Raw genomic sequence first — 115,343 nt, 5'->3', positions numbered from 1 at the left:
ATGGAATAGAATCTTTAAGCTACCGATGTCTTTACCTGCAATTTGCGCACGGGCTAGGTGTTTGAATGAAGAACGTCCCACTTCGTAAGGTACTTTGGCTGCAGTAAGCTCTTGCTCGGTTTTACCAACAGAACTGATCTCTGGAATGGTGTAGATGCCGGTTGGGATATCTTCAATCAGGTGTCTTTCGGCTTCGCCTTTGACAATGGCTTGCGCGACAAATCGGCCTTGGTCGTATGCGGCACTCGCTAGGCTAGGGTAGCCAATCACATCACCCACAGCATATATGTGGTTAACACTGGTTTGGTAATTGGCGTTGACAGAGACTTGACCGCGTGAGTCTGCTTCTAAACCAACCGCTTCGAGATTAAGTTTGTCGGTATTACCCGTTCGGCCATTTGCATATAGCAGGCAGTCTGCACGCATCTTCTTACCTGACTCTAAGTGGATGACCACTCCATCGTCTGTGCCTTCAATTCGCTCAAACGTTTCATCGTTGCGAATGACGACACCGCTATTCCAGAAGTGATAAGAGAGCGCATCAGAAGTTTCATTGTCTAGGAATGACAATAGTCGGTCTCGAGTATTGATAAGGTCTGTCTTTACCCCCAATCCGCGGAAGATAGATGCGTACTCACAACCAATAACACCAGCACCGTAAATGATGATGTGTTGCGGGTCGTGTTTCAGTGACAGGATGGAGTCGCTGTCGTAAATACGCTCATGTAGGAAGTCGACGTTTTCAGGTTGGTAAGGTCTTGAGCCTGTCGCAATTACAAACTTGTCAGCAGAGTAAAGCTCTTCTGTACCGTCACTTTGCATAACAGAAACCGTGTTGCTATCAATGAAGCGTGCAGTACCGAAGACTAATGTGCATTGATTGCGATCGTAGAAGCCTTGGCGAAGTCGCGTTTGCTTGTCGATAACGGATTTAGCATGACCAAGAATGTCAGAGAAGGTTGCGTGGAGGCTTTTGTTATTTTGGCAAAAGAGTGGGTTGCTGTTGAATTCGATAATACGACTAACGGCGTGTCGTAGTGCTTTCGATGGGATGGTACCCCAGTGAGTACACCCGCCACCTACACTGCTCTCTTTTTCAATGATGGCAACATTCAACCCGGCTTTGGTTAATCCCATCGCTGCCCCTTCACCACCGGGGCCACTACCAATCACGATCACATCAAAGTGGTTCGAATGCGACATAGATATCTTCCTTGTTATATTTGTTTAACATTGCTTTAGCCAGATTTTAACTGATTCCGTTATTTGGTACATGAAAAGGACATCAGAGAGTCGAGCGGATCACGCAGTGTTAAAGAAAAAGTTATATTTGGTATGTTGTATGTCTCCAAATTACAGCTCCGCGATTGAAATTTTGTTCTCGAACGTATTTACTTCGGTACGTGAACAAAGAGGGGTGTCTGATGTCATATATAGCGAGAATGCCTTATAAAATAGAGTGATTCGAGTTATATTTACCTGAGTATTAGGCATGCCTGTTTAGGCTGTAAAAGAAGAAATTGATAAAGTATGAAACCAATGGGAATTCGCGCACAGCAAAAAGAAAAAACTCGTCGAAGCTTAATCGATGCTGCGTTTAGTCAGTTGAGTGCTGACCGCAGTTTTTCAAATCTGAGCTTAAGAGAGGTTGCTCGCGAAGCCGGCATTGCTCCAACTTCTTTCTATCGTCACTTCAAAGACATGGATGAACTCGGTTTGACCATGGTCGACGAAGGTGGCTTGCTATTGCGCCAGTTGATGCGGCAGGCAAGGCAACGAATCGTCAAAGAAGGCAGTGTTATCCGCACTTCGGTTGAAACCTTTATGGAGTTCATCGAAAGCAGCCCAAACGTATTCAGACTGTTATTGCGCGAGCGTTCAGGAACCTCATTTGAGTTTCGAACAGCCGTCGCAAGAGAAATGCAGCACTTTGTTGCGGAAATGACGGAATATCTAATAGGTACAGGGATGACTCGTGAAGAGGCTTTTACCCAAGCAGAAGCATCAGTCACCTTGGTATTTAGTTCCGGCGCAGAAGCTTTGGATTTAAATAGCCGTGAGCGAGATGAACTTGCTGAGCGGTTGATTATGCAATTGCGAATGATAGCCAAAGGGGCTTATTGGTATCGCAAAGAACGTGAACGTAACCGACTAAAAGGCGGGATTGAATAATGTCGAATGAAAAGAATACTGTGAACCGCGGTTCAGAAAGAAAAACACTGGTACTGGCTCTTGTTGCGGGTGTCTGTGGTGACGCATTGTTATCTTGGGTAACGATGAGCGAAGTTGGTTTCTCTATTTTCCCTCTTATTGCGCTAGTACTGGCTGTTCAAGCTCTATACCAAGAGTACCTAGCAAACCCAGTATCTGAAGATATCCCACTAGTTGGTCTAGCGTGTTTCTTCGTTGGTGCATTTGGTCACTCGGCGTTTGTGAAAGCACAACACCCAGAAGCGGGCTCTAACTTCTTTGCTATTGTCGTGGCAATGCTACTACTCGCTTGGGTAGGCAAGAAACTAGGATTTATGTCTAAGTCAGCGTAACTTCAGCTGAATAGACAATAAAAAACGAGCCGCGTGGCTCGTTTCAGACTGCTGACAAAGGTCTAGCTTTCAAGCTAGACCTTTGATCTAATAGGGGTATCGAAATATGGATATCTCACTATGCTTCAAGAGCCTTCACCTCAACAATATGAACTCGAAATGGTCACCATGGAACAGCTCGTTCCTCAGAACCATTTAGTTCGTAAGATAGATAAAGCCATCGACTTCGAGTTTATCCGTAATGAAGTCGCTCACCTCTACTGTAAAGACAACGGTCGCCCACCTGTTGACCCTGTACGCCTGTTTAAAATCATCCTGCTTGGTTACCTCTTCGGAATAAAAAGCGAGCGACAACTCGTGAAAGAGATTGAAGTCAATGTCGCTTATCGATGGTTCCTGCGTATGTCACTGACAGAGAAAGTTATCCATGCATCGACACTCAGCCAAAACCGTATTCGCCGCTTTAATGGTACCGATGTGTTTGAGCGTATCTTTATCAATATCGTAGAGCAGGCAATGGCGAAAGGTTTGGTCGCAGGCCAAGAACTATTTACTGACAGCACGCACCTAAAAGCCAATGCCAACAAAAATAAGCACACGAACAAAGTGACTAAGGTTCGCGCCAGTGCTTATCTTGATATGCTCGATGAAGATGTCGCGCTAGACCGAGAGAAAGAGGGTAAGAAACCTCTAAAGTCACGTACCGCTGAGCCTAAAACTAAGAACACCAAAACGAGTACTACCGACCCGGAAAGTGGCTTCATGACTCGAGATAATAAGCCCCAAGGCTTCTTCTATCTCGACCACCGTACAGTGGATGGACAGCATGGCATTATCTTAGATACCCATGTCACAGCAGGTAATATCAATGACTCTCAACCTTATGTGAAGCGTCTGGACTATACCCTAGAGCAATTTAACCTTAATCCAATCGCCGTTGGACTCGACGCGGGCTACTTCACTGCGCCAGTCGCTGAGTCATTAGAGCGTCGAAATATCTTGGGCGTGTTCGGTTATCGCAGACCATCGAGAACAAAGAATGCGTTCAAGAAAAAGCACTTCATCTACAATGAAGAGCGAGACAGTTACCGCTGCCCTAACGGTCAAGAGCTCATCTATAAAACAACGTCTAGAGATGCGTATCGTGAGTATCACTCCGACCCGAAAGAGTGTGCGTTCTGTCCAATGAGAGATGACTGTACGCAAAGTAAAAATATGAAGAAAGTCATTACAAGACACATCTATACGGACGCGATGGATAGAGCCAACCAAATGCGGCTCTCACCTTATGGAAAAAGACGTATAGGCGAAGAAGTGAGACGGTAGAGCGGAGCTTCGCCGACGCTAAGCAGCACCATGGTCACCGTTATGCCCGCTTCCGCGGGCTCTCGAAAGTGCAAATGCAATGTTGGTTGGCAGCTGCCGCTCAAAACATCAAGAAGATAGCCTTGGTGGTGAGCTATTTACAAAAAATAGGGCTAAATATGTCCCAAATACGTCAAATTATGGCGTCTAGATGCCAATTTAAGTGTTGGGCTCTTCCAAACTTCGCATAATAAAAAAATATCGCGATCGCGGCCTACGGCCGCTCGAAAAAGAGAACCCCACTTCAAAAAGTGGGGTTCGTCAGCAATCTGAAACGAGCCGCGTGGCTCGTTTTTTTGATCTAAAGAACCGATCATTAAGGTCGGTTCTTTTGTATCTATCGTTTCTATTTAGCTTTGCGCTCTAAGAACACACCTGCTTCCATATGATGAGTGTATGGGAACTGATCGAACAGAGCAAAACGCGTGATGTTGTGCGTCTCGCTTAGAATGTCCAAGTTCTCTTTGAGTGTGTCTGGGTTGCAAGAGATGTACATGATGCGCTCATAGCCTTGTACCATTTTACATGTATCAACATCCATGCCTGATCGCGGTGGATCAACAAAGATCGTGTTGCAGTTGTAGCTCTTTAGGTCGACATTAGCTTGTTTTAGACGACGGAACTCGCGCTTACCTTCCATCGCTTCAGTAAAATCTTCAGCCGACATACGAATGATCTGAACGTTATCGATGTTGTTTGCTGCAATATTGTATTGCGCAGAGTCTACCGATGGCTTAGCCAGTTCTGTTGCTAGTACTCGTTCGAAGTTTTGTGCCAGCGCTAAAGAGAAGTTTCCGTTACCACAGTACAGCTCAAGTAGGTCGCCTTTGCTTTCTTGAGTGCAGTCTACAGCCCACTCCAGCATTTTCTCCGCAATCTTACCGTTAGGCTGTGTGAAGCTGTTCTCTACTTGTTGGTAAATGTAGCTGTCACCATTCACGTTAAGCTTTTCAATTACGTAGTCTTGGTCTAGCACAATCTTCATCTTACGCGCACGGCCAATCAGGTTTAAGTTGAACCCCTCATCATTGAGCTGTTGCTTGAGTGCTTTCGCGTTTTCAATCCACTCTTCATCAAGTTGACGGTGGTATAGCAGTGATACAAGTACTTCACCGCTTAGGGTTGAAAGGAAGTCGACTTGGAACAGTTTGTGACGCAGTGAAGGATTGCCTTTCATTGCCTCCATTAGTAGCGGCATTAAGTCGTTGATAAGACGGCTTGCTGCTGGAAACTGATCAACGCGGTACTTCTCTTTGGTTTCTTGATTGAACATCACATAGTACATGTCATCACCTTCATGCCACACGCGGAACTCTGCGCGCATACGGTAATTCTGTTCTGGTGATTCATACACTTCCAATTCAGGCACATTGTATTGTGAGAACATCTCAGTCAGACGCTTGGTCTTTTCTGTTAGTTGTTCTTGGTAGCGTTGTGGGTTTACATCTAAAGTCGCCATTGTTATGCCTTTTGCTGTGGTGCGTTCAAATCAAGAGCGCAGATTTTATTCAATCACAGCCTCTTGTCCAGTGTTGAGAGTCATTACCTGTAAATTGGCCATGAAAACTATAGCTTATAACTATCTTAAACTAGACAAATTATCGATAGGGCAATAGTATCCTTTTCCAGCTGGTGTCATTTAGATGTATAGATGGCTGAAAGGGAATCTGGTGTAAATCCAGAACTGACGCGCAGCGGTAAAAGAGAACGAGTATTCACCAAGACACTGCATACAGGATTATGTGGGAAGTCGAATATTAGGTAACCACTAGGTTGAGCTCTTGAGTCCGAATACCTGCCAGCAGCTAAGCCGCAATATTTGGCTTGGTAGGAATTTACGCGATTTAGGATCACAATATGAACAAGTCCCTTTTAGCGATAGCTGTAGCGTCGCTGCTTTCACCTATCTCCAATTTACACGCCCAAGAAGCCTCTGCCGATGAAACCATGGTAGTGACGGCGAACCGTTTTGAGCAGTCTGCAGCTTCAACGCTAGCCGATGTCGAAGTGGTAACTCGTCAAGATTTTCAGAGAACACAAGCTAAAACAATTCCTGACGTACTACGTCGACTGACTGGGATTCAAATAACGCAAAATGGTGGTAGGGGTCAGCTAGCTTCTATATTTGTTCGTGGTACAAGTTCTGATCAGGTACTGGTTTTAGTTGATGGAGTTCGATTTGCTAGAGCGGCAAAAGGTGCGGTTGACTTCAACCAAATTCCTTTAAGTTACGTTCAACGTATCGAGTATGTTCGAGGTGCTCGAGCGTCTTTATATGGCTCGGAAGCAATCGGTGGTGTAATTAATATCATTACTATTGCTCGTGCTACGGAAGAATCAACAACGTTGAGTGCGGGTTTGGGTAGCTTAGATTACGAAGAGCTGAGTTTAGCTTCAGGGATCGCAACATCTGAAAATGGTCAGCTAAATCTGGCTGCTAGCCACGAAAGCGACGAAGGCTATAATGTTAAGCCTGTACCAGGGTTAAATGATGGCGACCGTCATGGTTTCGAAACACTAAATGGTCTGATCGGTTATACCCATAACTTGAATGAACAGTTTAGTGTATTTGGCAATGTTCGTGCTTATGAAAATATTTACCAATATGACAGCACATACAGTACCCGTAGTTACATGGAATCTGAAAAGGACGACTTATCAGTATCTATTGGTGGAGCTTACCAAGGAGCTAAGCTGCGTTCAGAAGTGCAAGCTACTGTTCAAAGCCAAGACTCATGGAACTACGAGTACGGCAAAAGCAAAACGTCAGGTACTCAAGATGAACTTGAACAAACTAATGTTCAATGGATTAACAGTTATCAACTAAACAAAAATGTGGTTCTTGCTGGTGGCGCAGACTGGCGTGATGAATCTTACGTTGATAAAAATGCAAACAAAACTTTCGACCGCTCTAACTTAGCTCTATTTGGCTTGTCTTCAATAACTTTAGAGTCAGCGACTATAGAAGCTAGTGCTAGGGTTGATGATAATGAAGAGTTTGGAACTGAGACTACCTACAACCTAGGTGCTGGCTATCAGTTTATTCCTGAGTTTGGTATTAAAACATCTTATGGCACCGCGTTTAAAGCTCCGAACCTTTACCAACAGTATGATCCTTCATACGGAACTCAAGATCTTAAACCTGAAGAATCTGATGCGATTGAGCTAGGTTTCTATGGGGTAGTGAAGGACGTATATTGGACATTGACGGGATATGATTACAAGATAACGAACTTAATTGACTATCATCCAACAACTTACAAGTATATTAACGTTGATGGCGAGACTCACATTCAAGGTGTCGAACTTACTGCTGAGTTTGACACAGGTATCATTCAACACCAATTGAGTGCGGATTATAAAGATGCCGAGGGTGATGATGGTAAGCAATTACAACGCCGAGCAAAAGAGCTATACAAGTGGAATGCGCTTGTAGCCTTCGATGTTGTTGATTGGTCGATAAGCTATCAATATGTTGGAAAACGACCTGATGTTAATTATGGAACATGGCCTTATAGTGATGTAACCCTACCGTCTTACTCATTGGTTGATACAGCCGTTAGCTATTATGCAAATGAGAATACAACAATCAGTGCTCGTGTAGATAACTTATTCGATGAAGAGTATGAAACTGCTCTAGGTTACCCTGCAGCTGAAAGAGCGTATTACCTTAACTTGGCATACCAATTCTAATTACCTAAACCGCCTTCGGGCGGTTTTTTCTTATCGATAGATATCCAATATGAAAAAGAAAGTCATCATCAGCTGGTCTTCTGGTAAAGACTCTACGTTAACCCTTGAGCGACTAGTAGAAAGTCCTGATTATGAAGTGGTTGGCCTATACACAACTTATGTCGGCGACGAAGTGCCTTTTCAAGCAACCCCGAGAGAAGTGGTTGCGATGCAGGCGGAATTGCTCGGTTTGCCTATCATCATGATCGAGCTGCCGGAAGTGTTCCCATCAAACGAGATTTATCAGAGCACTATTGTAAATGCACTGAAGCAATCGAGTTTAACCATTGATGCGGTCGCATTTGGCGACATGTTTTGTAATGGCATTGCTGACTATCGTCGAAGCTATATTGAACCGGCTGGCTGGGAGTGTGTATTCCCACTGCTTGGAGAAGAGAGCAGTAAACTGGCCGGTGAGATAATAGAAAGAGGTATCGAAACCTTCTTAGTGACTGTCGATACCAATGCTTTGTCCGCAGAGTATTGTGGGCAAGCTTATACAAAGTCATTGTTAGAGAACCTCCCCAACGGAGTCGACCCTTGCGGAGAGGATGGAGAGTTCCACACATTAGTAATTAAAGCACCCTCATTTGATGGGGCAATAAAGGTTTCGTTGCTTGAAGTCGATAGAGGGGAACGTTTCGTACATCAACGTTACTTGGCTAACATAAGCTGTGACTAAGTTGGCGAATAATAAGTGAAGAGGTATGATTGCTGCGAACTTATTTATAGGTAGATGCAGTGTTGGGCGAGCAACAAAAAAACATACTGGTATTTGATTCGGGCGTTGGAGGTTTATCTGTCTATAAAGAGATAAACAAGCTACTGCCGAACCATAACTATATCTATGCTTTCGATAATGAAGCCTATCCCTATGGTGAATTGGAACAACAGGTTCTGATAGATCGAGTTGAGCAAATTGTCGCTAGCTTTATTAAAAGCCACTCTATCGATATCGTTGTGATTGCGTGTAATACCGCAAGTACCATTGTTCTTCCAACCTTGCGTGCCAATAATACGATTCCAATCGTTGGTGTCGTTCCGGCGATCAAGCCTGCATCTCTTATGGCAAACAAAGCGGTTGGTCTGATTGCTACGCCTGCGACGATTACTCGTCAATATACCCATGATCTGATCAAAAGCTTTTCTAGTGATAAGCACGTTGAACTATTGGGTTCGACAAAGCTGGTGGACATGGCAGAAGAGAAATTACGTGGGGAGCGCGTTAACCTCGAGGAGTTGGCTCAAATTCTCAGTCCAATGATGAATCTTGTAGATGTCGCTGTATTAGGGTGTACGCATTTCCCACTAATAAAAGAAGAGATCCAGAGCGTAATGGGAGAGGATGTCATGCTAGTGGACTCGGGCAGTGCGATCGCCAAACGTGTGCAAAGCCTATTAGAAGTCGAAAGTGAAGATAAAGTGGTGGGAATAAGAGAGGTATATTGTAGTGCACCTCTAAGAAAAGAAGGTGCACTCAATAGAACATTAAAAGAAATGGGTTTTATGCCTGTTCAGATCCGTCCGCTTCAGGGTGCTTAGGGTCATTTGCGATACGTACCTTCAATGTACGCTGCATATAGTCTTTATCATTTAAGCTAGCAATGGCGTTATTGACATCGTTGCTAGCCATCACCACGAAACCAAATCCTCTTCTTTTACCAGTGCGCTTATCTTTCATTAGTCTTACGGCAAATACTTCACCGTGTTCAGAGAAAAGTTCGCGAACATGTGATTCGTTGGCTTTATATGGAAGGTTACCCACGTATAGGGTTTGAGTTGAAGCTTTAGGTTCTGAATCTGATTTTGTGTCTGAGCCTGAAAGGTTAAGAATAAAAGCTGAAGCCAAGACACCGAGAACGAAAGTAATTGCAGGCGATATATCAACCTGTGAAAACACAATGCCGCCTAATACAGCCAGTGCGACAATTAACAACATCGATTTTTTTGAATTCATATCGGATTACTACATATTAATAAACGAAATAGACGCATCTACTATTAACAAAATAGACACATGAATCTTACGTTCATGGTTTGTATTTTTCCAATGTATTGCTGTGATGCGTCTCAAATGTTTAGTTTTTATTCAAAATAAGCGCTTTTGATGGCTTTTTAGTCGAACGAAATTTTTATTTAAAAAAGCCCTTGCGCTCCATTCGAATCTCTCTATAATGCCGCCTCACCGACACGGAGTGAGACGAAAGTCACACACTGAAATCGGTAGAGAAAAAAGAGTTTGAAAATAACCCTTGACTCTCAAAACGGTGCGAGTATAGTACGCACCCCTAGCGGTAGAGATGTAAATCACAAAACGCTAGAAGCTCTTTAAAAATTAGAACCTATCAATCTGTGTGGGCACTCGTTGATGAATATCACTAAGTTTGTTTTCGCTTTTAAAAGCAAAGGCAAACACGAAACTTCGGTTTCAACTTGATTTCAATGAACTGAGTGACCAATCGATAATTTATTATCGGCACAGTCAATTCACAGTCACTATTCGTAAGAATAGGGAATGTAATCAGTATTCATTGAGTCACAAAATCTTAAATTGAAGAGTTTGATCATGGCTCAGATTGAACGCTGGCGGCAGGCCTAACACATGCAAGTCGAGCGGAAACGAGTTATCTGAACCTTCGGGGAACGATATCGGCGTCGAGCGGCGGACGGGTGAGTAATGCCTAGGAAATTGCCTTGATGTGGGGGATAACCATTGGAAACGATGGCTAATACCGCATGATGCCTACGGGCCAAAGAGGGGGACCTTCGGGCCTCTCGCGTCAAGATATGCCTAGGTGGGATTAGCTAGTTGGTGAGGTAATGGCTCACCAAGGCGACGATCCCTAGCTGGTCTGAGAGGATGATCAGCCACACTGGAACTGAGACACGGTCCAGACTCCTACGGGAGGCAGCAGTGGGGAATATTGCACAATGGGCGCAAGCCTGATGCAGCCATGCCGCGTGTATGAAGAAGGCCTTCGGGTTGTAAAAGTACTTTCAGCAGTGAGGAAGGGGGTGTCGTTAATAGCGGCATCTCTTGACGTTAGCTGCAGAAGAAGCACCGGCTAACTCCGTGCCAGCAGCCGCGGTAATACGGAGGGTGCGAGCGTTAATCGGAATTACTGGGCGTAAAGCGCATGCAGGTGGTTTGTTAAGTCAGATGTGAAAGCCCGGGGCTCAACCTCGGAACTGCATTTGAAACTGGCAAACTAGAGTACTGTAGAGGGGGGGTAGAATTTCAGGTGTAGCGGTGAAATGCGTAGAGATCTGAAGGAATACCAGTGGCGAAGGCGGCCCCCTGGACAGATACTGACACTCAGATGCGAAAGCGTGGGGAGCAAACAGGATTAGATACCCTGGTAGTCCACGCCGTAAACGATGTCTACTTGGAGGTTGTGGCCTTGAGCCGTGGCTTTCGGAGCTAACGCGTTAAGTAGACCGCCTGGGGAGTACGGTCGCAAGATTAAAACTCAAATGAATTGACGGGGGCCCGCACAAGCGGTGGAGCATGTGGTTTAATTCGATGCAACGCGAAGAACCTTACCTACTCTTGACATCCAGAGAAGCCAGCGGAGACGCAGGTGTGCCTTCGGGAACTCTGAGACAGGTGCTGCATGGCTGTCGTCAGCTCGTGTTGTGAAATGTTGGGTTAAGTCCCGCAACGAGCGCAACCCTTATCCTTGTTTGCCAGCACTTCGGGTGGGAACTCCAGGGAGACTGCCGGTGATAAACCGGAGGAAGGTGGGGACGACGTCAAGTCATCATGGCCCTTACGAGTAGGGCTACACACGTGCTACAATGGCGCATACAGAGGGCGGCCAACTTGCGAGAGTGAGCGAATCCCAAAAAGTGCGTCGTAGTCCGGATTGGAGTCTGCAACTCGACTCCATGAAGTCGGAATCGCTAGTAATCGTAGATCAGAATGCTACGGTGAATACGTTCCCGGGCCTTGTACACACCGCCCGTCACACCATGGGAGTGGGCTGCAAAAGAAGTGGGTAGTTTAACCTTCGGGAGGACGCTCACCACTTTGTGGTTCATGACTGGGGTGAAGTCGTAACAAGGTAGCCCTAGGGGAACCTGGGGCTGGATCACCTCCTTATACGAAGATATTCACGATAAGTGTCCACACAGATTGATGGTTTTGAAGCGAAAGCTTCGAGCTATTATTGCTCTTTAACAATTTGGAAAGCTGACTGATTTAAATAACAAGTTATTTAAATCAAATTAAAAGTTCTCAATGTTTATCTTTTGGATAAACACAACACAAACACATTCAAGTGTCTTGTATTCGAATCAAACTTAGTTTGATTCACCATTGAGTCCGGCAAACACGTAATAAGAATTAACCCTTCTTGTTACAACCAAAAACCTTGGTTGCTATTTTGTCTTCACTTTGAAAAGTGAAAGCAAACAGTCATACATTAAGACCCTTTCGGGTTGTATGGTTAAGTGACTAAGCGTACACGGTGGATGCCTTGGCAGTCAGAGGCGATGAAGGACGTATTAACTTGCGATAAGCCCAGATTAGGTAGTAAAAACCTTTTGAGTCTGGGATTTCCGAATGGGGAAACCCACTTACATAAGTAAGTATCTTGTTGTGAATACATAGCAACAAGAGGCAAACCGGGGGAACTGAAACATCTAAGTACCCCGAGGAAGAGAAATCAACCGAGATTCCGAAAGTAGCGGCGAGCGAAATTGGATTAGCCCTTAAGCTTTTAATGATGCAGGTGAAGGCTCTGGAAAGTGCCGCAATAAAGGGTGATAGCCCCGTAACCGACACATCATAATCAGTGAAATCGAGTAGGGCGGGACACGTGATATCCTGTCTGAATATGGGGGGACCATCCTCCAAGGCTAAATACTACTGACTGACCGATAGTGAACCAGTACCGTGAGGGAAAGGCGAAAAGAACCCCCTGTGAGGGGAGTGAAATAGAACCTGAAACCGTGTACGTACAAGCAGTAGGAGCACCTTCGTGGTGTGACTGCGTACCTTTTGTATAATGGGTCAGCGACTTATATTCAGTGGCAAGGTTAACCGTTTAGGGGAGCCGTAGGGAAACCGAGTCTTAACTGGGCGTTCAGTCTCTGGATATAGACCCGAAACCAGGTGATCTAGCCATGGGCAGGTTGAAGGTTGAGTAACATCAACTGGAGGACCGAACCGACTAATGTTGAAAAATTAGCGGATGACTTGTGGCTAGGGGTGAAAGGCCAATCAAACCTGGAGATAGCTGGTTCTCCCCGAAAGCTATTTAGGTAGCGCCTCGGACGAATACTACTGGGGGTAGAGCACTGTTAAGGCTAGGGGGGTCATCCCGACTTACCAACCCTTTGCAAACTCCGAATACCAGTAAGTACTATCCGGGAGACACACGGCGGGTGCTAACGTCCGTCGTGGAGAGGGAAACAACCCAGACCGCCAGCTAAGGTCCCAAAGTATAGCTAAGTGGGAAACGATGTGGGAAGGCTCAGACAGCCAGGATGTTGGCTTAGAAGCAGCCATCATTTAAAGAAAGCGTAATAGCTCACTGGTCGAGTCGGCCTGCGCGGAAGATGTAACGGGGCTAAGCTATACACCGAAGCTGCGGCTGCATACTTTAGTATGCGGGGTAGGGGAGCGTTCTGTAAGCCGTTGAAGGTGGTCTGTAAGGGCTGCTGGAGGTATCAGAAGTGCGAATGCTGACATGAGTAACGATAAAGGGAGTGAAAAACTCCCTCGCCGGAAGACCAAGGGTTCCTGTCCAACGTTAATCGGGGCAGGGTAAGTCGACCCCTAAGGCGAGGCCGAAAGGCGTAGTCGATGGGAAACGGGTTAATATTCCCGTACTTCTTACAATTGCGATGGGGGGACGGAGAAGGCTAGGTGGGCCTGGCGACGGTTGTCCAGGTTCAAGTACGTAGGCGGAAAGTTTAGGTAAATCCGGACTTTCTTAACGCTGAGATACGATGTCGAGCCACTACGGTGGTGAAGTCATTGATGCCATGCTTCCAGGAAAAGCCTCTAAGCTTCAGATTGTAAGGAATCGTACCCCAAACCGACACAGGTGGTCGGGTAGAGAATACCAAGGCGCTTGAGAGAACTCGGGTGAAGGAACTAGGCAAAATGGTACCGTAACTTCGGGAGAAGGTACGCTCTTATCGGTGAAGTCCCTTGCGGATGGAGCTGACGAGAGTCGCAGATACCAGGTGGCTGCAACTGTTTATTAAAAACACAGCACTGTGCAAAATCGTAAGATGACGTATACGGTGTGACGCCTGCCCGGTGCCGGAAGGTTAATTGATGGGGTTAGACTTCGGTCGAAGCTCTTGATCGAAGCCCCGGTAAACGGCGGCCGTAACTATAACGGTCCTAAGGTAGCGAAATTCCTTGTCGGGTAAGTTCCGACCTGCACGAATGGCGTAATGATGGCCACGCTGTCTCCACCCGAGACTCAGTGAAATTGAAATCGCTGTGAAGATGCAGTGTACCCGCGGCTAGACGGAAAGACCCCGTGAACCTTTACTACAGCTTGGCACTGAACATTGACCCTACATGTGTAGGATAGGTGGGAGACTTTGAAACCGCGTCGCTAGATGTGGTGGAGTCGTCCTTGAAATACCACCCTTGTAGTGTTGATGTTCTAACGTTGGTCCCTGAATCGGGATTACGGACAGTGCCTGGTGGGTAGTTTGACTGGGGCGGTCTCCTCCCAAAGAGTAACGGAGGAGCACGAAGGTGGGCTAATCACGGTTGGACATCGTGAGGTTAGTGCAATGGCATAAGCCCGCTTGACTGCGAGAATGACAATTCGAGCAGGTGCGAAAGCAGGTCATAGTGATCCGGTGGTTCTGAATGGAAGGGCCATCGCTCAACGGATAAAAGGTACTCCGGGGATAACAGGCTGATACCGCCCAAGAGTTCATATCGACGGCGGTGTTTGGCACCTCGATGTCGGCTCATCACATCCTGGGGCTGAAGTCGGTCCCAAGGGTATGGCTGTTCGCCATTTAAAGTGGTACGCGAGCTGGGTTTAGAACGTCGTGAGACAGTTCGGTCCCTATCTGCCGTGGGCGTTGGAAGATTGAAGGGGGCTGCTCCTAGTACGAGAGGACCGGAGTGGACGAACCTCTGGTGTTCGGGTTGTCATGCCAATGGCATTGCCCGGTAGCTAAGTTCGGAATCGATAACCGCTGAAAGCATCTAAGCGGGAAGCGAGCCCTGAGATGAGTCTTCCCTGGCGCTTTAAGCGTCCTAAAGGGTTGTTCAAGACTAGAACGTTGATAGGCAGGGTGTGTAAGCGCTGTGAGGCGTTGAGCTAACCTGTACTAATTGCCCGTGAGGCTTAACCATACAACACCCAAGGGGTTTTGATGGACTCAAGACATACAAACGCTTGAATGAGTTTGAAGAGAACAGAAACAGCTTTCCAGATTACTTTTCTGAAAGAAAATCAGAGAAGAAAGAATTTGCTTGGCGACCATAGCGTTGTGGACCCACCTGATTCCATGCCGAACTCAGAAGTGAAACGCAATAGCGCCGATGGTAGTGTGGGGCTTCCCCATGTGAGAGTAGGACATCGCCAGGCTTTAATTTCGACTTTGTCTACGAAGTAGACAAGTCACCATAGAGTTCTAAGTTTTCTTAGTATTTTATGTTGACTTTCAAAGTAGAAAGCGTATTATACGCGTCCTGCTTAAGTGCTAACGCACTGAAAGCAAAGCTCTTTAACAATTTAAACCTATCAATCTGTGTGGGCACTCGTTGATGAATATCACTAAGTTTGTTTTCGCTTTTAAAAGCAAAGGCAAACAGATTCTTCGGAATCAAAATGATTTCAATGAACTGAGTGACCAATTAAGACTTCGGTCTTAGCACAGTCAATTCACAGTCACTATTCGTAAGCTTTTTGCTAAAACGAATGGGGATGTAATCAGTATTCATTGAGTCACAAAATCTTAAATTGAAGAGTTTGATCATGGCTCAGATTGAACGCTGGCGGCAGGCCTAACACATGCAAGTCGAGCGGAAACGAGTTATCTGAACCTTCGGGGAACGATAACGGCGTCGAGCGGCGGACGGGTGAGTAATGCCTAGGAAATTGCCTTGATGTGGGGGATAACCATTGGAAACGATGGCTAATACCGCATGATGCCTACGGGCCAAAGAGGGGGACCTTCGGGCCTCTCGCGTCAAGATATGCCTAGGTGGGATTAGCTAGTTGGTGAGGTAATGGCTCACCAAGGCGACGATCCCTAGCTGGTCTGAGAGGATGATCAGCCACACTGGAACTGAGACACGGTCCAGACTCCTACGGGAGGCAGCAGTGGGGAATATTGCACAATGGGCGCAAGCCTGATGCAGCCATGCCGCGTGTATGAAGAAGGCCTTCGGGTTGTAAAAGTACTTTCAGCAGTGAGGAAGGGGGTGTCGTTAATAGCGGCATTTCTTGACGTTAGCTGCAGAAGAAGCACCGGCTAACTCCGTGCCAGCAGCCGCGGTAATACGGAGGGTGCGAGCGTTAATCGGAATTACTGGGCGTAAAGCGCATGCAGGTGGTTTGTTAAGTCAGATGTGAAAGCCCGGGGCTCAACCTCGGAACTGCATTTGAAACTGGCAAACTAGAGTACTGTAGAGGGGGGGTAGAATTTCAGGTGTAGCGGTGAAATGCGTAGAGATCTGAAGGAATACCAGTGGCGAAGGCGGCCCCCTGGACAGATACTGACACTCAGATGCGAAAGCGTGGGGAGCAAACAGGATTAGATACCCTGGTAGTCCACGCCGTAAACGATGTCTACTTGGAGGTTGTGGCCTTGAGCCGTGGCTTTCGGAGCTAACGCGTTAAGTAGACCGCCTGGGGAGTACGGTCGCAAGATTAAAACTCAAATGAATTGACGGGGGCCCGCACAAGCGGTGGAGCATGTGGTTTAATTCGATGCAACGCGAAGAACCTTACCTACTCTTGACATCCAGAGAAGCCAGCGGAGACGCAGGTGTGCCTTCGGGAACTCTGAGACAGGTGCTGCATGGCTGTCGTCAGCTCGTGTTGTGAAATGTTGGGTTAAGTCCCGCAACGAGCGCAACCCTTATCCTTGTTTGCCAGCACTTCGGGTGGGAACTCCAGGGAGACTGCCGGTGATAAACCGGAGGAAGGTGGGGACGACGTCAAGTCATCATGGCCCTTACGAGTAGGGCTACACACGTGCTACAATGGCGCATACAGAGGGCAGCCAACTCGCGAGAGTGAGCGAATCCCAAAAAGTGCGTCGTAGTCCGGATTGGAGTCTGCAACTCGACTCCATGAAGTCGGAATCGCTAGTAATCGTAGATCAGAATGCTACGGTGAATACGTTCCCGGGCCTTGTACACACCGCCCGTCACACCATGGGAGTGGGCTGCAAAAGAAGTGGGTAGTTTAACCTTTCGGGGAGGACGCTCACCACTTTGTGGTTCATGACTGGGGTGAAGTCGTAACAAGGTAGCCCTAGGGGAACCTGGGGCTGGATCACCTCCTTATACGAAGATATTCACGATAAGTGTCCACACAGATTGATACGGTTTAGAAAGTTAAGAGACGATATTGGGTCTGTAGCTCAGCTGGTTAGAGCGCTCGCCTGATAAGCGGGAGGTCGGTGGTTCAAGTCCACTCAGACCCACCACTATCTTTTCCCAGAGATAGCGGTCAATATCGATTTCGTTGGGGCTATAGCTCAGCTGGGAGAGCGCCTGCCTTGCACGCAGGAGGTCAGCAGTTCGATCCTGCTTAGCTCCACCATCTTTAAGCGCATTAGCGATAGTGCTTTTAAACATGGTTTCATTAAGAAATCTGCTCTTTAACAATTTGGAAAGCTGACTGATTTAAATAACACAGTTATTTAAATCAAATTAAAAGTTCTCAATGTTTTCTTTTAACTAAGAAAACACAACACAAACACATTCAAGTGTCTTGTATTCGATTCAAATTTAATTTGAATCACCATTGAGTCCGGCAAACACGTAATAAGAATTAACCCTTCTTGTTACAACCAAAAACCTTGGTTGCTCGTTTGTCTTCACTGCCATTTGTCTTCACTTTTTAAAGTGAAATCAAACAAGCAAGTGAAAGCAAACAGTCATACATAAAGACCTCTTCGGGTTGTATGGTTAAGTGACTAAGCGTACACGGTGGATGCCTTGGCAGTCAGAGGCGATGAAGGACGTATTAACTTGCGATAAGCCCAGATTAGGTAGTAAAAACCTTTTGAGTCTGGGATTTCCGAATGGGGAAACCCACTTACATAAGTAAGTATCTTGTTGTGAATACATAGCAGCAAGAGGCAAACCGGGGGAACTGAAACATCTAAGTACCCCGAGGAAGAGAAATCAACCGAGATTCCGAAAGTAGCGGCGAGCGAAATTGGATTAGCCCTTAAGCTTTTAATGATGCAGGTGAAGGCTCTGGAAAGTGCCGCAATAAAGGGTGATAGCCCCGTAACCGACACATCATAATCAGTGAAATCGAGTAGGGCGGGACACGTGATATCCTGTCTGAATATGGGGGGACCATCCTCCAAGGCTAAATACTACTGACTGACCGATAGTGAACCAGTACCGTGAGGGAAAGGCGAAAAGAACCCCTGTGAGGGGAGTGAAATAGAACCTGAAACCGTGTACGTACAAGCAGTAGGAGCACCTTCGTGGTGTGACTGCGTACCTTTTGTATAATGGGTCAGCGACTTATATTCAGTGGCAAGGTTAACCGTTTAGGGGAGCCGTAGGGAAACCGAGTCTTAACTGGGCGTTCAGTCTCTGGATATAGACCCGAAACCAGGTGATCTAGCCATGGGCAGGTTGAAGGTTGAGTAACATCAACTGGAGGACCGAACCGACTAATGTTGAAAAATTAGCGGATGACTTGTGGCTAGGGGTGAAAGGCCAATCAAACCTGGAGATAGCTGGTTCTCCCCGAAAGCTATTTAGGTAGCGCCTCGGACGAATACTACTGGGGGTAGAGCACTGTTAAGGCTAGGGGGTCATCCCGACTTACCAACCCTTTGCAAACTCCGAATACCAGTAAGTACTATCCGGGAGACACACGGCGGGTGCTAACGTCCGTCGTGGAGAGGGAAACAACCCAGACCGCCAGCTAAGGTCCCAAAGTATAGCTAAGTGGGAAACGATGTGGGAAGGCTCAGACAGCCAGGATGTTGGCTTAGAAGCAGCCATCATTTAAAGAAAGCGTAATAGCTCACTGGTCGAGTCGGCCTGCGCGGAAGATGTAACGGGGCTAAGCTATACACCGAAGCTGCGGCTGCATACTTTAGTATGCGGGGTAGGGGAGCGTTCTGTAAGCCGTTGAAGGTGGTCTGTAAGGGCTGCTGGAGGTATCAGAAGTGCGAATGCTGACATGAGTAACGATAAAGGGAGTGAAAAACTCCCTCGCCGGAAGACCAAGGGTTCCTGTCCAACGTTAATCGGGGCAGGGTAAGTCGACCCCTAAGGCGAGGCCGAAAGGCGTAGTCGATGGGAAACGGGTTAATATTCCCGTACTTCTTACAATTGCGATGGGGGGACGGAGAAGGCTAGGTGGGCCTGGCGACGGTTGTCCAGGTTCAAGTACGTAGGCGGAAAGTTTAGGTAAATCCGGACTTTCTTAACGCTGAGATACGATGTCGAGCCACTACGGTGGTGAAGTCATTGATGCCATGCTTCCAGGAAAAGCCTCTAAGCTTCAGATTGTAAGGAATCGTACCCCAAACCGACACAGGTGGTCGGGTAGAGAATACCAAGGCGCTTGAGAGAACTCGGGTGAAGGAACTAGGCAAAATGGTACCGTAACTTCGGGAGAAGGTACGCTCTTATCGGTGAAGTCCCTTGCGGATGGAGCTGACGAGAGTCGCAGATACCAGGTGGCTGCAACTGTTTATTAAAAACACAGCACTGTGCAAAATCGTAAGATGACGTATACGGTGTGACGCCTGCCCGGTGCCGGAAGGTTAATTGATGGGGTTAGACTTCGGTCGAAGCTCTTGATCGAAGCCCCGGTAAACGGCGGCCGTAACTATAACGGTCCTAAGGTAGCGAAATTCCTTGTCGGGTAAGTTCCGACCTGCACGAATGGCGTAATGATGGCCACGCTGTCTCCACCCGAGACTCAGTGAAATTGAAATCGCTGTGAAGATGCAGTGTACCCGCGGCTAGACGGAAAGACCCCGTGAACCTTTACTACAGCTTGGCACTGAACATTGACCCTACATGTGTAGGATAGGTGGGAGACTTTGAAACCGCGTCGCTAGATGTGGTGGAGTCGTCCTTGAAATACCACCCTTGTAGTGTTGATGTTCTAACGTTGGTCCCTGAATCGGGATTACGGACAGTGCCTGGTGGGTAGTTTGACTGGGGCGGTCTCCTCCCAAAGAGTAACGGAGGAGCACGAAGGTGGGCTAATCACGGTTGGACATCGTGAGGTTAGTGCAATGGCATAAGCCCGCTTGACTGCGAGAATGACAATTCGAGCAGGTGCGAAAGCAGGTCATAGTGATCCGGTGGTTCTGAATGGAAGGGCCATCGCTCAACGGATAAAAGGTACTCCGGGGATAACAGGCTGATACCGCCCAAGAGTTCATATCGACGGCGGTGTTTGGCACCTCGATGTCGGCTCATCACATCCTGGGGCTGAAGTCGGTCCCAAGGGTATGGCTGTTCGCCATTTAAAGTGGTACGCGAGCTGGGTTTAGAACGTCGTGAGACAGTTCGGTCCCTATCTGCCGTGGGCGTTGGAAGATTGAAGGGGGCTGCTCCTAGTACGAGAGGACCGGAGTGGACGAACCTCTGGTGTTCGGGTTGTCATGCCAATGGCATTGCCCGGTAGCTAAGTTCGGAATCGATAACCGCTGAAAGCATCTAAGCGGGAAGCGAGCCCTGAGATGAGTCTTCCCTGGCGCTTTAAGCGTCCTAAAGGGTTGTTCAAGACTAGAACGTTGATAGGCAGGGTGTGTAAGCGCTGTGAGGCGTTGAGCTAACCTGTACTAATTGCCCGTGAGGCTTAACCATACAACACCCAAGGGGTTTTGATGGACTCAAAGATACAAACGCTTGAATGAGTTTGAAGAGAACAAGAAACAGCTTTCCAGATTACTTTTCTGAAAGAAAATCAGAGAAGAAAGAATTTGCTTGGCGACCTTAGCGTTGTGGACCCACCTGATTCCATGCCGAACTCAGAAGTGAAACGCAATAGCGCCGATGGTAGTGTGGGGCTTCCCCATGTGAGAGTAGGACATCGCCAAGCTCCTATTTATTTTCACTTTTTTAAAAAGTGAAGACAAAAGGTTCGACTTTGTCTACGAAGTAGACAAGTCACCATAGAGTTCTAAGTTTTCTTAGTATTTTATGTTGACTTTCAAAGTAGAAAGCGTATTATACGCGTCCTGCCTAAGTGCTAACGCACTGAAAGCAAAGCTCTTTAACAATTTAAACCTATCAATCTGTGTGGGCACTCGTTGATGAATATCACTAAGTTTGTTTTCGCTTTTTAAAAGCAAAGGCAAACATGAAACTTCGGTTTCAACTTGATTTCAATGAACTGAGTGACCAATTCAGAATGTAAGTTCGGCACAGTCAATTCACAGTCACTATTCGTAAGAATAGGGAATGTAATCAGTATTCATTGAGTCACAAAATCTTAAATTGAAGAGTTTGATCATGGCTCAGATTGAACGCTGGCGGCAGGCCTAACACATGCAAGTCGAGCGGAAACGAGTTATCTGAACCTTCGGGGAACGATATCGGCGTCGAGCGGCGGACGGGTGAGTAATGCCTAGGAAATTGCCTTGATGTGGGGGATAACCATTGGAAACGATGGCTAATACCGCATGATGCCTACGGGCCAAAGAGGGGGACCTTCGGGCCTCTCGCGTCAAGATATGCCTAGGTGGGATTAGCTAGTTGGTGAGGTAATGGCTCACCAAGGCGACGATCCCTAGCTGGTCTGAGAGGATGATCAGCCACACTGGAACTGAGACACGGTCCAGACTCCTACGGGAGGCAGCAGTGGGGAATATTGCACAATGGGCGCAAGCCTGATGCAGCCATGCCGCGTGTATGAAGAAGGCCTTCGGGTTGTAAAAGTACTTTCAGCAGTGAGGAAGGGGGTGTCGTTAATAGCGGCATTTCTTGACGTTAGCTGCAGAAGAAGCACCGGCTAACTCCGTGCCAGCAGCCGCGGTAATACGGAGGGTGCGAGCGTTAATCGGAATTACTGGGCGTAAAGCGCATGCAGGTGGTTTGTTAAGTCAGATGTGAAAGCCCGGGGCTCAACCTCGGAACTGCATTTGAAACTGGCAAACTAGAGTACTGTAGAGGGGGGGTAGAATTTCAGGTGTAGCGGTGAAATGCGTAGAGATCTGAAGGAATACCAGTGGCGAAGGCGGCCCCCTGGACAGATACTGACACTCAGATGCGAAAGCGTGGGGAGCAAACAGGATTAGATACCCTGGTAGTCCACGCCGTAAACGATGTCTACTTGGAGGTTGTGGCCTTGAGCCGTGGCTTTCGGAGCTAACGCGTTAAGTAGACCGCCTGGGGAGTACGGTCGCAAGATTAAAACTCAAATGAATTGACGGGGCCCGCACAAGCGGTGGAGCATGTGGTTTAATTCGATGCAACGCGAAGAACCTTACCTACTCTTGACATCCAGAGAAGCCAGCGGAGACGCAGGTGTGCCTTCGGGAACTCTGAGACAGGTGCTGCATGGCTGTCGTCAGCTCGTGTTGTGAAATGTTGGGTTAAGTCCCGCAACGAGCGCAACCCTTATCCTTGTTTGCCAGCCTTGGTGGGGAACTCCAGGGGAGACTGCCGGTGATAAACCGGAGGAAGGTGGGGACGACGTCAAGTCATCATGGCCCTTACGAGTAGGGCTACACACGTGCTACAATGGCGCATACAGAGGGCAGCCAACTCGCGAGAGTGAGCGAATCCCAAAAAGTGCGTCGTAGTCCGGATTGGAGTCTGCAACTCGACTCCATGAAGTCGGAATCGCTAGTAATCGTAGATCAGAATGCTACGGTGAATACGTTCCCGGGCCTTGTACACACCGCCCGTCACACCATGGGAGTGGGCTGCAAAAGAAGTGGGTAGTTTAACCTTCGGGAGGACGCTCACCACTTTGTGGTTCATGACTGGGGTGAAGTCGTAACAAGGTAGCCCTAGGGGAACCTGGGGGCTGGATCACCTCCTTATACGAAGATGTTCACGATAAGTGTCCACACAGATTGATACGGTTTAGAAAGTAAAAGAGACGAAGATATCCCAATATCTTCAAGCAATTTTTTTTTTTTTTTTTTTTTTGGGTGAACATCTCCCCTTCCCCCCCTCCCTCCTGGGGCCCCCCCCCCCCCCCCCCCCCCCGCGGAAAAGGGGTCCCCCCCCCTACGGGATACCATTGGGTCTTTAAAGAAAACCTGGTCCTCCCCCGGGCCCCGGGGGCCTAGGCCCCCCCGCCCCCCGGGGGTAAGGGGGCCCCCCCCCTCCGGGTACCCTTTGGGCGTTAGCTCAGTTGGTAGAGCAGTTGACTTTTAATCAATTGGTCGCAGGTTCGAATCCTGCACGACCCACCATTCTTTCCCCGAAGAAGATGGCTTGAAAGTTTCCCCTTTCTAAAAAGTGAAAGCAAGAGGAAACTATCGTGGGCGATTAGCTCAGTTGGGAGAGCACCTGCCTTACAAGCAGGGGGTCACTGGTTCGAGCCCGGATCGCCCACCATTCTCTAAAACCCCCAACCAATTAGCTGATAGTGGCTTTTAAACCACATGGTTTGGGCTGGAGAGTCTTTAGAAAATGAACTTCTAACGAAGTCTCATGCTCTTTAACAATTTGGAAAGCTGACTGATTTAAATAACGTAGTTATTTAAATCAAATTAAAAGTTCTCAATGTTTATCTGCTCTTATTTATTAAGAACGGTATAAACACAACACAAACACATTCAAGTGTCTTGTATTCGAATCAATGTTTATATTGATTCACCATTGAGTCCGGCAAACACGTAATAAGAATTAACCCTTCTTGTTACAACCAAAAACCTTGGTTGCTATTTTGTCTTCACTGCCATTTGTCTTCACTTTTTAAAGTGAAATCAAATAAGCAAGTGAAAGCAAATAAATCATCAACTCGAAACTTCTTCGGGTTGTATGGTTAAGTGACTAAGCGTACACGGTGGATGCCTTGGCAGTCAGAGGCGATGAAGGACGTATTAACTTGCGATAAGCCCAGATTAGGTAGTAAAAACCTTTTGAGTCTGGGATTTCCGAATGGGGAAACCCACTTACATAAGTAAGTATCTTGTTGTGAATACATAGCAACAAGAGGCAAACCGGGGGAACTGAAACATCTAAGTACCCCGAGGAAGAGAAATCAACCGAGATTCCGAAAGTAGCGGCGAGCGAAATTGGATTAGCCCTTAAGCTTTTAATGATGCAGGTGAAGGCTCTGGAAAGTGCCGCAATAAAGGGTGATAGCCCCGTAACCGACACATCATAATCAGTGAAATCGAGTAGGGCGGGACACGTGATATCCTGTCTGAATATGGGGGGACCATCCTCCAAGGCTAAATACTACTGACTGACCGATAGTGAACCAGTACCGTGAGGGAAAGGCGAAAAGAACCCCTGTGAGGGGAGTGAAATAGAACCTGAAACCGTGTACGTACAAGCAGTAGGAGCACCTTCGTGGTGTGACTGCGTACCTTTTGTATAATGGGTCAGCGACTTATATTCAGTGGCAAGGTTAACCGTTTAGGGGAGCCGTAGGGAAACCGAGTCTTAACTGGGCGTTCAGTCTCTGGATATAGACCCGAAACCAGGTGATCTAGCCATGGGCAGGTTGAAGGTTGAGTAACATCAACTGGAGGACCGAACCGACTAATGTTGAAAAATTAGCGGATGACTTGTGGCTAGGGGTGAAAGGCCAATCAAACCTGGAGATAGCTGGTTCTCCCCGAAAGCTATTTAGGTAGCGCCTCGGACGAATACTACTGGGGGTAGAGCACTGTTAAGGCTAGGGGGTCATCCCGACTTACCAACCCTTTGCAAACTCCGAATACCAGTAAGTACTATCCGGGAGACACACGGCGGGTGCTAACGTCCGTCGTGGAGAGGGAAACAACCCAGACCGCCAGCTAAGGTCCCAAAGTATAGCTAAGTGGGAAACGATGTGGGAAGGCTCAGACAGCCAGGATGTTGGCTTAGAAGCAGCCATCATTTAAAGAAAGCGTAATAGCTCACTGGTCGAGTCGGCCTGCGCGGAAGATGTAACGGGGCTAAGCTATACACCGAAGCTGCGGCTGCATACTTTAGTATGCGGGGTAGGGGAGCGTTCTGTAAGCCGTTGAAGGTGGTCTGTAAGGGCTGCTGGAGGTATCAGAAGTGCGAATGCTGACATGAGTAACGATAAAGGGAGTGAAAAACTCCCTCGCCGGAAGACCAAGGGTTCCTGTCCAACGTTAATCGGGGCAGGGTAAGTCGACCCCTAAGGCGAGGCCGAAAGGCGTAGTCGATGGGAAACGGGTTAATATTCCCGTACTTCTTACAATTGCGATGGGGGGACGGAGAAGGCTAGGTGGGCCTGGCGACGGTTGTCCAGGTTCAAGTACGTAGGCGGAAAGTTTAGGTAAATCCGGACTTTCTTAACGCTGAGATACGATGTCGAGCCACTACGGTGGTGAAGTCATTGATGCCATGCTTCCAGGAAAAGCCTCTAAGCTTCAGATTGTAAGGAATCGTACCCCAAACCGACACAGGTGGTCGGGTAGAGAATACCAAGGCGCTTGAGAGAACTCGGGTGAAGGAACTAGGCAAAATGGTACCGTAACTTCGGGAGAAGGTACGCTCTTATCGGTGAAGTCCCTTGCGGATGGAGCTGACGAGAGTCGCAGATACCAGGTGGCTGCAACTGTTTATTAAAAACACAGCACTGTGCAAAATCGTAAGATGACGTATACGGTGTGACGCCTGCCCGGTGCCGGAAGGTTAATTGATGGGGTTAGACTTCGGTCGAAGCTCTTGATCGAAGCCCCGGTAAACGGCGGCCGTAACTATAACGGTCCTAAGGTAGCGAAATTCCTTGTCGGGTAAGTTCCGACCTGCACGAATGGCGTAATGATGGCCACGCTGTCTCCACCCGAGACTCAGTGAAATTGAAATCGCTGTGAAGATGCAGTGTACCCGCGGCTAGACGGAAAGACCCCGTGAACCTTTACTACAGCTTGGCACTGAACATTGACCCTACATGTGTAGGATAGGTGGGAGACTTTGAAACCGCGTCGCTAGATGTGGTGGAGTCGTCCTTGAAATACCACCCTTGTAGTGTTGATGTTCTAACGTTGGTCCCTGAATCGGGATTACGGACAGTGCCTGGTGGGTAGTTTGACTGGGGCGGTCTCCTCCCAAAGAGTAACGGAGGAGCACGAAGGTGGGCTAATCACGGTTGGACATCGTGAGGTTAGTGCAATGGCATAAGCCCGCTTGACTGCGAGAATGACAATTCGAGCAGGTGCGAAAGCAGGTCATAGTGATCCGGTGGTTCTGAATGGAAGGGCCATCGCTCAACGGATAAAAGGTACTCCGGGGATAACAGGCTGATACCGCCCAAGAGTTCATATCGACGGCGGTGTTTGGCACCTCGATGTCGGCTCATCACATCCTGGGGCTGAAGTCGGTCCCAAGGGTATGGCTGTTCGCCATTTAAAGTGGTACGCGAGCTGGGTTTAGAACGTCGTGAGACAGTTCGGTCCCTATCTGCCGTGGGCGTTGGAAGATTGAAGGGGGCTGCTCCTAGTACGAGAGGACCGGAGTGGACGAACCTCTGGTGTTCGGGTTGTCATGCCAATGGCATTGCCCGGTAGCTAAGTTCGGAATCGATAACCGCTGAAAGCATCTAAGCGGGAAGCGAGCCCTGAGATGAGTCTTCCCTGGCGCTTTAAGCGTCCTAAAGGGTTGTTCAAGACTAGAACGTTGATAGGCAGGGTGTGTAAGCGCTGTGAGGCGTTGAGCTAACCTGTACTAATTGCCCGTGAGGCTTAACCATACAACACCCAAGGGGTTTTGATGGACTCAAAGATACAAACGCTTGAATGAGTTTGAAGAGAACAAGAAACAGCTTTCCAGATTACTTTTCTGAAAGAAAATTAGAGAAGAAAGAATTTGCTTGGCGACCATAGCGTTGTGGACCCACCTGATTCCATGCCGAACTCAGAAGTGAAACGCAATAGCGCCGATGGTAGTGTGGGGCTTCCCCATGTGAGAGTAGGACATCGCCAGGCTTTAAATTATGGACACTTGCTTAAAGCAAGTAAGCCACTGCGGAGTGGTAGTTCAGTTGGTTAGAATACCGGCCTGTCACGCCGGGGGTCGCGGGTTCGAGTCCCGTCCACTCCGCCACTTATATTAAGCCCAAGCATAACTGCTTGGGCTTTTTTACGTTTGAATGACTGTATTCGCCCTTCGGTCGAAAGAGTCCCGGTTGTCCGCAACCCCGGCCACTACGCCTCTTATCAGAAAGCCTAGTCTTACGACTAGGCTTTCGTCGTTTCTGGGGATGGGTATTTTGGTCTTCGACCAAGGAGTCCTGGTCTCCTGTGACCACAGGCATTTCGTCTTTTCAATGGATAGATGTCTTAGCCTTAGACCAGCGATTCTAATCCGACTGACAACTTCATATAAACTTAAGCAGATATGCTCAGGCACTATATCCGCTAACAAAAGATAGTCACCTTGTTAGGTAATAAGATCAGTTCCTGACCTAGTTGATTGAAGTGATAACCCCTATTCAAGTTACGATGATGAAAGGTGTATCAGGTCGTTATTACCTGTTCAGTGGAATTGGAGCTCATCGTAAACCGTTAACAAGGCAGAGTAGTCAGAGAAAATTATCTCGTAATGCAGATACAAAAACGCCCAGCGACTTGCTAGGCGTTAAGGTAGAGACAATTTAAAGCTGATACTTATAGAATCTGTTTAAGTACTCTGTCAGCTTTTACGCGTGTTATTTTGCGTATTAGCCTCTGGACTTCGGTTGGATAGCTATCAACTTTGTCTAGCTGTTTATAAGTGCAGATTAGCTGAGTATGTTGAAGGATATTATCGACTTCAGCTTGGAATTTCTCAGCAAGGTGATTGTAGTTATCTTGAATGAAAATACCGTTCTCAAGATCGAGTTTCCAAGCTCTTGGGTTCAGGTTGTTACCAGTAAGAAGCATGTAACGCTTATCTACCCAAATACCTTTCAGGTGGAAGCTGTTTGAATCGTGCTTCCAAAGGTGGATAGACAGTTTACGACTTGCTATGTTCGCCTCATTCGCTTTCGCAAAACGACGCAGGTTTAGTTCATATAGGTAAGGCAGGCCACCAATGGTCTTGAACTCTTCTTCTGGAGAGATAAAGAAGTCATTCGCCGTTTTATCACCAACGACAATACTCACTTTCACACCACGTTTAAGGGCTTTTTTTACTTCCTTCGCAAGGCTAGGCGGGAAGTTGAAGTAAGGGGTACAGATGAAGATTTCATCTTTAGCCTGAGCTATAAGTTGGTTGATGCCTTGATTTAGACGGTTACGGCGCTTACCAATGCCAACAAGCGGAGTTACTGCCACCTGCTCACTTGAGACCTTTTCGCTCTTAAACTGATATTGAGAGCGCGCTAGTGTTGAGCGGAATTGACGGATCGCTGACTTAAGTTGCTTAGTGGTTGGTTTGCTATGAGCGGCTAGATTATTTACCGCTGTGTCTGCCACCATCTGTTCTTGCACGTAGCTGAACATGGTGTCAGCCAGAGTCTTGTTGTTTAGAACATGGTAACGGTCGAAACGGTAGCGGTCGTGATAGTTCAGGTAGATGTTATTGAGGCTAGCACCACTGTAGATAACTTTATCGTCAACGATGAACCCTTTCAGGTGAAGCACACCAAAGACTTCTTTGCCGCGAACAGGGATGCCATAAACAGGGACTTCATGCTCATACTTATCTGCGAATGCTTTATACATTGCAGCGTTACCTTCTGATGATTCCGCACCAATAAGGCCACGTTGAGCTCGGTGCCAATCAACACAGACACTGATATCAAGCTGAGGGTTGCTTTGCTTAGCTTCATACAGTGCAGTAAGGATCTCACGACCGGCTTCGTCATCTTCTAGATAGAGAGCAACCAGACAGATACGCTGAGTTGCTTCAGAGATCTCTTTAAGTAAACGAGTTCTGAACTCTTGTGCTGATAACAGTACTTCAAACTTATCGGGGTTCTGAGCGACAGTGGGTAACTGTGTGAATGGATTCCTACTAGCAATCATATTGACTGTTTGACCTTAAAAATATGCAAAATTGCGAACAGCGAATTTTACCAAAGGCAAATAGCGAATTACTAGATAATCGAGGCATTCTCTAACAATTTTGCTGATAATGCATAGGAATGAGATCTTTTCCACTATTTGTATATCGTTCGAAGAGGTCTTTCAGACTATTTGGCAGCTCTTGAGGTGATATTTTTACGAAATGGTGGCGGTTATAAAAGTTCTCTAGATGGGCGTAAGCAAAGCAATAATCTTGCTCATTCAACGTTTTTTCTTCACAGTAGTCCATCAACTGTTTCCCCAGTTGTTGCCCTCGATACTCTTTTGAAATTGCCATTCCTGTTAGTAAGCGAAACTGCTCGATTGTGCGAAGACGAACCACTCCCAATAGTTGGTTATCGACGGTTAATGAGTAGATTAACTCGCTCTTGTTAGCTTTACCGGAAGGGTAGTGCTCTTTATAGAAGCGCTTAACTAATGGAACTTTGATCGGATCCAGCTGGGCTATTATTACATTGTTCATTCAATCACTGCGCCGGTTGGGTAACTGCTGTAGAATGGACGCAGTTTAGTTTAATTGAATATCGCCATGCAATCTTATCTCAATGCCAGTTTGAAAAAGGCACATACCTTCTCTATCGAGCAGACTTGTGATGTGCTTATTGAAATCCGCTCTGTAGACGATCTGATCTCTGCTTACCAATCCCCACAGTGGAGCCACCTTCCGAAATTGATGTTAGGCAAGGGTAGCAACATGCTATTTACCGAGCACTTTGCAGGCTTAGTGATGGTGAATAAGCTGGAAGGGATTGAGCGAACCGAAACTGAGACCCACTATAAACTTCATATTAGTGGTGGTGAAGACTGGCCAAGCTTGGTGAAGTGGTCTGTAGAGCAAGGTATTGGTGGATTAGAAAATCTAGCCATGATTCCTGGGTGTTCAGGTTCTGCCCCGATTCAGAATATCGGTGCTTATGGCGTTGAATTACAAGATGTATGTGAATACGTCGATATCCTGTGCTTAGACACATACACAGTAAAGAGGTTAGGTCGCGAAGAGTGCCAATTTGGTTATCGTGACTCGATATTCAAGCATGCCCTTTATGGTAAAGCAATCGTGGTCGCGATTGGTTTAACCTTGAGTAAAGACTGGCAACCACGTAATCACTATGGGCCACTCAAAGCGTTGGACATGGAGACGATTTCCCCTCGCGTTATCTTCGATGAAGTCTGTGCTATTCGCTCAAGCAAGCTTCCTGACCCCGCTGTAAGTGGTAATGCGGGCAGCTTCTTCAAAAACCCGGTGATCGAAAAGGATCACTATGATCGCTTAACTCAAACTTATCCAAATATTGTTGGCTATGAGAGTGGCGATAAGATCAAAGTGGCTGCAGGTTGGTTGATCGATCAATGCCAGTTCAAGGGGCATAAAGAAGGGGGCGCTCAGGTTCACCCAAATCAGGCCTTGGTTTTGATTAACTACAGTGACGCCTCTTCTGAAGATGTTGTTCGTCTAGCAAACCAAGTTCGCTCAGCAGTTAAAGAGAAGTTTGGTATCACGCTTGAGCATGAAGTGAGGTTTATGGGGAAAGATGGTGAGATCAATCTCGATATCGCACTGGAGGCGCTAGCATGAGAGACCATACAACCAAGTTAACCCTGCTTAAAGCTCTGGCTGATGGCGAGTTCCATTCCGGAGAAGCGCTTGGCGAGCTGATAGGTGTCTCTCGTGCGGCTATCAGTAAGCATATCAAGGGTATACAAGAGTGGGGGCTGGATGTTTATCGAGTACAAGGCAAGGGTTATAAGCTCGCTCAGCCACTGAACATGCTTGATGATTCGAAGCTTAAGGCGCCTGGCGCAGACTCTTCCCTAGAACTTATACCCATTATCGGTTCTACAAACCAACATCTGCTTGATAAGGGAGATTCTCTAGAGTCAGGGTCAGTATGTATTGCTGAATATCAAGCCGCTGGGCGTGGTCGTCGTGGACGCGAATGGGTATCCCCGTTTGGCGCCAACTTATATTTGTCAATGTACTGGCGACTGGATGCTGGTATGGCAGCGGCAATGGGACTGAGTCTCGTCGTCGGTGTTGCCATTGTCGAAGCGCTTGAGGAGATGGGTGTCGAAGGGATTAAGCTCAAATGGCCAAATGACCTATACCACAATGATAAGAAACTTGCGGGAATCTTGGTCGAGCTTTCAGGGCAATCTGGTGGTGCCGCTAATATCGTGATTGGTATGGGTCTTAATTTATCAATGGACCCAAATACATCGGGTATTGGGCAACCGTGGACTTCGTTGAAAGAGGTCTGCGGAGGTCAGGTTCCAGACCGTAATGAACTCGCGCAGGCGTTAATTAATGCTTGGTATAAAGCACTTGATGAGTATGAGCTCAAAGGAATGACAGACTTCGTTGGACGCTGGAACCGATTAGATAACTTCCTAGGACGTTCGGTTCGTTTGATCATTGGACCAAGAGAGATAGAAGGCACAGTCAAAGGCATAAATGAGCAAGGCGCCGTTCTATTAGAAACTGAGAATGGCATTGAAGCCTATATTGGAGGTGAAATCTCGCTGCGCAAGGCGGACTAGTCGCCCCTAAAATACTAAAAATCATCCTCATTACTTGCGTAGTAAAACCTCTTCAACCATATGATCAGCGCCCTTACGTAGAATAAGGTGCGCTCTTTCTCTGGTCGGTAAGATATTCTGCTCTAAGTTGAGACCATTAATCGACTTCCAGATATTCTGAGCCTTATCGACCGCTTCTTGATCATTGAGCAGGGTGTAGTGGCTAAAGTAAGAACCTGGTTTGGCGAATGCACCCTCACGGAACTTCATAAAGCGATTCACATACCACTCTTGAATTTGCGCGCTGTCTGCGTCGACATAAAGAGAGAAATCCAAGAAATCTGAAATAAATACACGATGTGGTTCGTGTGGGTAGTTCATACCACTCTGCAGTACATTCAGCCCTTCGATGATCAAGACATCTGGAAGATCGACCTCTTTCACTTCGTCGGTGATGTTGTAGGTTAGGTGTGAGTAGACAGGCGCCTGCACATTGCGCTTACAGGCTTTGACATCAGAAACAAACTTCACCAAGCGTTTAATATCATAAGACTCTGGAAAGCCTTTTTTACCCATTAATCCTTTTTCTTGCAGTACTTCGTTTGGATACAGAAAGCCATCGGTGGTTACCAGCTCAACTTTAGGATGATTGTCCCAGCGAGAAAGCAGGGCTTTCAGTAATCGAGCTGTGGTGCTTTTCCCTACTGCGACACTGCCTGCAATACCAATAACAAAGGGAGGCGCTTTCTCGTCTTTATCCAAAAACTGTTGGAGCACTGAGTTACGGTTCTGTCTTGCTGCCACATAGAGGTTTAATAGACGTGAGAGAGGGAGGTAGATCTCTACCGCTTCTTCCATCGTCAATTTTTCATTGATCCCTTGAAGCTCTTTTAAGTCATTTTCTGACAGTGTCATGGGAACTAAATTTCTTAGTTCAGACCAGCGTTCGCGGTCAAATGACATAAATGGGCTCATAAAAACTCTATAGTGGGTTACAAAACAAGTGCATGGAAAATACATCATGCGCTGGATAAATAAAATATATTCGTGAGAGAGATGTGGATTAAAGAGGCAAACTTAATAAGAAATACCCACTAGATTTCATTACTTATTAGATTTTTCCATTTTTTTTCAATTTACTATTGCAAGGTGGAAAATCATTCAATAAAATGCGCCCCACTTATGCCGACTTAGCTCAGTAGGTAGAGCAACTGACTTGTAATCAGTAGGTCACCAGTTCGATTCCGGTAGTCGGCACCACTTTCTTCCCTCTTAAGAGAGCGAGAAGAAAGCTTAAAAATTTGGAGGGGTTCCCGAGTGGCCAAAGGGAGCAGACTGTAAATCTGCCGGCACTGCCTTCGATGGTTCGAATCCGTCCCCCTCCACCATATTCTAAAGGTTAAATAGCTCAAACAGAGTTACGTGTTGCGTGCATCGTATAATGGCTATTACCTCAGCCTTCCAAGCTGATGATGCGGGTTCGATTCCCGCTGCACGCTCCAACTCAAATTTGTGTGCTGATATAGCTCAGTCGGTAGAGCGCACCCTTGGTAAGGGTGAGGTCCCCAGTTCAAATCTGGGTATCAGCACCAGTCTAAAGCTTCTTCTCCTTTAAATAAAAAACCATTTTTTTTGGTTGCGTGGTCATCAAAGCCACTTAATCCGTACCTAGAGGGACACCCCATGTCTAAAGAAAAATTTGAACGTACGAAACCGCACGTAAACGTTGGTACTATCGGCCACGTTGACCACGGTAAAACAACTCTAACTGCTGCTATCTGTACTACACTTGCAAAAGTGTACGGTGGTGAAGCGAAAGACTTCGCATCTATCGATAACGCTCCAGAAGAGCGTGAGCGCGGTATCACAATCGCAACTTCTCACGTTGAGTACGACACTCCAACACGTCACTACGCACACGTAGACTGTCCAGGACACGCGGATTATGTTAAAAACATGATCACTGGTGCTGCACAAATGGACGGCGGTATCCTAGTTGTTGCTGCGACTGACGGCCCAATGCCTCAAACTCGTGAGCACATCCTACTTGGTCGTCAAGTTGGTATCCCTTACATCATCGTATTCATGAACAAATGTGACATGGTAGATGACGAAGAGCTACTAGAACTAGTAGAAATGGAAGTTCGTGAACTTCTTTCTGAGTACGAATTCCCAGGTGATGACCTACCAGTAATCCAAGGTTCAGCTCTTGGCGCACTAAACGGCGAGAAGCAATGGGAAGACAAGATCGTTGAGCTAGCAGAAGCTCTAGATTCTTACATCCCAGAGCCAGAGCGTGCAGTAGACCAACCGTTCCTACTACCAATCGAAGACGTATTCTCGATCCAAGGTCGTGGTACTGTTGTAACTGGTCGTATCGAGCGTGGTATCCTACGTGTAGGTGACGAAGTAGAAATCGTTGGTATCAAAGAAACAACAATGACTACTTGTACTGGTGTTGAGATGTTCCGTAAGCTTCTTGACGAAGGTCGTGCAGGTGAGAACGTTGGTGCACTTCTACGTGGTACTAAGCGTGACGAAGTTGAACGTGGTCAAGTACTAGCAGCTAAAGGCTCTATCAACCCACACACTAAGTTCGAGTCTGAAGTATACGTACTTTCTAAAGACGAAGGCGGCCGTCACACACCTTTCTTCAAAGGTTACCGTCCACAGTTCTACTTCCGTACAACTGACGTAACAGGCGACATCACTCTACCAGAAGGCGTAGAAATGGTAATGCCAGGTGACAACGTTCAAATGACTGTTGAGCTAATCGCTCCAATCGCAATGGACGAAGGCCTACGTTTCGCTATCCGTGAAGGTGGCCGTACTGTAGGTGCTGGTGTTGTAGCTAAAATCTTTGCATAAGATTTGACGAACCACTAGTAAAAAGGGCATCATTTGATGCCCTTTTTCTGCGCTAAAAAAAGAGTTGCGTGAAATCACAGCAACTTTGTCTCTTAGCAAAGAATAAAACGATCATTTTTGACTAAAATGACTGTTAGATGTGTTGTTCTGCAACGCAAAGGAATGTGCCCTGCAACAGCGGGGTTATTGTCGTCTATATTTAAGACTTATCACAGGTTGGTTTTATGAAAGCAAACGCTGAGACTCCTGATAGCTCAAGTGCAGCAGATACAATGAAGTGGATTGTCGCTTTTGTTCTGCTAGCCGCCGCTGTTGTGGGTAATTACCTGTATGGTGAATTATCAGTTGTAATTCGCGCTGCAGGTGTAGTTGTGCTGATTGCTGCCGCACTAGGCGTTGCAGCAACAACAACTAAAGGTAAAGCTGCGATCGAATTTGCAAAAGAATCTCGTATGGAGATTCGTAAAGTGGTTTGGCCTACACGCCAAGAAACTATGCAAACCACATTGATCGTTCTAGCTGTAAGTATTGTTATGGCTCTAGCACTATGGGGCATCGACGGCATTATGGTTCGTCTAGTTGCCTTTGTGACTGGGGTATAGAGGGTTCTGATTCATGAGTGAAGCTCCAAAAAAACGTTGGTATGTAGTTCAAGCCTTCTCTGGCTTTGAAGGTCGTGTGGCTCAATCGCTACGCGAACATATTAAAATGCACAACATGGAAGAACTGTTTGGCGATGTGCTAGTACCTACTGAAGAAGTAGTGGAAATGCGCGCGGGTCAACGTCGTAAGAGTGAACGTAAATTCTTCCCTGGCTACGTATTAGTTCAGATGATCATGAATGACGAATCATGGCACTTAGTACGCAGCATTCCGCGTGTTATGGGCTTCATTGGTGGTACCTCTGATCGTCCTGCACCAATCACTGATAAAGAAGCTGATGCGATTCTGAACCGTCTAGAGAAAGCGAGCGAAGCTCCACGTCCTAAGACTATGTTCGAAGCTGGTGAAGTGGTTCGTGTGAACGATGGTCCATTTGCTGATTTCAACGGTACAGTTGAAGAAGTGGATTACGAGAAGAGCCGCATTAAGGTTTCTGTATCGATCTTTGGTCGTGCAACGCCTGTTGAGCTTGAATTCGGTCAGGTTGAAAAGCTGGACTAAGACTCGAATAGTTGAACAAAATTGTGGATAACTTATTAGCAACTTGTTCAAATTAAAAGAGTATAAAAAATCACCTTTTTAGGGTTGTTTAAGGCGCGAATTATGATTATAATTTCGCGCCTTTTTACTTCTGAGGAAGTAAAAAGCGTTCATTGAAATTATGGGGAGCTTGCCTTACGGCTAGCGCATGTACCCAAATATTAGGAAATATCATGGCTAAGAAAGTTGAAGCTTATATCAAACTGCAAGTTGCAGCTGGTATGGCAAACCCGTCGCCACCGGTTGGTCCTGCTCTAGGTCAACACGGTGTTAACATCATGGAATTCTGTAAAGCGTTCAACGCAAAAACAGAATCTGTTGAGAAAGGTCTACCGACTCCAGTAGTTATTACTGTATACAACGATCGTTCTTTCACGTTCGTAACTAAGACTCCACCTGCTGCTGTTCTTCTTAAGAAAGCTGCTGGCGTTAAGTCTGGTTCAGGTCGTCCAAACACTGAAAAAGTGGGTACTGTAACTGACGCTCAAATCCAAGAAATCGCAGAAACTAAAGCTGCTGATATGACTGGTGCTGACATCGAAGCAATGAAGCGTTCAATCGCTGGTACTGCTCGTTCAATGGGCCTAGTGGTAGAGGGTTAATAAGATGGCAAAACTTACTAAGCGTATGCGCGTAATCCGCGAAAAAGTTGACGTAACTAAAGAGTACGAAATCAACGAAGCTGTTGCTCTTCTTAAAGAACTAGCTACTGCTAAATTTGTTGAGTCTGTTGATGTTGCTGTTAACCTAGGCATCGATGCTCGTAAATCTGACCAAAACGTACGTGGCGCTACTGTGCTACCTCACGGTACTGGCCGTGAAATCCGCGTTGCTGTGTTCACTCAAGGTGCAAACGCAGAAGCAGCTAAAGAAGCTGGCGCAGATGTTGTTGGTATGGAAGATCTTGCTGAGCAAGTGAAGAAAGGCGAAATGAACTTCGACGTAGTTGTTGCTTCTCCAGATGCAATGCGCGTTGTTGGTCAACTAGGTACTATCCTAGGTCCACGCGGCCTTATGCCAAACCCTAAAGTTGGTACTGTAACTCCTAACGTTGCTGAAGCTGTTAAGAACGCTAAAGCTGGTCAGGTTCGTTACCGTAACGACAAGAACGGCATCATCCACACTACTATCGGTAAAGCGTCTTTCGAAGCTAACCAGATTCAAGAAAACCTTGAAGCTCTGCTAGTTGCTCTTAAGAAAGCTAAGCCTTCTTCAGCGAAAGGTACTTTCCTGAAGAAAGTAAGCATCTCTACTACTATGGGTGCTGGTGTTGCTGTTGATCAGGCTAGCCTGAACACTCAAGCAAACTAATTTGCTTAGGCGCAGATTTAGTATATACTTCTGCGCCTAATATTTGTGGTTGGGTGATTTTTGAAGCGATTCAAATCATCTATCCCAAGACCGTAGGCGCTGTGCTTTTCGGAGTTATAGCTTAATAAAACCTACGTAGGCGATGCCTAATTTAAATGAAGTGATTCATGTTTATTAGCATCGTAAACGCTCATTACACACTGTAATGAGTGCTGTAATCACAACCAGAGGTTAAACCAAATGGCTTTAAATCTTCAAGACAAAAAAGCAATTGTTGCTGAAGTCAACGAAGCAGCTAATGGTGCACTTTCTGCAGTTGTAGCTGATTCTCGTGGCGTTGAAGTTGGCGCAATGACTTCTCTACGTAAACAAGCTCGCGAAGCGGGTGTTTACATGAAAGTTGTTCGTAACACACTAGCACGTCGTGCGGTTCAGGGTACAGACTACGAGTGTCTAACTGACACTTTCACTGGTCCAACTCTGATCGCGTTCTCTAACGAGCACCCAGGTGCTGCAGCGCGTCTTTTCAAAGACTTCGCTAAAGAGAACAAAGATTTCGAGATCAAAGCTGCTGCATTTGAAGGCACAGTTACTGATGCTGAAGTACTAGCGACACTACCAACTTACGACGAAGCAATTGCACGCCTAATGATGTGCATGAAAGAAGCTTCTGCAGGCAAGCTGGTTCGTACTATCGCTGCACTACGTGACCAAAAAGAAGAAGCTGCGGCATAAGCCTTGCTTTTCACTGGTTGCTAATTAAACTTATTGTTGACTTAAAAGAGAATTGTTATGTCTATTACTAACGAGCAAATCCTAGACGCAGTTGCAGAAATGTCTGTAATGCAAGTTGTTGAGCTTATCGAAGCTATGGAAGAGAAATTCGGCGTATCTGCTGCAGCTGCTGTTGTAGCTGGCGGCGCTGCTGGTGGCGAAGCTGCTGCTGAGCAAACTGAATTCGACGTTATCCTAACTTCTGCTGGTTCTAACAAAGTACAAGTTATCAAAGCTGTACGTGGCGCAACTGGCCTAGGTCTTAAAGAAGCTAAAGGTCTTGTAGACTCAGCTCCAGCACCTCTAAAAGAAGGCGTTGACAAAGCTGAAGCTGAAGCTCTTAAAGCACAGCTAGAAGAAGCAGGCGCTTCTGTTGAAGTTAAGTAATTATTACTTAATTTCTTAGCCTAACGGCTATTGGCTGGTGGTTAAATAACCACCGGCCTTTTTGCGCTGTAGGGCTATGACGAATTTTCCCGCTGTTTAAACGTCATAACCTGAGCAAAAAAACGATTACCTTTCCAAGATAGTCGTTCACTACAGTAAACAGCTGTTAGTCACTACCCCCTCCGAGGAGTGTTTTGGGTAGTTTGGGTCACTTATCAGCGAGCTGAGGAACCCCATGGTTTACTCTTATACCGAGAAAAAGCGCATCCGTAAGGACTTTGGTACTCGTCCACAAGTTTTGGACATTCCATACCTGTTATCGATCCAGCTTGATTCTTTCGACAAATTCATCGAACAGGATCCTGAAGGTCAATACGGTCTTGAGGCTGCTTTTCGTTCTGTATTTCCAATTCAGAGCTACAACGGCAATTCTGAGCTGCAATACGTTAGCTACCGTCTTGGTGAGCCAGTTTTTGACGTTAAAGAATGTCAAATCCGCGGTGTAACTTACTCAAAGCCACTACGCGTTAAACTACGTCTAGTTATCTTTGATAAAGATGCGCCAGCAGGTACTGTAAAAGACATTAAAGAACAAGAAGTCTACATGGGCGAAATTCCGCTTATGACAGACAATGGTACTTTCGTAATCAATGGTACCGAGAGGGTTATCGTATCCCAGCTGCACCGAAGCCCAGGCGTGTTCTTCGACAGTGATAAGGGTAAAACCCACTCATCAGGTAAAGTTCTTTATAACGCACGTGTAATTCCTTACCGTGGCTCATGGTTAGACTTTGAGTTCGATCCTAAGGATAACTTATTCGTACGTATCGACCGTCGTCGTAAGCTACCAGCTTCAATCATCCTTCGTGCACTAGGTAAGTCGACAGAAGAGATCCTGGATCTATTCTTCGAGAAAGTGAACTTCGAAGTGAAAGACCAAACTCTACTTATGGAGCTTGTTCCTGATCGTCTACGTGGTGAAACTGCGTCATTCGACATCGAAGCAAACGGCAAAGTTTACGTTGAGACTGGTCGTCGTGTTACTGCTCGTCACATCCGTCAACTTGAGAAAGATGGCGTTGAACACATCGAAGTACCAGTAGAGTACATCGTTGGTAAAGTTGCATCGAAAGATTACATCAACGAAGCAACTGGCGAGATCATTGTTGGTGCAAACCAAGAGATCAGCCTAGAGGCACTTGCTAACCTATCTCAAGCAGGTCACAAAGCTCTAGAAGTACTGTTCACGAATGACCTAGACCACGGTCCATTCATGTCAGACACTCTACGTGCAGACAGCACGGTAGATCGCATCTCTGCGCTTGTAGAAATCTACCGCATGATGCGCCCTGGCGAGCCACCAACAAAAGAAGCTGCAGAAGCTCTATTCGAAAGCCTATTCTTCTCTGAAGAGCGCTACGACCTATCAACAGTAGGCCGTATGAAGTTCAACAGCTCTATCGAGCGTGAAGAAGAAGAAGAGCGCGGTACGCTAGACGAATCAGACATCATCGAAGTGATGAAGAAGCTGATCGCTATCCGTAACGGTAAAGGTGAAGTTGATGATATCGACCACCTAGGTAACCGTCGTATCCGTTCAGTAGGTGAAATGGCAGAGAACCAATTCCGTGTTGGTCTAGTTCGTGTAGAACGTGCTGTTAAAGAGCGCCTAAGCCTTGGTGATCTTGATGCGATCATGCCTCAAGACCTAATCAACGCTAAGCCTATTTCTGCTGCTGTTAAAGAATTCTTTGGCTCTTCACAGCTTTCACAGTTCATGGACCAAAACAACCCATTGTCAGAAGTAACGCACAAGCGTCGTATTTCTGCTTTAGGTCCAGGTGGTCTTACTCGTGAGCGCGCAGGCTTCGAAGTACGTGACGTTCACGTAACTCACTACGGTCGTCTATGTCCGATCGAAACGCCTGAAGGTCCAAACATCGGTCTAATTAACTCGCTATCTGCATTTGCGCGTTGTAACGACTACGGTTTCCTAGAAACTCCGTACCGTCGCGTAGTAGATGGTGTTGTAACAGACGAAGTAGATTACCTATCTGCAATCCAGGAAGGTCAATTTGTAATCGCACAGGCGAACACCGTTCTTACTGAAGAAGGTACGTTCGCAGATGAGCTAATCACTGCTCGTCAGAAAGGTGAATCTGGTCTTCACCCACGTGACCACGTTGACTACATGGACGTTGCGACAAACCAAGTAGTATCTATCGCTGCATCGCTTATCCCGTTCCTAGAACACGATGATGCGAACCGTGCATTGATGGGTGCGAACATGCAACGTCAAGCAGTTCCAACTCTAAAAGCTGATAAGCCTCTAGTTGGTACAGGTATCGAACGTAACATCGCAGTAGACTCTGGTGTAACAGCCGTAGCTAAACGTGGTGGTATGATTCAGTCTGTAGACGCTTCTCGTATCGTAGTTAAGGTTAACGAAGATGAGCTAGTACCTGGCGAAGCTGGTATCGACATCTACAACCTAACTAAGTACACGCGTTCTAACCAAAACACATGTATTAACCAACGTCCTACCGTACTACCTGGCGAGCCAGTAGCACGCGGTGACGTACTGGCTGACGGTCCTTCAACAGACCTTGGTGAGCTAGCACTTGGTCAAAACATGCGTATCGCATTCATGCCTTGGAACGGCTACAACTTCGAAGACTCGATCTTAGTATCTGAGCGCGTAGTTCAAGAAGACCGTTTCACGACTATCCACATCCAAGAACTATCTTGTGTGGCTCGTGATACTAAGCTGGGCTCTGAAGAGATCACAGCGGATATTCCAAACGTAGGTGAGTCTGCTCTGTCTAAACTAGACGAGTCAGGTATTGTTTACATTGGTGCTGAAGTTAAGGGTGGCGACATCCTAGTTGGTAAAGTAACACCTAAAGGTGAAACTCAACTGACTCCTGAAGAGAAGCTACTACGTGCAATCTTCGGTGAGAAAGCATCTGATGTTAAAGATACTTCTCTACGTGTACCAAACTCTGTTTCAGGTACGATCATCGATGTACAAGTCTTTACTCGCGATGGCGTAGAGAAAGACAAGCGTGCACTTGAAATCGAACAGATGCAGCTTAAAGAAGCGAAGAAAGACCTAACTGAAGAGTTCCAAATTCTTGAGGGTGGCCTTCTTAACCGTGTTAAAGCTGTTCTTCTGTCTGGTGGTTACTCTGAAGCTAAGCTTGATGCAATCGGCCGTAAGAAGTGGCTAGAGCAAACACTAGAAGACGACGCGCTACAATCACAGCTTGAGCAGCTTGCTGAGCAGTGGGATGAGCTAAAAGCTGACTTCGATAAGAAGTTTGAAACTAAGCGTCGTAAGATCACTCAAGGTGATGATCTAGCGCCTGGCGTACTGAAGATTGTTAAGGTTTACCTAGCAGTTAAACGTCGCATCCAGCCTGGTGACAAGATGGCGGGTCGTCACGGTAACAAAGGTGTAATCTCTAAGATTAACCCTGTTGAAGACATGCCATACGATGAGAAAGGCCAACCTGTCGACATCGTACTAAACCCACTGGGTGTACCATCGCGTATGAACATCGGTCAGATCCTAGAAGTACACTTAGGTCTGGCTGCGAAAGGTATCGGTGACAAGATCAACCAAATGGTTAAGGAACAACAAGAACTGCATAAGTTCCGTGAGTTCCTACAGAAGGTTTACGATCTTGGTGATACTCGTCAGAAAGTTGACATTGCTGAACTGTCTGATGATCAAGTTCGTACTCTGATCAAGAACCTACGTGGCGGTCTACCGATTGCTACTCCTGTGTTCGATGGTGCTTCTGAAACGTTAATCAAAGAACTACTTAAACTGGGTGACCTACCAGAATCTGGTCAGCTAACTCTGTTTGATGGTCGTACTGGTGATGCGTTTGAGCGTCCTGTAACTGTTGGTTACATGTACATGCTGAAACTAAACCACCTTGTTGATGACAAGATGCACGCTCGTTCAACTGGTTCTTACAGCCTAGTAACTCAGCAACCACTTGGTGGTAAAGCTCAGTTCGGTGGTCAGCGTTTCGGTGAGATGGAAGTATGGGCACTAGAAGCATACGGTGCTGCTTACACGCTTCAAGAAATGCTAACAGTTAAGTCGGATGACGTTAACGGCCGTACTAAGATGTATAAGAACATCGTAGATGGCAACCATAGCATGGAACCTGGCATGCCAGAATCGTTCAACGTACTGTTGAAAGAGATCCGCTCGCTAGGTATTAACATCGAGCTAGAAGACGAAGAGTAATCCCCACGGGATTATTGGTAGAAGGTGCTCACTTTTGCGGGTGAGCTCCTTTTAACTCCTTACAGGAGCTGATTGTGAAAGACTTATTAAACTTTCTAAAAGCGCAGCATAAGACCGAAGAATTTGATGCAATCAAAATCGGTCTATCTTCACCAGACATGATCCGTTCATGGTCTTTCGGTGAAGTTAAAAAACCTGAGACGATCAACTATCGTACGTTCAAACCTGAGCGCGATGGTCTGTTCTGTGCGCGTATCTTTGGTCCAGTTAAAGACTACGAATGTCTTTGTGGCAAATACAAGCGTCTGAAACACCGTGGTGTTATCTGTGAGAAGTGTGGCGTAGAAGTTACACAAACTAAAGTTCGTCGTGACCGTATGGGCCACATCGAGCTTGCTTCACCAGTTGCTCACATCTGGTTCCTAAAATCGCTACCGTCTCGTATCGGTCTACTAATGGATATCCCTCTACGTGATATCGAACGTGTTCTTTACTTCGAAATGTACGTAGTAACTGAACCAGGTATGACTGATCTAGAAAAATCTCAGATGCTTACTGAAGAAGAGTATCTGGATCGTCTAGAAGAGTGGGGTGATGAATTCACTGCTAAGATGGGTGCAGAAGCGATCAAAGATCTGCTTGCAACAATGGACCTTCATCAAGAAGTGGAAGAAATGCGCGAAGAGTTGGAAACAACTAACTCTGAAACTAAGCGTAAGAAGATCACTAAGCGCCTGAAGCTAGTTGAAGCCTTCATTGCATCGGGTAACGATCCACAATGGATGATTCTGACTGTACTTCCGGTTCTTCCGCCAGATCTACGTCCTCTAGTACCTCTAGATGGCGGTCGTTTTGCGACTTCAGATCTGAACGACCTTTACCGTCGTGTGATCAACCGTAACAACCGTTTGAAGCGTCTTCTAGAGCTAGCTGCTCCGGACATCATCGTACGTAACGAAAAGCGTATGCTGCAAGAGTCTGTTGATGCACTTCTAGATAACGGTCGCCGCGGTCGTGCGATCACAGGTTCGAACAAGCGTCCTCTGAAATCTCTTGCTGATATGATCAAGGGTAAACAAGGTCGTTTCCGTCAGAACCTTCTAGGTAAACGTGTAGACTACTCTGGCCGTTCTGTAATCACAGTAGGTCCATACCTTCGTCTACATCAGTGTGGTCTTCCTAAGAAGATGGCACTTGAGCTATTTAAGCCGTTCATCTATAGCAAGCTAGAGACTCGTGGCATGGCTACGACAATCAAAGCTGCTAAGAAGATGGTAGAGCGCGAAGAAGCTATCGTTTGGGATATCCTAGACGAAGTAATCCGCGAACACCCAGTACTGCTTAACCGTGCACCTACACTTCACCGTCTAGGTATCCAAGCGTTTGAACCAGTACTAATCGAAGGTAAAGCGATCCAGCTTCACCCACTAGTGTGTGCGGCATATAACGCCGACTTCGATGGTGACCAAATGGCGGTACACGTGCCTCTAACTCTAGAAGCACAGCTTGAAGCACGTACACTGATGATGTCGACAAACAACATTCTGTCGCCAGCGTCAGGTGATCCGATCATCGTACCTTCTCAGGACGTTGTATTGGGTCTTTACTACATGACTCGTGACAAGATCAACGTGAAAGGCGAAGGTATGTACCTTGCAGGCCCTGCAGAGGCTGAGAAGGCATACCGTACTAAGACTGCTGAGCTACACGCTCGCGTTAAAGTTCGTATCACTGAGACTGTTAAAGACGAAGATGGTAACAGCACAACTGAAACGAAGATGGTTGATACAACTGTCGGCCGTGCAATGCTATGGCAAATCGTTCCAGCGGGCCTACCGTTCAGCCTAGTTAACCAAAAGCTTGGTAAGAAACAGATTTCTAACCTGCTTAACGAGGCTTACCGTAAGCTTGGCCTAAAAGACACTGTCGTCTTTGCTGACCAAATCATGTACGCAGGTTTTGCATACGCAGCACTTTCTGGTGTTTCTGTAGGTATCAACGACATGGTTGTTCCTCAAGCGAAATACGATGAGATCGAATCTGCTGAAGAAGAAGTTCGTGAAATCCAAGAGCAATTCCAATCTGGTCTTGTTACTGCGGGTGAGCGTTACAACAAAGTTATCGATATCTGGGCGTCTACGAACGACCGCGTTGCGAAAGCGATGATGGATAACCTATCTTCTGAAACTGTTATCAACCGTGACGGTGAAGAAGAGCAGCAAGAATCGTTCAACAGCATCTACATGATGGCCGACTCGGGCGCTCGTGGTTCTGCAGCTCAGATTCGTCAGCTAGCAGGTATGCGTGGTCTGATGGCACGTCCAGATGGCTCAATCATCGAGACACCGATCACTGCGAACTTTAAAGAAGGTCTAAACGTACTTCAGTACTTTATCTCAACGCACGGTGCTCGTAAGGGTCTTGCGGATACGGCACTGAAAACAGCGAACTCGGGTTACCTAACTCGTCGTCTAGTAGACGTTGCTCAAGACGTTGTAGTACACGAACATGACTGTGGCACGCACGAAGGTATCGACATGATGCCTCACATCGAAGGTGGTGACGTAAAAGTTGCACTTTCTGAGCTTGCTCTAGGTCGTGTAGTAGCTGAAGACGTTCTTAAGCCTGGTTCTGAAGATGTTCTAATTCCACGTAATACTCTGATTGATGAGAAGTGGTGTCAGATCATGGAAGACAACTCTGTAGACAGCATCAAAGTACGTTCAGTTGTAACGTGTGACGCTGACTTCGGTTGTTGTGCACAGTGTTACGGTCGTGACCTAGCACGTGGTCACCTAGTGAACCAAGGTGAAGCAGTGGGTGTTATCGCTGCACAATCTATCGGTGAACCGGGTACACAGCTAACGATGCGTACGTTCCACATCGGTGGTGCGGCATCTACTGCAGCAGCAGAGAACAGCATCCAAGCTAAGACTACAGGTACTGTTAAGCTACACAACGCTAAATTCGTTATCAACAAAGACAAGAAGCTTGTAATCACTTCTCGTGCATCTGAACTAACCATCGTTGATGAGTTCGGTCGTACGAAAGAGAAGCACAAACTTCCTTACGGTTCTACGCTGACTAAAGGTCACGAAGATTCAGTAGATGCGGGTGAAGTTGTAGCTAACTGGGAAGCGCATACTATGCCAATCATCACTGAAGTGGCAGGTCGCATCCAGTTCGTAGACATGATCGATGGCGTAACAGTTTCTCGTCAGACAGATGACCTAACAGGTCTATCTTCTTCTGAAGTAACTGATGCAGCAGCGCGTCCAGCAGCAGGTAAAGATATGCGTCCAGCTATCAAACTTGTTGATGCAGCAGGCAACGACGTAATGATCCCTGGTACTGATATGCCAGCTCACTACTTCCTACCTGGTAAAGCGATTGTAAACATCGAAGATGGCGCAGAAGTTGGCATTGGTGACACGCTTGCACGTATCCCTCAGAAATCTGGCGGTAACAAAGATATCACCGGTGGTCTACCACGCGTAGCAGACCTATTCGAAGCTCGTAAGCCTAAAGAGCCTGCGATCCTTGCTGAGCACACAGGTACTGTGTCTTTCGGTAAAGAAACGAAAGGTAAGCGTCGTCTAGTTATCACTCGCGAGGGTGGCGAAACTTACGAAGAGATGATTCCTAAGCATCGTCAACTGAACGTGTTTGAAGGTGAGAAGATTGAACGTGGTGATGTAATCGCTGACGGTCCAGAAACTCCACATGACATCCTACGTCTACGTGGTATTCACGCTGTGACTCAGTACATTGCGAACGAAGTTCAAGAAGTTTACCGTCTACAAGGCGTAAAGATTAACGATAAACACATCGAGACTATCGTTCGTCAAATGCTACGTAAGTGTACAATCACGCACGCAGGTGACTCTGAGTTCCTACCTGGCGAGCAAGTTGAATACTCACAAGTTAAGATTGCTAACCGTGCTCTAGAAGCGGAAGGTAAAGAACTAGTACGCTTCGAGCGCGAACTACTAGGTATTACTAAAGCATCTCTAGCAACTGAGTCGTTCATCTCTGCGGCATCGTTCCAGGAGACAACTCGCGTACTAACAGAAGCTGCGGTTTCTGGTAAGCGTGATGACCTACGTGGTCTGAAAGAGAACGTAATTGTTGGTCGTCTGATCCCAGCTGGTACTGGTTTCGCATACCACCAAGAGCGTCAAGCTAAGCGCGAAGAAGAGCAAGAAGGTCCTTCAGCTGAACAAGCTACTGACAACCTAGCTGCACTTCTAAATGCAGGCTTCTCTTCTGACGAGTAATCGTTAAGAGCTTAAAAGAAAAGGCACCTTCGGGTGCCTTTTTTGTTTTTGGGTGAAAGAGAAAGCGTCATTTAACGAATGGGTGAGTCGGGAATCACCGTTTAAAGAGAACTCGAATTATGAGTTTTTACTATTGGGAATGCTGTTCTAAAAACGCAAAAGGGCTGACGCCATTAACGCCAACCCTCATGATTTAATCTTCTTTTTCGTTTCTTGCTTATGCGCCTGGCGGAATCGCTAGACTGTCGGCAATAAGCTGGATCAGATGGTCTTCCACTTCAAAACGCACTTCGAGTAGTTCTCCAACCTTCGACATGTCTGCCTCGAAGTCCGGTAATTCATCATCCGCACTTACTTTTACGTATTTATCGTTGAACTCTAGCAGCGGCTCAGTGGTGAGGACGATCTTCGCGTAAGTAGTGTCGATTTCGTTATTGGTCTTAAAGCCAGTTGCTTGCCATTTTTCCATGACCATATCGTAGATCTTAAAATGACCTTCAGAGATATAATCAACAACATGATCGCAAAATGAGCTGATTTCTTTAGGAGAAGGGAGTTCAACAACGTTTGATTGCCCGTTTGCTGGCTGAAGAGTACCTAGCTTGCAATACTCGACGATTAGAGACTGTCGAGTTTCGAGCCAATGATCGATGACCTCATTCGAGCCACCCCATTGTTCTTGTACTTGTTTAAATTTATTTAGCATGACCATGTCCTCATGATCTGATCACAACCTTGTGATCATGATAAGTGCTTAAGTAGGGGTCCATTTGTTATACGCTACTAAAAGTAATAGCCTGAATTAATATCGGCTACAACTCTAGTATGAAATTAGATTGCCAGTAAAATGAACGAACTGCAAGCAATGAGGCATAGGGATGTTAAAAAAAGGTGACGGTAAGATGACGGACAAAGCATATTGGTGTGTCGTCTCGGGGAGTGATATTTGGACCACAGAAGGTCGTTTGCCGTTTGGCACTGCTGTGGATTTCGAACTGAATGCCGAACACGCGATATGCATTGGTCAGTATCAAAATCACAATGTTTACTGGCTCAATGATTCAGACAGCGATCTTCAATTTGAGATGCAAAGCCTGCGCGAATTGCTGCATTGGCCTGAGGCTCTATTTTTGTTCGCTAGCAAAGCGATTCAGTACGGTCACATGAGCCAAAGCATGCGTTTTTGCCCACAATGTGGCGGACGCAATCACCTCAACCATAACCAAGTCGCAATGCAATGTGGTGATTGTCGCACGTTGCACTATCCAAGAATCTTTCCATGCATCATTGTCGCTGTAAGGCACGACAATAAGATTTTGCTTGCTCAGCACCCACGACACAAAACCGGGATGTATACGGTGATAGCGGGCTTCCTAGAAGTCGGAGAGACTCTCGAACAGTGTGTTGCTCGTGAAGTGAAAGAAGAAACAGGAATCGATGTGACTAACATCCGATACTTCGGCAGCCAACCTTGGGCTTTTCCTTCGAGTATGATGATGGGTTTTCTTGCCGACTACGCTGGTGGTGTATTGAAGCCAGACTACAGTGAATTGTCTGATGCTCAATGGTTTACGAAAGATTCTATGCCAGACGTCGCGCCGAAAGGGACTATTGCAAGAGCGCTGATTGAGCAGACGATTGAAGATATCGTTGCGGATTAACTCTGTCTGAAAAGGATGGGTTGGCCTACAGGAGTATTTGGTCTTTGGGTGGTCAAATACCTAAAAAAAACCCTCCACAAGTGGAGGGGGTAAGTAAGATGTCGTTATGAGATGCTGAGTTGTAGGAACTCAGTGTTATAATTGTAATTTTCGCTAGCGAACAAATTTTTAACATGTGCCTATGATTGGGTGCAAATTAAGCATTGATTTAAAAGTTAATAACTTGATCTAGGTTGCAAAGCACACAGCTTTTACCTTGCAATCAGTGTTAGAATACACGCCAACAACTAGACAAGATTGAATTGGAATTTACGGAATGACCGAATTAAAAAATGATCGCTATCTACGCGCACTCTTAAAACAGCCTGTTGATTACACGCCAGTATGGATGATGCGCCAGGCAGGTCGTTATCTTCCAGAGTACAAGGCAACTCGTGCTGAAGCGGGTGATTTTATGTCGCTTTGTAAGAACGCTGAACTAGCATCTGAAGTAACGCTTCAACCTCTACGTCGCTTCCCTCTTGATGCAGCAATCTTGTTCTCAGATATTTTGACGATTCCTGATGCTATGGGTCTTGAACTGCGCTTTGCTGCGGGCGAGGGTCCGGTTTTCGATAAGCCAATCACCTGCAAAGCAGACGTAGAGAAAATTGGCCTGCCAGATCCAGAAGGTGAATTGCAGTACGTAATGAACGCAGTACGCCAGATCCGCAAAGACCTAAACGGTGACGTTCCACTGATCGGTTTCTCTGGTAGCCCATGGACGCTGGCGACTTACATGGTTGAAGGTGGCAGCTCGAAAGCATTCACTAAGATCAAGAAGATGATGTACGCAGAACCTCAAACTCTGCACCTGCTTCTAGACAAGCTAGCAGACAGCGTTATCGAGTATCTAAACGCGCAAATCAAAGCGGGTGCTCAATCAGTGATGGTATTTGATACTTGGGGTGGCGTATTGACTCCTCGTGATTACAACCTGTTCTCACTGCAATACATGCATAAGATTGTTGATGGTCTTATCCGTGAAAATGATGGTCGTCGCGTTCCAGTGACGCTATTCACTAAGAACGGTGGTATGTGGCTAGAGCAGATCGCAGCGACGGGCTGTGACGCAGTTGGTCTAGACTGGACAATCAACATTCAAGATGCGGTTAAACGCGTGGGTGACAAGGTTGCACTGCAAGGTAACATGGATCCTTCTATGCTTTATGCTTCTCCAGAGCGTATCCGTGAAGAAGTCTCTACGATTCTTGAAGGTTTCGGTGATGCGGGTACTGGCCACGTATTTAACCTTGGTCACGGTATTCACCTAGACGTGCCGCCAGAAAATGCAGGCGTGTTCGTAGAAGCGGTACACGAGCTGTCTAAGCCTTACCATAAGTAACGCTTAAAATTAGATTTTTTCCAAAGCCCCTCACTGTTGTAGTGAGGGGCTTTTTCGTTGTGCGCCGAGCATGGTGTCAACCTAGGAGGTGAAAGTCCTCTACGCGCCTTGTCGAGCAGGAAGCGTTAGCCTATGCAAGGGTGTCCATCGTGAGGTGGAATCTGAAGGAAGCAAATGGCAAAACATAGCTTTGACGAACAGAAATCTGATAGTAGGCATAATCAACTTGGGTAACCTAGCAACAGATAGAATAGCCCAAAGTCTCGAACAGAAGTGTGATTATGTAAATCAGGCAGAGCTATGGGAAAGGGTGACATCTTACCTCGGGAGGTCTTATCAATTGTCCGCGAGACTAGGCTAGCAGTGATGCTAGACGAAGATTGATAAGAAGTCAGCAGAGGGCATAGTACCTACAATGTGGGGAAGGCCTGAACCAAGGTTTTAAGGCTACAGTTAACAGATTCTCAGTGTGTATGGAGTCTCAGTCAAAAGTAGAACCCCTACAACTCCGCTAATAATGATGGTGAAGTCGGAAACGGATCTGTTGCTAGCGAAGAGAGACAAGCCACATTGGCGTTAAAGTTAAATAGTGGACTTAAGCTAACGTAAGTTAGTCTACCTTGGAACCGCCGTATGCGATACACGCTTGTACGGTGGTGTGAGAGGACGGAGGCCGTGAGGCCTCCTCCTACTCGATTCTACGTGTTTCCACAGGTGTCTCGATAATTTTCGACTATGATCTACATAACGGGGAAATTCGAAGGAGTTGAGTATGTTGAGAGTGGGTTTTGCTTGGTTATTGAGTGCGCTACTGATTTCTGGTTGTGCTTCGGACGTGGCGACCGACTACGACTCCTCGGTCGATTTTAGTGGTTTTTCAACCTATCAGTATCATGAGGATCCCAATACGCCCGTCACCTTAGATGGCGCTCGAATTAAGAAAGCGGTCGACAAAGAGATGGCTTTAAGAGGGATGCGCTTGTCTGAGTCAGATGGTCAGTTGACGGTCCATTATGAGATTTTGGAAGCCTCTGAATTGCTAGCGGATGGACCGACATTTAGTTTTGGTTTTGGCACGGGTAGCATCAATAGTCGTTATGGCGCTGGTGTGAGTACGCCAACTCGAGTCAAAGAGAAGAAATACGGCAAGCTCAGTGTCAACTTGATTGATACACAAACTAACGACGTGGTGTGGCGCTCCGTCTCTCAAAGACAGCTAACTGAAACCATGGACTCTGAAGAGCGAAACGAATTCGTTCAAGACCAGGTGCAGCAGATGTTCGAAGAGTACCCAATTGCTGCGCCACAAGCGAAGTAAACCGCTAGTACCCTTTGTCGAAGTCAATCTGGTGTTTGAGTTGGAAGCCATCACGCCAAGACAGGTAGTTGTTAGCGAATATCTCGACGACCTGACACGGCTCACTAAGCGCTGCAATATGAGGGGTGATAGTGATTTGTGGTAGTCCCCAGAAAGGATGCTCTTTTGCGAGAGGTTCGTTTTCAAACACATCCAAGAAAGCGTGTTCCACCCAACGGTTTTTGAGTGCCAACAAAAGGCCTGCTTCATCGAGTGTACTGCCACGGCCTACATTAAATAGCAGTGCACCTTGGCAATGACTGAGCAGTTCACCATCGAGCAACCTATTGGTTTGCGCTGTTGAGGGTAGGGTATTGACGATGATATCCGCTTGCTTGAGCGCGACGTGCGCTTCGTTAATATGGTAAGTGCTGTCAAACGATGTTTGATGTGGTGGTATGCCGGTGCGGTTTACTCCAATCGCTTTAAGACCGAAGGCTTGTGCAACTTTGGCAAGGTGGCTACCAATCGAACCGGTACCGAGGATCACCATAGTACGACCGTTGAGTGATTGATAGAGCTGTGGTTGCCACTGCTTTTGAGCTTGTTGCTGGTGGTAGTGTTGAAAATGGCGGTAGTGGCTGATGCTATAACCTAGCACATATTCAGCAATGAGTGGCCCGAAGATACCTCTGACGTTGGTGAGAGTGTAATCTTGACGAAGTTCAGAACTGATGAGTGTATTAATACCAGCGTAGGTGCTTTGCAGCCAGTCTAGCTTGGTGAACTCGTTTAGGCGTTGGGCAACCAGAGGCGGCGCAGCGAGCACAATGTCCGCTTCTGCAGCGGTTTCAGTGATTTCTAGGTCGGGTAAGGCGTGTTCAAGGAGCAGTTGTTGATAGGTCTCGTTGTGCTCGGTGAGAATATAGAGTTTATTGGTGAAATTGTTCATCGGCTTACCTTTTTTCCCTAAGGTTTATCAAGTACACTTTCGCTGTCTTTTTCTGCAACTATTGAGTGACTATGCTACAGAATCCACTTCAGGTTCGTCTTGAAAAACTAGAACCTTGGCAACAAATTACTTTCATGGCGTGTCTGTGTGAGCGTATGTACCCTAACTATGCCATGTTTTGTGAGAATACAGAATTTGCCGAAGCACGAATCTACCGTGATGTGTTAGACAGTGTCTGGGAAATCCTAACGGTAAAAACCGCGAAGGTGAACTTTGAGCGTCAACTAGAGAAAATTGAAGAGCTATTCCCGAGTGCAGAAGATTTCGACTTCTATGGTGTGTACCCTGCAATGGATGCTTGCCAAGGTCTCGCTACACTGCTGCATGGCTTATTGGACCGCGAACATCTATTTGAAGCGGTAATTAAGGTTAGCCAACAGTCTGTGAAGACGGTCGCCGATCTTGAGTTTGCTCAAGGAGCAGACGAAGTGACTAACCAAAACCAAAAAGAGAACGAAGCAGTATGTGAAGAGTGGGACGTTCAGTGGGCTATTTTCCGCCCTCTACGTGAAACCACAGAGCGCGATATTGAGCTGATTAAAGATTTACGTCATGAACTGCGTGAAGAACCTGTCAGCAATATTGGTGTTGCCATCTAGCTTGCGATCGAATAGTAAAAAGAAAGGCTCCGTTTGGAGCCTTTCTTGTCTGTGCTTGATTATGCTTTCTTGTCTGCTGAAGAGACATCAGAGTCTTGGTTAACCTCAGCTTCGGCTTCAGTTTTTTCTGCAGCCTCTGGTTCTTCTTTCTGTTCAGCTTTCTCTTCGAGCTCTTCTTCATGCTCGTCATCGCGGCTTTCGATTACGCCGTGGGTCTCTTTCCAGTTTTCCCAACGCTGAAACGCCAGTTCTTGCATGTCTGTGTTCTTGTCGGCTTCATCGATGATCTCTTCACCTAGGAGGTGCTCAAAGATGTCTTCTAGCGTTACAAGGCCTTGTACTGTGCCATATTCGTCAACCACAAGTGCGAGTTGCAGGCGGTGCGTCATCATCTGGTCAAACACTTTTGGTAGAGCTGTGTTGTTCAATACCACTTGGATAGGGCGCATGACCGAGCCAAGCTGTTTTTCACCGCTGCCTGATTGCTGAAGCTTGAACAGCTCTAGACGGTGCACGAAGCCAATAATGTTGTCACTCTGCTCGCTGTAAACCAGTGGGCGAGAGAACGGCGTATCTTTGTGTTCAGAAAGAAACTCATTAATCGTCATCTCTGCATCAACACGAAATACGACTGGACGAGGCGTCATAACTTGAGTGACAGGGACGTTTTGAATGCCCAGTAGGTTACTCAGAATTTTAGATTCACCTTCCGCAAATTCACCGCTCTCTTTTGCTAGGATCGCCATCGCAGATAGCTCGTCGCGCATTTTTGGCGCTTCGTGCCCGCGGGCTAGACGCTTAGTAATTTGTTCAGAGAACCATACGAAAGGTGTTAGGAAGAAAACCATCCAACGCAGAACCGTTGACGACGCAGGTGCAAGTTGACGCCAGTAAGTTGCACCTATGGTCTTAGGAACGATTTCTGATAGGACTAGAATGCCGAGAGTCAGTACGGCAGAGAACACGCCTAGCCACTGGCTACCAAACACAACTGCCGCTTGTGCACCCGCTGTAGCAGCACCGATAGTATGCGCGATGGTGTTGAGCGTTAGGATAGAAGCAAGTGGTCTATCAATGTCTGTTTTCAGCTTATCGAGCGACTCAGCAGCAGGGTGGCCTTGTTGCTTGAGTTGAGCGATGTAGCTTGGACTGATACTCAGTAACACAGCTTCCAAAACAGAACAGATAAAAGAAATTCCAATGGCAATGGAGACGTAGATAGTTAACAGCAGCATGTTTGCCCTTAATGATAGTTTGTACGCTTTGTCAGCGATTCAAGCTGGATTATAGAAAAAAATTGATGCTTTGGTCATCATTAATTTTAGTCTCAGCCCCCTTTAAACAAGGGCTTGGAAGGGAATTTGAGTAACAAATTGTGAGTTATTACTCATATTATGGCTAAAACTACGGCATTAGAGTCAAAGATCATCGACAAACCTTTGCCAGATGGGGCATTTATGTTTTAGAGTGAATTGAATTTAAAAATACAAAGAAGGGAAACCTAAAATGAACAAGACCCAATTAATCGACTTTATTGCTGAAAAAGCGGACCTTTCTAAAGCTCAAGCGAAAGCTGCGTTAGAAGCGACTCTTGGCGGCGTAACTGATGCTCTTAAAGATGGCGATCAAGTTCAGCTAATTGGTTTTGGTACTTTCAAAGTAAACCACCGTGCAGCTCGCACTGGTCGTAACCCAAAAACTGGTGACGAGATTCAAATCGCTGCTGCAAATGTTCCAGCATTTGTTGCAGGTAAAGCACTGAAAGATTCAGTGAAATAATCTAAACTGTACCGAGGTAGTTGTATTCCACCTCGGTACAGGTTTTATGAAAAAAACATTTCTTCTCGTTTCTCTCTTCTCTGCACTTCTCGTTGGGTGTTCCTCATCCAGTCCGACGCAAAATCTCGAACAATTTGAAACCTATACTGGCGGTCAGGTTATGGGTGATGCCACGAGTTTCTATTGGATCACCAATAAGCTTACACAGCCACACAGCTCAGCGGATTACGTTACTGTAGGCGATTATGGCTGGTACAAAACCGATTATGCTTGGTCGAACGGTATCTTGCGAGAGTTCATCCGTGAAGGTGAACAGCGCGACTCTAATGGTAAACTCGTGCCATACCGTGTCCATGTGCGTTTTAATACGTCGGGTGAGGCTGTCTATCAACAACACCGTATCAATGAAAAAATCTTACCGATTCAAGTCAAGCAGTTAGAGCGATACAAAAAAGAAGCGAGGTCTGTGTTGACTGCGACTGATAGACAAAATGGCGAAGGCCTAGAGTTGCTACAAGGCTACTGGAATGGCACCTCATTTGAGAGTTGTGACGGTGACGAATTCACTGAATTTGAATTTAATCAAACACTGCCAAACTTTGTGATTAACCGCTTAGCGACGGTAGACAGTTATGCGGCGGTGCTGGGTAATGTATCACTTGGTAAGGGTAGCGTATCGGTTGAAGAGTTACTGATGCTAGCGGAAGACAGCCACGACTGTATTGTGCGCCCTACGTTGTTGAAAGAGCAGTAGAGATATCACTGCTGAGCAGAATTTGGAGTAAATGGATCATGGTAGGCCAAATACTCTGAAGGCTGCAAATTAGGTTCAAAAATTAAAAAAGGCGCATGATGCGCCTTTTTAGTACCTGCAATCTCAACAATGATTACTTCTGCTCGCGCTCAATCGCACGGTAACCGATGTCATTGCGGTGGAACATACCATTCCAGCTAACTTGCTTAGTTAGCGCGTACGCTCGCTCCTGAGCCTCAGAAACGCTATTGCCAAGAGCAGTAGCACACAAGACACGACCGCCATTCGTCACCACTTCGCCAGCTTCGTTATTCGCTGTACCTGCATGGAAGATCTTTTGGCCTTCAACATCGCCTTCAGGTAGTGAAATTACGTCACCTTTTGCGTAGTCAGCAGGGTAGCCGCCAGCTGCAAGAACAACACCAATTGAAGCGCGTGGGTCCCACTTAGATTCTGCTTGGTCTAGCTTCTCGTCGATAGCCATTAGGCAAAGCTCAACAAGGTCTGACTCCATGCGCATCATGATAGGTTGCGTTTCTGGGTCGCCGAAACGGCAGTTGTATTCGATAACTTTCGGTGTGCCGTCTGCTGCGATCATCAGACCTGCGTATAGGAAACCTGTGTAAGGCGCGCCTTCTGCGTCCATGCCACGTACCGTTGGGTAGATAACTTCTTCCAGGATACGGTTGTGGATTTCTGGCGTAACCACAGGAGCAGGAGAGTAAGCACCCATGCCGCCAGTGTTAGGACCAGTGTCTTTGTCGCCCACACGTTTGTGGTCTTGGCTGGTGGCCATAGGCAGTACGCTAGAGCCATCTACCATCACGATAAAGCTTGCTTCTTCGCCTTCCAGGAACTCTTCAATCACTACGCGGCTGCCAGCTTCGCCAAATGCGTTGCCTGCTAGCATATCTTTGATTGCGTCTTCTGCTTCTTCAAGAGTCATCGCAACAATAACGCCTTTACCAGCCGCAAGGCCGTCAGCTTTAACTACGATTGGTGCACCTTGCTCACGAACGTAAGCGATAGCTGGCTCAATCTCAGTGAAGTTCGCGTAAGAACCGGTTGGGATATCGTGGCGAGCTAGGAAGTCTTTAGTGAATGCTTTAGAGCCTTCCAGCTGCGCTGCTGCTTGAGTTGGACCAAAGATAGGTAGACCCACTTCGCGGAACGCGTCAACCACACCAATAACCAGTGGCGCTTCTGGACCAACGATAGTCAGTTCGATTTTTTTCTCTTGAGCAAACGCCACTAAACCAGCGATGTCTTCAACACCGATGTTTACGTTCTCAAGTTTTGGCTCAAGTGCAGTACCTGCGTTACCCGGAGCAACGAAAACTGTTTCAACGTTTGGGTTTTGTGCTGCTTTCCAACCCAGTGCGTGCTCACGACCGCCGGCACCGATAATCAATACATTCATGTTTTAAACCTTCAATCAAAATTGATAGTAGTAGAACTAGAAAATGTCTGAGCAACACTAAATGATAGTGTTGCTCATCTCGGAGCGCAGCGTTCTCGTTTCCCGTAGCGAAGCGCTCTCGTATCTTTTTTTTCTAGTGGCGGAAGTGACGCATGCCCGTAAAGATCATCGCCATGCCGTGCTCATCTGCTGCAGCGATAACTTCGTCATCACGCATAGAGCCGCCTGGTTGGATAACACACTTGATGCCCGCTTCTGCAGCCGCGTCGATACCGTCACGGAATGGGAAGAATGCATCAGATGCCATTACACAACCTTCAACTTGTAGACCTTCGTCTGCCGCTTTGATGCCTGCGATTTTCGCAGAGTAAACCCGGCTCATTTGGCCAGCGCCTACACCGATAGTCATGTCGCCTTTTGAGTAAACGATCGCGTTAGATTTCACGTACTTCGCTACTTTCCAGCAGAATAGGGCATCTTTTAGCTCTTCAGCGGTTGGTTGACGCTTAGAAACCACTTTAAGGTCATCTTCAGACACCATGCCTTGGTCACGGTCTTGAACCAGTAGGCCGCCGTTAACGCGTTTCACGTCAAAGCCAGTTGTCTTAGTTGTCCACTCACCACACTCAAGTAGGCGAAGGTTTTTCTTAGCCGCGACGATTTCTACTGCTTCAGCAGAAACAGAAGGAGCAATGATAACTTCAACGAATTGACGCTCAGTAATAGCGGTTGCTGTTGCTGCGTCTAATTCGCGGTTAAATGCGATGATGCCGCCAAATGCAGACGTTGGGTCTGTTTTGAACGCACGGTCGTAAGCTTCTAGGATATCTTTACCTAGTGCTACACCACATGGGTTAGCGTGCTTAACGATCACACATGCTGGCTCGTCGAACTCTTTCACACACTCAAGTGCTGCGTCAGTGTCAGCGATGTTGTTGTAAGAAAGTGCTTTACCTTGGATTTGGCGAGCCGTAGAAACAGACGCTTCTTCAGGGTTCGCTTCAACGTAGAATGCTGCTGCTTGGTGGCTGTTCTCACCGTAGCGCATGTCTTGTTTTTTCTGGAACTGTTGGTTGAACGTGCGAGGGAATTTGCTCTCTTCGTCACCTTCTTTGTTCTCACCGTAAGATGGGACCATAGTGCCGAAGTAGTTAGCGATCATGCCGTCGTAAGAAGCTGTGTGCTCGAATGCTGCGATAGCCAGGTCGAAACGAGTTTCTAGTGTTAGAGACTTCTCGTTCGAGTCCATTTCAGCGATAACGCGGTCGTAGTCATGAGCGTTCACAACGATAGTAACGTCTTTGTGGTTTTTCGCTGCAGAGCGAACCATTGTTGGACCACCGATGTCGATGTTCTCAACGGCATCAGCAAGCGTACAACCTTCTTTAGCAACGGTTTCTGCGAATGGGTATAGGTTAACAACAACCATATCGATAGGATTGATGCCGTGAGTTTCCATCACGTCATCATCTTGACCACGACGGCCTAGAACGCCACCATGAACTTTTGGGTGTAGAGTCTTAACGCGGCCGTCCATCATTTCTGGGAAGCCAGTGTAGTCAGATACTTCTGTTACAGAGATGCCTTTTTCAGCAAGCAGGCGAGCAGTGCCACCGGTAGATAGGATATCTACACCACGGTTAGCAAGGGCTTGTGCAAATTCAACGATACCAGTTTTGTCTGATACGCTGATTAGGGCGCGGCGAATTGGACGAGCGTTATTCATGCTTCCATCTTCCTCAAATTCATGGAGTTAAAATAAAGATATTTGCCAAAAAAGAACTTGTTTCTATCTTCTACACTCTGAGTGGAGTACAACAGAGCAAGAGATAAAATATTGGCCAGTTTTGGTAAAGACCTTTGAGATTCCGCTTCTTCTTATGTTTAATACCTAAGAAAGTAACAGTCTCCAAATTTGATGGCGCACATTCTAACTAATTTATTACAAAAAAGCTCGCGCAATCGTTTGGCATCTCAAAAATAATTATGAAAATTGCCATTTGAGCCTGAAAAGTAACGAAAAGGTTAATTGTGGCAGTAACGAAAAATCAGGAAAAACTATGTTTCAGATAGGAGAGTTGGCGAAACGTTGTGGCGTGACGGCGGATACGCTGAGGTTTTATGAGAAAAACCGTCTTATTGCCCCTGCAAGTCGCAGTGAATCTGGGTATCGCCTCTATGATGAAAATAACCAAAAACAAGTGACATTCATTCTAAAATCAAAGGCGCTGGGCCTGAGCCTCGAAGAGATTAAAGAATTACTCGATATTCGGTTAGAGGCCACGCAACACAGTTGTGCGGAAGTGAAGTCGATTACCAGCGCTAAGTTGACGATGATTGATGAGAAAATTGCCGAGTTGAGCCGTATTCGAATCGCACTGAAAAAAATCAATGACGCTTGTTGTGGGCATGTGGATGATGATGCAAGCCATTGCTCGATTTTAGCTGCATTGGATTCCGAGAATACCCAGAAAGGCAGCTGTTGCGGCGATTGAGTACCGATATAAAAAAAGCCCAACTTACTGAGTAAGCTGGGCTTTAAATTTCTATACGTCAGAACGATTAGTTCATGCCGTATTTTTTAAGTTTCTTGCGAAGAGTACCGCGGTTGATACCCATCATAGTTGCTGCGCGAGTTTGGTTACCGCGAGTGTACTGCATGATGGTGTCTAGTAGTGGCTGTTCAACTTCAGCTAATACTAGTTCGTATAACTCGCTGACTTCTTGACCGTTTAATTGAGCAAGGTAGTTTTTCAATGATGCTTTCACTGAATCACGTAGTGGTTTCTGCGTGATTTGGTCTTGTGATGTTACTGTAGTCACTGTCAATGCTTCTGAAGTCAGATTTTGTTCGAACATATTCGGTCTAGCTCTTCTCGTAATTATGGTGCAACGTTATCAAAATAACCTTCTAACGCCTCAAGCTGCAGATCACCTGCTTCGAGTGCGTTGAAGGTACGGCGAAACTCACTCGCTTGTTCGTGTTCTTTTAGGTACCAGCCCACATGCTTACGAGCAATGCGCGGGCCTAAAAACTCTCCATAAAACTCATGCAGAGCGTGAACATGACCAAGCATGATGTCCTTCACTTCCGAAGTTGGGAGTGGGTCCATCGTGGTGCCGTTTTCCAAATAGTGGTGGATTTCCTGGAAAATCCAAGGACGTCCTTGGGCAGGGCGGCCAATCATCAAAGCGTCAGCACCGGTGTACTCCAGCACAAACTTCGCTTTCTCTGGGCTATCGATATCACCGTTAGCGATAACCGGTATAGAGACAGCTTGTTTCGCCGCTTTAATGTGTTTGTATTCGGCCTCACCTTTGTACATACAAGCGCGAGTTCTCCCGTGAAGGGCAAGCGCTTGAATGCCGCAGTTTTCGGCTATTTTAGCGATTTGGACACAGTTTCTGTTATCTGTGTCCCAGCCTGTACGAGTTTTTAACGTTACTGGAACGTCAACCGCATTTACTACAGCCTTCAAGATCTCTTCAATAAGATCTGGGTATTGCAGTAGTGCGGAGCCCGCAAGCTTCTTATTCACTTTTTTGGCTGGACAACCCATGTTGATATCGATGATTTGAGCACCGTTCTCAACGTTGAATTGCGCAGCTTCGGCCATAAGCTGTGGATCTGCACCAGCGATTTGTACTGAACGAATGCCCGATTCGCCTTCATGTACCATACGCTGCTGAGACTTTGACGTTTTCCAAACCTTTGGATTGGAGGACATCATTTCACTGACTGCCATCCCCGCTCCATAGCGAAGACACAACTCACGGAATGGTCTATCCGTTACGCCAGCCATTGGGGCGACGATTAGATTGTTCTTAAGTTGATAATTTCCGATTTTCAAAACGTCATCACAGTTCTGTACCAGCAAGGGCGCGCATTTTACGCATTTTTTTGCTGCGTGAAAAGACTAATATTTGAGCATTTACAATTTGTTTCTGTAATTTGCATAAAATTCAGTCAATTAGCGCTCAAAGTCTTGTCTAGCCTTGCTTGCGACCAGAGATTCGACACCACTCTTGCTGCTCAACAATCGGATCAATGTGAAGTTCATCACGGTAATAAGTCGCCACGTCTTCCGCTTGTGTATCTAAAACACCCGACATCGCAAGTACACCGTCTTCTTTTACTAGACCTTTAATGATGCCTGAAAGTTCGCGTAGTGGACCGGCAAGGATGTTAGCAACGACAACATCAGCAATCAGACCTTCTGGCTGATCTTGAGGCAGGTATACTTCTAATTGGTCAGCAACGCCATTGCGCTCGGCATTGTCTTTTGATGCAAGCAGAGCTTGAGGATCAATGTCGATCCCGACAACTTTTGCTGCGCCTAGTTTGATCGCTGCGATCGCTAGGATGCCAGAGCCACAACCGAAGTCGATCACTGTTTTACCTGATAGATCTAAGCCCTCTAGCCACTCTAAGCAAAGCGCTGTTGTTGGGTGAGTACCTGTACCAAACGCTAGACCTGGGTCAAGCATTACATTGACTGCGTCTGGCTCTGGGATGTCACGCCAGCTTGGGCAGATCCATAGACGCTCACCGAATTTCATTGGGTGGAAGTTGTCCATCCATTCACGTTCCCAGTCTTTATCTTCGATCTGCTCGACTTTGTGAGCGAAATCAGCAGGGAACATGTTGCTCGCTTTAATTTGCGCTAGAACGGCGCTGGTATCAATTTCAGCGTCGTATAGAGCGAGGATATCCGTATCGCCCCAAAGTCGAGTCTCACCCGGCAGAGGCTCAAATACAGGGGTATCTTGTGCATCAAGGAAAGTGACAGAAAGAGCGCCAGTCTCTTCCATCAACATGTCGCCAATCTGTTCGGCATTTTCGTTGGTCGCATTAAGCTTGATTTGAATCCAAGGCATGGCTGAATCTTCTATATGAGAAAAATTGGATGGCGAGTCTAGCAGAAAATATGAGCAAATTCACCAAAACCCCAAGGAATATCATGGGCGAGTGAGTGGCGTTTTTTGAATGCTTAAAAACAAAAAATGCCCACCAAAGTGAGCATTTTATTCTGTTCTTACACGAACAAATTACACAAAACTAGCTTCTATTGAAGACCAAGTTTCTTCTCAAGGTAGTGGATGTTTGCACCACCGTGTTGGAAATTCTCGTCGTTCATGATCGATTCTTGTAGAGGGATGTTCACTTTGATGCCTTCTACAATCATCTCGCCTAGAGCATTCTTCATACGAGAGATAGCTACATCGCGGTTCTCACCGTAAGTGATCAGCTTACCAATCATTGAATCGTAGTGAGGTGGTACTGTGTAGCCTGTGTAGATGTGAGAATCCCAACGTACGCCCATGCCGCCAGGTGCGTGGAAACGCTCGATCTTACCTGGTGAAGGTAGGAACTTCTCTGGATCTTCCGCGTTGATACGACACTCGATAGCGTGACCGCTGATCTTGATGTCATCTTGAGTGAAAGACAGAGGCTGACCCGCAGCAACACGCAGCTGCTCTTTGATTAGGTCAACACCGGTAACCATTTCAGTTACTGGGTGCTCTACTTGGATACGAGTGTTCATCTCGATGAAGTAGAACTCGCCGTTTTCGTATAGGAACTCAAAAGTACCTGCACCACGGTAGCCAATCTCAAGACAAGCACGAGTACAACGTTCACCAATGTACTTACGCATTTCTGCCGTGATACCTGGAGCTGGTGCTTCTTCAACAACCTTCTGGTGACGACGCTGCATAGAACAGTCACGCTCACCAAGATGGATAGCACCGCCTTGACCGTCGGCAATTACTTGTACTTCAACGTGACGTGGGTTTTCTAGGAACTTCTCCATGTAAACCATATCGTTGTTGAAACATGCTTTTGCTTCTGCACGTGTCATTGCGATCGCTTCAGTTAGCTCTTTTTCAGAACGAACTACACGCATACCACGACCACCGCCGCCACCTGATGCTTTGATGATAACTGGGTAGCCAATACGCTTAGCGTGAGCTTTGTTGGTTGCTTCATCGTTGTTCAATGGGCCGTCAGAACCGGGTACACAAGGTACGCCAGCTTTCTTCATTGCCGTGATTGCAGAAACTTTATCACCCATGATTCGGATAGTTTCAGCTTTAGGGCCTACGAAGATGAAGCCGCTTTGCTCAACTTGCTCAGCAAAATCTGCGTTTTCAGATAGGAAGCCGTAGCCTGGGTGAATAGCAACAGCGCCTGTTACCTCGGCCGCACTGATGATGCGAGGGATGTTCAGGTAGCTATCGATACCACGAGCTGGACCGATACAAATAGTTTCATCTGCAAGCAGTACGTGCTTAAGGTCGCGGTCAGCTGTTGAGTGAACAGCTACCGTTTTGATGCCTAGCTCTTTACATGCTCGCAGAATACGTAGTGCGATTTCACCACGGTTAGCGATGACTAATTTATCTAACATAATGAGGCTTCTCTATTATTCGATAATTACTAGAGCTTGATCGAACTCAACTGGTTGGCCGTCTTCAACTAGGATTGCAGTTACAACACCAGATTTGTCCGCTTCGATTTGGTTCATCATCTTCATTGCTTCAACGATACATAGTGTATCGCCAGCGTTAACTTGTTGACCTACTTTAACGAATGGTTTTGCGTCTGGGCTTGGTGCGCTGTAGAAAGTACCAACCATTGGAGAAAGAACTTGGTGACCAGTTACTGCCGCTGGAGCTTCAGCTGCTTCTGGTGCCGCCGCAGGAGCAGGGGCCGCTGCAGGAGCTGGTGCCGCTACAGGTGCAGGCGCTGCTGCGTAGTGAACTGGTGCTGCTGCAGGAGCTGTGCTGTTACGGCTGATGCGTACTGACTCTTCACCTTCAGAGATTTCTAGTTCTGCGATACCAGACTCTTCAACCAATTCGATCAGCTTTTTGATTTTGCGAATATCCATCGTTTCTTTCTCTTATTTGTTAATGAACCATGCTCTATGACTGGAGCTGGTTTCTATTAGTTCGGTTATGTTCGTTACTTTGACTGAAGCTTGTTAATCGCAGCGGTCAAAGCAAATTGGTAGCCTTGTGCACCCAAACCACAAATTACCCCTTCGGCTTTGTCTGAGAGGTATGAGTGGTGCCTAAATGGTTCACGTGCGTGAACATTAGAAAGGTGCACTTCAATAAATGGGATTGCTACACCAAGCAATGCATCGCGTAGTGCCACACTGGTGTGTGTGAACGCCGCTGGATTGATAATAATAAAATCAATACTTTGAAATGCACTGTGAATGGCTTCAATGAGTTCGTACTCACGATTTGATTGTAAGTGAGACAGCTCAACGTCCTGCGTTTTCGCTTGCTCTTTCAGACCATCAATTATCTGGTCAAGTGTTTGAGAACCGTAATGTGCCGGCTCTCTTAGGCCCAACAGGTTAAGGTTTGGGCCATTTAAAACTAGAATGCGAAACTTTGTAGACATCGTGGGGCTATCTTCCTTTATCATGACGATGAGTGTGAATGTCCCATTTTATTTACAAATCATGCCGTTTTGCTAGCGCTAAAACGACCGATTTTAAAAATTAGAACCAGATTATAGCTAATTCAGCGCAAATCGCAGCAATTTACTGGTCTAATCTCCTAATGTAATGGGGCATAATTGTTACCAAGTTAACAAAAAATGGGAGAGGCCTTAATTCCAGGGAGGATATTTGAGATCGAGATCAGGCATAAAAAAACCGCCACACAAGTGACGGTTTGAAGGTGGGGTGTTTTAAACATATCAGATAAACATGCCCAGCTAGGACCGTTTATCCTCGGCTTTATGCCAGCTCAGCTTGTTCTGCGATGAGCTTGTCAACCACACTTGGGTCGGCAAGTGTTGAAGTGTCGCCGAGGTTACCTGTATCGCCTGTTGCAATCTTACGCAGGATACGACGCATGATCTTACCAGAACGTGTTTTTGGTAGAGAGTCTGTCCAGTGTAGTACGTCTGGTGTCGCAATTGGACCAATCTCTTTACGTACCCAATCTTTCACCTCTTTATGAAGCTCAGCCGTTGGGAATTCACCGTCGTTTAGGGTGATGTAAGCGTAGATCGCTTGGCCTTTAATGTCGTGAGGGATGCCCACAATTGCAGCCTCAGCAATCTTGTCGAATGCAACCAGCGCCGATTCAATCTCTGCCGTACCCATACGGTGACCTGATACGTTTAACACGTCATCCACACGACCTGTGATCCAGTAGTAGCCATCTTCATCACGACGAGCACCATCACTGGTGAAGTACATGCCTTTGAAGGTTGAGAAGTAAGTCTGCTCGAAGCGCTCATGGTCACCATAAACAGTTCGCATTTGACCTGGCCAAGAATCTAGAATCACTAGGTTGCCGTCGGTCGCGCCTTCGATGATGTTACCCATGTTATCGACTAGTGCAGGTTGAACGCCAAAGAATGGGCGAGTCGCAGAACCTGGTTTTAGATCCGTTGCACCCGGTAGAGGAGCGATCAAGATACCGCCCGTTTCGGTTTGCCACCATGTATCAACAATCGGTGAGTTCTCGTTACCAATCGTTTTGTAGTACCACTCCCACGCTTCTGGGTTAATGGGTTCACCTACCGAGCCCATAATACGCAGACTGCTACGAGTTGTGCCTTCAACCGCTTCGTTACCTTTCGCCATCAGAGCGCGAATCGCTGTTGGAGCCGTGTATAGAATGTTTACTTGGTGCTTATCAACCACTTCGCTCATTCGGCTAGTATTTGGGTAGTTTGGCACGCCTTCAAATAGGATTGTTTTAGCGCCGTTAGCCAGTGGTCCGTAGATTAGGTATGTGTGACCCGTGATCCAACCCACATCCGCAGTACACCAGAAGGTTTCGCCTTCTTGGTAGTCAAATACGTACTTGAACGTCATTGCAGCATAAACTAAGTAACCACCGGTTGTGTGTAGAACACCTTTAGGTTTACCTGTTGAACCTGATGTGTAGAGAATGAATAGAGGGTCTTCTGCTTTCATCTCTTCTGGTGGGCACTCAGAAGATACGTTTGCTGTTGCTTCATGCCACCATACATCACGATGCTCGTGCCAATCAATGTCGCCACCAGTGCGTTTCATGACGATAACTTTTTGAATGGTTTTTACTTCTGGGTTGGTCAGAGCTTCATCGACATTTTTCTTAAGAGGAACGGCACGGCCGCCACGAACACCTTCATCAGCGGTGATCACGACTTTAGAGTCAGAATCGATGATACGACCTGACAGTGCTTCTGGTGAGAAGCCACCAAACACTACAGTGTGAACGGCACCGATACGTGTACAAGCGAGCATTGCAACCGCCGCCTCTGGCACCATTGGCATGTATAGACACACAACGTCGCCTTTTCGCACACCTTGTTCTTTGAGGGCGTTAGAAAATTCACACACTTCTTTGTGCAGCTCTTTGAAAGTCAGCGTCTTATCGTCAGCAGGGTCATCACCTTCCCAAATGATAGCGACTTCATCACCGCGCTCAGCCAGGTGGCGGTCAATACAGTTCGCAGATACGTTGAGCGTACCGTCTTCAAACCAGCGAATGTCGATGTGGCCAGGGTCAAATGACGTGCTTTTCACTTGGGTGAAAGGCTTAATCCAATCTACGATTTTTCCATGCTCGCCCCAGAAACCTTCAGGGTCAGAAACAGATTGTTGGTACATGGCTAGGTAAGTGTCATTATCCGCGTGCGTATTTGCTTTGATGTTTTCTTTTACCGGATAAACGTGGGCTTCACTCATTGCATCTCTCCTTGTGCCTACATTCCTAATGAATTGGCAACTTCCTTTAAGTTCAGTTTCTAAGTCAAGTTAGTGGACTGTTGTTGTGTTATCACTGTCGGTTAGCAGAGCCATTTCCACAATTAGACTTTAGGATGAGAAGCGTGTTTCTACTTAAAAAATAGCGAGTTAAGTGCTTTTTTGAGAGTTAGATCGTTTCATTTATCCGTAATGGTTGAATTACGAATAAGAAGAGTTGAAACGCGGCAGAGCACCGTGTTGTAGGCGTACAAAAATCAGTGCAGCCGAGATAGCGTCTTGTAATGCATCATGTTTATTGGTGGGCAGCGGCAGGTCGAGTTGGCGACAGATGGTATCAAGACTTAGATCGAAATAGGCATTAGGCAGGTGCTTTTCGAGCTTTTCTTGATAGAGCTGGCTCACTTCTACTAATGGATTAGGTAGAGGGAAACCAAAGTGTTTTAAGCACGCTTTATCGAGAATTTTTTTGTCATAGCGGATGTGGTAACCCACCAAAGGTCGATTGCCGATGAAGTCGAGCAGTGCACTGATGGCCTGTTTCTCTTCGACCCCGTGTTTGAGGTCTTGGTGGCGGATTCGATGGATTTTGATTGAGTTAGAATCTAACGATTGAGGTGCTCTTAGCCTGACCTCAAATGGCTGACTGGTGATGATCCGGTTACCAATGATTTTGGTGGCCGCAATGGACACCAGTTCCGCCTGATTTGGGTCGAGGCTGGTGGTTTCACAATCGAGCGACACCAACTCTTGTCCTGAATTGGTGGTAAAGAGATCCTGATAGGGCGATCCTTTGAGCTTTCGATACCAGTAATAGCGCACTAATCGGTTCATGGTGATCTAGTCCCTAATTTGGTAGTGATAACCCAACCATTGCTTAAACTTTTTCACGACGTGCAAGCTGTGTCTTAGTAGGTCTCGGTCTGCGCGTTCCATGAGTTTTACGTCGAGTTTATTGCTGTTGTGCTGCTGCGATAAACGTTGTGATAGACGCCATTTGAAGAACTGTTTGAGCGCTTCGCTGAGGTTGTCTGCCGTGCTTTGTTCAAGAACATTCTTTTGCACCAGTGCGTCGATGCGTTCGAAGGTGTTGTTGACACGGATTCCGTGCTCAAGGCTGAGGGCTCTTACGCCATGAACGATAGGGAATATCCCCCCTTGTTTGATGTCTAACCCCGACTTTGATGTTTTCACATTGCCAAACAGAGATAGCGGTACAGAGAAGCTGAGAGCGGGGCGGCAGAACTCTGTGAGTATCAGCTCTTGTCCCACCATTAAATCTCTCAAGTGCTCTTTAACGGGTTGCAGTAGATCTCGATTGCCCGCTACTGCATGGGCGTCTGCCATAATGGCGATGTCCATGACCGTATCGGGAGTCGCCTTTTTCACCCATTGCGAAAGTGTTTCCTTCCAGCCTTGTTGTGAGTGCACCCATTTCGGATTGTTCACCATCACATTGCCTGGACAGAGCGGGTAGCCTAACTGCTGCAGGGTATGAGTCAGCTCTTCCATGACCTCTTCACAGTGATGCCACTCTAAACCGTCTTGAATAATCAGCGCGTTGTCTTGGTCTGTTTTGAGTATCTGTTCTCCGCGTCCCTCTGAACCGAGCACAATCAGACAGCAGTGGTTTTGCAGTGCAGGAGGCAAAATCAGTTCAAAAGCTTTTTCGATAATTTGCTCGTTAACCGCAGAGATCAGTTCCATGATAAAGCGTGTTCGAATGCCATTGTTGATTAAGCTCTCAACCAATTGACGCTGTTTGTTGGAGGCCATCGCTAACTCTTCGATGCTGGTGGCACGAGCTATTCGCAGAGTCAGTACATGAGAGTGGGTTGAGAATGCACTCAATATTTGTGTCATATCGAGCATGCCGACTGCTTCTTGCCCATCACAAACCATCAAGCGTTTTACCCGATTACGCGTCATATTAATCATGGCGTTAAACAGAAAATCACCATCATTAACATGCAAAACTGGGAAGGTTGCTATCTCACCCACAGGGGCATCAAGAGGATAATCCTCAAGCATCACAGCGTGCAATAAGTTGGTTCGTGTGACGATAGAATAGGGTAAGGTACATGATGATCCAAAAGCTTTTGGATCATCATGGGCTAAATGAACTAAAGCCGAGTCGAGCCCTTGTTCTTTAAGGGTTTTGGTTACTTCATTGATAGGTTGATTAGGCTCGAGGATCAGAGGTGGGTGATAAATCGAATCGTCGACTTTGGTTAAGATAAATTCAGCCAAATTTTGCTGCTGTTTAGCGGCTTCTATGAGTTCTTTACGCTTGGCGAGGTTGTTATCAAAGTAGGCCGCAAACTGGCCATTGGCATTGTAGAGCTCAAGGAACACGTCGGTCGGAAGCAGATAGCTGAGGGTATCTTCTAGCGCGATGTATTGGTGTTTAGTGCGAGGTTCAAATTGGCTGCGTACATCAAAGATATCGTCGTTCGCATAGTGGGCGTAAATTTCCCCATCTTGGCTAGCACGCTCCTCCACAGCACCTTTGATTAAAATATGCAGATGGCGGCTTGGACGATCCGCTTCGAGAATGGTTTCTTGAGCACGATAGTAAACCACGTCGAGCGCAGAACGCAGGGTCAGTTGTTCAGCCTCAGATAAGCTATCGAAGGGTGGGTGCTGCATATTAAATTTATCAGGCATAAGCGTCGCAGATAGAGTGAAGAACCTAAAGTTAAGTCTGACAAAAACTCACTGAAGCTCCAGACGACTTTAGTCTAAACGTGTAATTTTGATGCTGGATGCAGTCATAGATAACACGGAAACTCAAAGCAGCAATTATTCCCTTTTTCATATGACTCTGGAGAGGCATAATCTCCGCTGCCTCTCTGCAATCGTTTTTATAGGTATATATATGTTTAACCCTTCCCCTTATGGGTGGATATCTCAGTATTTCATTGGTTTCTTTTTCGCTTACGGTGTGTATCTGCCGTTTTGGGCATTATGGTTTGAAGACCAAGGGGTTTCAGCAGGCGATATCGGTGTGTTGATCGGTGTAGGTTTTGCGACGCGATGTGTGGCGAACCTCTTGATTACACCACGTGTACATAAAGCGGAGCACTTAATGCCTGCGCTGCGCTGGCTCAGTTTAGCGGCGTTGATTTTTGTAGCGTTTCATTTCTTTACCGGTGGTAGCTTCCTACTAATGCTGCTAGCGACCATCTTGTTTAACCTCTGTTGTGGGCCAGTGGTTCCGTTATCCGACGCCATGGCTAACTACTACAGCCGACTTAAGGTGTTGGATTACGGCCGCACACGACTCTGGGGGTCGATTGCGTTTATTGCTGGTTCGACGGTAGTTGGTTATCTGGTCGCGCAATTTGGCACTGATATGATCTTGTATACGGCATTAGCAGGTGTGTTTGTCTCTTTGATTCTGGCAATGAGAAACCCGAATTTGATGCCAGTGACGCAATCTGAACAACATCAAGTGCGTCCGAAGTTGGGGGCCTTGATGCGTGAGCGCTCGGTCGTGAAGTTCCTTGCCTTAATGGCGCTGCTGCAGGGCAGTCACGCTGCTTACTACAGTTTTAGCGCGATTTATTGGAAAGAAGCGGGTCACTCTGAAGCCATCATTGGCTATTTATGGAGTTTAGGGGTAGTTGCTGAAGTGGGGGTGTTTGCTTTAAGTAAACGACTTTTCTCTGGCATGGCGCTTAGAACATTATTTGTTATTGCTGCGCTGGGCGTGATTGCACGTTGGGGTATCACCGCATCAACAACCGATATTTTGGGGCTAGTACTCGTGCAGTTGCTGCATGGTGTGACGTTCGCGATGGCGCATATTGCGGCGATCCAATACATCCAATCGGAAGAAGAGAATAAGATGGTGGCATTGCAAGCTCTTTATAATGCGATCCCACTTGGTGCCTTTATCGCGTTGATGACTACTTTAAGTGGTTGGGGTTATGAGCTGTGGGGCGCAAATATTTTCTGGGTGATGGCGGCAATGGGTGTATTTGCTCTGTTTATTAAACTTGATGAGCGCAGTTCAGTAGTTGATGTCGAATTGGACGTGACTCCAGCTAAAGCAGAGAATTAGAGTCTAAAGCACAGAAATTAATCGACCTGATTGTGTTGATTACTCTTAGCGAGTTAAATGAAACCTCTCCCTTATGGAGAGGTTTTTTTATGGAAGAAAAGGGTTCGCAATGCAAGGATGGATCGTAATCCCCGTCTCACTCGCCTATTTAGGCGTGCTGTTTTTAATTGCTTGGTATGGAGATCGACAAACGCGTTGGTTATCGCGTTGGCGACCTTGGATCTATAGTCTGTCTATTGCAGTTTACTGTACCTCGTGGACCTTCTACGGCACCGTGGGTCAAGCCAGTAATAACCCTTGGTCTTTTCTTCCTATCTATATCGCCCCAATTCTTGTTTTTACTTTGTGTTGGCGGATATTGGCGCGGCTGATTGTTATAGCCAAGCGTGAACATATCACCTCGATTGCCGACTTCATTGCAGCTCGTTATGGCAAGTCACAAGGACTTGCGGTTACTGTGACGATTATCGCTGTAGTGGGGATTCTGCCTTACATAGCGCTGCAGTTGCGTGGCATCACTATGGGCCTCGATATCGTTGCTCCGAGCCTGGCGCAAGACTTTGGCTATCAGGATTACCATGTTTCTTGGTTTGTGGTGGGGGCTTTGGCCATCTTCACGATGTTGTTTGGTACGCGTCATATCGATAACACAGAACACCACCGTGGAATGATGATGGCGGTCGCGTTTGAGTCGATCGTCAAGCTGGTGGCTTTCTTAATTGTTGGGCTGTTTATCATCTACCTTGCGACCAGTAGCGATAAGATTGATCTGCTTGAGGTCGCTGCGCAGACTTATGAATCCCCTAACATTCCCACTCTTATTATCCATACTGTGCTGACGATGTTGGCAATTGTGTGTCTGCCAAGGCAGTTCCATACTATGGTGGTTGAGAATGAAAGGCCGCAAGATCTGCATACAGCGCGCTGGCTCTTCCCTGTTTATCTGATCTTGATGGGACTATTTGTACTGCCGATTGCTTGGGCAGGGCAAGGGCTACTCACGGGTATGCCTGCTGATACCTATGTGATTAGCCTGCCAATGGCAGAAGGGGCGAACAACATTGCTTTGCTGGCCTTTTTAGGCGGTACGTCCGCCGCAAGTGGTATGGTGATCGTTTCAACCATCGCACTGGCGATCATGGTTTCCAATGATCTGGTGATGCCGTTATTGCTGCGTCGGATGCGACTCACACAGAGAACCCATCGACACTTCTCCGGGTTGTTACTGGTGATTCGTCGTGCGCTTATCTTGCTGTTGCTACTGGGGGCGTGGGGTTTTTATCAAGCATTAGATAGTATCCACTCACTCTCTGCGATAGGTTTTCTCTCGTTTGCCGCGATTGCACAGTTTGCACCAGCCCTGATTGGTGGCATGTACTGGCGTTTGGGTAACCGCAAAGGTGTTTATGTTGGTCTTTTATTCGGTTCTATTATTTGGTTGATTACTTTGATGAGCCAAACCAGCATGCTGGCGGGTGACCAAGAGAGTAACCTGTTGCTATGGCTTATCACGCCACCTGACCTATTAGCTCACTGGGATGTGAGCAGTTCTAACTGGGGGATTGTGCTCAGTATTACCGTGAATACGTTCTGGTATGTGGTGGTATCCCTGTCGACAAGGCCAAGCCTAAGTGAGCGCTTACAATCAGCGGCATTTGTTGGCGCACCTCTGCCTGAAAACGAGAACATGAGCCTTTACCAGAGTCGTGTGACAGTCGCTGAGCTAGAGATGCTCGCCTCACGCTTTGTAGGACGTAAGCGAGCGAAAAGTGCTTTTCAGGCGTATTGGCAGCAGCAAGGTCAGCCATTACTTCCCAATCAACAATCACCGGCCAGTTTGATTCGACATGCTGAACGTGTACTGGCTGGGGTATTCGGTGCTTCCTCTGCTAAGTTAGTACTTACTTCGGCTCTGCAGGGCAGGAATATGCAGCTAGAGGAGGTCGCGACCATCGTTGATGAGGCTTCTGAGCTGTATGATTTTAGCCGTGGCTTACTACAAGGCGCGATTGAACATATCGGCCAGGGCATTGCGGTTGTCGACCAACAGCTCCGTTTAGTAGCGTGGAACCAGCGTTATCTTGAGTTGTTCGTGTTCCCTAGTGGATTGATTCAAGTCGGTAGGCCGATTGCCGATGTGATTCGACATAATGCGGAACAAGGCTTATGCGGACCTGGCGATCCAGAGGACCATGTTAAACGGCGTATCTTCCACCTTGAACAAGGCACTCGCCATACCTCTTCGCGTGTGAGGCCGGATGGTCGCGTAATCGAAGTGCAAGGCAACCCGATGCCAAGTGGTGGGTTTGTGATGAGCTTTACCGATATTACGGTGTTTAGGCAAGCGGAGCAGGCGTTAAAAGATGCCAATGAGAGTCTAGAATCTCGAGTTCATGAGCGCACCCAAGAGCTCGAAAAACTCAATCAGCGTTTGGTGAAGGCCACTCAAGTATCAGAACAAGAATCCAAATCTAAATCGCGCTTCTTGGCGGCAGTGAGCCACGATTTGATGCAGCCATTGAATGCGGCACGCTTATTCGCTTCTTCGTTGTCAGAGGTTGCGAAAGAGCAAGAGGTTAAGCAGCTCTCTTCGCATATCGAGAGTGCACTTGGTGCGGCAGAGGACTTGATTGGTGATCTACTTGATATCTCGCGTCTGGAGTCGGGCAAGCTCGAAACCAACGTTCATGGTTTTGCTATCAATGATGTTTTGTCTAACCTCAACGCAGAATTTAGCGCCTTGGCTGGGCAGCAGAATATCGATTTCCATATGGTGCCCTCATCGCTGTTTATTCAGTCTGACCCGAAACTGCTGCGTCGTGTTATTCAGAACTTTTTGACCAATGGATTTCGCTACAACCCAAATGGTAAAGTGCTTTTGGGTGCGCGGCGTGTGGGCGATCGTGTGCGTATTGATGTGTGGGATAACGGCACGGGTATTGATGAAGATAAACAGCAAGAGATCTTTGAAGAGTTTACTCGAGGGAGTCAAGTACGCTCAGATCAAGGTTTAGGGCTTGGCTTAGCGATATCAAAAGGGATCGCACATGTTCTAGGGCATGAAATTTCGATGCGTTCTTGGCCGGACGAAGGCAGCGTATTCTCAATTACCTTGCCACGAGCTGAGAAGGTGGTTGCGATACCACAAGTAACGACAACGACCGTCAACAGTGAGATTGCGCAACTGAAAATCCTGTGTGTGGATAACGAGAGCGACATTCTTGTTGGTATGGAGAAGCTGATTGGTCGTTGGGGGTGCGATGTCAGAACTGCGGTTGACTTGGTCGAGAGCTTGAAGTGTCTGGAAGGCGGTTGGCAGCCAGATGTGATCTTCTCGGATTATCGACTCGATAATGGGCGCACTGGCCTGGAAGTTCTGCAGCAGTGTCGCTTGAGATTGGGTGCTAATTTCGAAGGGGTTATTATCAGTGCTGATCGTACCGATGACATGCTAGCGGCGATCAAAGCGCATGGTTTCAGTTTTATTGCTAAGCCAGTTAAGCCGCTCAAGTTAAGAGCCGTGCTCAATCGCGTCGCTTAATTAGTATTTGGATCATGGTAGGCAAAAAGCGAAGCCAACGTTGGCTTCGCTTTTTATTGGGCAGGATTAGCCGGCAATTCCGCCTTTCGTCAGCTGGCTTGGGTTCAATAAGCTCGCCAACTCTTCACGTGGAATATCGGTTTCACGCTCTGCAACATCTAAAATTGGTAGACCTTCTTTATACGCCTTTTTGGCGATGTCTGCGGCTTTCAGGTAACCGATAACTGGGTTGAGCGCCGTTACTAGAATTGGGTTCTTCGCTAAGGCTTCATCAAGGTTATCTTGACGAACGGTGAAGGTAGCTACGGCTTTATCCGCCAGTGCCACCGAACTGTTGCTCAGTAGTTCGATGCTTTCAAGCACGTTGTGCGCGATGACAGGTAGCATCACATTGAGTTGGAAGTTGCCAGATTGACCTGCGACTGTGATGGTGGTGTCGTTACCAATCACTTGCGCTGCCGCCATTGCTGCTGCTTCTGGAATCACAGGGTTTACTTTGCCTGGCATGATAGAAGAGCCAGGCTGCAGAGCTTGCAGTTCAATCTCGCCAAGACCAGCCAGTGGGCCAGAGTTCATCCAGCGAAGATCGTTTGCGATCTTCATGATCGCAACTGCTGCTGTTTTAAGCTGTCCAGATAGTGCGATGATCGCATCTTGGCTGCTGAGATTGAAGAAGAAATTTTCGCTCGAACTGAATTGCAGTTTCGTTGTTTGAGATAGGTTGTGCGCGAAGACGTCTGCAAACCTTGGATCGGCGTTGATCCCGGTTCCGACGGCTGTTCCACCTTGAGCGAGTGCTTTTACAGCCTCCAAACTCGACTCAATGCCTTGTTTTGCATGGTCAATTTGGAATTTCCAACCTCCTAATTCCTGAGCGAGAGTGATCGGCATGGCATCCATTAGGTGAGTGCGACCTGTTTTCACCACATCGGCAACCTGCATCTGCTTGGTTGCTAACACATCGGATAGGTGAGTAAGGGCAGGAAGCAGCTGTTTCTCTACCGTTAGTGCCACGCTGACTTGAATTGCTGTCGGCACAACATCGTTACTGCTTTGCCCCATATTCACATGGTCATTCGGACTAACGTCGCCTTGAAGTGCACGTGAAGCCAGCGTTGCGATAACCTCATTGGCATTCATGTTCGAGCTGGTACCTGAACCCGTTTGATAGACATCGACAGGGAAGTGTTCAAGGTGTTGGCCATCGATGATCTCTTGGCTCGCATCGATAATTGCATGAGCAATATCGCCCTCAAGAAGACCCAATTGTGCATTGGTGTTAGCGGCTGCTTGTTTGATGAAAGCGAGTGCTTGAATGAAGCTTGCTGGCATCGTGTGCGAACTGAAAGAGAAGTTATCAGCGGCACGCTGTGTTTGTGCTTGGTAAAGTGCATTGGCTGGCACTTTTACTTCACCCATGCTGTCTTTTTCGATTCGAAATTCTTGGGTCATGCTGGATCCTTGTTAGCCAAGTGGAGCTTGGACTTGCTGTAGAGTTTGTTGGAGCGGTAAATACTTCTGTTTACCGTTTGGTTGTTGGTAGTAATGGCGCTTTAAACAAAATAGAGGCGTGTGGATCAAATCAAGGCATACGCGGCGAAATGTCGGGCTGCGCTGCGGTGACTCAATGGCCTCTATTAAGTGAAAGAACAACTGACGAAGAAACAGCTCGCATAACAAAATGTTTTCATGCTCACTATCTTTTTCATACTGAAGCGCAAGCTCTAGACTGCAGTCAATATAGCTTTGGACTGTTGACGGCTCATAGCCCTCAACCACATCGGAAGCGAGAAAACGATCTTGTGCTTTGTAAAACGTAGAATAGATAAGTTGCTGTTGCTGCATTAATCTCTCACCATCGTTAAATAGATGTTAATGATAATTATTATCAAATAAGATTATTAAAAACAACCTTTTATTTTCATAAATGGCGGGACGAAAAGAAAAAGCCGATACACGATGTATCGGCTTTCTGAGAATCAGTGCTTAATCCCTACAATGTAAGCACTGATTCATTTTAGTCTCTTTTGAGATTTTTGCTTAGTGGTCGTGAGCTGCACCAGCACCTTTAGGGTAACGGATGTTCTCAACCATCTCTTGTACATCTTGTGGTACTTCAGCTGTCACCTTGTTCACAGCGATAGATACTACGAAGTTCAGACACATACCTAGTGTACCAATACCCTCTGGGCTGATACCAAACCACCAGTTGTCTGGCGTGCTTGCTGCTGGGTTGATGAACTTGAAGTAGATGATGTATGACGCTGTGAATAGGATACCCGCCAACATACCTGCAATTGCGCCTTCCTTGTTCATCTTCTTGTAGAAGATACCTAGGATAATCGCTGGGAAGAAGGATGCTGCGGCTAAGCCGAATGCAAACGCTACTACCTGTGCTACGAAGCCTGGTGGGTTAATACCTAAGTAACCTGCACCAATAATCGCAACCATTGCTGCCAGACGTGCGGCTAATAGCTCTTGCTTGTCGGTCATGTTTGGTCTGAAGCCTTTCTTCAACAAGTCATGTGAGATGGATGTTGAGATTACCAGTAGTAGACCTGCTGCTGTTGATAGTGCGGCTGCTAGGCCACCGGCTGCCAGTAGTGCTACAACCCAGTTAGGTAGTTTCGCAAGCTCTGGAGAAGCCAGTACGATAATGTCACGGTTGATCTTCATCTCGTTGCGCTCATCGCCCGAGTAGAACATCTTGCCATCGCCATTTTTGTCTTCCCAGCCTACTAGACCAGTGCTTTCCCAGTTTTTGTACCAGCTTGGTGCTTCTGCTGCTGGAACACCTTGCATGTCAGGACCGTTGATTGTCTCAATCATGTTTACACGAGCAAACGCCGCTACACCTGGTGCTGTTGTGTAAAGTAGAGAAATAAACAGTAGCGCCCAACCTGCTGAGATACGCGCATCACGTACTTTTGGTACTGTGAAGAAACGGATGATTACGTGTGGTAGACCTGCAGTACCCACCATTAGAGCTGCACAGATGAAGAATACATCCACCATGCTCTTATTGCCTTCGGTATAGGCGGTAAACCCGAGCTCTTCGGTCAGCCCATCCAATTTATCGAGTAGGTAAACGTCCGTCCCTGAAATGGTTGAACCCATACCGATTTGTGGAAGCGGGTTCCCTGTCATCATGATTGAGGTAAAGATAGCTGGCACAAGGAAAGCGAAAATGAGGACACAGAATTGAGCTACCTGCGTATAAGTGATGCCTTTCATGCCGCCAAGTACTGCGTAGAAGAACACAATACCCATACCGATGATGATACCTAGGTTGATATCAACCTCTAGGAAACGTGAGAATACAACGCCTACACCACGCATCTGGCCTGCAACGTACGTGAATGATACGAAGATCGCACAGAATACCGCTACCATACGCGCTGTTTTCGAGTAGTAACGCTCACCGATGAAATCAGGAACCGTAAACTGACCGAACTTACGTAGGTAAGGGGCTAAACAGAGTGCAAGTAGTACATAGCCACCTGTCCAACCCATTAGATATACCGCACCGTCGTAACCCACGAATGAGATGATACCTGCCATTGAGATGAATGATGCTGCTGACATCCAGTCCGCGGCTGTTGCCATACCATTTGCGACAGGGTGTACACCACCGCCTGCAACGTAGAACTCACTGGTTGAGCCTGCACGAGCCCAGATTGCGATGCCGATATACAGTGCGAAAGTGATACCGACGAGAATAAACGTCCAAGTTTGAATATCCATGTTCTAAACCTCTAGTCTTCCTGTACGTTGTATTTCTTGTCGAGCGCATTCATGCGCACTACGTAAATAAAGATTAAGGCGACAAAGGTGTAGATCGACCCTTGTTGAGCGAACCAAAACCCTAGCTTGAAACCGCCCAGTTGTACGGTGTTAAGCGCGTCGACAAATAAGATGCCAGCGCCGTAAGAGACTGCAAACCAGATAGCAAGCAGAGTCCCCATTATTCCCAAGTTTTCCTTCCAATAGGCTTGAGCATGTTCTGTTGATTCGAACGCCATTGCCTTCTCCTTTATTCCGTTTCCATAGAATGTTGTTGTGTTAACGTAATGTTACGATTTGAAATGTAGCAAGGATAAGTCAAGGGATCTGTGCAACTTTAGTCGCGGCAGATTTGTTGTTAAGTTTTTGTTTTATATGGCTTGGTGCGCTTTTTGATTTAAAAGTGTGATGTTAAAATGTTGTTAAATTAGCCAAAAGTCTAACGAAATGTCGATTTTTGATGAGATAAAACTCGCAGGGAGACCAAGTTTATTTTTTGAGCAAGGTTTAGCGTTTTGAAGGAGTGTTTGGGTAGGTGAGGTCAGGGAGTAGGATTATACCAATCGTAGTAAATAATTGCTCACCCTAGCTTGTTAAAATGCTCGATAACTGCGTTAGAATTTTTGATTGTAGAATAACTACTTATCGAAAAATTCTGCCTTGTTATCAAACCTTTTTCCTGCGCTATTTTTGATCACTTATTTACTGTGATTGGTATTACTCTCAGCCAAGCAGAGGCTGAGAGCAACATCTTTTAAAGCTGGTAAGACTTATAGATAGAAGTCTTTGATGCCCATCAGAAGGTTATTTACAGCAACCGCCGCCAGAATCAAACCCATGACACGGCTAATGATTGCGGCTCCGACATTACCAATCACCTTCTGAATCTTAGTGGCGCCCAGTAGCAGCAGCAAGGTGATAACAAGCACCAACACCATAACCCCTGCGGTAATGCTCTGGTCGATCAGTGAGTAGCGGTGATTGTCGGTCAACATCACAATCGCCATCATGGCCCCAGGTGAGGCAATAGAAGGGATTGCCAGTGGGTAGACTGCGAGGTCGGAAAGCTGCTTACTGCACACTTCTTCTGAAATTTTCTGTTCTTGCTCTGGCTTGCTCTCACCAAAGATCATTGTTAACGCGAACAACAGCAGTACCAGTCCACCGGCAGCTTGGAAGGCGGGCAGTGGGATCTGCATCGCTTCAAGGAGCAGTTGGCCTGCGATAAGGAAAAAGAGTAGCACTCCGGTTGCGATTGCGACCGCTTTCAGGGCGACAGCACGGCGCTGTTTTAGTGTGAGACGCTGTGTTTGAGATAAATAGACAGGGACAGAGCCAATAGGATCGATGACCGCCCAAAGAACAACAAACTGAGTAATGATGATACTAGTAAGCAAGGAGAATCTCCCAGAGTTAATGACAGAGGGATAAAGGCCGCTAACTGCAGCCTTTCAATTATAACGGCTATTATTCCTTTTGAGTCATCACTGTGTGAGATGTTTCGAATGTAGTTTAACTTTCAGTTTCCATTTGTTGTAACAAGATCACTGCTTGGGTTCGGTTTTTCACTTCCAGTTTGCGGAAGATAGCGGTCATATGGGCTTTAATAGTTGCTTCGGAAACATTGAGTTCGTAAGCAATTTGTTTGTTGAGTAGACCATCAGAGAGCATACCCAATACCTTGTATTGCTGGGGTGTTAGAGTGGCAATCTTTTCTGCGAGATCACTGCAAGCAGCGTTATTGGTGATCAAGCCTTCAGGGAAGAATGGGTCGCCGTTCAAGACTTGATTGAGAGCACTCACCAGCTCACGCATATCACTCGATTTAGGGATAAAGCCAAACGCACCATGGCTCTTCACCTGAGTCACAACGCTGGCATCTTCGCTGGCAGAGATAACTACAATGGGTAAATCAGGGTACTCAGCACGTAACTGAATAAGACCGGACATGCCGTTGGCCCCCGGCATTTTGAGGTCGAGCAGCAGCAGGTCTGGTTCATCTTCTTTTTTGAGAAGTGTTAGTAGGGCATCCAGAGAGTCCGCCTCTAGAAGGTTCGCGCCACTGATCGCCATGTGCACTGACTGAAACAAGGCGTTACGAAACAGAGGGTGGTCATCAGCAATGATGATGGTATAGGTCGAGTCCATGACGTTCATACTTTTAACAATTTAGTTAACATTTATTATTGTCCTGATTGACTATGCGGACAATATTTATGCACTAAAAGTCTGAAGCATATCCACTTTTGCTGAGAGGTGAGGATGGAAAGGTTTTATAAATATGTAAAAGCCACGTTTCAGTTCTCATTTGAGAAAGAAAACGTGGCTTGTATTTTATCAACGTAGTGCAGTTATAGTTGGTGGCTTTGCATGTGTTGCAAGAAGGTCTCAGCGTTCATAAAACCGGTAACACGGGCATTTGGAATATGGTTACCCTGACCGTCCCAAAACTCAATGGTTGGCAACCCCAGTACCTGCATTTGCTTAAGCAGTTCAATATCTTGAGGTAAGTTTTTAGTGACATCAGCTTGTAGCAGAACAAAACCAGAAAGCTTATTTTCAACATCGGCTTGATGGAAGGTGTACTTCTCAAACTCTTTACATGCCACACACCAGTCGGCGTAGAAATCGAGCATCACTGGCTTACCTAACTTCTTCGCCTCGATAAGCTGGATCTCTAGCTCTTCAACGGTATTGATACGAGCAAACTCAATTTGATCAGTCTGCTCGACACTCTTTTCTGCAAACCAGTAATTTAGAGCCGGTTGAGCCGATGCGAACAGTCCAAGCATAGCAATGATACCGACTGCGCTCTGTTTCCAACCACCAAACGGCAGAGAGTTTTTGCTGTGATACAGCCAACCAAAAGCGATAAAGCCAAGTGCAGACCATAATACGGTTGCCCATAGCTCTGGCAAAATACGCTCTAATAGGAAGATAGGCGCTGCCAGTAGAATAAAACCAAACACGATTTTGACCTTATCCATCCAACTGCCAGCTTTTGGTAGTAACTTATTGCCGAATACAGCGACGAGCATCAGCGGGATACCCATGCCCATTGCCAATGCATACAGAGCAATACCACCGGTAAATAAGTCACCACTTTGTGCCACGTAAAGCAGAGCACCAGATAGCGGAGCGGTAGTACATGGTGAGCACACCAAACCGGAGATCGCTCCCATCGCAAACACACCTAGGGTATTGCCACCTTGCTGCTTGTTGCTCTGATTATTGAGCCAAGTTTGAACACTGCTTGGAAGTTGTAGGTTGTAGACGCCAAACATCGACAGTGCCAATGCGACGAACAGAATACTCAAGCCAATCAGCACATAAGGGTGCTGCATCGCCGCTTGGAACTGCATACCCGCCGATGCTACCACAAGACCAAGTAAGGTGTAGGTGAGCGCCATACCTTGTACATAAATGAACGACAACATCAAAGCTCGGCCTTGGCTTAGCTTACCGCCACCCAACACAATGCCAGTCAGAATAGGGTACATAGGTAGAACACATGGCGTGAAGGCAAGGCCAACACCAAGAGCTAAGAACAGCAGCGGCGTCCACCAACTGTCACTGAGCTGTTCAGCAAGCCCGGCTTCTTTTGAAACTGGAGCCACGCTGCGCTCTTCTGCGATAGGTGTCGAAGTTGGTTGTGCTGATACCTCCGTCTTAGCTGAGGTACTGGCTGTATTCGTCGCGGCATCTGCCGACGGCGTGAATGGCTCGATGTCAATGACACGAATTTCAGGTGGGTAACAGAAACCCGCTTTGGCACAGCCCTGGTACTTAACGATAAGCTGCGAGCCATCTTGGTAGCTCTGCAGTGGGACTTGCACAAACAGCGGTTGGGTATAAATGCTCACCTTACCGAAAAATTCATCTTGGTATGGTTGTCCGTTTTCCATCTCTACCGTGCCGATAGCGAGATTTTGACCTGTAAAATCAAGACTGTGTTGATAGAGGTAGTAGCCCTCTTTTACTTGCCAGTCGATAAGGATTTTATCGTCTTGCTGGTAGTAATTAAAAGGGAATGCCTGATCAACAGGAACAAAGCTATTGGCTGAGTCGAGTTCAAGTCTTTGGTCGTTATTGCCAAAGAGAGCATAGGCTGAATGGGACAAACTAAGCAGTCCAACACACAGCGTGATGAGAAATGCGCGCATAAGTGAAGTCATCTTGATTAAGTTAACAGCGATATTAACTTAATCAGACCTTATTGCTGACTAATAAGTTTCAAATTGCCGTTTTTATTATAAGAATGTTTGCGTTATATCGTGCTGGCCTTTAGGGAACCGATAATAAAAAAGGAAGCCGAGGCTTCCTTTTAAAGATAACGGATTGATTCTGATTAGATGAACAAGCCACCGAAGCCAAAACCTAGCGCAACCGCAGTCGCGATAGTCACCACACCTGGGATAAAGAATGGGTGGTTGAACACAAGGTTGCCGATGCGAGTCGAGCCTGTGTCATCCATCTCAACCGCTGCAAGCAGAGTTGGGTAAGTTGGCAGAACAAACAGGGCACTTACTGCTGCAAATGACGCCACCGCAGTAAGAGGCGCTACGCCAATGGCCAGTGCTGCAGGCATAAGAGCCACGGTGGTTGCACCTTGAGAGTAAAGCAGCATAGAAGCAAAGAATAGAACCAGTGCTAGCATCCAAGGGTAATCAGATAGTAGAGCACCTGCTACGTCTTTGATCTCTGCAACGTGTGCGTTTACAAACGTTGAACCTAACCAAGCCACACCAAGTACACACACACATGCAGTCATACCAGAGCGGAATGTTGGTGCTGAAGAGATCTTCGCTGCATCGATTTTCGTGAACAGTACAATCGCAGCCGCTGCTGCTAGCATCACAGACATGATTGCTTCGTTACGGCCTAGCGCTGGGTTTTCAATCAGACCCACAGAGCTAGAGATCGCCGCCGCATAGCAAACAACAAAGCCGATCGCTGCTAGGAAGATGTAAGTTGCTTTCTTCGCTGTTGGCAGAATCTCACGCTTTTCTTCTGTTGCTAGTTTGATTAGACCTTTCTCTAGACGCTCTTGGTATACAGGATCGTCTTTAAGCTCACTGCCCATGTAGTTCGCAACAACAGCACCAACCATACAAGCGATGAAGGTTGTAGGAATACAAACCATCAGTAGTGTTAGGTAATCAACACCAAACGGCGCTAGCATCGCTGCAAAAGCAACAACCGCAGCGGAGATTGGAGAAGCTGTGATCGCAATCTGAGACGCGACAACCGCAATCGATAGTGGGCGAGATGGACGAACACCTTGGCCTTTCGCCACTTCTGCAATCACAGGCAGTGTTGAGAACGCTGTGTGACCCGTACCCGCCATCAATGTCATTAAGAACGTCACGATAGGAGCATAAAAAGTTATGCGTTCAGGATGTTTGCGTAAAAAGTTTTCTGCGATCTGAACCAACCAGTCCATACCGCCCGCGACTTGCATAGCTGCAATCGCAGTGATAACCGACATGATGATCAGAATAACGTCGATAGGGATAAAAGATTGGCTAGTTGGAACACCAAGGATTAGCGACAGTGCGATAACACCCGCGCCGCCAGCAAAACCGATACCAATACCGCCAATTCTGGCCCCTAAAAAGATAAAGAGTAGGACAACGAACAGCTCTACTGCAATCATAGTAACACCTCATTTTTAGATTTTATTATCTGAAAACTCGCCACTGAGTGTTCAAATAATAGAACCTACAGCTAACAACTACGGCCAGTGCTTGTCTCGTTATAAAGCCACTTTAAATATATGGTTAATCGTTTTCGAGACTAAAAAAGGGCTCCGTCGGGAGCCCTACATTCAAGCTTACTCGTAGCGTTTGCCTTTATACTGAGGGCGCATCAAGTTTTCAACTGAGAAAATGTCATCAAGTTCTTCTTCAGTGAGAAGACCGCGCTCTAGAACCACATCGCGAACGCTCTTACCGGTTTCTGCACAAATCTTACCAACGATGTCACCCTCGTGGTGGCCAATGTATGGGTTTAGGTAAGTGACGATACCGATAGAGTTAAACACGTGCGCTTCACACACTTCTTTGTTCACAGTGATGCCGTCAACACACTTGTCACGTAGGTTCACACAAGCATTGGTTAGAATGTCTAGAGACTCAAACATGCTTTGAGCGATTACCGGCTCCATCACGTTCAGTTGAAGCTGACCGCCTTCTGCTGCGAAAGAAACCGTGTTGTCGTTACCTAGTACTTTGAAGCACACTTGGTTTACTACTTCAGGCACTACTGGGTTTACTTTAGCTGGCATGATTGAAGAACCTGCTTGAAGCTCTGGAAGGTTCAATTCATTTAGGCCAGCGCGTGGACCCGAAGAAAGTAGACGTAGGTCGTTACATATCTTAGACAGTTTAACCGCTAGGCGTTTTAGTGCGCCGTGGGTCATTACGTATGCACCACAGTCTGAAGTTGCTTCGATTAGGTCTTCTGCTGGAGAAACCTCTAGGCCAGTTACTTCAGCAAGGTGTTTAACCGCTAGCTCCTGGTAACCTTGTGCTGCGTTTAGACCCGTACCGATCGCAGTTGCACCTAGGTTTACTTCTAGAAGAAGCTTTGATGTGTACTCTAGGTTCTTGATCTCTTCATTGATCGTTACTGCCCATGCGTGGAACTCTTGGCCCACTGTCATTGGTACTGCGTCTTGCAGTTGAGTGCGACCCATCTTAAGAACCGTGTTGAACTCTTGGCTCTTAAGTTCGAATGCGCCTTTTAGGTATTCGATAGCATCGATAAGCTTACGTACGCTGTTGTAAACAGAGATACGGAAGCCTGTTGGATATGCACAGTTGGTTGATTGACTCTTGTTTACGTGATCATTTGGATTGATGAACTCGTATTGACCTTTCTCTTTGCCCATAAGCTCAAGAGCCACGTTCGCAACCACTTCGTTTGCGTTCATGTTTACAGAAGTACCCGCACCGCCTTGGAACACATCTGACGGGAATTGGTCCATGCACTTACCCGTGTCTAGGATAAGGTCACATGCCGCAATGATGTGCTTCGCGATTTCACTTGGAATTACACCTAACTCTTTGTTTGCTAAAGCCGCAGCTTTCTTGGTCATCACCATGCCGCGCACAAACTCAGGCACGTCTGAGATAGTGACATTTGAGATGTTAAAGTTTTCGATAGCGCGTAGAGTGTGGATGCCGTAGTAAGCATCTGCAGGAACATGACGTTGACCTAATAGATCTTCTTCGAGACGAGTGGCTTGAGGAGCTTCAACAGGAGCTTTAGATTGAGTAGCCATAACAGGATCCTTAGAGAATTATTCTGATAATATAGTTAGTTATTAGCCTATCCTTTATGCGAAACTCCGTTCACTAGAATTTTGGGCTGATAAATCCGTCCTGACTTATGTGGCACATAATACTGTACCTAGCGCATAAAAATAGTAAGTTGATCACCTTTTTTGCTTTTGTTTCGTCAATCTTACACAAACTATTTTTTGAGGATGAGACACGCTTATTTACAGGATAAATTTGAGTTCGTAAGAGCTTTCAACGTACACTGAACACAACAAAGGAGGGCTTGTGTTTCCTATCTTATTATTACTGTTTATCTTTGTGCCTATCATTGAGATCGGCTTATTTATTCAAGTTGGTGGCTTCTTAGGATTGTGGCCAACTATCGCCTTGGTATTAGTGACAGCATTTGTGGGTGCATCACTGGTGCGTAGCCAAGGGATTCAGACTTTAATGTCGGTTCAAGGTCGCTTGCAGCAGGGCGAGATGCCAGCACAACAAATCCTTGAAGGCGTGATGCTCGCTGTAGCTGGGGTACTGCTATTGACGCCGGGCTTTATGACCGATGCGCTAGGTATGTTGGTACTACTGCCAGCACCACGCGCAGCCATCGCGAAAAAACTGATGGAAAAAATGGTCGTGAAGAATGTATCAGGTGGCTTCCACGCCGGTGGTCATGCAGGTTTTGGTCAGAGCCCATTTGGTGAAGACCCATTTAACTCTGATTCGTTCAAGCAAGGCCCTTTTGACCAATCGAAAGGTGGCAATACTTTCGAAGGTGAGTTTGAGAAGAAAGACGACGACAACGATCGTAATCGTTTGAACTAGTCTCTATCTCATCAAGTCTCTATCTCATCATCAAAAAAAAGGCTCTCTCCTTGATTCTTTATCAGAACAAAAGGAGAGAGCCTTTTTTTATTGTCTGTAAGGGTAAGATTGGCTAAACAGCGCCTTCAAAGCCCATTTGTCGCCACGCTTCAAATGCAATGATCGCAACCGCATTCGATAGGTTTAGACTGCGAGCGTCTGGCATCATTGGAATACGGATACGCTGCTCCATTGGCATGCTTTCAATTAACTCTGCTGGCAGGCCACGCGTTTCTGGGCCAAACATAAGAACATCACCTTGTTGGAACTTTGCATCTACGTGATGGCCTGTGGTTTTAGTGGTGCAGGCAAAGATACGGAATTCACCCTCGCGTTCGTTCTCTAGGTACTCTAGAAAAGCTTCAAGGTTCTTGTGACGCTTTACGCGAGCGAGGTCGTGGTAATCCAAACCTGCGCGGCGCACTTTTTTCTCTTCTAAATCAAAACCGAGTGGTTCAATCAGGTGTAGGTTGGCACCACAGTTGGCACATAGGCGAATGATGTTACCTGTGTTAGGTGCAATTTCAGGTTCGTAAAGCGCGATATCAAACATACTGGTTCACTAGCTAGATAAAAAGTAGCTTGAGTATACGGTGGCAGGCTGAGTGAGTACAGTTGCCACCGAACGATTACGCTTTGTTTGCTAGCGCCTGTGCGTAGTTTTCTGCAACGGCATCCCAGTTCACGACATTCCACCATGCATTGATGTAGTCAGGGCGGCGGTTCTGGTAGCTGATGTAGTAAGCGTGCTCCCAAACGTCGAGCGCTAGAATCGGCTCACCTTGGCTATCTACTGCGTCCATCCAAGGGTTATCTTGGTTAGACGTAGAGACGATTTTCAGCACACCATCTTTAACGATAAGCCAAGCGAAGCCTGAGCCAAAGGTGTTGATAGCGGCTTGAGCGAATTGATCTTTAAAGCTCTCTAAGTCACCAAACGTTGCAACAATGTCTTTGGCTAGATCCCCACTCGGTTCACCGCCACCATCTTTCGACATGCAGTTCCAGTAAAGGATATGGTTATAGTAGCCGCCACCGTTATTGCGTACTGCCGGTGAATGCTTAGAGATGTTGGCAAAAATTTCTGTTAGAGGCTGTGTCTCTAAATCGGTACCTGAAATCGCTGCCATGAACTTATCGTAATAAGTTCTGTGGTGTTTACTGTAGTGAACCTCCATTGTTTTAGCATCAATGTAAGGCTCTAAAGCATCGTAAGCATATGGCAGTTCTGGAAAAGTGTGTGACATAGTAAATCCTCCTTAATTAGAGGATTTACATTAATGATAATGGATCTCATTATCAACTAGATCTTTGTAGGGTTATTACAAAGGTATGATCGGAAGGGTAATTTCAACCTGTAATCCACCCAATGAGCTGCGACTGGCTGTGATGGTGCCACTGTGTTGACGAATCGCACTTTCAGTGATGGTCAAACCCAATCCTGTGCCTCCAGAGTTTCGATCACGCGCTGTTGACACTCGATAGAATGGTCGGAATATCGATTCAAGCTCTGCTTCTGGAACGCCATCGCCATTATCACTGACCTGAATCGTCAGCTGGTCTTGCTTGACGTTCATCTGTACATCGACCTTATCTTTACCGTAGTAGATGGCATTACGGATGATGTTATCAAGTGCGCTCATTAATAGCTTAGGGTTACCTGAAATCGAACGATCTGGAATCGCAGAGAAGGTGAGGTTTTTATTCATCTGCTCTGCTTCAAATTCCGCATCTTTTAGGATCTCTTCCCACAGGCTCGACAGTGGCTGAATCTCTCGTGTGATATGGCTATCAACTTGCATACGCGATAATGTCAGAAGTTCACTGATCATCTGCTCTAATCGCTGCGCTTCAGTATCAATACGCTCCAACTCTTGGCTTTCGCCCTGCTTGCGGATAGCCAGCGCATTAGCCATTCTCAGGCGCGTTAAGGGGGAGCGCAATTCATGTGAGATGTCGGAGAGCAGTCGCTGTTGCCCAGAGATCATCTGATTGACGGCCTCGACCATTTGGTTGAAGCTTTTCCCTGCTTGACGGAACTCAGAAGTCCCTTTTTCAAGGGTAGGGTCGACCTCAAATTCGCCTTTCGCTACTCGCTGAGCTGCGCGCTCTAGTCGTCGAGCCGGCTGGCTGAGTGCCCAAGCAAGCCATAATAGTAGCGGGGTACTGGCAAGCATTACCGCGAGGAGTAGCTGCAGTGGTTTATCAAACAGTCTTAATAGAAAAGGTGGTGGTTGATTCCATTTAACACTGACGTACATCATCAGGTCTTCATTAGCCAGTACCACAGGGACTGGGCCTGCCACCATGTAATGCCCATACAGCTTCTGTTTAGGGACGTCTGGGTTATCAATAGTGGTGACAAAGTTGCGGATTGCTTTGACCTTATAGTTAGAGTGGCGCTTGGTGGTCAAGACGCTACCATCTAAATCGGTCAAGTAGATGCGTGGGCGAGAGTCTTTGCGGCTGCGAGGTGGTCCCTCAAGTTGAAAAACAATCTTGCCAAGGTTGTCTTCTCCGGCGAAGCGCTTTTCGGTCGCCTTAGCGATGCGAGTGAGTTTGTCGTAATGTTCTGCTGGAATATCTCGTGCAACACGAGGGTCTAGGTGTGGTAAAGAGAGCACTGATAAAAGCACCAATAACATGGTGAACCAAAAAATAGCAAAGATACGTCCATATAAACTGGTGATTTTAGGTAAGCGCATTAATCTTCCTCAACAAGTAGATAGCCACGGCCACGCAGGGTCTTAATGCGTGCTTTGCCATCAGGACGTTCTGGTACTTTCTTTCTCAAGTTAGAGATGTGCATATCGATTGCACGGTCAAAGGCTGCCAATCTTTTTCCGAGTACATCTAAGCTGAGTGACTCCTTGGTGATCACTTGTCCTGGATTTTGAATTAGATGGCTCAATAGGGCGAACTCGGTAGTGGTGAGATCCAGCAGTTGCTCGTTGCAGTAAGCTTCTTGTTTTCCGGGGTAGACCGCTAAGTCTTGGTAGCGGATACAATCGCTGCTGGTTGCTTTCTCTGTGCTGCCGTTTGATTGAGTGCGTCGCAAGATGGCACGAATACGAGCCAGAAGCTCACGATCACTGAACGGTTTAGGTAGATAGTCGTCAGCGCCGAGCTCAAGTCCGATCACACGATCGATCTCTTCGCCTTTTGCTGTCAGCATTAATACAGGGGTTTCCCATGACTCGCGTAGTTTTTTGAGAGTCTCCATCCCATTGAGCTTAGGCATCATCACATCTAATAAGATAAGGTCGATGTCGTTATTGATGGCCTCGAGACCAGCGTAGCCATCATTGGCTTCGGTGACTGTAAAGCCTTCAAAGCTCAAAATGTCTTTTAACAGACTGGTCAGTTCCGTGTCGTCATCGATAAGGAGGATATTTGCCATAGGGAGAACCTTGTTGTGTTGTTTACACCTAAATAATAACTGCTAACTATTCGCCAATTTGCACTCTTTACGATTCTTTACGCTTTCTACACGTTGCTTTACGTGCGAGCTTCTATTCTATACTCAAGCGCTGACCAACAGACGCAGACACACGAATGATTATACCAATTTGAGGCAAAGATTATGAAAATGACTAAGAAACTTGTACTAGCAGCTGCAGCTCTTCCACTAGTGTTTGGTACAGCAAGTGCGTATGCGTATGGTGGCGGTGATAAAGGTGACCACAAAGGGATGCACGGTAAGTGTGGCGGTTTCGATAAGAAGATCATGCGTCAACTAGACCTAACAGATGCGCAGAAAGAGCAGCTTAAAGAGATGCGTGAAGCAGACAGAGCGGCGATGAAAGAGAAGCGCTCTGTGAACAAAGCTGAAAAAATGGCAGAGATGAAGGCGCATCGCGAACAAGTTCAAGCATTGGTTCTGGCAGACACCTTCGATGAAGCCGCAGCCAACGAACTGGCTAGCCAAATGGTAGAGAAACAGACAGAACGCCGCGTTGCTATGTTGAAAAAGCAGCACGAAATGATGAGTGTTTTAACTCCTGCGCAAAAAACAAAGCTAACGGAACTGCAACAAGAGCGTATGGCTAAGTGTGCAGAGAAAATGGAAAAGCGTGCAAATAAAGACAGCTAAGCACTGAGCGTGACACCACGCCTGAGCTAGATGAGCAAAACCAAAGAAGCGGCCATGTGTCGCTTTTTTTGATCGCGATTACAAAAATTTAAGTGATTGACTGTCATATTCAATCGGTTTTTGTCAGGTTATACTTTGTGCAATAGATCCAACAATAGTCAAAATATGAAAGCAGAATACGCTCGTCTCGTGACACTTGCGGCTTGGGCAGCCACTATCGTCGCGACTCTCTTATTGGTCGTTAAAGTTGCCGTTTGGTGGGTGACAGGTTCGGTGAGTCTCTTAGCCTCCGTGGTCGACTCACTGCTCGATATCGCCGCTTCATTAGTCAATCTATTGGTGGTGCGTTATTCATTGCAGCCTGCCGATAGAGAACACACTTTCGGTCATGGTAAAGCCGAATCATTGGCAGCGTTGGCTCAAGCCATGTTCATCTCTGGTTCTGCCTGTTTCCTTATCTTAAACGGCGTCGAACGCTTCTTTAGACCTCATGAGCTTAACTCTCCAGAACTGGGTATCTATGTTAGCCTGTTTGCCATTTTGGTGACCTTTGCTCTGGTCCGTTTCCAACAACACGTGGTGAAGAAAACAGGCAGCCAAGCCATTGCAGCAGATTCTCTCCATTATCAGTCTGACCTGTATATGAATGCTGCCATTATGTTGGCTCTAGGCTTGAGCTGGTTGGATTTCACGCAAGCAGACTCAATTTTTGCCATAGCGATTGGTGGCTATATTCTTTATAGCGCTTATCAAATGGCGATGGAGGCGATTCAGTCTCTGCTTGATAGAAAGCTACCCGATAAGGAATTAGCTCAAATTAAGGAAGTTGCGTTAAGCATTGAAGGTGTTTTAGGGGTTCATCAGCTCAGAACTCGACGCTCAGGTCCAGTGCGGTTTATCCAGCTGCATTTAGAGCTAGAAGATGAGATGCCACTTATTGAAGCGCATCGCATTTCCGATGATGTTGAGGACAAGTTGTTGTCGGTGTTCCCTGATGCTGATGTACTGATCCATCAAGATCCTTACTCGGTGGTGTTTGGCCCAGAGAAGAAGCAAAAATTTCGCTCTTGGTAGCGAGACTCGCGGCTTAGCCTAAATGGTAAGTGGGGAATTTTTGGACTACATTGAGTAAAATTCACTAGTACTTTGGTGATAAAAAAATCAGCCAATAACAATTAATGTTGATTCTGATGTGAATCAACAAAGTTATTGAGCAAAACTGTAATACTCCTACAGAAGTAGAAAAGTTACATAAATTTGTGCGATTTGAGTGGTATTCCTGTTGAGTAAATGTAACATAGCGCACAAATATAGATTTAAAATCTTGTTGATATACAATCAGCAAGAGCAAGAATTGAATAATAAATTCCCAAATATTGAGGGTGAGCATGATTAAGAAAATCGGTGTTTTAACAAGTGGCGGTGACGCACCTGGTATGAACGCAGCAGTTCGTGGTGTTGTTCGTACAGCGTTGTCTTCTGGTATCGAAGTTTACGGCATTTACGATGGCTACCTAGGTCTGGTTGAAGATCGCATTCAGAAACTGGATCGCTCTAGCGTATCTGACGTGATCAACCGTGGTGGTACTTTCTTAGGCTCTGCACGTTTCCCTGAGTTCAAAGAAGTTGAAGTTCGCCAAAAAGGTATCGAAAACCTGAAAAAACACGGCATTGAAGCACTTGTTGTTGTTGGTGGTGACGGTTCTTACATGGGTGCGAAGAAGCTAACTGAAATGGGCTACCCATGTATCGGTTTACCAGGCACAATCGATAACGATATCGCCGGTACTGACTACACAATCGGTTACCTAACCGCACTGAACACTGTGATCGACAACATCGACCGCCTACGTGATACTTCATCTTCACACCAACGTATCTCTATTGTTGAGATCATGGGCCGTCACTGTGGTGACTTAACCCTAATGTCTGCGATTGCTGGTGGCTGTGAGTACATCATCACGCCTGAAACAGGTCTAGATAAAGAGCAGCTTATCCAAAATATCCAAGACGGTATTGCTAAAGGTAAGAAGCACGCAATTATCGCACTGACTGAGCTGATGATGGATGCAAATGAGCTAGCGAAAGAGATCGAAGCCGCGACTGGTCGCGAAACTCGAGCAACGGTTCTTGGTCACATCCAACGTGGTGGTCGCCCAACAGCATTCGATCGTGTACTGGCTTCTCGTATGGGTAACTACGCAGTTCACCTACTTAAAGATGGTCACGGTGGTCGTTGTGTTGGTATCGAGAAAGAGCAGCTTGTTCATCACGATATCATCGACTGTATCGAGAATATGAAAAACCCAGATCGTTCAGACCTATTCAAGGTTGCCGAAGAGCTATTCTAAGCCGGTCTTGGTTTAAAAGTGTAAAGAGCCGCTGCAGTGTCAGCGGTTTTTTTATGCCTGAATATATGAAAGTTAGGCTTGGGTGACAGGCAATAAAAAGGCCAACCGCAGTTGACCCTTCCTTCAATTTAAACTGAGAAGTCTAAATTAAGCTTTTGCTTTAGCTGCTGCTTTAGCGATAGCTGCGAAACCAGCTGCGTTTAGAGCTGCGCCGCCAACTAGAGCACCGTCGATGTCTGGTTGTGCGAAGTAAGCTTCAGCGTTTTCAGGCTTAACAGAACCACCGTATTGGATGATTACTTGCTCAGCAACTGCTGCGTCTTTTTCAGCGATCATTGCACGGATAGAAGCGTGGATGCGTTGTGCATCTTCAGCTGTTGCTGCTTTACCAGTACCGATAGCCCAGATTGGTTCGTAAGCGATGATTGCGCCGTTTAGAGCTTCAACGCCGTAAGCGTCGATAACTGCGTTGATTTGACGCGCACATACTGCTTCTGTTTCGCCTGCTTCGTTTTGCGCTTCAGATTCACCGATACAGAAAACTGGCTTCAGGCCGTTCTCTTGTAGGAATTTGAATTTCTTAGCGACGAACTCGTCTGATTCGTTGTGGTACTCACGACGTTCAGAGTGACCGATGATGATGTGAGAAGCACCGAAGTCTTTCAGCATTTCTGGAGACATGTCGCCAGTGAAAGCACCGCTGTTGTTTAGGTCAGTGTTTTGTGCACCTAGGATGATTTTGTTACCGCCTTCTGCGATAAGACGCTCAGCTAGATCGATGTAAAGTGCTGGTGGAGCTACTGCTACGTCTACACCTTCAACGCCTTCAAGTTCAGCGTTAAGACCAGTTAGCAGCTCAGTTACCATTGCTTTGCTACCGTTAAGTTTCCAGTTACCCATCACTACAGGACGACGCATAGGAATATCTCCGTATTTAATCAATTAATGTAAAAAATCTTCGTAAGAATATAACAGATAAAACGCGTTAGATCATGATTGTGGTCATGTCTTTATGGGATCTTATCGATTGGTCAGAGTAGATAATAAACAGATATCAGTGATCTAACAGACAGAATAATAGTGAACTTCTCGGATTTTTCACGGTTACTTGATATTAAAGGACAAACGATTGCGTGAAGAATAGGAAGTAACCATGCCAAATTTAGTTCTTGAGTACTCAAACTCGGTGGATGAGCGAGTGAATGTACAAGGTTTGCTAGAAGATCTCCATCAAGTTGCATTACACTGTGGATTGTTTGATGCATCCTCTGTCAAATCTCGTTCTCTGCGTTGCCATAATTGGCTAGTGGGGGAAGAAGACGACAGTGTGGACTTTATTCATATCAGTTTTGAGTTACTTTCTGGTCGCACAGATGAGCAGAAAAGGGAGCTGTCACGAGCACTAATGGTGGTATTGCAAGAACAAGCAAGCCATGTAAGAAGTTTGACAGTGAACATTCGCGATATGGACATCAACAGTTTTCAAAAAGTGATTAATTAAATTTTTGCAGCCCATTTTGGCCGCATCCCAAATTAGAGTGTGTTTAAGATGTCGATGAAAGCGTTACTGTTTTCCTTCCAAGGAAGAATCAGCCGTAAAACCTACTGGATTTGGAACGTATTTTACTACGTTGCGATTACGGGCTTTGCCTCCGGTATCTCTGTGTTGTTCCCTGCATACTCATACATCTTATTGCCAATTTTCTTATTGATGTTGGTGATTCCTGATTTGGCAGTGACGGCAAAGCGCTGGCATGACCGTAATAAATCAAATATGTGGCTGCTACTGAATGTGCCTTTAGTTTTAGGGCGTCTAGCATCGCCAATGGCGACACCAACCGCTGAAACCGTTTCACCTGTTCACATGGTGGCGACGGTTGCCGCATTGGTGTGTGGCCTGTGGATTCTGGTTGAGTGTGGCTTTTTGAAGGGCACAGAAGGTCGTAATGAGTACGGTGATGAGCCGGAGTAAGGTGCAAACAAGCACTGTGCTAAGAATGTTTTGAAAGAAAAAGGAGGTATGTCGCCTCCTTTTTTGTATCGCTTCCCTAAGGGTTAGGTGTTCCTTGGTTTAAATGCAATGATGGTCGCTTGTGGTGGTTCTGAGTTCGAGCTATTACCCTGCAGTGCTTCCTGAAATTTGCAGACTTGACAACGTAGCTCTCGCATTAGCACAACGTTGGCTTGGTGCGGGTTTTTACAGCGGCTGACCACTAAGTCAATGTGGCTTTGTTGGGCGCGCAGTCTGTCTTGCATAATGTGAGAGGCGGAGCAGATCATCTGTTCACACATTTCTTGTTTAAGTTGGTTGAACGCATTCGGATCTCTCTGAGCAAGTTCAACCAATTCATCGAAACGGGGCAGTTTGAGATTGGGTTGAGGATGTCCCATCTTTCTTTCCTTAGTAATGCATCGTGAGTGAGATACTTTAAGCTTAAGAAAGAATTTGGTTGTTTTTTGTTCAGTTTGTGTTCTTCTCAAATTTGAGACAGTGGCTGTCTACAGCACTAAAACGGAATCACCGTATATGTACAGCGACGCTCACCCGCAATAATGTGCTCGGAACGACTGATATTGCAGTCATTTTTGAGTAGCTCTGTAAACACGTTTAACTCAGATTGGCATAAGCTTGGACAGCGCGTTGCGGCTTTACAGATAGGGCAGTGGTTCTCAATCAAGACGTAGTGATCACCTTCATCGTGCAGCTCTGCCATGTAGCCTTCATCTTCACGCAGCTGAGTGAGGGTTTGAAGCTTGCTAAGAAGGTCATCGCAGTTAACCAAGGCTTGTTGGTACTGCTTTAGAGTCGATTGCTCTCGCTCTGCAGCGACTTTAGCGAGGCCCTCTTTTCCAAACAGATTCTCAACCGCATCGATAACTTGAATAGTCAATTCACCGTGGCGGTCAGAAAACTGATTGTGCCCCTGCTGGGTTAGAGACCAGTGACGCGTTGGGCGGCCAACTTTCACTTTCACGTCATGAAATGCCAGAATACCATCATCTTCTAGGCTTTGGAGGTGCTGCCTTGCACCCATAGTCGTCATGCCAAACTCTTGTGCGAGCTGCTTAGCAGTAACGGCCCCGTGGCGCTTAATGGTGTGTAAAATTCTGTCGCTTGTTTTCATACTATCCCTACCTCATGAACCTTACTATTATGAGGCAAGGTATTTATAAAGCAAACCATTTACTATAGCCAACCTGTAACATCGCTACAAAAAGAAAAGGCCAGCATCGAAATGCTAGCCTTAAACAGAATGGGGTGATGATCGTTATTAAAGAATGTGATCGATCACTTCTGGGTCTTTACGCTCAAGGTAGTGAATCGACTTGATACGACGAATGGTACGGCAGCGGCCACGAATCAGTAGAGTCTCTGTGGCTGCGATGTTGCCTTGACGCGTGATGCCCTCTAGCAGATCACCTTTAGTGATGCCTGTTGCCGAGAATACAACGTTGTCACTGCGCGCCATGTCTTCCATTTTTAGAACTACACCTGCAGTTACGCCCATTTCAGCACAACGCTCAAGTTCCAGTTCACCGTGCTTACGGTTCTCTTCGTTGTCGCCTTTCACTTCATGACGTGGCAGCAAACGACCGTGCATGTCGCCATCTAGCGCACGAATTACTGCTGCTGATACCACACCTTCTGGTGCGCCACCGATGCAGTACATCACGTCTACTTCGCTGTCTGGCATACAAGTTAGGATAGAAGCGGCTACGTCACCATCTGGTACAGCAAATACGCGTACGCCCATCGCTTGCATCTCTGCGATCACTTGATCGTGACGAGGTTTCGCTAGCGTGGTTACTACAAGCGTATCTAAAGATTTACCCAGTGCTTTAGCAATGTTCTCTAGGTTCTCTTTTAGTGGCTTTTCTAGGTCGATAGCGCCTTTAGCACCAGGGCCAACAACCAGTTTTTCCATGTACATATCAGGCGCTTTGAGGAAGCTGCCTTTTTCACCTGCTGCTAGTACAGCCAGTGCGTTTGACTGGCCCATCGCCGTCATGCGCGTCCCTTCGATTGGATCGACGGCGATATCAACAGCATCACCACCAACACCGACATTTTCGCCTATGTATAGCATCGGAGCATCATCGATTTCGCCTTCACCGATCACGATCTCACCGCTGATTTCGGTTTTGTTGAGTAGGCTACGCATGACTTCTACTGCGGCACCATCGGCAGCGTTTTTATCACCACGGCCAAGCCATTTATAACCTGCTAGTGCTGCACCTTCAGTGACACGAGAAAATGCCATTGCTAAATCGCGTTTCATGCGGACTCCAAAATTTTCAAAGGGGGAATAGAAATTTCGCGGCGGATTTTACCATAGTTCAAAGGAAACGTTTGCTTTTTTGCTTTTGTGACTTTGTTTACGATCAAAGTCGAGCAGAAATTTTAAAATATTCACCGAAATAATCAGTTAAGTAATCGTGCTGACACAATTAACGTCAATATTCGGTAAAAAGCGATGTTTTTTTCATCGAATGGCGCAAAATATCGAAGATATAGAGTGTTTATCCGTGCTCTGCTGAGTAGAATGGGGCAATAAGTGGAGTGAACCTTCAACATCAAATGGATAACTTAAAGGTAGGCCAGAATGTCTTTTGAAGTACTAGAGCAACTAGAAGCAAAAATTCAAACAGCAGTTGATACTATTGCACTTCTGCAAATGGAAGTAGAAGAGCTAAAAGAAGAGAAGCAGCAGCTAGCGGCAGAAGCTGGTGAGCTAAAAGCAAGCCGTGAAGAGCTAGAGCAAAAAACTCAGCAAATGCAGCAAGAACATGCAGCATGGCAAGACCGCATTCGCAGCCTACTAGGCAAGATGGACGAAGTTGAGTAATCCACTTTTGTTGCGATAAACGTTGAAGAAAAAATGCCCGCTACTCGGTTAGCGGGCATTTTTGTATCAACTATTGATTGTCATCATCTTCATCATCAAGCTCGAACTCTACATCGAGTGGCTCTGGCGAGAGAATGATGCCGGTGTTGTCGGCATAGAGGTAATCTTCAGGTAGAAAGCTAACGCTGCCAAAATTCACGGGAACATCAACTTCACCAACGCCATCTTGCACAGCGCCAACCGGGATGGAGGCGAGCGCGTGGATACCCAGGTTCATATCTTCTAGTTCGTCGACTTCACGTACGCAGCCATACACAACAATACCTTCCCACTCATTGTCTTCGGCTAACAGTGCTAACTCGGCATCAATCAGCGCTTTACGTAGCGAGCCACCACCATCAATCAGTAAAACACGACCTAAGCCGTCTTGCTCTAGAACGGAACGGATCAGCGCGTTGTCCTCGAAACATTTGAGTGTAGTGATCTGTCCAGCAAAGGAGGCTCTTCCACCAAAGTTGCTGAACATCGGCTCTACGACATCCACTTGGTCTAGATAGATGTCGCACAGTGCTGAAGTGTTGTATTCCATTCGCGTACCTTTTGAACAATGAGCTTACTTTGAGTATATCGGTGCTCGATCCCTTTGCAATGATTAGTCTGAATTATGTCAATAGAGTTTGAGCTACAACAACACTAGCAAACAATAAGTTAGTCACCAGAGAGCATTTCACGATAACAGGCATCATAGGTGCGATTTGCGCGGGTTTTTCCGTATCCCAAACGGCCTTACCGTGTTTATAAACGGTGATGATACTCAGTGAAAATGGCAGGCTAATCCAGACAGGTTTATCTTGAATAAGCAGGTAGCATGCGAAAGCAATCACTGCCACGCTCAGCAGCACAAAGTGATACTGCTTCGCTCTGCGCTGTCCTAGTCGAACCGCCATGGTGCGTTTACCACACTCACTGTCGTTTTCGATGTCACGCATGTTGTTGATGTTAAGTACGGCTACCGCCATCAAGCCACAGCCCAAAGCGGGTAAGAATAAGCTTGGTTCGATGTGTCCAGTGTGTAGGAAGTAAGTCCCGGATACACCAAGCAGACCAAAGAAGATGAATACCGATAGGTCGCCTAAACCGATATAACCATAAGGCTTGTTACCGACGGTGTATGCAATCGCGGCTGCAATCGCCAGCACACCCAAACCGATGAAAGAGAGAATACTCTCAATAGAGGATAGGGCGTGGAAAATTAAGATAAGCCCAGCAATCATGGTAAACACAATGTTTAGGATGATGGCTTGCTTCATTGTTGCGGCTGAAACAGCACCCGACTGCATCGCCCGCATTGGGCCTAGACGTTTATCATTGTCGGTGCCTTTTACCGCGTCGCCATAGTCATTGGCGAGGTTGGAAAGGATCTGCAGCAAGGTCGCGGTGAGAAAAGCCAACAAAGCAATGGAGAGAGAAAACTGATCGCTAGCGAACGCTAAACTACTTCCTGTAAGAATAGAGACGAGTGCGAGAGGCAGAGTTTTTGGTCGTGCGGCATCAAGCCAAATCAGTAGAGATTGTTTCATCGTAGGTCTATTTGTCGTTGTAAGGACACTGTGTCATACCGTATTTCGAGTATACGCTCATTTTTTAGGTAATAAAAAGCCCACTCGAGAGTGGGCCTTGAAATCGGTTAATAGCTTGCTGTTTCTTTGCGTTAGAGCAACAAGTTGGATATTTTTGTGCTACAGAATGAAGCGGCTTAGGTCTTCGTCTTCAACGAATTCGCCTAGTTTAGACTTCACGTAACCAGCATCAATCACTAACTTGCTACCGGCCTTGTCGGTCGCTTCGAATGAAATCTCATCCATTAGACGTTCCATTACCGTGTGTAGACGACGTGCACCGATGTTTTCAGTCGTTTCGTTGACTTGCCATGCCGCTTCTGCGATCTGAGTGATGCCATCTTCGGTGAACTCTACATCTACCTCTTCTGTCTTCATTAGAGCGATGTACTGCTCAGTTAGAGACGCTTTTGGCTCAGTCAGGATGCGCTTGAAGTCGTGGCTTGATAGCGCTTCAAGTTCAACACGGATTGGTAGACGACCTTGTAGCTCAGGGATCAGATCCGATGGCTTAGCCACTTGGAATGCACCCGAAGTAACAAACAGGATATGGTCTGTTTTCACCATGCCGTGCTTAGTCGATACCGTGCTACCTTCAATAAGTGGTAGTAGGTCTCGCTGAACACCTTCACGAGATACGTCTGGACCTGAGCTATCACCACGCTTACAGATCTTGTCGATCTCATCGATAAATACGATACCGTTGTTTTCAACGTTGAAGATTGCGTTCTCTTTCAGCTCTTCTTGGTTAACCAGTTTTGCCGCTTCTTCTTCAGTCAAAGCCTTGAACGCGTCTTTGATTTTCAGTTTACGTTTCTTCTTGGTATCACCAGCAAGGTTTTGGAACATGCCTTGTAGCTGGTTTGTCATCTCTTCCATGCCTGGAGGTGCCATGATTTCAACGCCCATCTGTGGCGCTGCAACATCGATTTCGATCTCTTTGTCGTCTAGCTTACCTTCACGCAGCTTTTTGCGGAAAATCTGACGGGTGTTTGACGAGCCTTCCTCTGCTTGTTCGTTTTGACCCCAAGCATCGCGAGCTGGTGGAAGAAGGGCATCAAGGATACGCTCTTCAGCTTGCTCTTCAGCGCGGAACTTTACTTTTTCCATCGCTTGTTGGTGAGTCATCTTGATCGCAACGTCGGTTAGGTCACGGATAATGGTCTCTACTTCTTTACCCACGTAGCCGACTTCAGTGAATTTCGTTGCCTCGACCTTGATGAAAGGTGCGTTTGCAAGTTTCGCTAGGCGGCGAGCAATTTCCGTTTTACCCACACCGGTTGGACCGATCATCAGAATGTTCTTAGGAGAAACCTCAACACGCAGGCTCTCTTCTAGCTGCATACGACGCCAGCGGTTACGAAGGGCGATAGCTACAGAGCGCTTCGCGTTTTCTTGGCCAATGATGTGGCGGTTCAGTTCATGAACAATTTCACGAGGGGTCATTTCAGACATGTCTATTCCTTAATTCTTGAATCACTGTTGGGTGCAATATTGGTTTGAGTCTTATTCCGGTTTCGGTAGCTCAACGGTGCTTTCTAGTTCTTCAACAGTGTGGTGATGGTTGGTGAACACACAGATGTCGCCTGCAATAGTTAGCGCCTTCTCTGCGATTTCACGAGCATCTAAATCAGTATTTTCTAGTAGGGCTGTCGCCGCTGCCTGTGCAAAGTTGCCGCCTGAGCCAATCGCGATTAGGTCATGCTCTGGCTGTACTACGTCACCGTTACCAGTGATGATCAGAGATGCGGTTTCATCGGCAACAGCCAATAGGGCTTCTAGCTTGCGCAGAGCGCGATCACTACGCCAATCCTTCGCCAGCTCAACGGCAGCTTTGGTTAGGTGGCCTTGGTGCATTTGCAGCTTGCTTTCAAATTTTTCGAATAGCGTGAAAGCATCTGCTGTACCGCCAGCGAAACCTGCCAGTACTTTATTATTGTATAGGCGACGTACTTTACGGGCATTGCCCTTCATTACAGTGTTGCCTAGAGATACTTGTCCATCACCCGCGATGACGACTTTATTATTACGACGTACAGATACAATGGTAGTCACGAGTAGGGCCTCTTTATCTTTTTATCTTTGGGTATAAAAACAATATGAGGATGGCCTACTAAGAATTCAAGTTGCCTTGGTGGATGCAGGGCAATTTATGCAGGTAGGGCAGTAGAAAGAGGTGCTGGCTAAAAAACCAGAAAACCTCCAAAAGTGGAGGTTTTCATTGTGTGATTTATTGATCTTTCCAAATCGCACACGGCTCGATTTTGGCTCTTTGTAATTTGTGGCGATCACGCTCAGCGTCACGTTTCAGTTTGTAAGGACCAAGTACCACACGATACCAACTGCTGCCTTCTTTCTTGCGGATATCACTTGATATGCCTTGGAAAGCAATGTCGAGCTTACGCGCTTCAGCTTGAGCTGAGGTTTTGTACGCACCACACTGCATGATGTATGGTATCTTAGAAATCTGCTGCTCTTTGGCTTTGACTTCTACCTCTCGGCTAGGCAAGGTTTCTACGTAATCCCACTTCTCCTCGGGTGGTGGTGGGATAACCTTCGCTGGCTTAGGTTTTGGCTTGGGTTTAGTCACCACAGTTGGCGGTGGCGGCTCAGGATCATTGCTTAACAGATACAAGCCGTAGCCAAAGCCACCAGCCAGTAAGATCGCCAAAAGACCGCTACGCCAAGGTTTTCGGCGAGGGGCAGGTTTTTTAGCCGTGCGTTTATTTCCACGGCCGCGCTTTACATAATCTCTATTAGCCACAAGTCTTTCAAATGTTAGTGATTCTGCACTCATGGTAATCCAGAATGCGCGAGGATAATAGTGCAGAAATGGAAGCGGCACATCAAAATGTGCCGCAGATTTATGAGTCTATTTTCATGGATTACATGCGCGGTGGTGCCGTACTCCCACGAACGACCAGTTTCGCTTCAAGCAGACGAGAACCGGCTTGAACATCATTGCCTTTGAGCATATCAAGCATCATTAGCATGGCCTGACGCCCAATCTCGTAGCGAGGCTGAGAAATCGTCGTCAACGGTGGATCGCAGTATTGGGCGAATTGAATATCATCGAAGCCGACAATCGATAGATCGTGCGGAACGCGCAGACCTAGTTTCTTCGCTTCTTGAATCGCCCCGATTGCCATCGCGTCATTGTGACAGAAAATAGCGGTTGGTTGCTCTGGCAGTGCAAGCAGTTGGCGAACGGCTTGTGCACCCGCTTCAAAGGTAAAGTCACCGACCGTGCTGTAGGCTGGGTTCATGGTAACCCCTGCGCGGCGCAGTGCTTGCTGGTAGCCTTGTTGGCGGAATTGACAGAGAGTTGCTGATGTCGGGCCTGAGATCTGAGCAATACGCTTATGACCCAACTGAGCTAGGTAGTTCACCGCTTCAAATGCCGAGGTCAGGTTATCGATATGTACCGTTGGTAGCTCAAGCTCTGGAGCGAATTCACACGCCATAACCATTGGTGGCAGGTTTTTCTGCTCTGCCTTGCTGACGTCAAATGGGTGGTCAGTTCCGAGCAGTAGCATACCGTCAGCTTGCTTGGTGAAGACCAAGTTTACGAACGAGCTCTCCCGCTTTTTCTGTTGTCCGCTATCACCTAGAAGCACCAAGTAGTCGTTTTCAACGGCAGCGTCTTCAATACCGCGAATGATTTCAGCGAAGTAGGGATCACAGATATCAGGAACGATGGTGATGATGGTTTTAGATTCGTTGCGACGTAAGTTTCTAGCTAAAGTGTTGGGTGAGTATCCAGCTTCGAGTACCGCTGTTTCAACTCGCTTTCGAGTCGTCACCGATACTTTTTCAGGGTTCATCAGCGCTCGCGATACTGTCGCTGTTGATACACCTGCCAACTGGGCAACATCCTTCATTGTCGCCATAAAATAAACCCTCTCTAATTCCTTTATTGCCTCTGACTAAGGCGTGAATAATTATATAATTGATTGATATTATGAAAGTGTTGCTAACACTTTTTTTATTGCAATATTTTATGTGTTTAGCCAATACAAAGTTACGGCTAGATTAACAAAAATCACATGACTAGTGTGAATCTGATCACGATAAATATGAAATTTCCGTGAATAAACTTATCAGTAATTTTAAGCGAGTATGGTTTAACTGAGATCTTGTGGCTCGATGTCGAGCGACCAACGTACCTTTTTTGCGAGTGGCAACATATTTATCGCAGGTTTTGCACTCATGAGTAATTTCTGCATAAGTGAGCGAGTTTGGGTTTGCAAAATCAACTGCCAACGTGATTTTCCTGCACGTTTAGCCAGTGGCGCTGGAGTAGGACCAAGCACCATACAGAACTGATCAAACAGTGGGTGCGATTCTAAGGTGTGACGCACCTGCCTTAAGAACTCTTCAACAAGATGTGGGTCATTGGCTTCCGCACGAAATAGCGTCATAAAAGTATAGGGCGGCAGCATCGCCTGTTTACGCTCGGCGAGAGCAGTCTGAGCAAAGTGGTTGTAATCTTTATGTAGCAACGCCTGCAGCAACCCATGTTCTGGGTGGTGAGTCTGCAGAATCACTTCACCAGGCTTACTTGCTCGTCCAGCACGGCCTGCGACTTGAATGAACAGTTGAGCTAGGCGTTCTGAGGCCCGAAAGTCACTGCTATAAAGCGAACCATCGACGTCGAGCAGCGCGACTAGAGTGACATCGGGAAAGTGGTGCCCCTTGGCAAGCATCTGAGTGCCGATCAGAATCTGGTACTCTCCGCGGCGAATCGACTCTAAGGCACTCTCTAGGCTGCCCTTGCGACGGGTGCTATCACGGTCAATACGTATGGTTTTGTATTCAGGGAACAGTTGACCAAGTTGTGTTTCGAGCTGCTCGGTGCCGACACCTACGGTAACCAGATTGGCTGAGCCACACCCTTGGCAATGATGAATAATATGTTGCTGAGAGCCACAGTGGTGACAGCGCATCTCATTACTGTATTGATGATAGGTGTAGTAGGCGTCACAGCGTTTACACTCTGCCGTCCAGCCACAGTCATGACACATCAATGCTGGAGAGAAGCCGCGACGATTTAAGAACAGCATCACCTGGTTGCCGGATTTGAGATGTCTTTGCATCTCAGCAATCAAAGGCGCTGAAAGGCCACTCTCAAGATACTCCCCCTTAACATCGAGCACCTTGTTGGTGGTCGGAACGGCTGCACCTGCACGTGAGCTCAGCGTTAGATGGCCATACTTACCAATTTGTGCATTGTGTAGAGTTTCAAATGCAGGCGTTGCAGAGCCAAGCACAATGGGAATCTGTGCTTTGTGAGCGCGCATGATAGCAACATCACGCGCATGGTAACGCAGGCTGTCTTGTTGCTTATATGACGCGTCATGCTCTTCGTCGACAATAATGATGCCGAGGTCAGCAAACGGCGTAAATAGAGCCGAACGAGTGCCAATCACAATGCCCGCAATCTTATCTCGAGCAGATAGCCATGCGTTTAGGCGTTCAGAGTCATTTAACCCCGAGTGCACCACTTCAATAGGTACGTTAAAGCGTTTTTTAAAGCGGTTGATGGTTTGCGGGGTCAGGCCGATTTCTGGAACCAGAACCAGGGCTTGTTTGCCTTGTTCTAGCACCGGTTTAATCATATTTAAGTAAACTTCGGTTTTGCCCGAACCAGTAACACCTTCTAATAGGAAACAACCGAACTCGGTTTGGCTATTCACCGTCGCAATCGCGATCGCCTGCTCTTCATTAAGCTTTGGTTTGTCTTGGTCGTTTTCAAGATCGCTTGGCCATGCATAACGGGTCGGCTTTTTCTCGCGAGACTCTATCCAGCCTTTCTCTTCCAGGGTTTTGAGTACCGAGCTTGAGATCTCTTGGTCAATAAACTCTTGATGTGGAACAGGGCCATTTTCAAGCAAGTGCATGACTTTGGCTTGTTTGACTGCGCGTCCAAAGCCTTGCATCAACTGATCTTTACCTTGTGGTGTGATTTGCCACTCGACCAGTGTCGCGAAGTCTGCGGGTTTACCTTTACGCAATGCGCTTGGCAGGGCGTTAGCAAAGGTTTCACCTAATGGATACTGATAGAACTGGCTGCACCATACTAACAAGGAATAGACCGAGTCAGGCCATACAGGTTGATTGTCGAGTAGAGCCTTAATCGACTTAAGTTTGTCAAATTCAAACTCAGACTCATTGACCAGAGCCGTGACAATACCAGTCAGAGTTTGACGACCAAACGGGACCGAGACGCGTCCACCAATAATAGGAAACAAATGACCTGGGATTTTGTAGTCAAACTGTTTATCTAAAGGGACTGGCAGAGCCACTCGGGCAATTGTTGGACGCATAAATTCGCTTGTTAATTCTGGAGAGTGCAGGGCAACCAGTCTAAAGGATAAGGGCACTAAATTCGAGAAGCAGTTTGTTTGCTAAAGTCGGTGATGGCGCTACGCAAAGCATAAAAAGGCAATAGTAAGAAGAAATCCTGCAATAGTGGCGAAAAAATCATCCAAACTGGTTGATCCTACCTAACAGATTCATTACTATACTGCGCCTTAAAGGTATGGCTTCATCACGTTTTCGTGAGGTGCGGTGTCTTTATTTCTTTTTAAACTACGTGTGGTGTGCGGCTTAGAATCGTATAGCGACACGGCCTACTTGAGGTTATCCCATGAAAGCTGGAATCCACCCAGAATACAAAGCTGTAGCAGCTACTTGCTCTTGCGGCAACACATTTGAATTCAACTCTACTCTAGGTAAAGAGTCTATCCACCTAGACGTATGTGACAAATGTCACCCATTCTACACTGGTAAGCAACGTATCGTTGATACAGGCGGCCGTGTAGATCGCTTCAACAAGCGTTTCGGTGCTCTATCTAGCAAGAAGTAATTCTCGCTTGGTAGACATGAAAAAGGACACTTCGGTGTCCTTTTTTGTTATCTGGCATTTAGTAATTTCAACTGGGCACTGGTCTTATTAGTAGTGAATTCTCGTTTTTTAGTGAGACAGGGGGCTTTACCACCTAGGAACTTTGAAGTACATCCATTAATATAAAACGGATTCCCCCAATAATAATACTCTAGGAAACCTACACCCATGTCTGATGACACTCTCCAACCTCAATCTGAAGAACTATCACCTCAAGAACAATTCCGTCAGCAAGCTCTTGATTATCATGAGTTCCCAATTCCTGGTAAAATTGCCGTTGAACTGACAAAATCTGCAAATTCTGCAGAAGATCTGGCCCTTGCTTACAGCCCAGGTGTGGCTGAGCCAGTTCGTGAAATCGCACAGAACGTGGATAACGTTTACAAGTACACAGGTAAAGGCAACATGGTTGCAGTTATCTCTAACGGTACGGCGATTCTTGGCCTAGGTAACCTAGGTCCTATTGCTTCTAAACCAGTAATGGAAGGTAAAGCGCTCCTGTTTAAGCGTTTTGCAGGTTTAGATTCTATCGATATTGAAGTAAAACACCGCACAATCGATGAGTTCGTAGATACAGTAGCGAATATTGCCGATACATTCGGTGGCATCAACCTAGAAGACATCAAAGCACCAGACTGTTTTGAAATTGAACGCCGTCTAATCGAGCGTTGTGATGTTCCTGTATTCCACGATGACCAGCACGGTACTGCGATCGTAACAGCTGCGGGTATGTTGAATGCGATTGAGCTTCAAGGTAAGAAGCTGGAAGAGTGTAAGATTGTTTGTTTGGGTGCAGGTGCAGCGGCAGTTGCATGTATGGAACTGCTGATCAAGTGTGGCGCGCAGCGTGAGAAGATCTACATGCTAGACCGCAAAGGTGTGATTCACACTCGTCGTGACGATCTGAACGAATACAAGCAACTGTTCGCGAACAACACTGACAAGCGTACTCTAGAAGATGTGATTGAAGGTGCAGACCTATTCCTAGGTGTATCAGGTCCTAACCTTCTACCAGCAGAATCATTGAAGCTAATGGCTGACAAGCCGATCGTATTCGCGTGTTCTAACCCAGATCCAGAAATCAAGCCTGAGCTTGCTCACGAAGTTCGTAGCGACCTTATCATGGGTACTGGCCGTAGTGATTACCCGAACCAAGTCAACAACGTTCTGTGTTTCCCATTCATCTTCCGTGGTGCTCTTGATGTTCGTGCAAGCGAAATCAACGATGCAATGAAGCTAGCGGCAGTGGAAGCGATTCGTGAGCTCGCGAAAGAAGAAGTACCTGCAGATGTACTAAAAGCAGCAGGTGCTGAAGCGCTTGAGTTTGGTAAAGGCTACATTATTCCTAAGCCAATGGACCCACGTCTATTGCCTCGCGTGGCAAAAGCTGTGGCTCAGGCGGCGGTTGATTCAGGTGTGGCTCGTATCGAGATGCCAGCAAACTATATGGCATAGAGACTGGATGGCGTAATCGTCGTTTAGTAGAGCGAAGAGAATAATAAAAAACCGACTCATCTGGAGTCGGTTTTTTTATGCCTGAAATTCACGTTAGATGAATAATACCAATCGGTATGGCTTAGCTGAAGCGAATCAAATGTTGAAGGTAGTGACTGAGTTATGATTATTCTTCGTCAAACGCTTCGAACTCGATACCCATCTCTGTCATCAGCTTTTTCACTTCGGCTGGGATATCGTCTGGGCGGTCTTTACGTAGGTCTTCATCTGTTGGTAGAGGCTGACCAGTATATGCATGCAGAAAGGCTTCACACAGTAGCTCACTGTTTGTTGCATGGCGCAGGTTGTTAATCTGGCGGCGGGTACGCTCGTCAGTTAGAACTTTCAGTACCTTTAGAGGGATAGAAACTGTAATTTTCTTTACTTGTTCGCTTTTCTTTCCATGCTCAGCATATGGGCTTATGTATTCACCATTCCAGTCGGCCATTGCGTACCTTCATCACTTTAGTTGTTAGATTAATTTAATAGGGGGGATTTTAGCGGGATTTACCGCCATAAGCAAAGACATATAGACGTCTAGAAGTGTTGACGTCTCATTCTTATGAAAGTAAAGTGAATAACATATATCTAACACAGCCGCCAAACCCCGACAAGCTGCTGTGATTCTCAGACGCCAAAACCTGTAAGGAAACACCTATGAGCAGCCGGAAACCAGCAACCATCGCCGTACGTACTGGTATCGAGTCAGACACTCAACATCATGCCGTTGTTCCACCTATTTATCTGTCGACTAACTACGGTTTTCCCGCTTTTGGTGAAGTGCCTAAGTATGATTACACTCGCTCAGGCAATCCAAACCGTGGCTTATTGGAGACTGCCCTGTTTGAATTGGAGTCGGGTAAGGGGGCAGTTGTGACCAACTGTGGTACTTCTGCATTGAACCTTTGGGTTTCCGCTTTCCTTGGTAGTGATGATCTGATCGTGGCACCACACGACTGCTACGGTGGTACTTACCGACTTTTCAATACTCGCTCACAAAAGGGTGACTTTAAGGTGCTGTTTGTCGATCAATCGGATCAATCCGCATTCGACGCAGCGATCGCACTCAAGCCTAAATTGATCTTGTTGGAAACGCCATCAAACCCACTGGTGCGTGTCGTCGACATTGCAGAAACCTGCCGTAAGGCGAAAGAGGTGGGAGCTCAGGTGGCGGTGGATAATACCTTCTTGACTCCTGTGTTCCAAAAGCCTCTAGAGCTGGGTGCTGACTTCGTTATCCACTCAACGACTAAATACATCAATGGACACTCAGATGTGATCGGCGGCGTAGTGATTACTAAGACCGAAGAGCATGCTGAAGAGCTGGCTTGGTGGGGGAACTGCATTGGTGCTACGGGGACACCATTTGACAGCTACATGACGCTACGTGGTATTCGCACACTAGGTGCGCGTATGCGTGTGCATGAAGAGAGCTCTCGTGAGATTCTAACGGCGCTACAGAAACAACCTTTGGTTGATACCATTTATCACCCCAGCCTGCCTGAGCATCCAGGTCATGAGATTGCTAAGAAGCAGCAGTCCGGTTTTGGGTCTATGCTGAGCTTTGAATTTGCTGGTTCTTTCGAGGCACTTAAGCTCTTTGTTGGTGAGCTAGAGCTGTTTTCATTGGCAGAGTCTTTGGGTGGTGTTGAGAGCTTGATCTGTCACCCCGCTTCAATGACACACCGCGCAATGGGCGAAGAAGCTTTAGCGGAAGCGGGTGTTTCTCATCAGCTTCTGAGACTCTCAGTCGGCCTTGAAGATGCAGAAGACTTGATTGCGGATCTTGAACAAGCCTTTGCTAAAGCGCAGCAGTTCATCGATAACGGGGAGAACAAGTAATGGCTAACTTTCGCCAATTGCATAAATTTGGTGGTAGCAGCTTGGCAAACCCTGAGTGCTATCAGCGTGTAGTCAGTATTCTCAAAGAGTACTCTAGCGAAACAGACTTGGTAGTGGTGTCTGCGGCAGGCAAAACCACGAACCGATTGATCGAATTTTTAGAGGCGCTGGATAAAGATGGACGTTTGGCTCATGAGTGTCTGCAATCTCTGCGTCAGTTCCAACTCGAGTTGGTTTCAGAACTATTAGAGGGCGAAGTAGCAGAGCAGTTAACCACAACTCTACAACGAGAGTTTACGGCTTTAGGTGAATTAACCGCGCCATTAAATGAGGCACAAAAAGCGGCTGTGCTAGGTCATGGTGAAGTGTGGTCGTCTCGCTTACTAGCGGCGCTTTTATGTCAGAGTGATCTCCAAGCTGTAGCGCAAGATGCACGAGATTTTCTGCGTGCCGAAGCGGGTGCTCAGCCAGAGGTGGATCGCGCTCGTTCATACGCATTGATTAAAGAGTCTCTTGCGCAACACGCTCATTGCCGTGTCGTGATTACCGGCTTTATGGCGCAAAACAGCGCGGGTGAAACGGTGCTTTTAGGTCGTAATGGTTCGGATTACTCAGCGACGGTGATTGGTGCACTAGCGGAAGTCGATCGCGTGACGATTTGGAGTGATGTGGCCGGTGTGTATAGTGCTGACCCGAGATTGGTCTCTGATGCTTGTTTGCTGCCCTTGCTACGTCTTGATGAAGCAAGCGAGCTAGCACGTTTGGCAGCGCCAGTGCTACACAGCCGAACCCTGCAGCCTGTTGCTCAGAGCGCAATGGATCTTAGCCTACGTTGTAGCTACCAGCCGGAATCGGGTTCAACACAGATTGAGCGCGTCTTAGCATCGGGTCGCGGCGCTAAGATCATCACCTCTCTGGACGATGTACTACTGATTCAGCTTACCTTTGGTCACGGCCATGACTTTGAGCGCCTTGAGAGTGAGGTGCTTGAGGGACTTAAGCGTGCTCAGCTTGAGCCACTAGCTTACGAGCTGCAAGCGGATAAACATTGTCTGCGTCTTGCTTATACTGAAGAGATCGCGGGTGGAGCGCTTGAATATCTTCAAGACCACGCGATTGAAGCGGAAATCAAACTCAGAGAGGGTTACTCACTGGTTGCTGCGGTAGGTGCTGGTGTCACTAAGAACCCGAACCACTGTTACGGTTTCTACCAACAACTTAAGAGCGTACCGGTTGAGTTTATCTCAGAATCTCAATCTCGTTTGAGCTTAGTGGCTGTCATTCGTAAGTCGGAAACGGAAACCTTAGTGAAAGGCATTCACTCTCAGCTGTTCCAAGCTCAGAAGCGTGTTGCGATTGCTTTGTGTGGCAAAGGTAACATCGGCTCAAGCTGGCTATCACTGTTTGCTGAGCAAAAGAGTGAGTTAGAAAAGCGCCGTGGCATGAACTTTGAGTTGGTTGCGGTGGTAGGCAGTCAAACTTATTGGTATGACGAACAAGGTATCGATGCTCGCACAGTTGTGGATCGCTTTAATGACGAGGCGGTAGAGTATAAGGATGGTGAGTGGTTAACCAAGTTAGGTTCAATCCAAGGTTACGATGAAGTTGTGGTACTGGATGTGACGGCGAGCAAAGTGTTAGCTGACAAGTATTTGGATATCGCTCAACAAGGCATTCACCTAATCTCGGCTAACAAAGTCGCAGGTTCTGCATCGAGTGAGTATTACCATAAGGTACAAGATGCGTTCGCTAAGATCAGTCGCCATTGGTTGTACAACGCGACCGTGGGAGCTGGCTTACCAATTAACCATACAGTGCGCGACTTGCGTGAGAGTGGTGATGACATCATTGCCCTGTCAGGCATCTTCTCAGGCACTCTATCTTGGCTGTTCCAACAATTTGATGGCTCAGTACCATTCAGTGAGTTGGTGGACTTAGCGTGGCAACAAGGTTTAACAGAACCCGATCCTCGCTCAGATCTTGATGGTTCAGATGTGATGCGTAAGTTGGTTATTCTGGCGCGTGAATCAGGTTTGGATATTGAACCTGAGAACGTCAAAGTGGAATCTCTCGTCCCTCAAGAGCTACAGGACCTCTCTCTCGATGACTTCTTTGATAAAGCATCGATATTAAGTGAAGAGTTGGCTGAGCGTTTAGAGAAGGCTCAGTCTCAGCACAAAGTACTGCGTTATGTTGCACGCCTTGAGAAGAACGGTAAGGCAACGGTGGGGGTTGAAGCGCTATCGAAAGAGCACGCCCTTGCAAACTTGCTACCATGTGACAACATCTTTGCGATTGAGAGTAAATGGTACAAAGATAATCCATTGGTGATTCGTGGTCCTGGCGCTGGACGTGAGGTAACGGCCGGTGCGATTCAGTCCGATTTGAACAGAATGTCGAGCTTGTTCTAAAACTCAGATCGATGGTTTGAAAGCGTAAATAGCATACTATTCACTAAGATAAATAAGGCTGAAAGCACAATGTGTTTTTCAGCCTTTTTTGTACGTTATTATTGGTTTGCGACCCACTTATCGACTTGAAGATTACTCACGATCAACTTGAGAATAATTCATAATGGATCTGTTGACATTAAATCGTATTCAATACATTCTGTGGACATATAGACGTCTAAACGTCGGTTTGAAGGTTTGAGATTTTGGTGGTTGAGTTGGCCACAGGGAGAGTAAGATGGGATATACACACGCAAGTCACATAGACGCTTTGAATCAGAACATTGCTGAGCTTTCTGACAACATTAATGTGTCATTTGAGTTTTTTCCGCCAAGTAATGAGAAGATGGAAGAGACACTGTGGAACTCTGTACACCGTCTGAAAACACTACAACCTAAGTTTGTATCGGTAACTTATGGTGCGAACTCTGGTGAGCGAGATCGTACTCACTCAATCATCAAAGAGATCAAAGATCAGACTGGCCTTGTTGCAGCACCACACCTAACGTGTATTGATGCGAGCCGTGAAGAGTTGATTCAGATCGCTGACGATTACTGGGCGAATGGAATTCAAAGTATCGTTGCACTGCGTGGCGATATTCCTCCAGGTGGCGGTGCGCCAGAGATGTATGCGTCAGATCTTGTTAAACTGCTTAAAGCTCGCCATGACTTCGATATCTCAGTGGCTGCTTTCCCTGAAGTACACCCAGAAGCGAAGAGCGCACAAGCTGATCTACTCAACCTAAAACGCAAAGTAGACGCTGGCGCCAACCGTGCCATTACTCAGTTCTTTTTTGATGTAGAGAGCTACCTACGTTTTCGTGACCGTTGTGTTGCTGCTGGTATTGAGGCTGAAATTGTGCCGGGTATTCTACCGGTATCTAATTTTAAACAAGCGTCTCGCTTTGCGGCGATGAATAATGTCAAAGTACCGGGTTGGATGGCAAAACAGTTTGAAGGCTTAGACGATGACCCAACAACGCGTCAACTGGTAGGTGCGAGTCAAGCGATTGATATGGTGAGAACGCTAAGCCGTGAAGGTGTCAAAGATTTCCACTTCTATACACTGAACCGTGCTGAGATGACTTACGCACTTTGCCACACTCTAGGTGTACGCCCTCAAGTTGCTTAAACCCTGCTTAGCTGATACAAAAAAGGCTTGAATACTCAGTATTCAAGCCTTTTACTTATCTAGCCTCTGGTGACATCACCAGGGTCGGACTTATGCTAGCGTTTCAAGCTCTAGTAGAACTTCTTCAGCCCACATGATCCACGCTTCACGAATCAGCAGGTTGCGACGCAGTGTGAGTCGCTCTAGACGCGCTTGCTTATCTAGTGTTGATGGCGTTGCGTAGTAAGCCGCTTCGATCTCTTTGTAATGAGAAACCAGCTTGCGTGACTCTTCAACTAATTCAGAAAGTTGTACTTGGTATGCAGCTGAGGGTTGTACAGCACAAGCCATCAGTTTTGCTGAGAACTCATCACGTACAGTTGGGTGTGCTGTTGGTTGTTCGAACCATTCTCCAAGAGCACGACGGCCGGCGTCTGTGATTGAGTAAACTTTACGGTCAGGCTTGCCTTCTTGAGGCTCGAGTACGCAAGTTACTTGCTCGTTTTGAGCCATTTTGTTGAGCTCGCGGTAAACTTGTTGGTGGCTAGCTTTCCAGAAGTATCCAATGCTTGCTGAGAATTCTTTAGTGATATCGTAACCAGTAGCATCGCGTGTACTTAAAACGGTTAGAATTACGTGTGGTAATGACATGTCTTCAATCCAAATGGTCAATAAACAGTAAACAAAAACTTAAACATCAAGTGTGCTTCTTGCGGCACGATATATTGGGTTATGTTTAAGTTGCACCAACACTCTTTGTTGTTGGTTGTGTCACCTTATAAAGCCGTTTATCACCTAGTCGGACTAGATTGCCTAGTCCAGTGCTGCGAAATATTTTGATTGGAGTGTTTTCGCAGCGGGGAAGTAGTATATCTAAATAATAAGCATAAAGTAGAATACATGGACAAAATAACCCAAAAAACTGATAAAAGACTCAATAGTGTTTCTTGGGTGAAATAAAAAGGTCGCCAAGGGCGACCTTTTGTGCTTATTTTAGAATATTATCCTGCCTAACCGGTATTGCGCATGCCAGCTGCAATGCCAGCTATGGTCACCATAAGCGCTTCTTCTAGCTCTGCTGGTGGCGTTTCACTCTGACGAGTACGGTATAGTAGCTCAGCTTGAAGCATGTTCAATGGCTCAACGTAGATGTTACGTAAGCGGATAGACTCTTGGCCCCAAGGGTCGCTCTGCATTAGGTTTTCGTTGTTCTCTACATTTAGCACGGTTTTAATATCTTTTTGTAGCTGTTCGCGAAGTTTCTCACCTAATGGCAATAGCTCTTCGTCTACTAAACGTTGGTCGTAGTACTTAGCGATCTCTATATTACACTTCGAGTAAACCATCTCAAGCATACCCAGGCGAGTCGAGAAGAATGGCCACTCGCGACACATCTCCTCAAGTAGGGCTTGATGGCCTTGATCGACCGAGTATTGAATCGCTTCTCCGGCACCCAACCACGCAGGTAGTACGAGGCGGTTTTGGCTCCAAGAGAAAATCCAAGGAATAGCACGTAAACTCTCTACGCCACCGTTTGGATTACGCTTCGCTGGACGAGAGCCTAGAGGCAGTTTACCAAGCTCTAGCTCAGGGGTTGCCTGGCGGAAGTAAGGAACGAATTTCTCTTCGCCACGAACCACTTTGCGGTAGGCTTCACAAGAAACTTGTGAGAGTACTTCCATCAGATCGCGCCACTCTTGTTTTGGCTCTGGTGGTGGAAGCAGGTTCGCTTCTAAGATCGCGCTTGCGTATAGGTTGAAGCTGTTCACTGCGACATCTGGTAAGCCAAGCTTAAAGCGGATCATCTCGCCTTGCTCAGTAACACGTAAGCCGCCTTTCAAGCTCTTTGGTGGTTGAGAAAGTAGTGCTGCGTGTGCAGGCGCGCCACCACGACCCACTGTACCGCCACGACCGTGGAATAGAGTTAGCTCAATGCCTTCCTCTTCACACGCTTTGACAAGCTTATCCATTGCATCGTATTGCGCCCAACCTGCAGACATCACGCCAGCATCTTTTGCTGAGTCCGAGTAACCGATCATGACCATTTGGTGGTTCTGGATAAAGCCACGATATAGGTCGATGCTCATTAGCTGCTTCATTACCGCTTCAGAGTTGTTCAAGTCGTCTAGCGTTTCGAACAATGGACATACATCCATGCGGTACGGACAGCCTGATTCTTGAAGTAGTAGGTGAACCGCAAGTACGTCTGACGCCGTGCGAGCCATTGAGATAACGTAAGCACCAAAGGCTTCACGAGGTTGTGCAGCAATGACCTTACAGGTATCTAAAACTTCTTTAACGGGCTCAGATGGCTCCCAATCACGCGGAAGTAGTGGGCGCTTAGAGCTTAGCTCGTTGGTTAGGAAAGCAATCTTGTCTTGCTCGCTCCATTGGTCGTAGTCACCGATACCTAGGTAGCGAGTGAGCTCAGAAAGAACGTCTGAGTGACGTGTGCTCTCTTGGCGGATATCAAGACGAACTAGGTGTACACCAAAGGCTTTGATACGACGTAGTGTATCCAAGAGTGAACCGTCTGCGATGACGCCCATGCCACACTCATGCAGCGATTGGTAACATGCGTAAAGCGGTGTCCACAGTTGGTCGATATTCTGTAGCGTGGTTTTCTTCGGTACTTCGGCGTCGTGCAGTTTCGCGTCCAGTACTTCAAGCGTATCCGTAAGTAGCGTACGTAAGCTCTTCAGGATCGCGCGGTAGGCTTCGTGCTCGTCACCAGCCAATTCGCGTACTGTGTCGTTGCACTTCGTCATCGACAGTTCAGTGATCAGCTCGTTGATGTCACCTAGGTAAAGATCAGCGGCTTTCCAGCGAGATAGGCGCAGCACTTCTTTAGTGACTGAGT

Annotated in this window: 85 protein-coding genes, 9 tRNA genes, 9 rRNA genes and 1 riboswitch (2 of these 104 only partly in view); of the genes, 56 read left to right on the top strand and 47 right to left on the bottom strand. The window is 46.7% G+C overall.

Annotated elements, in window-relative coordinates:
* On the bottom strand, positions 1-1,203 hold the 5' portion of the coding sequence (gene sthA / locus AC6I7V_RS13220; RefSeq protein WP_255229654.1) for a Si-specific NAD(P)(+) transhydrogenase. It extends 198 nt beyond the left edge of the window; the window shows 1,203 of its 1,401 coding nt (coding positions 1-1,203); its start codon is at positions 1,201-1,203; its stop codon lies beyond the left edge, outside the window.
* Positions 1,204-1,530: 327 nt separating this feature from the next.
* Between sthA and fabR the strand changes: the two genes are divergently transcribed.
* The 3 genes from fabR (at position 1,531) to AC6I7V_RS13205 (ending at position 4,099) form a co-directional block, all read left to right on the top strand.
* Entirely contained in the window at positions 1,531-2,172 is a 642-nt protein-coding gene (fabR, locus tag AC6I7V_RS13215) for an HTH-type transcriptional repressor FabR (RefSeq protein WP_032553397.1), read from the top strand.
* A complete protein-coding gene (locus AC6I7V_RS13210; RefSeq protein ID WP_261882233.1) occupies positions 2,172-2,543 on the top strand; it encodes a YijD family membrane protein in 372 nt (123 codons plus the stop codon). The genes fabR and AC6I7V_RS13210 overlap by 1 nt, the downstream gene beginning before the upstream one ends.
* 120 nt (positions 2,544-2,663) lie before the next feature.
* Positions 2,664-4,099, top strand: a protein-coding gene (locus AC6I7V_RS13205; protein WP_498010706.1) for an IS1182 family transposase whose coding sequence is annotated in 2 segments (ribosomal slippage) — positions 2,664-3,837 and positions 3,837-4,099 — 1,437 coding nt in all. Because the reading frame shifts where the segments join, the coding sequence is not laid out codon by codon here.
* 155 nt (positions 4,100-4,254) lie between these two features.
* On the opposite strand, the gene trmA is transcribed toward AC6I7V_RS13205, so the two are convergent.
* Positions 4,255-5,367, bottom strand: coding sequence for a tRNA (uridine(54)-C5)-methyltransferase TrmA (gene trmA, locus AC6I7V_RS13200; RefSeq protein ID WP_261882232.1), 1,113 nt, complete (start codon positions 5,365-5,367; stop codon positions 4,255-4,257).
* A gap of 154 nt (positions 5,368-5,521) precedes the next feature.
* Positions 5,522-5,725: riboswitch (cobalamin riboswitch) on the top strand.
* 40 nt (positions 5,726-5,765) lie between these two features.
* Between trmA and btuB the strand changes: the two genes are divergently transcribed.
* Genes btuB through murI form a run of 3 tightly spaced genes read left to right on the top strand, consistent with a single transcriptional unit; the run spans position 5,766 to position 9,182 of the window.
* Positions 5,766-7,601 (top strand): TonB-dependent vitamin B12 receptor, encoded by a 1,836-nt coding sequence (btuB, locus tag AC6I7V_RS13195; protein WP_498011008.1) that lies wholly within the window; start codon positions 5,766-5,768, stop codon positions 7,599-7,601.
* Positions 7,602-7,650: 49 nt separating this feature from the next.
* The gene (locus tag AC6I7V_RS13190; RefSeq protein WP_498011007.1) at positions 7,651-8,322 is read left to right on the top strand and encodes a Dph6-related ATP pyrophosphatase; all 672 of its coding nucleotides are present in this window, start codon (positions 7,651-7,653) and stop codon (positions 8,320-8,322) included.
* Positions 8,323-8,381: 59 nt separating this feature from the next.
* Complete coding sequence (gene murI / locus AC6I7V_RS13185; RefSeq protein ID WP_498011006.1) at positions 8,382-9,182, top strand: glutamate racemase; 801 nt, start codon at positions 8,382-8,384, stop codon at positions 9,180-9,182.
* Here murI and AC6I7V_RS13180 read toward each other — a convergent pair.
* Positions 9,145-9,597 carry an RNA recognition motif domain-containing protein gene (locus AC6I7V_RS13180; protein ID WP_032553404.1) on the bottom strand — a complete coding sequence of 151 codons (453 nt, stop codon included), beginning with the start codon at positions 9,595-9,597 and terminating at the stop codon, positions 9,145-9,147. The two genes, murI and AC6I7V_RS13180, sit on opposite strands and share 38 nt — an antisense overlap.
* Before the next feature lie 591 nt (positions 9,598-10,188).
* Here AC6I7V_RS13180 and AC6I7V_RS13175 point away from each other — a divergent pair.
* The 14 genes from AC6I7V_RS13175 (at position 10,189) to AC6I7V_RS13110 (ending at position 27,036) form a co-directional block, all read left to right on the top strand.
* Positions 10,189-11,742, top strand: a 16S ribosomal RNA gene (locus AC6I7V_RS13175).
* A gap of 344 nt (positions 11,743-12,086) precedes the next feature.
* Positions 12,087-14,979, top strand: a 23S ribosomal RNA gene (locus tag AC6I7V_RS13170).
* Positions 14,980-15,098: 119 nt separating this feature from the next.
* Positions 15,099-15,214, top strand: a 5S ribosomal RNA gene (rrf, locus tag AC6I7V_RS13165).
* Positions 15,215-15,586: 372 nt separating this feature from the next.
* Positions 15,587-17,142 (top strand): 16S ribosomal RNA (locus AC6I7V_RS13160).
* A gap of 66 nt (positions 17,143-17,208) precedes the next feature.
* Positions 17,209-17,285: transfer RNA gene (locus tag AC6I7V_RS13155), tRNA-Ile, on the top strand.
* A gap of 40 nt (positions 17,286-17,325) precedes the next feature.
* A tRNA-Ala gene (locus AC6I7V_RS13150) sits at positions 17,326-17,401 on the top strand.
* 366 nt (positions 17,402-17,767) lie between these two features.
* A 23S ribosomal RNA gene (locus AC6I7V_RS13145) occupies positions 17,768-20,658 on the top strand.
* Positions 20,659-20,777: 119 nt separating this feature from the next.
* Positions 20,778-20,893: ribosomal RNA gene (gene rrf, locus AC6I7V_RS13140) — 5S ribosomal RNA — on the top strand.
* A 395-nt stretch (positions 20,894-21,288) separates the two neighbouring features.
* Positions 21,289-22,841 (top strand): 16S ribosomal RNA (locus AC6I7V_RS13135).
* Positions 22,842-23,144: 303 nt separating this feature from the next.
* Positions 23,145-23,219 (top strand) — tRNA-Lys (locus tag AC6I7V_RS13130).
* 70 nt (positions 23,220-23,289) lie between these two features.
* Positions 23,290-23,364, top strand: a tRNA-Val gene (locus AC6I7V_RS13125).
* 428 nt (positions 23,365-23,792) lie between these two features.
* Positions 23,793-26,683: ribosomal RNA gene (locus AC6I7V_RS13120) — 23S ribosomal RNA — on the top strand.
* Positions 26,684-26,802: 119 nt separating this feature from the next.
* Positions 26,803-26,918: ribosomal RNA gene (gene rrf, locus AC6I7V_RS13115) — 5S ribosomal RNA — on the top strand.
* Together the 16S, 23S and 5S rRNA genes with 5 tRNA genes alongside form the textbook arrangement of a ribosomal RNA operon.
* A 41-nt stretch (positions 26,919-26,959) precedes the next feature.
* Positions 26,960-27,036, top strand: a tRNA-Asp gene (locus AC6I7V_RS13110).
* A 563-nt stretch (positions 27,037-27,599) separates the two neighbouring features.
* Here AC6I7V_RS13110 and pssA read toward each other — a convergent pair.
* Together pssA and AC6I7V_RS13100 are read right to left on the bottom strand one after the other, a co-directional pair.
* Positions 27,600-28,940, bottom strand: a complete 1,341-nt coding sequence (gene pssA / locus AC6I7V_RS13105; protein WP_498011005.1) for a CDP-diacylglycerol--serine O-phosphatidyltransferase — start codon at positions 28,938-28,940, stop codon at positions 27,600-27,602.
* 91 nt (positions 28,941-29,031) lie between these two features.
* Complete coding sequence (locus tag AC6I7V_RS13100) at positions 29,032-29,463, bottom strand: GNAT family N-acetyltransferase (protein ID WP_498011004.1); 432 nt, start codon at positions 29,461-29,463, stop codon at positions 29,032-29,034.
* A gap of 66 nt (positions 29,464-29,529) precedes the next feature.
* Between AC6I7V_RS13100 and murB the strand changes: the two genes are divergently transcribed.
* Together murB and birA are read left to right on the top strand one after the other, a co-directional pair.
* Entirely contained in the window at positions 29,530-30,576 is a 1,047-nt protein-coding gene (gene murB / locus AC6I7V_RS13095; protein ID WP_498011003.1) for a UDP-N-acetylmuramate dehydrogenase, read from the top strand.
* Positions 30,573-31,538 carry a bifunctional biotin--[acetyl-CoA-carboxylase] ligase/biotin operon repressor BirA gene (gene birA / locus AC6I7V_RS13090; protein ID WP_255229663.1) on the top strand — a complete coding sequence of 322 codons (966 nt, stop codon included), beginning with the start codon at positions 30,573-30,575 and terminating at the stop codon, positions 31,536-31,538. Before murB ends, birA begins: the two co-directional genes overlap by 4 nt.
* Positions 31,539-31,568: 30 nt before the next feature.
* Here birA and coaA read toward each other — a convergent pair whose 3' ends face one another.
* Complete coding sequence (gene coaA, locus AC6I7V_RS13085; protein WP_032550054.1) at positions 31,569-32,492, bottom strand: type I pantothenate kinase; 924 nt, start codon at positions 32,490-32,492, stop codon at positions 31,569-31,571.
* A 209-nt stretch (positions 32,493-32,701) separates the two neighbouring features.
* Between coaA and AC6I7V_RS13080 the strand changes: the two genes are divergently transcribed.
* From AC6I7V_RS13080 to rpoC, 13 genes are all read left to right on the top strand, one after another.
* Positions 32,702-32,777: transfer RNA gene (locus AC6I7V_RS13080), tRNA-Thr, on the top strand.
* 43 nt (positions 32,778-32,820) lie between these two features.
* Positions 32,821-32,905, top strand: a tRNA-Tyr gene (locus tag AC6I7V_RS13075).
* Positions 32,906-32,944: 39 nt separating this feature from the next.
* A tRNA-Gly gene (locus tag AC6I7V_RS13070) sits at positions 32,945-33,019 on the top strand.
* Between the two features lie 14 nt (positions 33,020-33,033).
* A tRNA-Thr gene (locus tag AC6I7V_RS13065) sits at positions 33,034-33,109 on the top strand.
* A gap of 91 nt (positions 33,110-33,200) precedes the next feature.
* Complete coding sequence (gene tuf, locus AC6I7V_RS13060) at positions 33,201-34,385, top strand: elongation factor Tu (protein ID WP_255229664.1); 1,185 nt, start codon at positions 33,201-33,203, stop codon at positions 34,383-34,385.
* Positions 34,386-34,609: 224 nt separating this feature from the next.
* Positions 34,610-34,987: a preprotein translocase subunit SecE gene (gene secE / locus AC6I7V_RS13055; RefSeq protein ID WP_032549907.1), complete on the top strand. Its 378-nt coding sequence runs from the start codon at positions 34,610-34,612 to the stop codon at positions 34,985-34,987.
* A gap of 13 nt (positions 34,988-35,000) precedes the next feature.
* Positions 35,001-35,549 carry a transcription termination/antitermination protein NusG gene (nusG, locus tag AC6I7V_RS13050; protein ID WP_032549909.1) on the top strand — a complete coding sequence of 183 codons (549 nt, stop codon included), beginning with the start codon at positions 35,001-35,003 and terminating at the stop codon, positions 35,547-35,549.
* A 212-nt stretch (positions 35,550-35,761) separates the two neighbouring features.
* A complete protein-coding gene (gene rplK, locus AC6I7V_RS13045) occupies positions 35,762-36,190 on the top strand; it encodes a 50S ribosomal protein L11 (RefSeq protein ID WP_026084318.1) in 429 nt (142 codons plus the stop codon).
* A gap of 4 nt (positions 36,191-36,194) precedes the next feature.
* Positions 36,195-36,899, top strand: a complete 705-nt coding sequence (rplA, locus tag AC6I7V_RS13040) for a 50S ribosomal protein L1 (RefSeq protein WP_032549910.1) — start codon at positions 36,195-36,197, stop codon at positions 36,897-36,899.
* Between the two features lie 240 nt (positions 36,900-37,139).
* Entirely contained in the window at positions 37,140-37,634 is a 495-nt protein-coding gene (rplJ, locus tag AC6I7V_RS13035) for a 50S ribosomal protein L10 (protein WP_032549911.1), read from the top strand.
* A gap of 57 nt (positions 37,635-37,691) precedes the next feature.
* Positions 37,692-38,060, top strand: a complete 369-nt coding sequence (gene rplL, locus AC6I7V_RS13030; protein ID WP_063524626.1) for a 50S ribosomal protein L7/L12 — start codon at positions 37,692-37,694, stop codon at positions 38,058-38,060.
* A 235-nt stretch (positions 38,061-38,295) separates the two neighbouring features.
* Complete coding sequence (gene rpoB / locus AC6I7V_RS13025; RefSeq protein ID WP_255229668.1) at positions 38,296-42,324, top strand: DNA-directed RNA polymerase subunit beta; 4,029 nt, start codon at positions 38,296-38,298, stop codon at positions 42,322-42,324.
* 74 nt (positions 42,325-42,398) lie between these two features.
* Positions 42,399-46,601, top strand: a complete 4,203-nt coding sequence (gene rpoC, locus AC6I7V_RS13020) for a DNA-directed RNA polymerase subunit beta' (RefSeq protein ID WP_032549914.1) — start codon at positions 42,399-42,401, stop codon at positions 46,599-46,601.
* Between the two features lie 217 nt (positions 46,602-46,818).
* On the opposite strand, the gene rsd is transcribed toward rpoC, so the two are convergent.
* Positions 46,819-47,313: a sigma D regulator gene (gene rsd / locus AC6I7V_RS13015; RefSeq protein ID WP_255229670.1), complete on the bottom strand. Its 495-nt coding sequence runs from the start codon at positions 47,311-47,313 to the stop codon at positions 46,819-46,821.
* 166 nt (positions 47,314-47,479) lie between these two features.
* On the opposite strand from rsd, the gene nudC reads away from it, so the two are divergent.
* From nudC to AC6I7V_RS13000, 3 genes are all read left to right on the top strand, one after another.
* Positions 47,480-48,262 (top strand): NAD(+) diphosphatase, encoded by a 783-nt coding sequence (nudC, locus tag AC6I7V_RS13010; protein WP_498011002.1) that lies wholly within the window; start codon positions 47,480-47,482, stop codon positions 48,260-48,262.
* A 316-nt stretch (positions 48,263-48,578) separates the two neighbouring features.
* Entirely contained in the window at positions 48,579-49,646 is a 1,068-nt protein-coding gene (gene hemE / locus AC6I7V_RS13005) for a uroporphyrinogen decarboxylase (RefSeq protein WP_032549917.1), read from the top strand.
* Positions 49,647-50,418: 772 nt separating this feature from the next.
* Entirely contained in the window at positions 50,419-50,964 is a 546-nt protein-coding gene (locus AC6I7V_RS13000) for a DUF4136 domain-containing protein (RefSeq protein ID WP_261882222.1), read from the top strand.
* A 4-nt stretch (positions 50,965-50,968) separates the two neighbouring features.
* Here the strand turns inward: AC6I7V_RS13000 and AC6I7V_RS12995 are convergent, their stop codons facing one another.
* The gene (locus AC6I7V_RS12995) at positions 50,969-51,895 is read right to left on the bottom strand and encodes a D-2-hydroxyacid dehydrogenase (RefSeq protein ID WP_261882221.1); all 927 of its coding nucleotides are present in this window, start codon (positions 51,893-51,895) and stop codon (positions 50,969-50,971) included.
* A gap of 71 nt (positions 51,896-51,966) precedes the next feature.
* On the opposite strand from AC6I7V_RS12995, the gene AC6I7V_RS12990 reads away from it, so the two are divergent.
* Entirely contained in the window at positions 51,967-52,554 is a 588-nt protein-coding gene (locus AC6I7V_RS12990) for a YjaG family protein (RefSeq protein ID WP_032549920.1), read from the top strand.
* Between the two features lie 59 nt (positions 52,555-52,613).
* On the opposite strand, the gene AC6I7V_RS12985 is transcribed toward AC6I7V_RS12990, so the two are convergent.
* Positions 52,614-53,789, bottom strand: a complete 1,176-nt coding sequence (locus AC6I7V_RS12985) for a CNNM domain-containing protein (RefSeq protein ID WP_255229674.1) — start codon at positions 53,787-53,789, stop codon at positions 52,614-52,616.
* A gap of 271 nt (positions 53,790-54,060) precedes the next feature.
* Here AC6I7V_RS12985 and hupA point away from each other — a divergent pair, with 271 nt between their 5' ends.
* Both hupA and AC6I7V_RS12975 read left to right on the top strand, forming a co-directional pair.
* Positions 54,061-54,333: a nucleoid-associated protein HU-alpha gene (gene hupA / locus AC6I7V_RS12980; protein ID WP_004729753.1), complete on the top strand. Its 273-nt coding sequence runs from the start codon at positions 54,061-54,063 to the stop codon at positions 54,331-54,333.
* Positions 54,334-54,379: 46 nt separating this feature from the next.
* Positions 54,380-55,087, top strand: coding sequence for a DUF1481 domain-containing protein (locus AC6I7V_RS12975; RefSeq protein WP_498011001.1), 708 nt, complete (start codon positions 54,380-54,382; stop codon positions 55,085-55,087).
* 133 nt (positions 55,088-55,220) lie between these two features.
* On the opposite strand, the gene purD is transcribed toward AC6I7V_RS12975, so the two are convergent.
* A complete protein-coding gene (gene purD, locus AC6I7V_RS12970) occupies positions 55,221-56,507 on the bottom strand; it encodes a phosphoribosylamine--glycine ligase (protein WP_498011000.1) in 1,287 nt (428 codons plus the stop codon).
* Between the two features lie 133 nt (positions 56,508-56,640).
* On the bottom strand, positions 56,641-58,233 hold the full coding sequence (gene purH, locus AC6I7V_RS12965; protein ID WP_498010999.1) for a bifunctional phosphoribosylaminoimidazolecarboxamide formyltransferase/IMP cyclohydrolase: 1,593 nt from the start codon (positions 58,231-58,233) through the stop codon (positions 56,641-56,643).
* Between the two features lie 334 nt (positions 58,234-58,567).
* On the opposite strand from purH, the gene zntR reads away from it, so the two are divergent.
* A complete protein-coding gene (gene zntR, locus AC6I7V_RS12960) occupies positions 58,568-59,002 on the top strand; it encodes a Zn(2+)-responsive transcriptional regulator (RefSeq protein WP_261903276.1) in 435 nt (144 codons plus the stop codon).
* 67 nt (positions 59,003-59,069) lie between these two features.
* On the opposite strand, the gene fis is transcribed toward zntR, so the two are convergent.
* From fis to AC6I7V_RS12915, 9 genes are all read right to left on the bottom strand, one after another.
* Positions 59,070-59,366 carry a DNA-binding transcriptional regulator Fis gene (fis, locus tag AC6I7V_RS12955; protein WP_004729744.1) on the bottom strand — a complete coding sequence of 99 codons (297 nt, stop codon included), beginning with the start codon at positions 59,364-59,366 and terminating at the stop codon, positions 59,070-59,072.
* A 23-nt stretch (positions 59,367-59,389) separates the two neighbouring features.
* Positions 59,390-60,358, bottom strand: coding sequence for a tRNA dihydrouridine synthase DusB (gene dusB / locus AC6I7V_RS12950; protein ID WP_172974252.1), 969 nt, complete (start codon positions 60,356-60,358; stop codon positions 59,390-59,392).
* A 139-nt stretch (positions 60,359-60,497) separates the two neighbouring features.
* Positions 60,498-61,385 (bottom strand): 50S ribosomal protein L11 methyltransferase, encoded by an 888-nt coding sequence (gene prmA, locus AC6I7V_RS12945; RefSeq protein ID WP_255229694.1) that lies wholly within the window; start codon positions 61,383-61,385, stop codon positions 60,498-60,500.
* A gap of 188 nt (positions 61,386-61,573) precedes the next feature.
* Positions 61,574-62,917 (bottom strand): acetyl-CoA carboxylase biotin carboxylase subunit, encoded by a 1,344-nt coding sequence (gene accC / locus AC6I7V_RS12940; protein WP_255229695.1) that lies wholly within the window; start codon positions 62,915-62,917, stop codon positions 61,574-61,576.
* Positions 62,918-62,932: 15 nt separating this feature from the next.
* Positions 62,933-63,400, bottom strand: coding sequence for an acetyl-CoA carboxylase biotin carboxyl carrier protein (gene accB / locus AC6I7V_RS12935; protein ID WP_255229696.1), 468 nt, complete (start codon positions 63,398-63,400; stop codon positions 62,933-62,935).
* A 74-nt stretch (positions 63,401-63,474) separates the two neighbouring features.
* Complete coding sequence (gene aroQ, locus AC6I7V_RS12930; RefSeq protein WP_255229697.1) at positions 63,475-63,924, bottom strand: type II 3-dehydroquinate dehydratase; 450 nt, start codon at positions 63,922-63,924, stop codon at positions 63,475-63,477.
* Between the two features lie 340 nt (positions 63,925-64,264).
* Positions 64,265-66,214 carry an acetate--CoA ligase gene (acs, locus tag AC6I7V_RS12925; RefSeq protein WP_255229699.1) on the bottom strand — a complete coding sequence of 650 codons (1,950 nt, stop codon included), beginning with the start codon at positions 66,212-66,214 and terminating at the stop codon, positions 64,265-64,267.
* Positions 66,215-66,433: 219 nt separating this feature from the next.
* Positions 66,434-67,066 (bottom strand): 3'-5' exonuclease, encoded by a 633-nt coding sequence (locus tag AC6I7V_RS12920; protein ID WP_255229700.1) that lies wholly within the window; start codon positions 67,064-67,066, stop codon positions 66,434-66,436.
* Between the two features lie 6 nt (positions 67,067-67,072).
* A complete protein-coding gene (locus tag AC6I7V_RS12915; RefSeq protein ID WP_498010998.1) occupies positions 67,073-68,899 on the bottom strand; it encodes a DUF294 nucleotidyltransferase-like domain-containing protein in 1,827 nt (608 codons plus the stop codon).
* 211 nt (positions 68,900-69,110) lie between these two features.
* Here AC6I7V_RS12915 and AC6I7V_RS12910 point away from each other — a divergent pair, with 211 nt between their 5' ends.
* Together AC6I7V_RS12910 and AC6I7V_RS12905 are read left to right on the top strand one after the other, a co-directional pair.
* A complete protein-coding gene (locus tag AC6I7V_RS12910) occupies positions 69,111-70,298 on the top strand; it encodes a 3-phenylpropionate MFS transporter (RefSeq protein ID WP_498010997.1) in 1,188 nt (395 codons plus the stop codon).
* A gap of 109 nt (positions 70,299-70,407) precedes the next feature.
* Positions 70,408-73,839 carry a hybrid sensor histidine kinase/response regulator gene (locus AC6I7V_RS12905; protein ID WP_498010996.1) on the top strand — a complete coding sequence of 1,144 codons (3,432 nt, stop codon included), beginning with the start codon at positions 70,408-70,410 and terminating at the stop codon, positions 73,837-73,839.
* Between the two features lie 66 nt (positions 73,840-73,905).
* Here the strand turns inward: AC6I7V_RS12905 and AC6I7V_RS12900 are convergent, their stop codons facing one another.
* The 9 genes from AC6I7V_RS12900 to aspA all read right to left on the bottom strand — a co-directional run bounded on the left by AC6I7V_RS12900 (position 73,906) and on the right by aspA (position 84,907).
* A complete protein-coding gene (locus AC6I7V_RS12900) occupies positions 73,906-75,291 on the bottom strand; it encodes a class II fumarate hydratase (RefSeq protein ID WP_498010995.1) in 1,386 nt (461 codons plus the stop codon).
* Between the two features lie 12 nt (positions 75,292-75,303).
* A complete protein-coding gene (locus AC6I7V_RS12895; protein ID WP_372066536.1) occupies positions 75,304-75,684 on the bottom strand; it encodes a hypothetical protein in 381 nt (126 codons plus the stop codon).
* Between the two features lie 195 nt (positions 75,685-75,879).
* Positions 75,880-77,583, bottom strand: a complete 1,704-nt coding sequence (locus AC6I7V_RS12890) for a sodium:solute symporter family protein (protein WP_032549943.1) — start codon at positions 77,581-77,583, stop codon at positions 75,880-75,882.
* 11 nt (positions 77,584-77,594) lie between these two features.
* On the bottom strand, positions 77,595-77,861 hold the full coding sequence (locus AC6I7V_RS12885; RefSeq protein WP_239841950.1) for a DUF4212 domain-containing protein: 267 nt from the start codon (positions 77,859-77,861) through the stop codon (positions 77,595-77,597).
* A 531-nt stretch (positions 77,862-78,392) separates the two neighbouring features.
* Positions 78,393-79,019: a MarC family protein gene (locus AC6I7V_RS12880; protein ID WP_498010994.1), complete on the bottom strand. Its 627-nt coding sequence runs from the start codon at positions 79,017-79,019 to the stop codon at positions 78,393-78,395.
* 115 nt (positions 79,020-79,134) lie between these two features.
* Positions 79,135-79,770 (bottom strand): response regulator transcription factor, encoded by a 636-nt coding sequence (locus AC6I7V_RS12875; RefSeq protein ID WP_255229710.1) that lies wholly within the window; start codon positions 79,768-79,770, stop codon positions 79,135-79,137.
* A gap of 203 nt (positions 79,771-79,973) precedes the next feature.
* Positions 79,974-81,785, bottom strand: coding sequence for a protein-disulfide reductase DsbD (locus AC6I7V_RS12870; protein WP_498010993.1), 1,812 nt, complete (start codon positions 81,783-81,785; stop codon positions 79,974-79,976).
* Between the two features lie 185 nt (positions 81,786-81,970).
* Entirely contained in the window at positions 81,971-83,278 is a 1,308-nt protein-coding gene (locus AC6I7V_RS12865) for an anaerobic C4-dicarboxylate transporter (protein ID WP_150869398.1), read from the bottom strand.
* A 177-nt stretch (positions 83,279-83,455) separates the two neighbouring features.
* Positions 83,456-84,907: an aspartate ammonia-lyase gene (gene aspA / locus AC6I7V_RS12860; protein ID WP_261882207.1), complete on the bottom strand. Its 1,452-nt coding sequence runs from the start codon at positions 84,905-84,907 to the stop codon at positions 83,456-83,458.
* Between the two features lie 283 nt (positions 84,908-85,190).
* Here aspA and AC6I7V_RS12855 point away from each other — a divergent pair, with 283 nt between their 5' ends.
* Positions 85,191-85,730: an FxsA family protein gene (locus AC6I7V_RS12855; RefSeq protein ID WP_372066528.1), complete on the top strand. Its 540-nt coding sequence runs from the start codon at positions 85,191-85,193 to the stop codon at positions 85,728-85,730.
* Positions 85,731-85,842: 112 nt separating this feature from the next.
* Here the strand turns inward: AC6I7V_RS12855 and trmL are convergent, their stop codons facing one another.
* The 4 genes from trmL to AC6I7V_RS12835 all read right to left on the bottom strand — a co-directional run bounded on the left by trmL (position 85,843) and on the right by AC6I7V_RS12835 (position 89,169).
* A complete protein-coding gene (gene trmL / locus AC6I7V_RS12850) occupies positions 85,843-86,322 on the bottom strand; it encodes a tRNA (uridine(34)/cytosine(34)/5-carboxymethylaminomethyluridine(34)-2'-O)-methyltransferase TrmL (RefSeq protein WP_032549953.1) in 480 nt (159 codons plus the stop codon).
* 76 nt (positions 86,323-86,398) lie between these two features.
* A complete protein-coding gene (locus tag AC6I7V_RS12845) occupies positions 86,399-87,016 on the bottom strand; it encodes a superoxide dismutase (protein ID WP_255229716.1) in 618 nt (205 codons plus the stop codon).
* Positions 87,017-87,091: 75 nt separating this feature from the next.
* Positions 87,092-88,474, bottom strand: a complete 1,383-nt coding sequence (gene cpxA, locus AC6I7V_RS12840; RefSeq protein WP_498010992.1) for an envelope stress sensor histidine kinase CpxA — start codon at positions 88,472-88,474, stop codon at positions 87,092-87,094.
* Complete coding sequence (locus tag AC6I7V_RS12835) at positions 88,474-89,169, bottom strand: response regulator (protein WP_261882203.1); 696 nt, start codon at positions 89,167-89,169, stop codon at positions 88,474-88,476. The genes cpxA and AC6I7V_RS12835 overlap by 1 nt, the downstream gene beginning before the upstream one ends.
* 183 nt (positions 89,170-89,352) lie before the next feature.
* On the opposite strand from AC6I7V_RS12835, the gene AC6I7V_RS12830 reads away from it, so the two are divergent.
* From AC6I7V_RS12830 to pfkA, 3 genes are all read left to right on the top strand, one after another.
* Positions 89,353-89,862, top strand: a complete 510-nt coding sequence (locus tag AC6I7V_RS12830) for a CpxP family protein (protein ID WP_498010991.1) — start codon at positions 89,353-89,355, stop codon at positions 89,860-89,862.
* Positions 89,863-90,027: 165 nt separating this feature from the next.
* A complete protein-coding gene (gene fieF / locus AC6I7V_RS12825) occupies positions 90,028-90,936 on the top strand; it encodes a CDF family cation-efflux transporter FieF (protein ID WP_498010990.1) in 909 nt (302 codons plus the stop codon).
* Between the two features lie 314 nt (positions 90,937-91,250).
* The gene (gene pfkA, locus AC6I7V_RS12820) at positions 91,251-92,213 is read left to right on the top strand and encodes a 6-phosphofructokinase (RefSeq protein ID WP_255229721.1); all 963 of its coding nucleotides are present in this window, start codon (positions 91,251-91,253) and stop codon (positions 92,211-92,213) included.
* A 147-nt stretch (positions 92,214-92,360) separates the two neighbouring features.
* Here pfkA and tpiA read toward each other — a convergent pair whose 3' ends face one another.
* Positions 92,361-93,131 (bottom strand): triose-phosphate isomerase, encoded by a 771-nt coding sequence (gene tpiA / locus AC6I7V_RS12815; RefSeq protein ID WP_032549963.1) that lies wholly within the window; start codon positions 93,129-93,131, stop codon positions 92,361-92,363.
* Positions 93,132-93,366: 235 nt separating this feature from the next.
* On the opposite strand from tpiA, the gene AC6I7V_RS12810 reads away from it, so the two are divergent.
* Both AC6I7V_RS12810 and AC6I7V_RS12805 read left to right on the top strand, forming a co-directional pair.
* Positions 93,367-93,714 carry a 5-carboxymethyl-2-hydroxymuconate Delta-isomerase gene (locus AC6I7V_RS12810; protein ID WP_255229722.1) on the top strand — a complete coding sequence of 116 codons (348 nt, stop codon included), beginning with the start codon at positions 93,367-93,369 and terminating at the stop codon, positions 93,712-93,714.
* A gap of 48 nt (positions 93,715-93,762) precedes the next feature.
* On the top strand, positions 93,763-94,185 hold the full coding sequence (locus AC6I7V_RS12805) for a DUF805 domain-containing protein (RefSeq protein WP_498010989.1): 423 nt from the start codon (positions 93,763-93,765) through the stop codon (positions 94,183-94,185).
* A gap of 83 nt (positions 94,186-94,268) precedes the next feature.
* Here the strand turns inward: AC6I7V_RS12805 and AC6I7V_RS12800 are convergent, their stop codons facing one another.
* The 3 genes from AC6I7V_RS12800 to glpX all read right to left on the bottom strand — a co-directional run bounded on the left by AC6I7V_RS12800 (position 94,269) and on the right by glpX (position 96,493).
* Positions 94,269-94,604, bottom strand: coding sequence for a DUF3135 domain-containing protein (locus tag AC6I7V_RS12800; RefSeq protein WP_498010988.1), 336 nt, complete (start codon positions 94,602-94,604; stop codon positions 94,269-94,271).
* 116 nt (positions 94,605-94,720) lie between these two features.
* Positions 94,721-95,338, bottom strand: coding sequence for a helix-turn-helix transcriptional regulator (locus AC6I7V_RS12795; RefSeq protein WP_255229726.1), 618 nt, complete (start codon positions 95,336-95,338; stop codon positions 94,721-94,723).
* Positions 95,339-95,485: 147 nt separating this feature from the next.
* Positions 95,486-96,493, bottom strand: coding sequence for a class II fructose-bisphosphatase (gene glpX, locus AC6I7V_RS12790; protein ID WP_498010987.1), 1,008 nt, complete (start codon positions 96,491-96,493; stop codon positions 95,486-95,488).
* Positions 96,494-96,817: 324 nt separating this feature from the next.
* On the opposite strand from glpX, the gene zapB reads away from it, so the two are divergent.
* On the top strand, positions 96,818-97,060 hold the full coding sequence (zapB, locus tag AC6I7V_RS12785) for a cell division protein ZapB (RefSeq protein WP_255229728.1): 243 nt from the start codon (positions 96,818-96,820) through the stop codon (positions 97,058-97,060).
* A gap of 70 nt (positions 97,061-97,130) precedes the next feature.
* Here zapB and rraA read toward each other — a convergent pair whose 3' ends face one another.
* The 7 genes from rraA to priA all read right to left on the bottom strand — a co-directional run bounded on the left by rraA (position 97,131) and on the right by priA (position 105,005).
* Positions 97,131-97,649 (bottom strand): ribonuclease E activity regulator RraA, encoded by a 519-nt coding sequence (rraA, locus tag AC6I7V_RS12780; RefSeq protein ID WP_255229729.1) that lies wholly within the window; start codon positions 97,647-97,649, stop codon positions 97,131-97,133.
* Between the two features lie 73 nt (positions 97,650-97,722).
* On the bottom strand, positions 97,723-98,640 hold the full coding sequence (locus tag AC6I7V_RS12775) for a 1,4-dihydroxy-2-naphthoate polyprenyltransferase (RefSeq protein ID WP_498010986.1): 918 nt from the start codon (positions 98,638-98,640) through the stop codon (positions 97,723-97,725).
* Between the two features lie 159 nt (positions 98,641-98,799).
* Positions 98,800-100,134 (bottom strand): ATP-dependent protease ATPase subunit HslU, encoded by a 1,335-nt coding sequence (gene hslU, locus AC6I7V_RS12770; RefSeq protein WP_255229731.1) that lies wholly within the window; start codon positions 100,132-100,134, stop codon positions 98,800-98,802.
* A 51-nt stretch (positions 100,135-100,185) separates the two neighbouring features.
* Positions 100,186-100,734 carry an ATP-dependent protease subunit HslV gene (hslV, locus tag AC6I7V_RS12765; protein ID WP_032549976.1) on the bottom strand — a complete coding sequence of 183 codons (549 nt, stop codon included), beginning with the start codon at positions 100,732-100,734 and terminating at the stop codon, positions 100,186-100,188.
* Between the two features lie 175 nt (positions 100,735-100,909).
* Positions 100,910-101,443 carry an SPOR domain-containing protein gene (locus tag AC6I7V_RS12760; RefSeq protein ID WP_261883171.1) on the bottom strand — a complete coding sequence of 178 codons (534 nt, stop codon included), beginning with the start codon at positions 101,441-101,443 and terminating at the stop codon, positions 100,910-100,912.
* 121 nt (positions 101,444-101,564) lie between these two features.
* Positions 101,565-102,569 carry a DNA-binding transcriptional regulator CytR gene (cytR, locus tag AC6I7V_RS12755; RefSeq protein ID WP_261882196.1) on the bottom strand — a complete coding sequence of 335 codons (1,005 nt, stop codon included), beginning with the start codon at positions 102,567-102,569 and terminating at the stop codon, positions 101,565-101,567.
* A gap of 234 nt (positions 102,570-102,803) precedes the next feature.
* Complete coding sequence (priA, locus tag AC6I7V_RS12750) at positions 102,804-105,005, bottom strand: primosomal protein N' (RefSeq protein WP_498010985.1); 2,202 nt, start codon at positions 105,003-105,005, stop codon at positions 102,804-102,806.
* A gap of 323 nt (positions 105,006-105,328) precedes the next feature.
* Between priA and rpmE the strand changes: the two genes are divergently transcribed.
* Together rpmE and AC6I7V_RS12740 are read left to right on the top strand one after the other, a co-directional pair.
* Complete coding sequence (rpmE, locus tag AC6I7V_RS12745) at positions 105,329-105,547, top strand: 50S ribosomal protein L31 (RefSeq protein ID WP_255229734.1); 219 nt, start codon at positions 105,329-105,331, stop codon at positions 105,545-105,547.
* A 207-nt stretch (positions 105,548-105,754) separates the two neighbouring features.
* On the top strand, positions 105,755-107,041 hold the full coding sequence (locus AC6I7V_RS12740; RefSeq protein WP_255229735.1) for a malic enzyme-like NAD(P)-binding protein: 1,287 nt from the start codon (positions 105,755-105,757) through the stop codon (positions 107,039-107,041).
* A gap of 166 nt (positions 107,042-107,207) precedes the next feature.
* On the opposite strand, the gene metJ is transcribed toward AC6I7V_RS12740, so the two are convergent.
* The gene (metJ, locus tag AC6I7V_RS12735) at positions 107,208-107,528 is read right to left on the bottom strand and encodes a met regulon transcriptional regulator MetJ (protein ID WP_004415993.1); all 321 of its coding nucleotides are present in this window, start codon (positions 107,526-107,528) and stop codon (positions 107,208-107,210) included.
* A 209-nt stretch (positions 107,529-107,737) separates the two neighbouring features.
* Between metJ and AC6I7V_RS12730 the strand changes: the two genes are divergently transcribed.
* The 3 genes from AC6I7V_RS12730 to metF all read left to right on the top strand — a co-directional run bounded on the left by AC6I7V_RS12730 (position 107,738) and on the right by metF (position 112,504).
* The gene (locus AC6I7V_RS12730) at positions 107,738-108,922 is read left to right on the top strand and encodes an O-succinylhomoserine (thiol)-lyase (RefSeq protein ID WP_498010984.1); all 1,185 of its coding nucleotides are present in this window, start codon (positions 107,738-107,740) and stop codon (positions 108,920-108,922) included.
* Complete coding sequence (locus AC6I7V_RS12725) at positions 108,922-111,333, top strand: bifunctional aspartate kinase/homoserine dehydrogenase II (RefSeq protein WP_255229738.1); 2,412 nt, start codon at positions 108,922-108,924, stop codon at positions 111,331-111,333. The genes AC6I7V_RS12730 and AC6I7V_RS12725 overlap by 1 nt, the downstream gene beginning before the upstream one ends.
* A gap of 277 nt (positions 111,334-111,610) precedes the next feature.
* Complete coding sequence (gene metF, locus AC6I7V_RS12720) at positions 111,611-112,504, top strand: methylenetetrahydrofolate reductase (protein ID WP_261882191.1); 894 nt, start codon at positions 111,611-111,613, stop codon at positions 112,502-112,504.
* A 90-nt stretch (positions 112,505-112,594) separates the two neighbouring features.
* Here the strand turns inward: metF and AC6I7V_RS12715 are convergent, their stop codons facing one another.
* Together AC6I7V_RS12715 and ppc are read right to left on the bottom strand one after the other, a co-directional pair.
* Positions 112,595-113,134: a PadR family transcriptional regulator gene (locus tag AC6I7V_RS12715; protein ID WP_032549984.1), complete on the bottom strand. Its 540-nt coding sequence runs from the start codon at positions 113,132-113,134 to the stop codon at positions 112,595-112,597.
* Positions 113,135-113,493: 359 nt separating this feature from the next.
* Positions 113,494-115,343, bottom strand: partial view of a phosphoenolpyruvate carboxylase gene (ppc, locus tag AC6I7V_RS12710; protein ID WP_498010983.1) — the 3' portion only. It continues 787 nt past the right edge of the window; only the last 1,850 of its 2,637 coding nucleotides appear in the window; its start codon lies off the right edge, out of view; it ends in the stop codon at positions 113,494-113,496.

This window comes from Vibrio sp. KUL70, from assembly GCF_059725515.1.
Note: the sequence above shows the minus strand (reverse complement) of the source record. Positions and strands in the feature narration are given on the sequence as shown.

Bases quoted from the DNA above. Each gene is read 5' to 3' on its own strand.
- AC6I7V_RS13190 (WP_498011007.1), top strand. From the start codon at position 7,651: ATGAAAAAGAAAGTCATCATCAGCTGGTCTTCTGGTAAAGACTCTACG.
- coaA (WP_032550054.1), bottom strand. From the start codon at position 32,492: ATGAGCCCATTTATGTCATTTGACCGCGAACGCTGGTCTGAACTAAGA.
- AC6I7V_RS12830 (WP_498010991.1), top strand. From the start codon at position 89,353: ATGAAAATGACTAAGAAACTTGTACTAGCAGCTGCAGCTCTTCCACTA.
- AC6I7V_RS12865 (WP_150869398.1), bottom strand. From the start codon at position 83,278: ATGATTGCAGTAGAGCTGTTCGTTGTCCTACTCTTTATCTTTTTAGGG.
- AC6I7V_RS12725 (WP_255229738.1), top strand. From the start codon at position 108,922: ATGGCTAACTTTCGCCAATTGCATAAATTTGGTGGTAGCAGCTTGGCA.
- rpmE (WP_255229734.1), top strand. From the start codon at position 105,329: ATGAAAGCTGGAATCCACCCAGAATACAAAGCTGTAGCAGCTACTTGC.
- rsd (WP_255229670.1), bottom strand. From the start codon at position 47,313: ATGGTCATGCTAAATAAATTTAAACAAGTACAAGAACAATGGGGTGGC.
- AC6I7V_RS12975 (WP_498011001.1), top strand. From the start codon at position 54,380: ATGAAAAAAACATTTCTTCTCGTTTCTCTCTTCTCTGCACTTCTCGTT.
- accC (WP_255229695.1), bottom strand. From the start codon at position 62,917: ATGTTAGATAAATTAGTCATCGCTAACCGTGGTGAAATCGCACTACGT.
- aroQ (WP_255229697.1), bottom strand. From the start codon at position 63,924: ATGTCTACAAAGTTTCGCATTCTAGTTTTAAATGGCCCAAACCTTAAC.
- AC6I7V_RS12985 (WP_255229674.1), bottom strand. From the start codon at position 53,789: ATGCTGCTGTTAACTATCTACGTCTCCATTGCCATTGGAATTTCTTTT.
- nusG (WP_032549909.1), top strand. From the start codon at position 35,001: ATGAGTGAAGCTCCAAAAAAACGTTGGTATGTAGTTCAAGCCTTCTCT.
- accB (WP_255229696.1), bottom strand. From the start codon at position 63,400: ATGGATATTCGCAAAATCAAAAAGCTGATCGAATTGGTTGAAGAGTCT.
- birA (WP_255229663.1), top strand. From the start codon at position 30,573: ATGAGAGACCATACAACCAAGTTAACCCTGCTTAAAGCTCTGGCTGAT.
- hslU (WP_255229731.1), bottom strand. From the start codon at position 100,134: ATGTCTGAAATGACCCCTCGTGAAATTGTTCATGAACTGAACCGCCAC.
- trmA (WP_261882232.1), bottom strand. From the start codon at position 5,367: ATGGCGACTTTAGATGTAAACCCACAACGCTACCAAGAACAACTAACA.
- AC6I7V_RS12895 (WP_372066536.1), bottom strand. From the start codon at position 75,684: ATGCAGCAACAGCAACTTATCTATTCTACGTTTTACAAAGCACAAGAT.
- tuf (WP_255229664.1), top strand. From the start codon at position 33,201: ATGTCTAAAGAAAAATTTGAACGTACGAAACCGCACGTAAACGTTGGT.
- zntR (WP_261903276.1), top strand. From the start codon at position 58,568: ATGTTTCAGATAGGAGAGTTGGCGAAACGTTGTGGCGTGACGGCGGAT.
- AC6I7V_RS12795 (WP_255229726.1), bottom strand. From the start codon at position 95,338: ATGAAAACAAGCGACAGAATTTTACACACCATTAAGCGCCACGGGGCC.
- metF (WP_261882191.1), top strand. From the start codon at position 111,611: ATGGGATATACACACGCAAGTCACATAGACGCTTTGAATCAGAACATT.
- btuB (WP_498011008.1), top strand. From the start codon at position 5,766: ATGAACAAGTCCCTTTTAGCGATAGCTGTAGCGTCGCTGCTTTCACCT.
- AC6I7V_RS13100 (WP_498011004.1), bottom strand. From the start codon at position 29,463: ATGAACAATGTAATAATAGCCCAGCTGGATCCGATCAAAGTTCCATTA.
- AC6I7V_RS12885 (WP_239841950.1), bottom strand. From the start codon at position 77,861: ATGGCGTTCGAATCAACAGAACATGCTCAAGCCTATTGGAAGGAAAAC.
- AC6I7V_RS12905 (WP_498010996.1), top strand. From the start codon at position 70,408: ATGCAAGGATGGATCGTAATCCCCGTCTCACTCGCCTATTTAGGCGTG.
- AC6I7V_RS12915 (WP_498010998.1), bottom strand. From the start codon at position 68,899: ATGCCTGATAAATTTAATATGCAGCACCCACCCTTCGATAGCTTATCT.
- purD (WP_498011000.1), bottom strand. From the start codon at position 56,507: ATGAATGTATTGATTATCGGTGCCGGCGGTCGTGAGCACGCACTGGGT.
- tpiA (WP_032549963.1), bottom strand. From the start codon at position 93,131: ATGCGTCGTCCTGTAGTGATGGGTAACTGGAAACTTAACGGTAGCAAA.
- nudC (WP_498011002.1), top strand. From the start codon at position 47,480: ATGTTAAAAAAAGGTGACGGTAAGATGACGGACAAAGCATATTGGTGT.
- aspA (WP_261882207.1), bottom strand. From the start codon at position 84,907: ATGGCTACTCAATCTAAAGCTCCTGTTGAAGCTCCTCAAGCCACTCGT.
- priA (WP_498010985.1), bottom strand. From the start codon at position 105,005: ATGCGTCCAACAATTGCCCGAGTGGCTCTGCCAGTCCCTTTAGATAAA.
- fieF (WP_498010990.1), top strand. From the start codon at position 90,028: ATGAAAGCAGAATACGCTCGTCTCGTGACACTTGCGGCTTGGGCAGCC.
- AC6I7V_RS12900 (WP_498010995.1), bottom strand. From the start codon at position 75,291: ATGACCCAAGAATTTCGAATCGAAAAAGACAGCATGGGTGAAGTAAAA.
- AC6I7V_RS12845 (WP_255229716.1), bottom strand. From the start codon at position 87,016: ATGTCACACACTTTTCCAGAACTGCCATATGCTTACGATGCTTTAGAG.
- fis (WP_004729744.1), bottom strand. From the start codon at position 59,366: ATGTTCGAACAAAATCTGACTTCAGAAGCATTGACAGTGACTACAGTA.
- AC6I7V_RS12810 (WP_255229722.1), top strand. From the start codon at position 93,367: ATGCCAAATTTAGTTCTTGAGTACTCAAACTCGGTGGATGAGCGAGTG.
- AC6I7V_RS12990 (WP_032549920.1), top strand. From the start codon at position 51,967: ATGCTACAGAATCCACTTCAGGTTCGTCTTGAAAAACTAGAACCTTGG.
- cpxA (WP_498010992.1), bottom strand. From the start codon at position 88,474: ATGCGCTTACCTAAAATCACCAGTTTATATGGACGTATCTTTGCTATT.
- cytR (WP_261882196.1), bottom strand. From the start codon at position 102,569: ATGGCGACAATGAAGGATGTTGCCCAGTTGGCAGGTGTATCAACAGCG.
- rplA (WP_032549910.1), top strand. From the start codon at position 36,195: ATGGCAAAACTTACTAAGCGTATGCGCGTAATCCGCGAAAAAGTTGAC.
- AC6I7V_RS12740 (WP_255229735.1), top strand. From the start codon at position 105,755: ATGTCTGATGACACTCTCCAACCTCAATCTGAAGAACTATCACCTCAA.
- AC6I7V_RS12875 (WP_255229710.1), bottom strand. From the start codon at position 79,770: ATGGACTCGACCTATACCATCATCATTGCTGATGACCACCCTCTGTTT.
- AC6I7V_RS12890 (WP_032549943.1), bottom strand. From the start codon at position 77,583: ATGGATATTCAAACTTGGACGTTTATTCTCGTCGGTATCACTTTCGCA.
- AC6I7V_RS12775 (WP_498010986.1), bottom strand. From the start codon at position 98,640: ATGAAACAATCTCTACTGATTTGGCTTGATGCCGCACGACCAAAAACT.
- AC6I7V_RS12835 (WP_261882203.1), bottom strand. From the start codon at position 89,169: ATGGCAAATATCCTCCTTATCGATGACGACACGGAACTGACCAGTCTG.
- AC6I7V_RS12910 (WP_498010997.1), top strand. From the start codon at position 69,111: ATGTTTAACCCTTCCCCTTATGGGTGGATATCTCAGTATTTCATTGGT.
- rraA (WP_255229729.1), bottom strand. From the start codon at position 97,649: ATGGAATACAACACTTCAGCACTGTGCGACATCTATCTAGACCAAGTG.
- hemE (WP_032549917.1), top strand. From the start codon at position 48,579: ATGACCGAATTAAAAAATGATCGCTATCTACGCGCACTCTTAAAACAG.
- AC6I7V_RS12870 (WP_498010993.1), bottom strand. From the start codon at position 81,785: ATGCGCGCATTTCTCATCACGCTGTGTGTTGGACTGCTTAGTTTGTCC.
- AC6I7V_RS13210 (WP_261882233.1), top strand. From the start codon at position 2,172: ATGTCGAATGAAAAGAATACTGTGAACCGCGGTTCAGAAAGAAAAACA.
- prmA (WP_255229694.1), bottom strand. From the start codon at position 61,385: ATGCCTTGGATTCAAATCAAGCTTAATGCGACCAACGAAAATGCCGAA.
- glpX (WP_498010987.1), bottom strand. From the start codon at position 96,493: ATGAAACGCGATTTAGCAATGGCATTTTCTCGTGTCACTGAAGGTGCA.
- AC6I7V_RS12805 (WP_498010989.1), top strand. From the start codon at position 93,763: ATGTCGATGAAAGCGTTACTGTTTTCCTTCCAAGGAAGAATCAGCCGT.
- AC6I7V_RS12800 (WP_498010988.1), bottom strand. From the start codon at position 94,604: ATGGGACATCCTCAACCCAATCTCAAACTGCCCCGTTTCGATGAATTG.
- pssA (WP_498011005.1), bottom strand. From the start codon at position 28,940: ATGATTGCTAGTAGGAATCCATTCACACAGTTACCCACTGTCGCTCAG.
- AC6I7V_RS12920 (WP_255229700.1), bottom strand. From the start codon at position 67,066: ATGAACCGATTAGTGCGCTATTACTGGTATCGAAAGCTCAAAGGATCG.
- fabR (WP_032553397.1), top strand. From the start codon at position 1,531: ATGAAACCAATGGGAATTCGCGCACAGCAAAAAGAAAAAACTCGTCGA.
- rpoB (WP_255229668.1), top strand. From the start codon at position 38,296: ATGGTTTACTCTTATACCGAGAAAAAGCGCATCCGTAAGGACTTTGGT.
- purH (WP_498010999.1), bottom strand. From the start codon at position 58,233: ATGAATAACGCTCGTCCAATTCGCCGCGCCCTAATCAGCGTATCAGAC.
- hupA (WP_004729753.1), top strand. From the start codon at position 54,061: ATGAACAAGACCCAATTAATCGACTTTATTGCTGAAAAAGCGGACCTT.
- murB (WP_498011003.1), top strand. From the start codon at position 29,530: ATGCAATCTTATCTCAATGCCAGTTTGAAAAAGGCACATACCTTCTCT.
- AC6I7V_RS12715 (WP_032549984.1), bottom strand. From the start codon at position 113,134: ATGTCATTACCACACGTAATTCTAACCGTTTTAAGTACACGCGATGCT.
- AC6I7V_RS12730 (WP_498010984.1), top strand. From the start codon at position 107,738: ATGAGCAGCCGGAAACCAGCAACCATCGCCGTACGTACTGGTATCGAG.
- AC6I7V_RS13180 (WP_032553404.1), bottom strand. From the start codon at position 9,597: ATGAATTCAAAAAAATCGATGTTGTTAATTGTCGCACTGGCTGTATTA.
- rplK (WP_026084318.1), top strand. From the start codon at position 35,762: ATGGCTAAGAAAGTTGAAGCTTATATCAAACTGCAAGTTGCAGCTGGT.
- trmL (WP_032549953.1), bottom strand. From the start codon at position 86,322: ATGTTTGATATCGCGCTTTACGAACCTGAAATTGCACCTAACACAGGT.
- AC6I7V_RS12995 (WP_261882221.1), bottom strand. From the start codon at position 51,895: ATGAACAATTTCACCAATAAACTCTATATTCTCACCGAGCACAACGAG.
- AC6I7V_RS13000 (WP_261882222.1), top strand. From the start codon at position 50,419: ATGTTGAGAGTGGGTTTTGCTTGGTTATTGAGTGCGCTACTGATTTCT.
- zapB (WP_255229728.1), top strand. From the start codon at position 96,818: ATGTCTTTTGAAGTACTAGAGCAACTAGAAGCAAAAATTCAAACAGCA.
- secE (WP_032549907.1), top strand. From the start codon at position 34,610: ATGAAAGCAAACGCTGAGACTCCTGATAGCTCAAGTGCAGCAGATACA.
- pfkA (WP_255229721.1), top strand. From the start codon at position 91,251: ATGATTAAGAAAATCGGTGTTTTAACAAGTGGCGGTGACGCACCTGGT.
- rplL (WP_063524626.1), top strand. From the start codon at position 37,692: ATGTCTATTACTAACGAGCAAATCCTAGACGCAGTTGCAGAAATGTCT.
- rplJ (WP_032549911.1), top strand. From the start codon at position 37,140: ATGGCTTTAAATCTTCAAGACAAAAAAGCAATTGTTGCTGAAGTCAAC.
- acs (WP_255229699.1), bottom strand. From the start codon at position 66,214: ATGAGTGAAGCCCACGTTTATCCGGTAAAAGAAAACATCAAAGCAAAT.
- metJ (WP_004415993.1), bottom strand. From the start codon at position 107,528: ATGGCCGACTGGAATGGTGAATACATAAGCCCATATGCTGAGCATGGA.